The organism is Pseudomonas sp. B8(2017) (assembly GCF_002113575.1).
GTDB classification, from domain to species: Bacteria; Pseudomonadota; Gammaproteobacteria; order Pseudomonadales; family Pseudomonadaceae; genus Aquipseudomonas; species Aquipseudomonas putida_Z.
The window spans coordinates 56,268-160,952 of sequence record NZ_NEIO01000013.1; the positions used below are offsets into that span (position 1 = coordinate 56,268).

The window sequence follows — 104,685 nt, forward strand, 5'->3', positions numbered from 1 at the left end:
TCGCTGTCCGCGCTACCCGCCGGCAGCATCGAGCCGGTCAGCAGCACCGGCACCGGCAGGCCCAGCAGCAGGAACGACAATGCCGCAGCGCTGTAGGCCAGGCTGTCGGTGCCATGCAGCACCAACACGCCATCATGGCCAGCCAGCTCTACCGCTGCGACGATGGCATCGCGCATCGCCAGCCAGTTGTGCTGTTGCATGTTGGCGCTGTCGAGCAGCGGGTTCAGTTCCTGCAGGGTCCAATGCACCTGGGGCGCATCGGCCAACTGGGCGAAGTGTTCACGCATCCGCGCTTCGAAACCACCGGCCGGCGCCAGGCCTTCCGGTGTTTCGAGCATGCCGATGGTGCCACCGGTATAGAGAACGAGAAGATTCTTTACTGCACGCATGGAAATCATCCGTAGCGATGAGCGGAGAAAGAAAAGCCGCCCGCGGACGGGGCGGCTGGGCAGGAGAGGATATCAGCGCTGCGTCTGAGCTTGGCCGACTGCTTTGTCAGTGGCTGTTTCCGCCTGCGGATTGGCAGGCCAGGCATTGCGGTCCAGGTCCAGGTCGGTGAACTTGGCCGAGTCGAACACTGGCTGGTTGACGCCCGCCTTGCGCTGGTCGTCATAGTCGCGCATCACCCGCAGGCCGACCTTGAACAGCAGGGCCAGGGCCACCAGGTTGACGAAGGCCAGGCAGGTCATGGTGATGTCGGCGAAGGCGAACACGGTCGACAGGTCCTGCATCGAACCCCATACCACCAGCGCCAGCACCAGACCACGGAACACCATCAGTACCACGCGGTTGCGGCTGAGGAACTGCAGGCTGTTTTCGCCCAGGTAGTAGTTGTAGAGGATGCAGGTGAAGACGAACAGCGACAGCGCCACGCTGACGAACACGCGGCCCCAGTCACCGACCACGGCGGCCAGCGAGTTCTGGGTCAGGACGATGCCGTCACCTTCGAAGCCCGGGGTGTAGAAGCCCGACAACAGGATCAGCAACGCGGTGCAGGTGCAGATCACGAAGGTGTCGAGGAACACGCTGAATGCCTGGACAACGCCCTGCGCACCCGGGTGTTTCACGGCGGCCACGGCGGCGACGTTCGGCGCACTGCCCAGGCCCGCTTCGTTGGCGAACACACCACGCTTCACGCCCATGACGATGGCGCTGCCGAGCAGGCCGCCGAATGCCGGGTCGAGGCCGAAGGCGCTCTTGAAGATGGTTTCCAGCATGGCTGGCACGTGCTCGATCTGGGTACCGATCACGTACAGGGTCACGCCGATGTAGGCCAGGGTCTTGACCGGTACCAGCAGGTCGGACACCGCAGCGATGCGCTTGATGCCGCCAATGAAGGTGATGGCCAGCAGCACGGCGAGGACGATGCCGGTGTGCTTGGGGTCGAAGGCAAAGGCGTTCTGCAGCGAGTGGGTCACGGTGTACGACTGCAGGCCGATGAAGGCGAAGCCGTAGGTGACCAGCAGCAGGATCGAGAACACGATGGCCATGCTTTTCAGCTTGAGACCGTGCTGGATGTAGTAGGCCGGGCCACCACGGTACAGGCCGTCGCCATCGGCGCGCTTGTAGACCTGGGCCAGGGTGCATTCGAAGAAGCTGCTGGACATGCCCACCAGTGCGGTGACCCACATCCAGAACACCGCGCCTGGGCCGCCCAGGGTCACGGCGATACCGACACCGGCGATGTTACCGGCGCCCACGCGGCCGGCCAGGCTCAGCATCAGGGCCTGGAACGAGCTCAGCTGGCCTGCCTGGCCACGCAGCGATTCTTTGAACACACCGAACATGTGGCCAAAATGGCGGAACTGGACGAACCGGGAACGGATGGTGAAGTAGCTACCCAGCCCTACGATCAGCACAATGAGAAGTTTCCCCGAGAGGAAATCGTTGAGTACTTCGAGCATTGGAAAATGACCTCGATTCTTATTGTTCGTGTGGAAAGATCAGCGGACGGCAGGCGCACCGCTTCGTGGGGCGCATGGTTGGCTATGACAAGAGCGGTTACAATTTCGCGGGTTGCTCTGATTTGGTGCAACTTGATGCTACAATTGCGCCATTCGCGTCACCTGAGTCCCGAGTCATGAGCGATCATTTCGCTACCAACCTCAAACTGGCCTGCAGCCACTACCGCTCTATCTCCGAAGTTTGCCGCCAGCTGTCGATCAACCGCGCGCAGTTCAACAAGTACCTGAGCGGGCAGAGCCGCCCGACGGCCTACAACCTCAAGCGCATCGGCGATTTCTTCGGAGTCGAAGATTACGAATTGCATTTGCCACCCGAGCAGTTCAGCCGCCTGATCGGTGCTCGCGTGTCGACCCCGGCCGAGCAGCCTGGCGACCCGATCAGTGATCTGTTCCGTCCGTTGCACGCCCATGCGGGGAACCTGTCGCGCTATTGCGGTTATTACCTGGAATATTCCAACTGCATGTCGGTTCCGGGCACGGTCCTGGTGTCATTGGTTCACCTGTGGGAGGAGCGCGGGCAGTTCCTTTTCGAACGCCAGGAACGCCAGGAGCGTTCCAGCGCCACCAACCCCCATGCCGAGGTGCGTTGTCGCTATCTGGGAGCGGCGTTCCAGTTGCAGGACCGGATGTTCCTGGTCGATTACGAGTCGCTGACGTTCAACGAGATGAGCCAGACTATCCTCATCCCCAGTTTCAAAAGCCGCATTACCCGCCTCAACGGCCTGAAGGCCGGCGTATCCAGCGGAGACCGGCGCAACCCGGCCTGCACTCGGGTTGTGTGGGACTACCTGGGAGAGGAGATCAATCGCATCAATGTCTATCGGCAGGTAAAACTGTACCAGCCGGATGATCCCCGCATAGATGACGATGTGCGTGAGCGCCTCAGCGTGGGGCCGCTGCGTAACAGTCTGTTCGAAATCGAGTGATGCTTTTTTCAGAGAACAAGTTGATGTAACCACTCGCCAACAGGGTTGCCTGGGTCGAGCAGCAACTTGATTGCCATGATGCAGCAAACACAGACCAGCAATGGCTTGATCAGCCGTGGGCCAAAGTGCACTGCGCAGCGTGCGCCCAATTGAGCCCCCACAAAAGCCGCGAACGCCATTGCCAGCGCCAGTGGCCAGATGATCGCCCCGCTGAGTGAAAAGACTGACAATGCGCCCAGGTTACAGGCTGCGTTCAAAAGCTTGCTGGTGCACACGGCTTGTATCAAGTGCTGGCCCAGGAGGATCACGCAGGCCAGCATGAAAAACGAGCCGACACCAGGGCCGAAGATACCGTCATAAAAGCCAATGATCGGTGCAACCGTCAGGCAGAACAGGCTGGTCGATACCTTTGCCTTGCGCGCTTGTTCATTCGGCTTTGGGCTGAAGGCAAAGTAAGCGGCTATCAGAATCAGCAGTGGTGGGACGCACGCCTGCAGAACGCTTTTGGGCACGTAAGTTATCGACAAGGCACCCAACGCCCCTCCTATAAAAGACATGACAGCCATTGGACTGCCTCGTCTCCAGTCGATCATGCCTTTGCGGGCGAAGGCGCATGTAGCCGAAACCGTAGCCGAAGCCGCCTGGAACTTGTTGGTGGCAATTGCCGCCAAGGGTTCGATACCGGCAATGAACAACACCGGGAGCGTGATCAGGCCGCCACCACCGGCGATGGCATCGAAAAAGCCGGCCATCAGTGCCACCAGTGCGAGTGTCAGAACAAGCGTTACGTCGAATTCGATCATGGGGTGTTTTCCTGTGATCAGCCACGCACGAGCAGTGGGTCTTCAGCGAGCACCAACGGTACTGCGAAGGGGGAGTATCCGAATTGACGGATGAGCAGCCGCCGGTTGTCCTGGACCATGTCGCGGCCGTGCAAGGCTCGGCTGTTGTTGATCAACAGTGCGCTGTCAGGCTGCAGGACAAACGCCAGTGGTCGTGCGTTATCCAGTGCTTTCTGAAAGGCGTCGAAAGCGCGCGCCGCTGCGCTGCAGGCGCGTTCATTCAGGCTGAAGCGATAGCTGTTGTAACGAACAGAGAAACCACCATTGGGCTCGAATTGCAGCATTGAAACTGCTTTGCCTGCATTGCCTTGTCCGTGAGCGAAGCAGTCACTGCGGGTGAAGTCGAAGGACGTTGAAGTCAGCGCAAGTGTGTCCAGGCTACCCAGGCGTTCGATGATTTCCCGGAGCGGGAAGACATTCGTAGGTTCATTGGCGGGGTTCCAGCGCGCAGTCAGAATCAGTGCAGAGGGGGCAGGGGAGTTGGCATTGGTGGAAATTGTCGAGCAGTTGTAGGGCGCTTCAGTGTGCGGCCCCAAGCGCAAGCCCGCATGGGAGCTGGTTTCAACTTCCAGGCAGGGATTTTCGTCGAGCCGCGGGATGCGGCCACCGCCCTTGAAGTTGCCGACCAGGCGAACCTGTTTACCATCGTTGTCTATATCGAAGGCGAAACTGCGGTAGCGCACGAGCTCCAGCAGCAGTTGATTGCGGGAGGCAAGGTATTGGCAGCGAGGGTTTTGCGCCAGGGCGGAAATGTCGGGCAGGTACTCTGGTATTGGCTCGTTGGCACAAGGCATCTGCCTGTACATCAAGGCAGATAGCTGGCCTTCACTGAAGCGTTGTAACAGTGCACGCTGTTCCTCACTCAAGGCTTGCTCGAGTTGACCGGCGAATATACGAGCCTGAAGTGCTACTCCTTTGGTCTCCGGGCCACCCAAGTCAGCAATGGTCTGGCTTGCAAAGGTTATGGCCTTGCTTTGCTCCGGGCTGAAATCCAGGTATGCAACTTCCGAACGAGGCATTGAACGTTCCCTGTACTTGTTTTTGTGAAGCTCCCCGGTTGGCAAGTGGGGGAGTCAACTATTCAATGCGGTTGTGCTGCGGCATGGAAGTCAGCTCGTTCCTGGTATGTCGTAGGAGAATTCTGCCTATGGTGGTATTGAACTGTGGAACTTTGGAATCAATACCGCCTGTGGCATCGAACGGGTCCGGTGTTGGACTTCCCGGGCAGGAAACCGCAAAATGACCCCTTTCCTTCAATCAACCTCTCCGGATCTGCTGACTCTATGCGTATGCGCCTAATGCTGTTGGGTGGTGGCAATGCCCTCGGGCAAGCGCTGATTCGTCTTGGGGCCGAGGAGGACATCGCATTCCTGGCGCCGCGCCCGCCCGAGAACGGCTGGACGCCGGCCAGCCTCACCCAGCTGCTCGACGATCATCGTCCCGATGCCCTGGTCAACCTGGCCTATTACTTCGACTGGTTCCAGGCCGAGTCGGTCAGTGAACAGCGCCTGGCCCAGCAGGAGCGAGCTGTGGAGCGGTTGGCGGAACTGTGCCAGCACCACCAGATCACCCTGGTGCAGCCTTCCAGCTACCGCGTGTTCGATGGTTCGCGGGCCACGGCCTATAGCGAAAAGGACGAGCCGGTACCGCTGGGCCTGCGTGGTCAGGCCCTGTGGCGCATCGAGCAGAGCGTGCGCGCGGCTTGCCCGCAGCACGTGCTGTTGCGCTTTGGTTGGCTGCTCGACGAAAGCATCGACGGGGCGCTGGGCCGTTTCCTGACCCGCGCCGAGCAACCACAGGAACTGCTGCTGGCCGATGACCGGCGTGGCAACCCGACGCCGGTCGACGACGCCGCCCGGGTGATCCTGTCGGTGCTCAAGCAACTCGATTGCAGTGCGCCGCTGTGGGGCACCTACCATTACGCCGGCAACGAGGCGACCACGCCGCTGGCGCTTGGCCAGGCGATCCTTACCGAAGCAGGCCAGTACCGCCAGCTGGCCGTGCAGGCGCCGACGCCGCAGGCCCATGCCGCACGGCCGGATGCCAGCGAAGAGCCGCAGCACGCGGTACTGGCCTGCAAGAAAATCCTTCATACCTTCGGCATCAAGCCGCGCGCCTGGCGCGCCGGCCTGCCGCCTCTACTGGACCGGTTCTACCGCCATGGCTGACGCCCCCATCCTGATCACCGGCGGTGCCGGCTTCATTGGCTCCCACCTGTGCGATGCGTTGTTGGACAAAGGCTACGCCGTACGCATTCTCGACGACTTTTCCACAGGCCAGCGGGGCAACCTGCAGGTCGGCCACCCACGGCTGGAACTGATTGAAGGCGATGTCGCCGATGCCGGGCTGGTCACGCAGGTTGCGGCTGGCTGCAGTGCCGTGGTGCACCTGGCAGCGGTGGCCTCGGTGCAGGCCTCGGTCGAGGACCCGGTGCGGACCCACCAGAGCAATTTCATCGGCACCCTCAACGTGTGCGAAGCCATGCGCGTGCATGGGCTGCGCCGGGTGCTGTTCGCCTCCAGTGCGGCGGTGTATGGCAACAATGGTGAAGGTGAGTCGATTGCCGAAGACACCCCCAAGGCGCCGCTGACCCCGTATGCCGTGGACAAGCTGGCCAGTGAGCAGTACCTGGACTTCTACCGTCGCCAGCATGGCCTGGAGCCAGTGGTGTTCCGCTTCTTCAATATCTTCGGGCCGCGCCAGGACCCGTCCTCGCCGTATTCCGGGGTGATCAGCATCTTCTCCGAGCGCGCTGTGAAGGGTTTGCCGATTACGGTGTTCGGTGATGGCGAGCAGACCCGGGACTTTCTCTACGTGGGCGACCTGGTGCAGGTGATGGTGCAGGCGCTGGAGCAGCCGCAGGTCGAGGAGGGGGCGGTGAATATCGGCCTCAACCAGGCCACATCGCTCAACCAGTTGCTGGCAGCGCTTGAGAAGGTGGTGGGTAGCTTGCCGGCGGTCAGCTATGTGGCGGCACGTTCGGGTGACATTCGCCATTCGCGGGCGGATAACCAGCGCTTGTTGGCGCGGTTCGAGTTTCCGCAGGCGACGCCGATGGTCGAGGGCTTGTCGCGGCTTCTGGGCAAGGGCTGAAATTCTTGGGGGCGCTTTGCGCCCCTATCGCGACACAAGGCCGCTCCTACAGCGATCGCGCCAGGCCGAGGTTGCGCGGTCGCTGTAGGAGCGGCCTTGTGTCGCGATGGGCTGCGCAGCAGCCCCAGAATCACTCATGCCGCACCACTTTTCGCAGGCAATCCCCTGCCGCCAGCACCCGCCCGTCCCGGGCCCGCACCTGCAGCGTTTCCAGCGCCTGCCCCGTATCACCATCCACCAACTCCGAACGCACCTCGCCCGCCTCGAACAGAAACCGCTCCCCCCACTGCCTCAAGCCAACCACCACCGGGAACACCGATCGCCCTTTCTCGGTCAGCACATACTCCTTGTAGGCACTGCCATCCGACGCCGGCTGCAGCGTCAGCAGCCCGCTCTCCACCAGCCACTTCAGCCGTGAGGCGAGGATGTTCTTCGCCAGCCCCAGGTTCTTCTGGAATTCACTGAAGCGCCGCAGGCCATCGAAGGCGTCGCGCAGGATCATCAGCGCCCAACGGTCTCCCAGCACCTCCAGGGCCCGGGCGACGGGGCATTGCGCATTGTTTTCATCGAGCATGGACAGGGCCTTTCGTGATCATCTGGTTGCAGATTAAAACCACATTTGCTAAATAGCCAGCATGTGGTTTCAATTCGAAACCAGATTGACGAGGCCAGCCCGATGAACCCTGCACTGACACGCTGGATAACCCTGCTGCTGGCCATCACCAGCGCCATGGCCGTGGCGACTGTGTATTTCGCCCAGCCTCTGCTCGAGTCGATGGCCGCTGACCTGGGCGTGGCGCAGCAGCAGATCGGTTGGGTAGTAGGCGCGACCCAGGCGGGCTATGCCCTGGGGTTGTTGCTGATCGTGCCGCTGGGTGACCTGATCGACCGCAAGCGCCTGTTGCTCGGGCAGTTGCTGTTCTCGGCCCTGGCGCTGGTTGGGGTAGGCATGGCGCCCAACTGGGCGCTATTGCTTCTGGCCCTGGCCATCACCGGGCTGATGGCGGTCATGGTGCAGGTGATGGTGGCGCATGCAGCGAGCCTTGCCGCCCCCGGCCAGCAAGGGCAGGCCGTGGGCACCGTCACCAGCGGCATAGTGCTGGGCATTCTGCTGGCGCGGCTGGTCTCGGGCGGGCTTGCCGACCTGGCTGGCTGGCGCAGCGTGTACCTGATTGCCGCAGGGCTGTTGATGCTGCTGGCCCTGGTGCTGTGGCGCAGACTGCCCGCGGGGCAACCGGTGTCGCTGCGGTCTGGCTACCGGGCGCTGATCGTTGCCCAGTTCAGGCTGTACCGGCACGACCGGCTGCTGCGTCAGCGCGGGCTGTTCGGCGTGTTGATCTTCGCTGCGTTCAGCGTGCTCTGGAGTGCCATGGTCATGCCCCTGAGTGCCGAGCCACTGGCGCTGAGCCATACCGCGATCGGTCTGTTCGGCCTGGCGGGTGTTGCCGGCACATTGGCGGCAGCGCGCGCCGGTCGCCTGGCCGACCAGGGGCTGGGGGAGCGCACCACCGGAGTAGCGCTGGTTTTGCTGGTGCTGTCATGGCTGCCCACGGCCTTCGTCGGGCATTCACTGATGGCCTTCGGGTTGGGTGTGCTGATGCTGGACTTTGCCGTGCAGGCGGTGCATGTCACCAACCAGAGCCTGCTGCTGGCCGGGCGTGGCGCAATGGCCAGCCGGTTGATCGGCGCCTACATGTGCTGCTATTCGCTTGGCAGTGGAGTGGGGGCAGTGCTGGCGAGCTGGGTGTATGCCCATTGGGGTTGGGCAGCGGTGTGTGGGCTTGGGATGGGCATCAGCGCGGTGGCGCTGGGGTACTGGCTATGGCTGCAACGCGCGAGGGCGGCCGAAGCCGCCCTGCAGTGTTCAGGTCAGAACTTGTAGCCAAGGCCGACCATGTACACCCACGGGTCGACATCGACGTCGACCTTGGTCTTGCTGTAGCCCAGTGCGCTCGGGCCGTTGACGCTGGCCTTGGTGTCGATGTCGACGTACCAGACCGATGCGTTGACCAGCAAGTTGTCGGTGATCATGTAGTCCATGCCCAGCTGGCCGGCGATGCCGACCGAGTCTTGCAGCTTCAGGTTGCTGAAGCCCTGCTGCTTGCGTGCGCTACTGAGGTCTTCGTCGAAGAACAGGGTGTAGTTGATGCCGACGCCGGCATACGGCTGGAACTTGGAAGTCGGTTCCATCGGGTAGTACTGCAGCGACAGGGTCGGTGGCAGCTGCTTGATGTCGGCGAGCTTGCCGTCCAGGCCGCCGCCCAGGCCTTTGACGCCGACGGTGTGCTTGAACGGGGTGGCAGCCAGCAGCTCGAGGCCGATATGGTCGGTGAGCATATAGGCGAAGGTCAGGCCCAGTTGGGTGTCGCTGTCCAGAGTCGCCTTGGTGCCCGAGACTTTGTTGCCGTCGAATTTCAGGTCGCCGCTGCTCTCGTTGGGAGCTGTGGTGATGGCACCTGCGCGGACGATGATATCGCCTGCCTGGTGGGCGTGGGCGACAGGGGCAGCGAGCGCCAGGGCCGCGAGGGCGGCGCTGAGCAAGGACTTGTTCATGGAAGCTCCCAGAGGACGTGAGTAATCGAGTAGTCCAATGGTACGGATGCCGTTAAACAGAAAGTTTGACCCAGCTCAAAGAAGCGTCGTCACGAATTCGAAACAGTTCTCATCTCAGCTCATAAGCGTATATTTTCTCGGCTTCCATCTGGTAGCCGGCATCGGCCAGTTCGCTGCTGGAGGCTCTAACCTGCAGCTTTCCCTCGATCCAGTAGGGCTGGTAGAGGTCTTCTACGCGCACGCCCATTTCGCTGAAGATGTGCACGATCTGGTTCGAGGGTGGTGGTGGCACGTGAATGCACGCGCCGTAGTAGGGGACCAGCAGGAATTCGGTGGTGCGGCCTTCTTCGCTCACCTCCAGCGGCACGATGTAGCCGGGCAGTTTGATCTGCTGGCCGTCGAGGTTTTTTACCACCGGGGCGTCGGGTGCCTGCTGGCGCGCCGGTGGGGCGGACTCGGCGGACAGGGCGTTGCTGAGCTGCGACATGTCGTGCAGCGGCGCGAGTTGGGGCGGGATGACCGGGGCGCCTTCGGGGATGAGGGCGGGCCAGTCAAGTTCGCGGGGTTCCGAGGCCCACAGAGGCATCGCTACTGTCAGCAGCAGGATCAGCAGCGTATGCAGTGCTGGCCTCTTCGCGGGCATGCCCGCTCCCACAGGGTTCACCACAGGCTTCGAACCTTGTGAAAGCCCTGTGGGAGCGGGCGCGCCCGCGAAGAAGGCAGTGAGGTATTGGATCATTGCACGCCCTCAGAGGTGAATGGACAAGCCATCGGCCAACGACTGCCGATAGGCCCGCCACGCCGGCACGCTGCCCATCAACAGTGCAGCTCCCAGGATGATAGCCAGCAACGTCCATTCATGAGCGCTCGGCATGGCCAGCGGCAAATACAAACCATAGTTGGCTTGCACATACCCCTGCGCCAGGGCGATTCCCGCATACAGGAAGCCAAGCCCGGCAGCGATCCCGACCGCCGCCAGCGACAGTGCCTCCAGCACCAGAAGCCCTGCGATATGCCACGGCCTGGCGCCAACCGAGCGCAATATCGCCATCTCCCTGCGGCGTTCATTGAGGCTGGTGAGAATCGCCGTAAGCATGCCGATCAGGCCAGTCAGCACCACGAACAGCGACACCACGAACAACGCCTGCTCCGCGGTGCCCATCAGGCTCCACAGCTCCTGCAGGGCTACCCCGGGCAGGATCGCCAGCAACGGCTCGCTGCGGTATTCATTGATCTCCCGCTGCAGGCTGAATGTCGCGATCTTGCTGTTCAGGCCGAGCATGAACGCAGTGATGGCGGCAGGCTGCAGGTCCATGGTCCGTGCCTGCTCGGCGCTGATACGCCCGGCGCCACGGGCCGGTACACCGTTGTGCCAGTCGATGTGGATGGCTTCCATGCCGCCCAGGCTGATATGCAGCGTGCGGTCGACCGGCGTACCGGTGCGCTTGAGCACACCGACCACGGTGAATGGCTTGTCGTCGTGCTTGACCAGGCTGATCGCGGCCACGCCGTGGGCAAGCACCAGCTTGTCGCCCAGTTTGTAGTGCAATGCCTCGGCCACTTCGGCACCCAGCACCACCTCGAACGGATCATCGGCTAACGCGCGGCCCTGGCTCAATTCCAGGTGCTGGCGGCGGCCGTACTGGTAATGGCTGAAGTAGTCGCCGGTAGTGCCCATCACTCGATAACCACGGTGCGAGTCGCCCAGCGAGATGGGGATGACCCATTTCACCCGCGGGTCCTTGGCGTAGTGCTCATAGCTGTCCCAACGGATGTTGTTGGTGGCGTTGCCGATGCGGAACACCGAGTACAGCAGCAGGTTCACCGAGCCGGAGCGGGCGCCGACGATCAGGTCGGTACCGCTGATGGTGCTGGCGAAACTGGCCCGGGCTTCGGTACGGACCCGTTCAACGGCCAGCAGCAGGCACACCGACAGGGCGATGGCGAAGGCGGTGAGGAATGCGGTGAAGCGGCGGTTGGCCAGGCTGGCCAGGGCAAGGCGGAGCAGGTACATCAGGCCTCCCGGGGCTTGGCGGCACGGTTGAGTTCGGCCAGCGACAGGTGGCGGTCGAACAGCGGCGCCAGGCTCTGGTCGTGGCTGACGAACAGCAGGCTGGCACCGGCGGCGCGGCATTCATCGAACAGCAGGCGGATGAACGCTTCACGGGTGTCGGCATCCAGCGCCGAGGTCGGTTCGTCGGCGATCACCAGTTCGGGTTGGCCGATCAGTGCGCGGGCGGCAGCGACCCGTTGCTGCTGGCCGATCGACAGGCTGTCGGCGCGGCGGGCGAGCAGGGCGGGGTCGTCCAGGCCCAGGTGGGCCAGCAGCGTGCTGGCTGCCTGGTCGACACTGCCATGGCGTTGCTCGGCGCGGGCCTTGCGGTTGCGCGAGAAGCGGCAGGGCAGCTCGACGTTTTCGCGTACCGAGAGGAACGGCAGCAGGTTGAACTGCTGGAAGATATAACCGGTGTGGTCGACCCGGAAGCGGTCACGGGCGCCTTGGCCCAGGCGGCCGAGGTCCTGGCCGAGCAACTGGATGCGGCCCTGGCCCGGTACGTTCACCCCGCCCAGCAGGCCCAGCAATGTGGTCTTGCCACTGCCGCTGGGGCCCTTGAGAAACAGGGCTTCGCCAGCCTCCAGGCGGAATGCCGGAATATCCAGCAGCGCTGGCTGGCCGGGCCAGGCGAACACCAAGTCATGCAGTTCGATCAACGGCTGGCGCATTCAGAACGCGACCGCGGCCTTGGCCGGTGTGGTTTCCACGCCTTTCTGGCCATTGGGGCCGATCAGTTGAACGTTGATCTTCTGGGTGGCCGGGAAGGCCTTGAACAGCGGAGCGAGGTCCACCTGCATCAGTTTGTCGGGGTTGGCGCAGGTCAGTTGGTAATGGGCGCCGATGTCGCTGTGCTGGTGGTCGTGCTCGTCCCCATCGTCGTCTGCTTTCGGGGCATCACCGAACAGCGGGCTTTCGAGTTCCTGCTGGTCTTCCTTGCAGCCTGCGGCAGCGGGCAGGCCGAACAGCTTCAGTGGCTGCTCCAGCTGCTGGCGCACCGCCGCGACCTTGGCCTTGTCGGCGTCGCTGTTGGCGGCGTGTTCGAAGCCGACCAGGTTCATTGCCGGGCTGTCCAGCTCCAGCTCCAGGGTGTTGCCATCGAGCACGGCGTTGAGCTTGGCCACGCCATGCTCGTGGGCGCCGAGGGTGCCGTGGGCGTGGTCGTGATCATGGTCATCATCGTGGGCATGGGCCACGGCCAGGGGCAGCAGGGCGAAGGGCAGGGCGAGCAACAGGCGACGCATGGACGACTCCGGAGCGGGCGGGAAGATTGGGTTATGTTATAACAACTTTTCGGCGTGCTGCCAGCCTGCGTGGCGCAGGTTTCATGTTGGGGTAGGATGGTGGCATTGACTTGGGTTCAGGGAATGCAGCATGAGAATTCGTGGACAGATTGGTGACTGGCCTGTGGATCTGACCATCGAGCTGGCGCCTGAAGAGTGGGCGCAACTGGGGCGGCAGATCGAATTGCCCGCGGTGGCACAGACCGCAACAACGGAAACCGTGGCGACAACTCGTCAGGACGACGGGCAATGGACTGCGGCACGTGAGGTGTTGCGCTTGGCGGGGCAGATGAGCGGGCCGGAATTGCTGGATCGGCTGGAAGGGCTGGCCGGGAGTACGGCGGCGGGTAAACGGCTGCTGGTGCGCTTGCGGCATAGCAGTGAAGTCAAGGTGGAAAGTGGCGTGGACGCGCCGGTGTATCACTGGGTGGGATAAATCTGTATTGCCTGTGCTGGCCTCGTTCGCGGGCTTGCCCGCTCCCACAGGTATACCACCAGTATTGAGTTCAGTGCGTACCCTGTGGGAGCGGGCGTGCCCGCGAACGAGGGCAAAGCCCTCGCAATAGGCCTCAGGTCAGAACATCGCCGCCGACAACTTGCGACGATACACGCCGACCAGCGGGTGATCACCGCCCAGCAGCTCGAACACCTGCAGCAACGCTTTCTGCGGCAGCCCGTTCTCATAACCACGGTTACGCTGGAACAGCTTCAGCAACCCTTCCAGCGCCGCTTCATACTGCTGGCGCGCCAGCTGCTGGATGCTCAGCTGATAGGCCGCCTCGTCATCCTGAGGGTTCTGTGCCAGGCGGCTTTTCAGGTCGGCCACTTCCGGCAGGCTGGCAGCCTGGCGCAGGAAGGTCAGCTGGGCCTTGGCGCCGGCCAGCGCGGCCTTGTGCTCGTCGGTCTTGACCGCATCCAGCACCACCTGGGCTTCACCCAGCTCCCCGCGCTCGGCCAGGCAACGGGCATACAGGATCAGCGCCTCGGCATTGCTGTTGTCCTCACCTAGCAGTGCTTGCAACAGTGCTTCGGCCTCGGCAAAACGGCTTTCGGCAAACAGCCCCTTGGCCTGCTCCAGCGGCGAGGCGGTAGGCGCGGCAGGCAGTTGCACGTGCGGCTCAAGCATGGCGCGGATCGCCGATTCTGGCTGCGCACCGGCGAAGCCGTCCACCGGCTGGCCGTCCTTGAACAGCACCACGGTCGGCAGGCTGCGGATGCCGAACTGGGCAACCACCTGTTGCTCCACGTCACAGTTGATCTTGGCCAGCAGCAGCTCGCCCTGGTAACCCTCGGCGATCTTCGCCAGCAGTGGCATCAGTGCCTTGCACGGCGCGCACCACTCGGCCCAGAAGTCCACCAGCACCGGTTTGTGGAAGGAGTTCTCGATAACCAGTTGCTGGAAGGTGGCATCGGTAGCGTCGAAAATGTAAGGCGTGTCTTGGGTCATCGCGACTCTCGCAAACTCGTGGATAACACCACTATAAGGTGTCGCGGCTGGCGTGGTACAGGCTGACCCGGCGGAATTCGTGCGGCTCGGCCAGGTCCGGCAGGGTCAGCGCTTCCAGCACGCCCAGCTGCTGGTACAGCGGGTGGCTGAAGTCGCGTACCCGCGAGTCGGCCACCAGCGCCTGGCGCCCGCAGCCGAGGAAGGCATCCAGCAGCGGCAGGTTGGCGCGGTCGTACAGCACATCGGCAACCAGGATCAGATCGAAGCGGTCGTCTTCGGCGAAGAAATCGCTGCTGTAACCCAGTTCCACCCCGTTCAGCGCGGCATTCGCGCGGCAGGCATCGAGTGCCAGCGGGTCGAGGTCGCAGGCCACCACTTCCAGCGCACCGGCGCGGGCGGCGGCAATACCGGCGATACCGGAGCCGGCGCCAAAGTCCAGCACGCGCTTGCCGGCTACCCATTCCGGGTGCTCGGCCAGGTAACGGGCCATGGCCAGGCCGCTGGCCCAGCAGAAGCTCCAGTAGGGCGGTTCTTCAAGAATGCGCCGGGTCTCTTCGCTGCTGAAGGCGCGGTCCATGTTCTGGTCGTCGATCAGCCACAGCTTGAGGTCGCAGCCGGGCAGCGCGCTGACCACAAGACGCGCTTCGCCGATCAGGCCGCTGAGGGCCTGTTGCAGGGGCTGTTGTAGGGAGACTGGCGCCACTTACGGCGCCTTCTCGAAACGCAGCGGGCCGATGGCCTGGGTCTGGGCCTGGGTAATGCGCACCGGCGGCAGGTGCATGATCAGCTGGCCAGAGCTGCTGGCGCGGCCGCGCAGCTCGACCCGGGCACCGGCGGGGAAGGCCTCGGGGTTGAAGCGCAGCTGGTAAGGCAGGGCCTGGCCGGTGCCGGTCAGGTTGCTGCTGGCCAGCAGGCGTTGTGGGCGGTCACGTTCGTCGATGACCAGCAAGGCCAGCTCCACGTCGGCACCGGCCGGGATTGCCAGCAAGGTGCCGCTCAGCTCGCGCTGGTAGGCCGGCAGCGGGCCCAGCACTGCGGCCGGCCTGGCCGTGCGGGCTGGCGTGGGTGCCGGAGGGGTGTCGGGCTTCGGCCTGTCGCTGCCGCAGGCGGCGAGCAGGGCGGCGCAGCACAGCACGACGAGCGCTCGGTAGTGCATGGGGTAGTCCTTCACGGGCAGATTTCCCATGGATGTTAACCCCTTTGGCTTGTCTTGCCAGTGGGATGCGCTACCATGGCCCTCCCTTTTTTTGTTGCCTGCCACCATGCACTGTCCCTTTTGCGGTGCCAACGACACCAAGGTCATCGACTCTCGCCTCGTCGCCGAGGGCGAGCAGGTGCGCCGCCGCCGCGAATGCGTCGCCTGCGGCGAGCGCTTCACCACCTTCGAAACCGCCGAGCTGGTGCTGCCCCGGCTGATCAAGCAGGACGGCACGCGCCAACCCTTCGACGAAGAAAAACTGCGCGCCGGCATGCAGCGGGCACTGGAAAAACGCCCGGTCAGCGTCGAGCGCCTTGAAGCTGCGCTGGCGCATATCAAGAGCCGCCTGCGTGCCACCGGCGAGCGTGAAGTCAAATCGCTGGTGGTGGGTGAGATGGTCATGGCCGAGCTGCGCAAACTCGACGAAGTGGCCTATATCCGTTTTGCCTCGGTTTACCGCCGCTTCCAGGACCTCGACGAGTTCCGCGAAGAAATCGACCGCCTGGCTCGCGAGCCGGCTAAAGAGTGACCATGCCCAGCCAAGCTGCCATCCTCGACGCCCACTACATGGCCCGCGCGCTGGAGCTGGCGCGCAAGGGCCTGTACACCACTCACCCGAACCCGCGCGTGGGCTGCGTGATCGTGCGCGATGGCGAGGTGGTAGGCGAAGGCTGGCATGTGCGCGCCGGCGAGCCGCATGCCGAAGTGCATGCCCTGCGACAGGCTGGTGAGCGTGCCCGTGGTGCCTGTGCCTATGTCACCCTCGAGCCGTGCAGCCACCATGGCCGCACGCCGCCGTGCGCCGAAGCGCTGGTCAAGGCCGGGGTAGCGCGGGTGGTAGCCGCCATGCAGGACCCCAACCCGCAAGTGGCGGGGCAGGGCCTGCGGCGCCTGGCCGAGGCCGGTATCGAAGTGGCCAGCGGCGTGCTCGAGGCCGAGGCCCGCGCACTCAACCCCGGTTTCCTCAAACGCATGGAGCACGGCCTGCCGTTCGTTCGCGCCAAACTGGCCATGAGCCTGGATGGCCGCACCGCCATGGCCAGTGGCGAAAGCCAGTGGATCACCGGCCCGGCCGCCCGCTCGGCGGTGCAGCGCCTGCGCGCCCGCTCCAGCGTGGTACTGACCAGCGCCGCCAGCGTGTTGGCCGATAACGCGCGGATGACCGTGCGCGGCACCGAGCTGGGCCTGGATGCCGAAACCACCGCCCTGGCACTCAGCCGCACACCGCTGCGCGTGCTGGTCGATGGCCGCCTGCGCCTGCCGCTGGATGCACCGTTCTACCAGGCTGGCCCGGCGTTGGTGGTGACCGCTGTCGCAGATGACCCGCGCTATGCCGCTGCCGGCCACGAACTGCTCAGCCTGCCGGGTGACAATGGCCAGGTAGACCTGCCGGCGCTGCTGCAGGCCCTGGCAACCCGTGGCGTCAACGAAATCCTGCTGGAAGCCGGTGCCGGCCTGGTCGGCGCCTTCGCCCGGCAAGGCCTGATCGACGAGTACCAGTTGTTCGTCGCTGGCACTTTCCTCGGTTCCCAGGCCCGCCCGCTGCTGGACTGGCCACTGGACAAGATGAGCGAAGCGCCGCGGCTGAAAATTACCGAAATGCGCGCAGTGGGCGATGACTGGCGGGTCACGGCCATCCCCCTGCCGGCGCCCGGCGTATAATGCCAGGCTTGCCCCGCGCAAACCGTTTTTGAGGAAGACCCCATGTTCACCGGCATCATCGAATCCATCGGCACCATCCGCAGCCTGACCCCCAAGGGTGGCGACGTGCGCGTCTACGTCGAAACCGGCAAGCTCGACCTGGGTGACGTCAAGCTCGGCGACAGCATCGCCGTCAACGGCGTGTGCCTGACCGCCGTCGAACTGCCGGGTGACGGCTTCTGGGCCGACGTCAGCGTCGAAACCCTCAAGCGTACCGCCTTCATCGACCTCAAGAGCGGCAGCAAGGTCAACCTGGAAAAAGCCCTGACCCCCACCACCCGGCTGGGCGGGCACCTGGTCAGCGGCCACGTCGACGGGGTCGGCGAAATCATCTCGCGCAGCGATAACGCCCGCGCCATCCAGTTCCGCATGCGTGCACCGAAGGAACTGGCCAAGTACATCGCCCACAAGGGTTCGATCACCGTCGACGGCACCAGCCTGACGGTCAACGAGGTCAATGGCGCCGAGTTCGAGCTGACCATTGTCCCGCACACCCTGTCCGAAACCATCATGGCCGACTACCGTGCAGGGCGTCGGGTAAACCTTGAGGTCGACCTGCTGGCCCGCTACCTGGAGCGTCTGCTGCTGGGTGACAAGGCTGCCGAACCGAGCAAGGGCAGTGGCATTACCGAAAGCTTCCTGGCCGCCAACGGCTTCTTGAAATCCTGATTGAGAAGGGGGTGCCGCGTGGCGCTCAACAGCATCGAAGAACTGGTCGAAGACATCCGCCAGGGCAAAATGGTCATCCTCATGGATGACGAAGACCGCGAAAACGAGGGCGACATCATCATGGCAGCCGAGTGCTGCCTGCCCGAGCACATCAACTTCATGGCCAAGCACGCCCGTGGCCTGATCTGCATGCCGATGACCCGCGAGCGTTGCGAAACGCTGAAGCTGCCGCTGATGGCACCGCGCAACGGCTCGGGCTTCGGCACCAAGTTCACCGTGTCGATCGAAGCCGCCGAAGGTGTCACCACCGGCATCTCCGCCGCTGACCGCGCACGCACCGTGCAGGCAGCCGCTGCCAAGGACGCCAAGGCCGAAGACATCGTCAGCCCAGGCCACATCTTCCCGCTGATGGCCCAGCCTGGCGGTACCCTGGCCCGTGCCGGCCACACCGAGGCCGCGTGCGACCTGGCGCGCATGGCCGGTTTCGAGCCGAGCGGCGTGATCTGCGAAGTGATGAACGACGACGGCACCATGTCGCGCCGCGCCGAGCTGGAAGTGTTCGCCGCCGAGCACGGCCTGAAGATCGGCACCATCGCCGACCTGATCCACTACCGCATGATCCACGAGCGCACCGTGCAGCGCGTCTCCGAGCAACCGGTGGAGAGCGAGCTGGGCGAGTTCAACCTGGTCACCTACCGCGACGCGGTGGAAGGCGACGTGCACATGGCCCTTACCTTGGGCAAGATCTGCGCCGAAGAGCCGACCCTGGTGCGCGTGCACAACATGGACCCGCTGCGCGACCTGCTGCTGGTCAAGCAACCGGGCCGCTGGAGCCTGCGCGCCGCCATGGCCGCCGTGGCCGAGGCCGGCAGCGGCGTGGTATTGCTGCTGGGCCACCCGCTGGACGGCGACGTGCTGCTGGCGCACATCCGCGAAAGCGCGGGCGATGCACCCGCCAAGGCACCGACCACCTACAGCACCGTGGGTGCCGGTTCGCAGATCCTGCGTGACCTTGGTGTGCGCAAGATGCGCCTGATGAGTTCGCCGATGAAGTTCAACGCGATATCCGGATTCGATCTGGAAGTTGTAGAATACGTGCCCTCCGAGTGACTTGAGGCGGCAGTGACGCCCTCCAGCTCGAGTCCATACCCCTGTCGAGGCCGCCAGCATGCGGCCTCGCTCTTGAAGATGAGAATATCGGAATGACCCTGAAGACCATCGAAGGTACCTTCATCGCCCCCAAAGGTCGCTATGCTTTGGTGGTTGGCCGCTTCAACAGCTTCGTCGTCGAAAGCCTGGTAAGCGGTGCCGTTGACGCCCTGGTACGCCACGGTGTCAGCGAAAGCGACATCACCATCATCCGTGCCCCGGGTGCATTCGAAATCCCGCTGGTGGCACAGAAGGTCGCCCAGCAAGGCGCCTACGACGCGATCATCGCCCTGGGCGCCGTGATCCGTGGTGGTACCCCGCACTTCGAATACGTGGCGGGCGAATGCACCAAGGGCCTGGCCCAGGTGTCCATGGAGTTCGGTGTTCCGGTGGCCTTCGGCGTACTGACCGTCGACTCCATCGAACAGGCCATCGAGCGTTCCGGCACCAAGGCCGGCAACAAAGGTGCTGAAGCTGCCCTGTCCGCTCTGGAAATGGTCAGCCTGCTGGCGCAGTTGGAGGCCAAGTGATTAGCGACGAAAGCGATCGTTTCAACCCGCGCGATCCAAAACCTGCGGATGCCGGCAAGCCATCGAAGAGCGCCAAGCGCCGCGAAGCCCGCAAGCTCGCGACCCAGGCACTGTACCAGTGGCACATGGCGCAGCATTCGCTGAACGAGATCGAAGCGCAGTTCCGGGTCGATAACGATTTCACCGATGTCGACGGTGCCTATTTCCGCGAGATCCTGCATGGGGTCCCGGCAATCAAGGGCGAAATCGACAAAGCGTTGGTGCCGTGCATGACCATCGCACTGGAAGAGCTCGACCCGGTCGAGCTGGCCGTGCTGCGCCTGTCCACCTGGGAACTGATCAAGCGCGTTGACGTGCCGTACCGCGTAGTGATCAACGAAGGCGTGGAACTGGCCAAGGTCTTCGGCGCCACCGACGGCCACAAGTTCGTCAACGGCGTGCTGGACAAGCTCGCCCCGGCCCTGCGCGAAGCAGAAGTCAAGGCGAACAAGCGCTGATCCTGGCGCTTGCGGACCATGGGTGAGTTCGAGCTGATCAGCCATTACTTCGCCGCCGCGCCCTGTGCGCAAGGCGGTGAAGGCGTGGCCCTGGGCATCGGTGACGACTGCGCCCTGCTGAGCCTTCCCGCCGGCGAGCAACTGGCGGTGTCCACCGACACCCTGGTTGCCGGGGTGCATTTTCCGGCTGTGTGCGACCCCTGGTTGCTCGGCCAGCGCTCGCTGGCCGTGGCGGCCAGCGACCTGGCTGCCATGGGCGCCACCCCCATCGGTTTCACCCTTGCCCTGACCTTGCCCGAGGTCAGCACCGACTGGCTGCAAGCCTATGCCAGCGGCCTCAACCGCATGGCCGGCCACTGCCAGCTGAGCCTGATCGGTGGCGATACCACCCGTGGCCCCCTGAGTATCACCATGACCGTGTTCGGCCGGGTTCCGTCGGGGCAGGCGTTGCGCCGTGGCGGGGCTCGCCCGGGCGACTTGCTGTGCGTGGGCGGTGAGCTGGGCAATGCGGCGGGTGCCTTGCCGCTGGTGCTGGGCCAGCGCCAGGCCGATGCCGCGCTGGCGCAGCCGTTGCTCGACCATTACTGGTCGCCATCGCCACAGTTCGCCCTGGGCCAACTGCTGCGCGGGCGTGCCACCTCGGCGCTGGATATTTCCGACGGCTTGCTGGCCGACTGCGGGCATATCGCCAAGGCCTCCCGTGTGGCGCTCGAGGTGAACCTGGAGCAGGTACCGGTGTCAGCCGCTCTGCAGGGGTTCCTCGGCGCCGAGGCGGCCGTGCAGGCGGCGCTGGCCGGTGGCGACGACTATGTGCTGGCGTTCACCTTGCCGCCAGCCGAGCTTTCATCCCTGCAGGCACAAGGCCTGGCTGCGTTCCATGTCATCGGGCGGGTGCTCGAAGGGCAGGGTGTCAGCCTGCGCGACCAGCAGGGCCAGGACATCACCCCGCGGCAACGCGGCTATCAACATTTTAGGGAGACACCGTGACCGATCACCCCAACCAGGTGCCTGCGGAGTTCGTTCCGCCTTCGGTCTGGCGCAACCCGTGGCACTTCATCGCCTTCGGTTTCGGTTCCGGCACCTTGCCCAAGGCGCCGGGCACCTGGGGCTCGCTGGTGGCCATACCGTTCATCCCGCTGTGGCAGATGCTGCCCGACTGGGGCTATTGGCTGTTGCTGGGCGTGAGCATGCTGTTCGGCTTCTGGCTCTGCGGCAAGGTCGCCAATGACTTGCGCGTGCACGACCATGAAGGCATTGTCTGGGACGAGATCGTCGGCATGTGGATAACCCTCTGGCTGGTGCCGGAAGGCTGGCAGTGGCTGCTGGCGGGGTTCCTGATGTTCCGCTTCTTCGACATCCTCAAGCCGTGGCCGATCCGCTGGGTCGACCGTCATGTACATGGGGGTGTCGGGATCATGCTCGACGATATCCTGGCCGGCGTGTTTGCCTGGCTGGGGATGCAGGTTCTGGTGTGGGCGGTTGCCTGATACAGGGAGCGTGTGAATGGCCATGAGGACGGTGCTGCTGGCAATGCTGCTGAGCCTTGCCCCGTGGGCGGCGGCTGCCGAAGGTATGCCGAAGCAGATCCACCTGGTCAGCGAAGAGTGGCTCGACTACACCAACGCCGACGGCACCGGGGTGGCCTGGGACGTGCTGCGCAAGGTGTTCGAGCCGGCCGGGGTCAAGGTGGTGACCCAGAGTGCGCCTTACAGCCGTGCGATCGGGCTGGTCAAGCGTGGCGAGGCTGACGCCTGGGTAGGCTCGTACAAGGACGAGAACGACGACAACCTGTACCCGCGCTGGCACTTCGACATGGACCACATCTACGCCCTGGGGCTGGTCAGCAAGCCTGTGCCTACCCAGCAGACCATAGGCCATTACCGCCTGGCCTGGGTGCGAGGCTACGACTTCGGCAGCTACCTGCCCAATGTGCATGACTTTCGCGAAGTCCAGCGCCGCGAAGGCATTTTGCCGATGCTCGAGCATGACCGCGTGGACTACTACATCGATGCGCTGACCGAGATCGACTACGTGCTCGGCCAGACCTCCTACCCCGAGCGCTTCCGCCGCACCCATGTGGCCGAGCTGCCGCTGTACCTGGCCTTTGCCCGCAACGACCAGGCCAAGGCCCTGCGCGACCTGTTCGACAAGCGCATGGCCGAGCTGGTGCGCAGTGGCGAGCTGAAGCCGATCTTCGAGCACTGGCAACAGCCGTATCCGTTCAGCCCGAATAGCAAACCGCATTGAGGCGCAGAGCACCAAGGCCTGTGCGGTCCCTGTGGGAGCGGGTTTACCCGCGAACACCGGCGAAGCCGGTGCCAGGCGCCGCGTTACCTTCTTCGCGGGTAAACCCGCTCCCACAGAAGCCCGCGTAGGGGGCAGGGTTGATCGATGGCCTAATAAGCATCGAACTTTTCGATCTTAAGCCACGGTATTCAGCCAGCCCACATCCCCCAACCTGCTGATACAATCGGCCCACGAGAAATTTTCAACTTATTCCAGGAGCACAACGTGCCCGTCGTCTTTGTTGCCGCCTCTAAACTCCCGACTCCCTTCGCGACCTTCACCATGCATGGCTTCCTCGACGAAGCCACTGGCCGTGAGCACGTGGTGCTCAGCCTGGGTGACATCGCGGACGGCCAGCCGGTGCTGGGGCGCCTGCACTCCGAGTGCCTGACCGGCGATGCCCTGTTCAGCCAGCGCTGCGACTGCGGCTCGCAGCTGGAAGCCGCGCTGCAGGCCATCGCCCGTGAAGGCCGTGGCGTGCTGCTGTACCTGCGTCAGGAAGGCCGTGGCATCGGCCTGCTGAACAAGATTCGAGCCTACGAGCTGCAGGATGGTGGCGCCGATACCGTCGAGGCCAACGAGCGCCTGGGCTTTGCCGCCGACCAGCGCGACTACGCCATGTGCCTGCCGATGCTGGAGCACCTGGGCGTGAAGTCGCTGCGCCTGATGACCAACAACCCGCGCAAGGTCAAAGCCCTGACCGACATGAACATCGTCGTCGCCGAGCGCGTACCGCTGCACACCGGGCACAATCCGCACAACCGCTACTACCTGGCAACCAAGGCCGGCAAGCTGGGCCACATGCTGGGTAACGAGCACCAGGGCGAGGTGCCTCAGGCGTGACCCGCGCCGAGGTCAAGCGGCGCCTGGCGCTGGCCTGGTGGCAGTACCTGGCGGTGGGCCTGGTGCCGCTGCCAGTGATGGCCTGGGCCTTCGGTGGTGGTGATGCGCTGGCCTCGGTGCTGGCCATGCCACTGTTCATTGCCGGCGCGGCGACCATGTTCCTCAGCCTGCCGCGCTTCGGTGCCTACAAGCGCGCCCTCATCGCCACGTCCAAGGTGCTCGGCACTGGCGAAGAGCCTGCCGCTTGGATCGAGCTGGCGCGGGTGCGGCGCCTGGCCATGCTGTATGCCTGCTTCCCGGCCTGGGTCGCCGCCTTGTCGGTGCTGGTCGGCCTCGAGGCGGTGCCGCAGATCCTGCTGGCGTTGTCCACCGCAGTGGTGCTGTACCTCTATCGCATTCCACGCCAGCTCGGCTGATGCGCCTGCTGCCCGGCCTGCTGGCGCTGTTCGTCTGTTCCGCACTGGCCGCCGAACCCCTGCGGGTGGTCAGCCTGGCCCCGTCGATGAGCGAGATCATGCTCGAACTGCAGGCCGATGACCTGCTGGTAGGTGTGCTCGACGGTGGCGAACGGCCGGCGGCGCTGCGCGCGCTGCCCTCGGTGGGGCGCCAGGGGCAGCTGGACCTCGAACGCTTGCTCAGCCTTCGCCCCGACCTGTTGCTGCTGTGGCCGGGCAGCGTGTCGCCGGCCCAACGTGGCCAGCTCAAGCGCCTGGGCATCGCAACGTACAGCGCAGAACCCCATGACATCGACCAGCTGATCGAGCAGATCGAAGCCATCGCCGAACGTATCGGCCGTGCCGAACAGGGCCATCGGTATGCCCAGGCCCTGCGTGACCGGCTGCGGCAGCTGCGCCAGCAGTATCGACGGGACGAGCCCCTGCAGGTGTTCTACCAGGTCTGGGACCGACCGCTGTATACGCTCGGTGGCCGGCAGGTGGTCAGCGATGCCCTGGCCGTTTGCGGCGCGCGTAATGTCTTCGCCGATCTCACCCAGCCGGCGCCGCAGGTAAATGTGGAGTCTGTGCTGCTGCGCAACCCGCAGGTCATTCTGGCGGGTGATGAGGCGCAGCTGGAGAGTTGGAAGGCCTGGCCGCAACTGCGTGCGGTTGCCGATGATCGTTTACTGGTGGTGCCAGACAAAGGCCTGGAGCGGCCTAGTGGGCAGATGATCGAAGCTACGGCGCGCTTGTGTGCGCTGCTCGAGGCTAACGCGCCAACGCCCAAGTGAGCTTTTGCGAGGGCTGCGCCCTCGATCGCGACGCAAGGCCGCTCCTACAAAGAACTGCGCGGTCCGTGTAGGAGCGGCCTTGTGTCGCGATGGGCCGCAAAGCGGCCCCAAAAAATCAAAGCCCGAGCCTGGCCATGCGGGCCTTCACCGAAGCCCCGATCCCGGCCGCATCAAGCCCACACTCAGCCAGCATCTGCGCAGGCTTGGCATGCTCGACATAGATGTCCGGCAACCCCAGGTGCAGCAGCGGTTTCACGATCGCCTGGCTGGCCAGGAACTCACCCACAGCCGCACCGGCACCGCCCATGATGGCGTTTTCTTCGATGGTCACCAGCAGTTCATGGTTTTCGGCCAGTTCCAGCACCAGTGCCTCGTCCAGCGGTTTGACGAAGCGCATGTCGACCACGGTAGCGTTGATCTGCTCAGCCACTTGCATGGCCTCGGCCAGTTGCACGCCGAACACCAGCAAGGCGACTTTTTCGCCCTGGCGACGGACCACGCCCTTGCCGATTTCCAGCGGTTCCAGGTCACCACTGATCGGCGCGTTCGGGCCGGTGCCACGCGGGTAGCGCACAGCCGCCGGGCCGTTGTACAGGTGGCCGGTGCTGAGCATCTTGCGCAGCTCGTTCTCGTCGCTTGGGGTCATCACCAGCATGCCCGGGATGCAGCGCAGGTACGACAGATCGTAGCTGCCCGCATGGGTCGGGCCGTCTTCGCCGACCAGGCCGGCGCGGTCGATGGCGAACAGCACGTCGAGGTTCTGTACCGCCACGTCGTGGATCAGCTGGTCGTAGGCGCGCTGCAGGAAGGTAGAGTAGATCGCCACCACCGGCTTGCTGCCCTCGCAAGCCATGCCGGCCGCCAGGGTCACGGCATGCTGCTCGGCGATCGCCACGTCGAAGTAACGCTCCGGGTAGCGCTCGCTGAACTCGACCAGGTCGGAGCCTTCCTTCATCGCCGGGGTAATGCCCACCAGGCGGTTGTCGGCGGCAGCCATGTCGCACAGCCACTGGCCGAACACCGCGGAATATTTCGGGCCGCTGGCTTTCTTCGGTGCGGCGGGTTTGTCGGCCGGCTCCAGCTTGGTGATGGCGTGGTAGCCGATCGGGTCGATCTCGGCCGGGGCGAAGCCCTTGCCCTTCTTGGTCACCACGTGCAGGAACTGCGGGCCCTTGAGGTCACGCATGTTGCGCAGGGTGGCGATCATGGTCGGCAGGTCGTGCCCGTCGATCGGGCCGATGTAGTTCCAGCCCAGTTCTTCGAACAGCGTGCCCGGCACCAGCATGCCTTTGGCGTACTCCTCGGTGCGGCGGGCGATTTCCCAGGCGCCCGGCAGGCGCGACAGCACTTTCTTGCTGCCTTCGCGCATGCTCGCGTAGGTGCGGCTGGAGAGGATCTTGGCCAGGTAGTTGGACAGGCCGCCGACATTGCGCGAAATCGACATGTCGTTGTCGTTGAGGATCACCAGCATGTCGGCGTTGACTTCCTGGGCGTGGTTCAACGCCTCGAAGGCCATGCCGGCGGTCAGCGCGCCGTCGCCGATCACCGCGATCGACTTGCGGTTGCTGTTCTGCAGGCGGGCGGCAATGGCCATGCCCAGTGCGGCGCTGATCGAGGTGCTGGAGTGGCCGACGCCGAAGGTGTCGTACTCGCTCTCGCTGCGGCGCGGGAAGGCGGCGATGCCGTCCTTCTGGCGCAGGCTGAGCATGCGGTTACGGCGCCCGGTGAGGATCTTGTGCGGGTAGGCCTGGTGGCCCACGTCCCACACCAGCCGGTCGTCGGGGGTGTCGAAGACGTAGTGCAGGGCGATGGTCAGCTCGATGACACCCAGGCCGGCACCAAAATGCCCACCGGTCTGACCCACGGTGTAGAGCAGTTCCTGGCGCAGTTCGTCGGCCAGGGTCTCCAGGTCGGCTTCGGCCAGCCGGCGCAGGCCGGCAGGCGTGTCAGCGCGGTCGAGCAACGGCGTGACCGGGCGTTCGCGGGGGATCTCTTGAAACGTCGTGGGCATCAGGCGAGTCGTTATAGGTGTGTGAAGACGCGGCAGTTTACCCCATTGTAGGAAATACTGCCCATTCAGACGGGTGTAGCATCGGGGCTGCTTTGCAGCCTATCGCCGGCAAGCCAGCTCCCACAGGTTGTTCACAATGCTCAAGGCCTGTGGGGGCTCTGTGGGAGCTGGCTTGCCGGCGATGGGCCGCACAGCGGCCCCAATCAAATCAGTTGCGACGTTCGACGATGTAGCGTGCCAGCGCTCGCAGCGGCTCGGCCTTGTCGTCGAACCCACTCAGTGCGACCAGCGCCTGGTCGCGCAGTTCGATCGCATAGGCCTTGGCCGCTTCCAGGCCCAGCAGTGCCGGGTAGGTCGGTTTGTCACGGGCGATATCGGCCCCCTGGCGTTTGCCCAGGGTGGCGGTGTCGCTTTCCACGTCGAGGATGTCGTCCTGCACCTGGAACGCCAGGCCGATGGCCTGTGCATAGGTCTGCAGGGCATCCAGTTGCGCCTGTTCGGCGCGGGCGCTGGCCAGGGCGCCGAGGCGCACGCTGGCTTCGATCAGCGCACCGGTCTTGTGCCGGTGCATGAACTCCAGGGCCTGCTGGTCCAGCTTCAGGCCAACCGCGCCCAGGTCGATGGCCTGGCCACCGACCATGCCTGCCGGGCCGGCAGCCTTGGCCAGGGCCTGGACCATGGCCAGGCGAATGCTGTCGGCCTGCGGGCTCAGGCGCGGGTCGAGCAGGGCGCTGAAGGCCAGGCTCTGCAAACCGTCGCCGGCGAGGATCGCGCAGGCTTCATCGAAGGCTTTGTGGGTGGTCGGCTGGCCGCGGCGCAGGTCGTCGTCATCCATGGCCGGCAGGTCGTCATGCACCAGCGAGTACGCGTGGATCAGTTCCACCGCACAGGCTGCGCCGTTGGCCTGTTCGGCCGGGGCGCCCAAGGCTTCGCAGGCCGCGTAGGCCAGCAGCGGACGAACGCGTTTGCCGCCGTTCATCACGCTGTAGCGCATGGCGGCGTAAAGGCGTTCGAGTTCCTTGGTCGGGGCGACGAACAACGGTTCGAGGGCGGCGTCGACCCGCGCCTGGCAGCTGGCCTGGTAGGTGCCGATCATGCTTCCGGCTCCGCGTCGAAGGGCTGTGCTGCCAGTTCGCCATCGCGTTCCAGCAGGATCTGCACCTTCTGTTCGGCCTGGGCCAGGGCGCCCTGGCAATCGCGGGTCAGGGCGATGCCTTGCTCGAAGGCGGCCAGCGACTCTTCCAGCGACAACTCGCCGTTCTCCAGGCGCTCGACCAGTGCTTGCAGGTCTGCGAGGGATTGCTCGAAATCGAGGGAGGCTTTTTTGCGGGCCATGGCGACTGTCTCGGTGGCATTCAGAACGGCGCGACACTAGCAGAGCGGGGCGGGGGGAGCAAACTTCAGGGGCAACGCTGTTGGTTTCAAGGGCCCTTTCGCGGGCTTGCCCGCTCCCACAGGTGCACCACAGGTCTTGAAGACTGTGATGTACCTGTGGGAGCGGGCAAGCCCGCGAATGGCCCCAAGGTGGCCTGTCAGGCTGGCTCTGCTTCCAGCTCCAGCATGGCCTCACGGTACCGCGCCAGTTCCTCGATGGTCAGCACCGGCAGATTGTATTGCCGCGCATACACCGCCACCTGTTCGCCACGGGCCATCGTGCCATCGGGGTTCATCAGTTCGCACAGTACTGCCGCCGGTCGCAATCCGGCCAGGCGTGCCAGGTCTACGGAGCCTTCGGTGTGGCCACGGCGGGTCAGCACCCCGCCATTGCGGGCGCGCAGCGGGAACACATGCCCCGGGCTGACGATATGGCGCTGGTCCGCAGTGGAGCGCAGTGCCGCGCCAATGGTGGTGATGCGGTCCTGGGCGGACACCCCGGTGGTAATGCCTTCCGCCGCCTCGATGGTGACGGTGAAGCCGGTGCCATGGCGGGCCTGGTTGTTCTGCACCATCGGTGCCAGTTGCAGTTCGTCGACGGTGGCCTCGTCCAGGCACAGGCAGACGATGCCGCTGCAATCGCGAATCATCATGGCCATGGTCTGCAGCGAGATGTTCTCGGCGGCGGCGATGATGTCCGCTTCGTCCTCGCGGTCGTCGTCGTCGAGCAGCAGCACAGGGCGCCCGGCCTGGAAGGCGGCGATGGCGGCGCTGACATTGGGGAATTGCGGGTGGTGCCTGGTGGACATGAAACGCTCCTCGTGAATGATCGATGAACGTCTCGGGGCGAACAAAATGCGCGCGCAGGGGCGCCCGGATGGCCCCTGCCTGACGCCTTCTTTCATCCGGACTATGACCGTCGGCTCTGGAGTCTCACCAGATCTGCTGACCCCCGGCATGGCCGGGGCGCTCGCGGGCTCATCTTTCGATTTACCGCCGGTGGGGACTTTCACCCCGCCCTGAAGACCCGCCAAGCATACAGCACATTGCCACCCCGCTGGCAACCCACGGCTCTACGACCTTTGGCGGTATCATTCGGCTATGCATTCGAGGAACAGCCCCATGGACATTCTCCAGGTCGCCGGCGGCAAGCCGGTCAAGTTGTGGACCGACGGCGTACCGGTGGAAGACGACGCCCGCAAGCAACTGCTCAACACGGCCAGGATGCCGTTCATCTTCAAGCACCTGGCAGTGATGCCGGACGTGCACCTGGGCAAGGGCTCGACCATCGGCAGCGTCATTCCCACGGTTGGCGCGATCATCCCCGCCGCGGTGGGGGTGGATATCGGCTGCGGCATGATCGCCGCGCGCACGTCGCTGCACGCCCGCGACCTGCCGGACAACCTGCATGGCCTGCGCAATGCCATCGAGCACGCCGTGCCGCATGGCAAGACCTTCGGCAAGCATGACCAGGGCGCCTGGGCCGATGTGCCAGCCAAGGCGGACAAGGCCTGGGGGCAGTTGGCCGGGCGCTTCAAGGCCATCACCGACAAGTACCCGCGCTTGGAGAAGACCAATAACCGCCATCACCTGGGGACGCTGGGCGGCGGCAACCACTTCATCGAGGTGTGCCTGGACGAGGCCGACCGCGTCTGGTTCATGCTGCACAGCGGCTCCCGGGGCGTGGGCAATGCCATCGGCAACCTGTTCATCGAACTGGCCCAGGCCGACATGCGCCAGCACCTGGCCAACCTGCCGGACAAGGACCTGGCGTATTTCGAGGAAGGCAGCCGCCATTTCGCCGACTACGTCGAAGCGGTGGAGTGGGCGCAGGATTACGCCAGGCAGAACCGCGAACTGATGATGCTGGCGGTGGTCGGTGCGGCTCGCAAGGCGCTGGGCAAACCGTTCGAGGCCAGCCTGGAAGCGGTGAACTGCCACCATAACTATGTGCAGCGCGAGCAGCATTTTGGCCGAGAGGTGCTGGTGACGCGCAAGGGGGCGGTGTCGGCGCAGAAAGGGCAGTTGGGCATCATTCCCGGCTCGATGGGGGCCAAGAGCTTCATCGTGCGAGGGCTGGGCAACGAGGAATCTTTCTGTTCCTGCAGCCATGGTGCCGGCCGGGTGATGAGCCGGACCAAGGCCAAGAGCCGTTTTACCGTGGAAGACCAGCGGCGGGCCACGGCGCATGTGGAATGCCGCAAGGACAAGGAGGTGATCGACGAGATCCCCATGGCCTACAAGGACATCGATGCGGTGATGCGCGCGCAGCAGGAATTGGTGGAGGTGGTGCACACCTTGCGGCAGGTGGTGTGTGTGAAGGGCTGACGGGGTGCTGCCTGTGCCGGCCTCTTCGCGGGTAAACCCGCTCCCACAGGGATCGAGTGAACCTATGGGGCACAGGTTGCCATGAAAAGATGAAGCCTGTGATGGCGCAGGTTGCAACTGAAGGTGAAGCCTGTGGGGGCTCTGTGGGAGCGGGTTTACCCGCGAAGAGGCCAGTGCAGGTTATCGGGACATCCCTTCAATTACCCGCTTCAGCGAAGCCGGTAACATCGGCCCATGCCCCAGCCCGTCAATCCGCTCGAACCGTGCCTGCAACCCCGGCACCTTGGCCAGGTCTACCACCAGCTCCCGCGCCGCCCGTTCTCCATCCCCTTGCACCGGCATGCGCGGGTTAGCCGGCTCCTCACTCCCGCGCATCAGCAACAATCGAGGCCGGCTGCTACCCAAGCGCTGGTCAAGCCCCTGCGCCTCACGCACGATCGCACCGTCATGCCACCACAGCGAAGGGCTGGCTGCCACATAGTCACTGAAAGCCCCAGGCCGGGTGAACAGCGCATGCAGCACGGCCAACCCACCGTAGGAATGCCCCCACAACGTCTGCCGCTGCAGGTCGATCGGTGCCACACCCGCTACCAGCGGCCGCATGCGCTCGCTCAGCAGATCGAGGAACTCGTCCACGCCACCGCTCGGTTGCCCGGTCAACGGGTCCAGTTGCTCAGCCGGCCCAGGCAACGCCGGGGTGTAATCATAGGTACGCCCGACCCGCTCGATCCGCTGATCGGTCTGGTACCCCACGGCCACCAGCAATGGCGCCTGGCCGGCGGCAAGCTTGCCCAGCAGCAGGCTGTCCAGCGCCCCCAGCGCGGCGTTGCCATCGAGCATCCACAGCACCGGGTAACCCGCCGCTGGCGCCGGGCGGTCTGGTTTGCCTACCCACAAGCGGTAATGACGCTGGCCATCGGCCGAGTCCAGGTCGAGTTGGCTGAAGCGGTAGGCCAGGTCCTGGCGCTGCAGCAGCGAGGTATCCATCCTCTGTTGATGCTCGGGCTGCGCCAGGGCAGCAGGGGCCGCAAGGGCCAGTGCCAAAGCCAGCGTCAGGGTCATCTTGCTCATCAGGTGTCTCATCAGGGCTTTGCAAGGAGCGCAAGGCAGAAACGCCAAGATGATAATCAGTCCTGATTGAGCGTAAAGCGCATTAACTTTCTAAACAGTCCCGGGCCATCGGCAAAGTCATGTGCAGGCACAGGCCTGGGTGACCGTTGCTGGCCCACAAGCGACCGCCTTGCAGTTCGATGGCGCGGCGGGCGATGGCCAGGCCCAGGCCGAAGCCCGCGCCGCTGTCGGCCAGCCGCTGGTAGGGCTTGAAGATGCGTTCGAGCTCGGCGTGCGGCACCCCGGGCCCCTGGTCACTCAGGCGCAGGTGCCAGCAGTCGCCCTCCAACCAGCCATCCAGGCTGACCCGGCCCTCGGCCGGCGAGTGGCGGATGGCATTGCGCATCAGGTTTTCCAGGGCTTGGGCCAGGCTGTCCAGGTGGGCTTGCACCACGCAGTCGGGGCCGAGCGAGCAGGGCAGGCGGGCGCGGTTCCAGCCGCTTTCGAAGCAGATGTCCTGGCACAAGGCTTCCCACACTGAAACCATCAATACCGGTTCGGTCGGCAAGCTGGGCTGTTCGGTGTCCATCCAGGCGAGGTCCAGCGTGTCCTCCAGAAGCTTCTGCATGTCGGCGACCTCGCGGTCCAGGCGCTCGCGCAACTGGGCCGGCGGCAAGCCGCTGTCATGGGCGATGCGCAGCCGCGCCAGCGGCGTGCGCAGTTCGTGAGACAGCGTGCGCAGCAACAGGCGCTGCTGCTCCAGGCTCTGGCGCAGGCGCCCGGCCATGTGCTCGAAGGCCTGCGCCAGTTCGCCAAGCTCATCGCGCCGCTCCTGCAGGGGCAGGGCCGGGCTGTCGAGGTCGTCGGCACGCAGGGCGTCGGCGCGGTCGCGCAGGCGGTTCAGTGGCACCACAAGGTGGCGGTACAGCGCCAGAACCAGCAGCAGGGCGAGTAGCGTGGGGGCAACGCCATGGGTGATTACATGGGTCCATGGGGTCAGGCCGGTAGGCAACAGGTGTTCGGGCAGTTGCATTACCAGGCGACCGTGCTCGGGGTGTTGCGGGAACTCGATGCTGACGTAGGGCAGTTCATCCTGCAGGCGCCGGCTCATCGGCCAGTCGAGCTTGCGCATGAAGGTCAGGTGGCTAGCTTCCTCAGCGCTGAGTGGGGTGCTGCCAAGGCTCTGCAGGTGCGGCCCGACCAGCGCCACCCAAGTGCCCTCGGCCTGTTCCAGTTGCCTGCGCCAGGCCTCGGCACCCTCTGCGCCGCCTTGCTCCCATGCCTGTTCGGCTTGCTGTGCAAAGCGCGCCAGGTAGTCCTGGTCGGCTTGGGACAGGAAGTAGGTACTGCGCTCCACCGACAGGCCCCAGGTCCAGATCAGCCAGGTCAGCAACAGGCAGAAGCCAACCTGCAGTACGGCCAGTTTCCATAGCAGGGGATGACGGCGCATCAGGCTTTTTCCGTGTCGACCAGGATGTACCCCTGGCCGCGTACGGCCTGGATCTGCAGGTGCTGGGCATCGATGTCGGCCAGCTTGCGGCGCAGGTTGCACACATGCACATCCAGGCCGCGATCCAGGCGGGTGTAGGCCCGGTGCAGCACGGTCTGGTAGAGAAATGGTTTGCTCAAGGCTTCGGAAGGGTGGGCCCGCAGGGTGGCCAGCAAGCGGAATTCGGACGCGGTGAGGCCGGCAGCCTTGCCGTTGTGGATAACGTCCTGGCGGTCCTGGTCGAGCATCACCTCGCCGACGTCGGCACGCAGCGCCGTACCACGATCGAACGCCACACGCCGCAGCAATGCATCGACCCGGGCGTCCAGCTCGGCCAGGCTGAAGGGCTTGGGCAGGTAATCGTCCGCGCCCCGGGTAAAGCCACTGATGCGATCCTGCTCGGCCCCCAGCGCCGACATCAGCATGACCGGCACCGCCTGCTGCTGGCGCAACTCGTCGAGCAGGCTGAGGCCGTCGATGCCTGGCAGCATGATATCCAGCAGCACCAGCTCGAACTGTGATTGCTGTATGGCATTCAGGGCCTGGACGCCGGTGGCGCATGCGTGCACTCGGAAACCCCGGTTGAGGAAATGGCGTTCCAGGTCCTGACGCAGGCTTGCGTCGTCTTCGGCTAGGAGGAGTGAGGTGGGCACGGCGAGCCTTGAATGAGAATTCGTATCAGTTACGAATCATCCCATTGCCGGCAGGGCGAGGGCAACGCCTGGATGTGTTAAGAAGGTTAATCCTGCTGCACCCCCGATTTCCCTTCGGTATCGTTCGCAAAAAGCAACTTGTTTCGTTTGCGAATTACTACCATTTGGGGAAAGGGTGTGTCATGAGCAGTTTCAAAAGTTTGGGGGACTCGCGACGGGGTCGGGGCTGGCTGGTGCTGGGGCTGTTGGCGCCGTTCTCGTTGTCGGCACTGGCCGAGACGGTAGCGACTCAGGCGTCTGCCGAGGACAGCGCGCTTGACCTGCCGGCATTGACCATCGAAGGCAACCGCCTGTATGACATGCTGCCGTCGGAAGAAACTGGCGGCTACAGCGTGGATGCCGCCACCGTGGGCACCAAGACCCCCGCAGCGCTCAAGGACATCCCGCAATCGATCACCGTCTACACCCAGGACTACGTCAAGGACCGCCAGTTCGTGCACCTCGATGACCTGGCCAAGTACACCGCCGGCCTGCGAACCCTGACCAACGACAGTGGCCGTTCGTCGATCTACGCCCGTGGCTACGAGTACAGCGAGTTCAATATCGACGGCCTGCCGGCGCCCATGGCCAGCATCTTCGGTACAGTACCGTCACTGGCGGCATTCGACCGTGTCGAGATCATGCGTGGCCCGGCCGGGCTGTTCAGCAGCACCAGCGAACTGGGCGGCATCGTCAACATGGTGCGCAAGCGCCCGACCGCCGAGTTCCAGGGGCACGTCGAAGGCAGCTATGGCACCTGGGACACCAACCACGAAGAAATCGACCTGAGCGGGCCGCTGGATGATGCCGGCCGCGTGCGCGGGCGCTTCATCGCCTCGCGTGACGACACCAATGGCGAGGTCGACTACAACGCCAACACCAGCAACAGCTACTACGGTGCGCTGGACGTCGACCTGGACGACGCCACCACCCTGTCGTTCGGCCTGATTCATGAAGTGAAGAACATCACCCCGCACAATGGCTATCCGGCAACGCTGTCCGGCGAAGTGCCCGACTTCAGCCATTCGAAGTTCCTGGGGGCCGACTGGAATTACTTCGACGGCAAGACCACCGACCTGGTCGCCGAGCTGACCCACCGCTTCGACAACGGCGGCTATGGCCGTGTCGCAGCCCGTGGCTCGCATCGCGACACCAATTACCTGTACGCCTTCACCGCGACCAACGCCACCACTGGCGCGAACTCCGAGCGCGCCAGCGCCCGCGATTTCACCCAGGACACCTACTCGCTGGACGCCAGCTACAGCCAGCCGTTCGAAACCTTCGGCCAGGTCAGCGAATTCGTGGTCGGCAGCGACTACAAGAACTACGACACCGAGTACCTCAACGGCACAACCAACCTGGGCGCCATCAACGTCAATACATACTCGCCCAAGCAGTTCGCCAAGCCATCGCCCAACTACAGCACCGAGACCGGTATGCAGGAAGAGGAATACGGCCTGTACTCCAAGGTCACCTTCCGCCCGGTCGAGCGTCTGGCGCTGATCGCCGGGGGCCGCTTCAGCTGGTATCGCGGTGATTTCTACACCACTACCCTCAGCAGCGGCGCCACCACCAACGACAGCAAGCGCGTGGATGGCCACTTCACCCCGTATGGCGGCCTGGTCTACGACCTGACCGAGAACCATGCGCTGTACGCCAGCTATTCGCAGGTTTTCAAGCCCCAGTCCGACACTGACAGCAATGGCCGGGTGCTCAAGCCGCGTGAGGGCGAGCAGTACGAGTTCGGTCTCAAGAGCAGCTACTTCGGCGGCGACCTGAATACTCGCTTCTCGGTGTTCCGCCTGACGGACAAGAACCGCGCGACCACCGTGCATGACGCCGACGGTGTCGCTACCACTGACTCTGTTGCATCCGGCAAGACCCGTGTGAAAGGCGCCGAAGTGGAAGTGAGCGGCAAGCTGACGCCGAACTGGGAAGTGCTGGCCGGCTACACCTGGATGGAAACCGAAACCCTCAAGGGCGATGCCGAAACCACCTTCTTCATCATGCCGCGCAACCAGGCATCGCTGTGGAGCAAGTACACCATCAGCCAAGGGCCGCTGAACGGCCTGGCCATTGGTGGCGGTATTTCGGCGATGAGCAACTTCTATTCCGAGAACGGCGGTGTGCGCATCGACGCGCCAGGCTATGCGACGGTGGATGCAATGCTGTCTTATCCGGTTACCTCGAAGCTGACGGCCACCTTCAACATCAACAACCTGTTCGACCGGGACTACCTGTCGCGGGTGGGGTCGACCTCGACGTTCAACTTCTACGGGCCGTCGCGGAGCATGATGGTTGGGGCGCGGTATGACTTCTGATAATCAGATTTTTCCCGTTGCGCGTAGGCCATTTCTGAAATAGCTTCCTAGCGCCCTTGAGCCATTGCGGTGGTGTTCCTGGCGGACTAGTGTGGCCCAGTCGTTGCCAAATCAGCGACCGGGCCTGCAAGCCCGCTCAGAGAACGATTACCGATCACCAATAGCCAATGGCATGCTATTGCGCGCGCTTGATGGTGGCTGCGTACGGGAGGTTTTCGAACCTGCCGGTTTCGTTCTCTGCCGGTCTTGCAGACCTGTACGTGGCCGCCCCCCATCACACTGCAAGTAATGAGTGGCGGTTCTAGCCAATCAATTGAGAACCTCACCATGCTTAAGATTGTCCCCGATCCACCCCACGATATTCATTCCCTTGAAGACACCCTGATCCAGGCCACGGACTATGCGCTCTGCGCTGCGACCGTTGTGCATCAGGCCATGCTGCTGCAGCCCAAGTTGCCGGCGTCGGTTTTGATGATGACGTCGATGCATGAACTGGAGACGCTGCGGGCTTTGCTGGAGTCGGCATTGATTCAGGTGCAGATGCCCACTGGGCCCAGAACTTTGCACTGAGGCTTGAGTGATGTGTTGTCTGGGCGGGCCCTTTCGCGGGTAAACCCGCTCCCACAGGATCACCACAGTCTTCAAGACTTGCACAGTACCTGTGGGAGCGGGTTCACCCGCGAAAGGGCCCGTCCAGGCAGTCGAGAACTTTCAGGGGATTCAAAAATGACCACAGAAGACACCCAATTCACTGTCGGCAAGACCACGTTCTACCAAGGCGAACATGGCACCCACCCACTGTTCCGCATCGAGCCCGGCATCCCCTGCCGCGATGCCCGCGAGCAGTCCTCAGAGTTGATGGGCTATGTCCGCGAACTGACCATCACCGGCCTGATGGATGAGAAGCCGATGATGATCTGGGCTGCGCACTACCTGAGTGCGATGGCCAAGGCGCTGATGGATGATGCCGAGCTGGGCATGGGGCATTGAGGCGACCCCGCACAGTCACTTGATCACGATCGGATTCACCGGTGCACCGCTGCCGCCGACGATCTTCAACGGCGCTGCGGTGTACAGGAATTGCCACTGCCCATCTTCCGCGCAATCCCTGGCCAACTCATCAAGAATCACCACTTCGGTAAAGGCCACGCCGAGGTTGCGCATCAGGGCGTTGTGCAGCGGGATCAACACCCCGGACTGCGGGTCCACGGCGACCTCGTTGGCCATGGTGTCGGTGATCAGGTTGGGGATTTCCATCTCGTGGAACCATTCCACCAGCGCCCGGCTGAAGGTCAGGCCCGGCTCGGCGAAGTCCTGGTAGAACTCCTCCGGCTCGCGCTCGTAGAACGAGCCGATCCAGCCGGTACGGATGATCAGGATGTCGCGCTTTTCAATTGCAACACCCTGGGCCTCGGCAGCTGCCATCAAGTCAGATGGTTGAAGGTCTCGCCCTTGTCCAGCACGCTTTTGCCACGGTGGCGGGCCATGTCGATCAGTACCGCGCGCCCGACTACGCCACGCTCGGCGATCGGCAGGATACTGGCCTTGTCCATGCCGCCGATGGTGCTCATGGCGTCATAGCCGTTCCACAGTTTGTCGTCGTGCCATACATGGCCGAGGGCGTCGTACTGGGTAGAACCCTGCAGGTGCATGAAGATCACATCGTCGGCGTACTCCACATGGCCGTCGAAGTGTGCTTTCCCAGCCAGGAAGTGGCCCTTGTCCAGCACGTTGGCCCTCACCGACGGGCGCCGACCGGGCCACAGGGGTTCGCCCTTGGGGTGGCCGATCTGCACTTGCAGGGTGAAGGTCTTGCCTTGGCGCACGCTGGCGATGCCGCGCAGGATCTGCGCGCTTTGCAGGTAGTTGAGGGCGCCGACTTCATCGTCCGGCCCCCATTTGCCCCAATTGCTGGGTAGGCCTTCGAGCAGGGCTTTGACGTTGGGTGCGTGATTGTTGTTGAACTTGTGATCGCACATGGGCTGTCCTTGGTTTGAGTGCAGACCAAGCCACAGTAATCAGGCGGTGCGGTGCGTCGATAATGAAAAGAGCTGATCCGGGGATGACTATTCGTTATCGGGGAGCCGCGGCGAAACCCGCTGTCTGGAGGCTGGTGAGAGATAACGTGGGGTGATCTCCCGATCAGAACCCTTCATTATTCACTGGCCAAGTGCTTGATTAGAGTGGCGCCTGGGGTGATACAGGCCAGTCAAGCCTTTCGACAAGCGAGGTACAGGTGAGCGTTGATATCGAGTGTGTGGTGGTCGGGGCCGGTGTGGTCGGCCTGGCGGTGGCGCGTGCCTTGGCCCAGGCTGGCCATGAAGTGCTGGTGGTGGAGGCGGGCGAGGGCATTGGCGTCGGGGTCAGCTCGCGCAACTCCGAGGTGATCCACGCCGGCCTGTATTACCCCGATGGCAGCCTCAAGGCGCAGCTGTGTGTCGAGGGCAAGCAACGCCTGTATGCCTATTGCGACAGTCGGGGCGTTGAATGCCAACGCCTCGGCAAACTGATCGTCGCCACCGATGCGGCCCAGGTCGAAGGCTTGCAGCGCCTGCTGGAGCAGGGCCGGCGCAATGGTGTCGATGACCTGCAATGGCTCGACGCCGACCAGGCGCGTGAGTTGGAGCCGGCGCTGTCATGTGTCGCCGCGCTGTGGTCGCCGTCCACCGGCATCATCGACTCCCACGGTTTGATGCTCGCCCTGCTGGGTGACGCCGAGGCTGCGGGCGCCACCTTGGTACTGCATACCCCGCTGCTTGCCGCGCGGGTGATCGAGGCCGGTTTCAGCCTGGACATGGGCGGTGCCGAGCCGATGAGCCTGACCTGCCAGCGGCTGGTCAACTGCGCTGGGTTATCGGCAGTTGAAGTCGCTGGGCACATCACCGGCCTCGACCCGGCCCATGTGCCCAAAGCCTATCTATGCAAAGGCAGCTATTTCAGCCTGAGCGGTCGTGCGCCATTTCGGCACCTGGTGTACCCCGCACCGGAACACGCCGGCCTGGGCGTGCACATGACCCTCGACCTGGGCGGCCAGGCGCGCTTCGGCCCGGATGTGGAGTGGGTGGAACATATCGACTACCCGGTAGACCCCCGGCGCGGCGACAGCTTCTATGCCGCCGTACGGCGCTATTGGCCCGACCTGCCCGACGCCAGCCTGCAACCGGCCTACAGCGGTATCCGCCCGAAAATCAGCGGCCCGCAGGACCCGGCGGCGGACTTTGTCATCAGTACGCCCGCCGAGCATGGTGTGCCGGGGCTGGTGAACCTGTTTGGCATCGAGTCACCGGGGTTGACCAGTTGCCTGGCATTGGCGGATCGCGTGCTGCATGCCCTGCGTGACAACTGAAGGCAGTGCGAAGCTGCCTTCAGTCTTTATGCATGTGCTGCTTGCCATCGCGATGAGTATGGGCCTTTGAATGCCCCTCATCATGCTGGCCTGCGCCCGAGGCCTGCTCACCGTGGTGGCCAGGCACGTTGCCGCGGTGCTGGCCTTCATGATTGTGCATTTCACTTTCGCCACCACCATGCTGGTGGCCGCCACTGGCCGCGACCATCGTTTTGTATTGTTCGGCGTTCAACTGGGGTAACTGGTCCAGGAAGGCGACGATGCCCCAGATGTATTCATCGCCCATGCTCTTGCCCCAGGCCGGCATGCCGGAGGCCTTGATGCCGTGCTTGATGATCCAGAACGCCGCAGCGGGGTCGCCACCAATCCCGCTTTTGGCCAGGTTGGGGGGCGATGGATACAGAGCCTGGCTGAGCTCGGTCTTCTCGACGCCAGGTGCAAGGTGACAACCGATGCACATGGCGTTGTAATTACCGGCGCCGGTACCAATCAGCGTTTCATCTTTCAGGTCCGGCACCTCGATGTCCCTGGCCCGTACGGCGATCGATCGGTCCCGTGCCATGGCCAGAAAGGCATGCACGGCGGGGAAATGGGGATCATCGGCCCCGACGTTGACCAGGCCGGAGTACGCAGCACCCAGTACGGCCACGCTGGCCACCGCGCCTGCTGCAACAAGCGTTGTTATTGTTCTTTTCATGTCTGGTTCTCAAAACCACATGCGGATACCGGCCACGAAACGCGCTTCATCCACATCACCACCCTCGTCGCGGATGAAATCGGCGGTCTTGCCGTAGGAGCGGTTCCAGGTGATGCCGATGTAAGGGGCGAACTGGCGGACTATTTCATAGCGCAGGCGCAGCCCGACTTCAGTATTTGCCAGGCCGGAACCGACGCCGCGCACAGGGTCGTTCTTGCCATAGAAATTGGCTTCAGCGGTCGGCTGCAGGATCAGGCGGTTGGTCAGCAGAATGTCATAGTCGCCTTCCAGGCGCGCGGCAGTCTGGCCGTTCTCGCCAATGAACGCGGTGGCTTCGGCTTCGAAGTCGTAAAGCGCCATGCCCTGGATACCGAACGCCGCCCAGGTCTGGGGGGATTCAGGCTTGAAGTCCTGGCGCACCCCGGCAACCACATCCCACCATGGGCTGATCGAGCGGCCGTACAGCAGCTGCAATTCGGCATCCTCGGTGACACCGTTGGTACGTTCACCTTCGGAGCGGATCCACAGCCGGTTGATATCGCCGCCTACCCAGCCGGAAGCATCCCAGGCCAGCGTGCTGCCTTCATCGGCATCCTGGTACTCGAGCTGGTCCAGCAGGAAGAAACTGTTGATAGCACTGTCGTGCATCTGATGCCCGCCCAATGGGGGGAAGGCTGCCTGGCGGTCGGCATCGGTCAGCACCGGGATCGGGGTACGGCTGGTCGTCGGCGTATCCGTCGAGCCGTGGTTCATTTTCGAATGGTCCATCGCTTCATGGTTCATGGCTCCATGATCCATGGCGCCGTGGTCCATGCCCGGCATGCTGCCATGATCCATCTTGCCGTGGTCCATCATCGAATGGTCCATTTCTTCAGCGGCGAAGCTGGGCGCAGCGCCCAGCACGCCGAGCGAAACGGTCAATGCCAGCAGCGATGGTCGTGCCAGGCTATTGAGCATCTTTCCCTGCCTTGGCTTTGTCGCTGCCATGGGATTCCATCATCTTGCCGTGGTCCATGCCTTGCATCGAGCCATGGTCCATACCCTTCATCGAACCGTGGTCCATGCCCTTCATGGCGCCATGATCCATGCCCTTCATCGAACCATGGTCCATGCCTTGGGCGCCCTTGGCTTTTGCGGCATCGGCAGGCTGCTGATTGTTGCCGCCGGACCACGACGACGGGGCATAAACGGCAAACAGGCCGGCCATTGCAGCAGAGAGGAAAAACGCGCTTCGTTTCATTGGTTTGCTCATCTCGGATCTCCAGTTCATTCGTCCACACGGACTTCGCGGAACATGCCCATTTCCATGTGGAACAGCAGGTGACAGTGATAGGCCCAACGCCCCAGGGCATCTGCCGTGACGCGATAGCTTCGTTTTGAGCCAGGCGGCATGTCGATCGTGTGTTTGCGCACCATGAAGTTGCCGTTCTCATCCTCCAGGTCGCTCCACATGCCATGCAGGTGGATGGGGTGGGTCATCATGGTGTCGTTGACCAGGGTGATGCGCAGGCGCTCGCCATACTTGAGGCGCAGTGGCTCGGCATCGGAAAACTTGATGCCGTCGAAGGACCAGGCGAACTTTTCCATATGGCCGGTGAGGTGCAGCTCGATTGTGCGACCAGGCGCGCGGCCGTCCGGGTCCGGGAAGGTACTGCGCAGGTCCGCATAGGTCAGCACACGGCGGCCGTTGTCACGCAGGCCGATGCCCGGATCGCCCAGTTTTGGTGTCGGGGTCATGGTCTGCATGTCGACCAGCGGGTTGTTGCTCTCGGAGTCTGGGTGGCTCTGCATGGGCGCGCTGGTACCAGCCATGTCGCCATGGTCCATGCCAGCCATGCTGCCGTGATCCATGCCTGCCATGTCGCCGTGATCCATACCGGCCATGCTGTCGTGGTTCATGCCGCCATGGTCCATGCCCATATCGCTCATGGAAATGATCGGCCGTGGATCGACAGCTGGAACAGGGGCTTGCAAGCCTTCGCGAACAGCCAGGGTGCCCCTGGCATACCCGGTACGGTCCATGGATTGAGCGAAGAGGGTGTAAGCCTGCTCGCTTTCGGGCTCGACGATGACGTCGTAGGTTTCGGCAACGGCGATGCGGAACTCGTCGACCGCAACGGGTTTGACATGCTGCCCATCCGCCGCGACAACCGTCATCTTCAGGCCGGGAATTCGCACATCGAAATACGTCATGGCCGAGCCGTTGATGAAGCGCAGGCGGATTTTCTCGCCCGGCTTGAACACGCCCGTCCAGTTACCGTCCGGGGCCTGGCCGTTCATCAGGTAGGTGTAGGTGTAGCCGCTCACATCAGCGAGATCGGTGGGGCTCATTTTCATCTCGGCCCACATCTTGCGGTCGGCTACTGCCGCGGACCATCCCATTTCGCTCACATCGTTGACGAAATCGCCCACCGTGCGCTTGTGGTAGTTGTAGTAGTCAGACTGCTTCTTGAGCTTGGACAGCACCTGTGCAGGGTCTTCATCCGTCCAGTCGCTGAGCATGACCACATAGTCCCGGTCATAGGTGAACGGCTCAGGCTCTTTCGCGTCGATGACCAGGGCACCATACACCCCGACCTGCTCCTGGAAACCGGAGTGGCTGTGGTACCAGTAGGTGCCGTTCTGCTGGACCTTGAACTTGTACTCATACATGCCGTCTGGGGCGATGCCATGGAAGCTCAGGCCCGGCACGCCGTCCATGTTCGCCGGCAGGATGATGCCGTGCCAGTGGATGGAGGTGTCCTGCTGCAAGCGGTTGCGCACACGCAGCGTGACGGTATCGCCTTCGCGCCAGCGCAGGATGGGCCCGGGAATGGAGCCGTTGATTGCCATCGCTGTACGTGCAGTGCCGGTAATGTTGACCGGCAGCTCACCGATGTAGAGGTCGAAGTCGGTGCCGCTCAGCACATTCGGTTGGCCGGGGCTGGTCACGGCCCAGACCGGCGCGCGCCACATGCCCAGCCCGCCAAGCAGTCCGGTAGCGGCCAGGCCTTTGACGAAGGAGCGTCTGGTGGTTTTGCTTTGCATGCCGTTGCGTCCAGTCAGTCGAAAAGTTGCTGGTATTCAGGCGGTTGAACGCCCCAGCCCGTGGGGCGAGAAGCCCCACAATCTTCCTTAACGCTAGCGGACCTGCGCTGTCAGCTGGCTGAGCTTCAGATTACTTTTCTGTCAGCTTGTGGTGGGTATGACTGATGAAGCGCATGGCAGGCAGAATCTGGGGCCGCCTTGCGGCCCTTCGCGGGCACGCCCGCTCCCACAGGGATGGCGCTGTAGCCAGGACATGCGCGGGACCTGTGGGAGCGGGCGTGCCCGCGAAGGGCTGCAAAGCAGCCCCATCAAGCGGCTCTTTGGCCTGGCCGCTACTCGATGCGCAGCGCCGCCACCGGATGCAAGCGGGCCGCCCGCACGGCCGGAGCCAGGCCGGCGAGAATGCCGAGCATCGCCGCCAGCAGCAGCGCCAGCAGCAGAAACAGCGGTTGCAGCGCCAAGGGCAGGCTCGGCATGGCCAGGTGCAGTAGCCCCAGCAGCAGGCCCATCAACAGCAGGCCAAGCAGGCCACCGGCCAGGGACAGCAGCGTCGCTTCAGCGAGAAACAGCCCAAGTACCTGCCGCGGACTGGCGCCTATCGCCCGCAACAGGCCGATTTCTGCCGTGCGCTCGCCCACAGTGGTCGTCATGATGGTGAGAATGCCGACGGCGCCGACCAGCAGCGAAATGCCCCCCAAGGCACCAATGGCCAGGCTCAGGGTGCCGAGAACGCGGTTGAAGCTGCGCAGCATGTCGTCCTGGGTGGTCAGGCTGAAATCCTCCGCACCGTGTCGTTCGCCGAGCACCTCGCGAATCTGCCGGCTCAATGCTCGTGAAGTGGTACCTGCGCCGAACACCACATGGGCTTTGACCACCCCGGTGCGGTTGAACAGGCTTTCCGCCCAGTCCACCGGGATGTAGGCGATATCGTCGAGGTTGAAACCGAGCAACTGGCCTTTCTCCGCCATCACGCCGATCACCCGGAAACGCACGCCGCCGACGCGGATCAGCTCACCCAGCGGGTTGCGCGCCCCGAACAGCTCGGTACGCAGCTGATGGCCGAGCACCACATAGGGCGGCGAACGGCCGTCACGGGCCGGGGGCAGGAACTCGCCCAGGCTCAGCTGCATGCGCCAGGCCTGCGCCATCTGATGGCCGCCACCGAGAATGTCGCTGCGCCGGCTCAGTTGACCGAACTGGATATTCCCGCTGCCCTGAATGATCGGCACCGCCGCCTCGACATGCGGCAAGCGCCGCAGGGCGTCGGTGTCACTGATGGTCAGTGGCCGCACGCTGCCAAGCAGGCCGCCGAGGCCGCTGGTCTGGGTCTTGCCCGGGCGCACGGTGATGATCCGCGTACCAAACTGCGAGAAGTTCTCCAGCACATAGCCGCGCACGCCTTCGCCTATGGCCGTGAGCAGCGCCACGGCGGCTATGCCGATCGCTACCCCGAGCAGGGTCAGCAGGCTGCGCAGCGGGCGGCAGGTCAGCGCCGAGCTGGTCAGCCGGAAACCATCTTGCCAGCGCATCAGTGCGCCCCCGGCGGGCGTAGCGCCGCCACCGGCTCCAGCGCCGAGGCCCGAGCGGCCGGCAGCCAGGCGAACAGCAGCGCCGTGCCGAGTGCCAGCAGCACGGCGCCAGCCCGCGCCCACCAGGGGGCATAGAGCGGCAGATGGAACGCCAGGCGCCCCAGCCAGAGCAAGGTTTCGGCCAGCAGCAGCCCTGCCAGTGCCCCTGTCAGGGCCAACAGCGCCGCCTCGCCGAGGAACAGCAGGCGCAGCTGCGCCGCCGTAACGCCTATGGCTTTGAGCAGGCCGATCTCGGCGCTGCGCTGGCTCACTGCAATCCAGGTCACGTTCATGATCAGGATGCCTGCCACCAGCAGGCTGATCGCGGCAATGCCAGCCACCGCCAGGGTCAGCACCGCGAGTATCTGGTCGAAGGCGCTGAGCAGGCTGTCCTGGCTGACCAGGGTGACGTCCTCCTCACCCTCGTGGCGCTCCTTGAGCGCGGCGAGTATCAGCTGCTTGCTACGGTCGAGAAAGCTCGGACCATGCACCTCGACAAACACCCGCGACAACCCCTCGCTATTGAACAAGGCCTGGGCGCTGGCCACCGGGATGATCAACATCTCGGCGAAATCCATCCCCAGCGATTCGCCCCGCTCACCGAGAATGCCGACCACCCGGAAGCGCCGGTCGCCAGCGCGCAACCATTCACCCAGGGCCGGGCGAGCTCCGAACAGCTCGCGCCGGAGTTTGCCGCCGATCACGCAGACGGCTTCGGCCTGCTCAGGGTCCAGCGTCGGCAGCGGCTGGCCTTGTACGACCGCCAGTTGGCGAATGGCGAAGAAGTCCCGGGTGGTGCCCAGCGTCAGCACTTCACGATTGCGGTTGCCGACTATCACCTCCATCTGCCCGGCCTGCTGCGGCGCGACCCGGCGGATGCCCGGCAACCGGGTGATGGCCTGGACATCCTGCAAGGTCAACTCGTGTGGCGTCAGGCCGGTGAGCGGCGGCATTCGCCCGGTGGTTTCCTTGCGCCCCGGGAAAACGATGAGGATGTCGCGCCCGAGCAGCGAGAATTCGTTCAGGACGAAAGCCCGCGCCCCCGCGCCAAGACCGGTGAGCAGATTGACCGCGACCACCCCGATAGCGATGGCCAGCAGCAGCATCAGGCTGCGTGAGCGATGCCCACGCAAGGCACCTAGCCAGAAGCCCAGGGCATCGGCAGCGCGCATCAGGCCAGCGCCCACTGCGGCGCAATACTGTGGATCCGCCCGTCACGCATGTGTAGCTGGCGCTGTGCGCGGGCGCCCAGGTTGGCATCGTGGGTCACCACTATCAGGGTCAGCCCCTCGCCGTTGAGCTCTTCCAGCAGGCTGAAGACCTCTGCGCCGGCCTGGCTATCGAGATTGCCGGTGGGTTCGTCGGCCAACAGCAGCGCCGGTTGCATGACCATCGCCCGGGCGATCGCGACGCGCTGGCGCTGGCCACCGGAAAGCTCGGCCGGGCGGTGGGCAATGCGCTCGCCCAGCCCCAGCCGTGCCACCAATTGGCTGCTGCGCTTGCGCCGTTGTGCCGCACCAATGCCGGCAAGGACCATCGGCAGCTCGATATTCTCCAGCACCGTCAGCCGTGCGATCAGGTGGTAGGACTGGAACACGAAACCTATCAGTCGGCTGCGCAACTGGGCGCGGCGCGCCTCGCTCAGGGCCGCCGTGGCCTCGCCCTGCAGCCAGTATTCGCCGGCGCTCGGCGCATCGAGCAGGCCGAGGATGTTCAGCAAGGTCGACTTGCCCGAGCCTGACGGGCCCATCACCGCCATGTAGTCACCGGCGGCGATGTCCAGGTCCAGGCCATCCAGCCCCATCACCTGCTGCTCGCCCAACTGGAAGCTGCGGCTGCCGCCGCGCAGGCGGATCATTTCTCGGTCTCCGCGGCATCCACCGGGATTACCGCCACCGTATCCTTGAGCCCTTCCTGCTCGTGGCTGGCGACTATGCGTGCGTCCTCGTCCAGCCCTGCAAGCACCTCGGTCCAGCGCCAGTTGCTCAGCCCGGTTTGCACCTGCACCTCGCGCAACACCCGGGCGCTCGGGTCATATCGCAGCACACGCTGCCCCTCCAGCAGGGTCTCGGTGGGGATGCGCAAGGCACCCGCGTGCTGCTCCAGGAGGATCTCGACATCGGCGCTATAGCCGGTGAGCAGGGCCAGGTCTGCCGGCGGCTGGTCGAAGCGCACCTCGACATCGACGGTGCGCGCCTGCTTCTCCAGTTCGCGCACATAGGGCGCGATGCGGCTGACGAGGCCGGTGAAATGCTGACCACGGAAGGCATCCAGGCTGATCCGTACGGCGGTTCCCGGGTGAACCCGGGCAGCGTCCACCTCATCGATCGGTGCTTCTACATACAGGCAGCTGTCGTCGATCAGGTCGACTGCCGGCGGCGTGGGAATACCTGGCGGCGAAGGGGTGACGAACTCGCCGAGTTCGCCGTTGATTTCTGCGACGATGCCGGCGAATGGTGCACGCAGGGTTGTCTGTTCCAGCAGTGAACGCTGCAGCTGCAGGCTGGCGTCGGCCTCGCGGATCAGCACGGCACTGGCACTGCACATCAGCTTCGCCAGGTTGGCCTTGGTCGCCGCCTGATCGAGGCGATCGGCGGCAATCAACTTGCGGTCGGCCAACTGGCCCAGGCGATCAAGGTCGCGTCGGTCCAGCAGAGCTTGCTGGCAGCGCTGTTCGCGGGTGTTGCGCTGGGCCTCCAGCCGCGCCTCGGCTTCCTGCAGCCTGGCCTGTTGCTCGTCCTGCCGCAGGCGCATGAGCACCTGACCCGGCTGGACCCGTTGGCCTTCGCTGACCAGCAACTCGGCAACCTGGCCGCCGACATTGAAGGACAGGTGCGAGCGTCGACAGGACTTCAGCGTACCCGCGCGCGTGTTGGCCACCACCGTCTCCACCGGCCCCCGCTCAACTTCCAGCAGCCTGACCGGCACCGGCTGCGGTCGACTCAACCAGCCGCCCAACACCACGAGACAAGCCAGGATCGACGAGCCAATCAATAATTTGCGCATGGACTACACCTCCTCCCATATGGCTTGAGCCTAGATCAGGAGGGTGAAAGCTCCACACGAAACGTCATTTATCCGACGATATTCGGATGAGCGTTAGTATAGTGTCAGATAAATGGCGAATGAGATTTTTTTCGCTCATGAAGCGGCGATTCCCCGGCCATGGGAAGGCTGCAGAAAGTTTCAGAGGATGAGAATGGCGGGCATTAAAAAGCCGGCTTGTGGCCGGCTTCTCGGGGACGCTTCCGACTAATTTATGGTAAGCCGCAATCGCCTTAACTGTGTGGCCATCAAGGGCCTGAAAGAGATGGCAGATGCCCGTGTGGGATATCGCCGAGCCCTCTGGACCGCGGCTCGCGCCGGTCGGGGGCTGAATGTGCGGCGTAGCATACAAGGGCGCGCGCAGGATGCCCAGCAAAAAATGGCACAGGTTGTTTCAGTCGGGCCGTTGCTGGCGGAAATGCGACCAGTGGAACACCCAGCCCAGAATCTCCAGCCCTTGTGTCTGGCGCTGGGCGGTGGTGTAGCGTTCGACCGCATAGTTGCGCCGATCATGGCTGTGCAGGTACAGCGTGCCGTGCTGGCCGAGGCTGAGGTTGTTCACCCTGAGCACGCCGTTGTGCAGCAGGGCATAGGTTTCGCCCTCGAACACCTGAGTCATGCCCAGGTCGATGGCCAGGGTGGCCTGCAGCGGAATCAGCGGGGTCATGTTGCTGGCGGGCATCGCCAGGCAGATGGCGTTGTCGGCATGCACTCCCAACCCTTTCAGGGCTTTTGCGGGCAGGCACATGTGCTTGCCCGCCACGGGCGACAGCAGGCCGTTGTGCAGTTCGTAAAAGGGCACCTTCAGTGCCCGGCCGCCTTGCGCCGACAGCGGCGTGCGCGGGTTGGCGGGCGCCGGCCCTGGCGGGCAGCTGCGCAGGATCGGGTTGTGGTGTTTGGGGCCTTCGCCCGTGCGCAACCAGCGACGATGCACGCAGAAAAGGTCGGCCATTTCGTCCAGCCGGGCCAAAGGCACGCCGCGCTTGAGCCAGTTGTTGACGTGCTGGGGGGTGACGCTGCGCTGGGCGGCGAAATCGGAAGAGGTCAGGCCACATTCGTGGAGGAGGGCTTTGAGTCGGTCGCCGGATGTGTTCATGGCGGCGAGTGTAGCGGCGGGGTGCCCGCAAGGATATGAACCGGATGTTGATGGGGGTTGTGTGAAAAGCGCCTGTTTGTAGGGCGTTGGAGTAGGACTGCGTAGGATTTTTTACTCTCCCAAGCAAGTGCACGGTTCCTGTGGGAGCGGGCGTGCCCGCGAAGAGGCCAACGCGGTGGCTGGCACCGGCTGCGCCGGTGTTCGCGGGCACGCCCGCTCCCACAGGGATCGCGCCAGCAATTAGAATTTGAGCAAGGCAGTTGCTTCTGCGCAGGCAGGTCAATTAGTTCCAGGGCGACCAGCCATCCATCAGGCATAAAAAAACCCCGCCTGGGCGGGGTTCTTCATGCAACCGGCATCAGCCCTTGTAGGCAGCAACCGATTTGGTGATCGCGGCGCGGGCGGCGTCAGCGCCTTCCCAGCCTTCGATCTTGACCCACTTGCCCTTCTCGAGATCTTTGTAGTTGGCAAAGAAGTGCTCGATCTGCTGGATCAGCAGGGCTGGCAGGTCGGTGTATTCCTTCACATCGACGTACAGCTGCGACAGCTTGTCGTGAGGAACAGCGATGACCTTGGCGTCGCCGCCGCCGTCGTCGGTCATGTTCAGCACGCCGACCGGACGGGCGCGGATAACCGAACCTGGGGCTACCGGGTAAGGGGTAACGACCAGCACGTCCAGCGGATCACCGTCATCGGCCAGGGTGTTCGGGATGAAGCCGTAGTTGGCTGGGTAGAACATCGGGGTAGCCATGAAACGGTCGACGAACAGGGTATCGCTGTCCTTGTCGATCTCGTATTTGATCGGCGCGTGGTTGGCCGGGATCTCGATGGCGACGTAGATGTCGTTCGGCAGGTCTTTGCCCGCCGGAATCTTGCTGTAGCTCATTGGGCAGTGCCCCCGTGTTTGACCAAAAAAGTGGCGGCGATTATAGGCACATTCTGCATGGGCATGCCACGCCTGGCCTGATGTGCGGCCCCGTCAGGCGTGGCTTTCGCGGTATTCCGGGTGTTCGGCCTGCAGCCGGCACAGGCGCGCCAGCGGGTCCTGGCGGTAGAACAGCGACAACTGGCGGTAGACCTGTGGATAAGCCTGTTGCAGCAGGTCGGGGGCACTAAAGAAGTACTCGCTGGTGACGGCAAAGAACTCCGCGGGGTTCTCCGCGGCATACGGGTCGATGGCGGTTTCGGCGTCGGGGTTGGCGTCCAGCTGGCGGTTGAGGTCGTCATAGGCCTGTTGCATGGCGGTTGCCCATTCATCCACGGGCATGCCGCTGTGCAGCGGCGGCAGGCCGTTGGCATCGCCATTGAGCATGTCGAGCTTGTGCGCCAGTTCATGGATGACCAGGTTGTAGGCCTCCCAGCCACCGCTTGCCAGCACGCCGTTCCAGGCGAGGATGATCGGGCCCTGCTGCCAGGCCTCGCCGCTGTGCTCGCCGTCCCATACGTGCTCCACGCCACTGGCATCGCGGTGGCGCTGGGGGCTCTTGAAGTCGTCGGGGTAGAGGATGATTTCGTGGAAACCCTGGTACCAGTTCAGCTCGCCCAGGTGCAGCAGCGGCAACTGCGCCTGGGCCGCCAGCAACAGGCGCTGCTCGTCATCCGGCTCGACGCCGGGCAGGCAGGTGAGGTGCTTGTCGAGCAGGAACAGGATGCAGGCTTCACGCAGCCAGCGATCTTCTTCGTCCGTGATGCCGTCCAGCATCGGCAGGCGCTCGCGCACGGCCTGCCATTGCTGGGAGGTGATGGGGTAGCGCGCCAGGGTGCGCTTGCGCCGCCAGGCGCTGAACGACCACATCTGCAGGTTTCAGTGGGCCTTGGCCGTGCGGCCCAGGCGGCCACGCAGCAGGCCGAGGATCATCGGCACCAGCGACAGGATGATGATACCCACCACCATCAGCGACAGGTGCTGCTTGATGAATGGCACGTTGCCGAAGAAGTAGCCCAGGGTCACCAGGCCGCCGACCCACAGCAGCGAACCGGCGACGCTGAAACCGAGGAAGCGCGGGTAGTGCATGTGGGCGATGCCGGCGACGAACGGTGCAAAGGTGCGCAGGATGGGCAGGAAGCGCGCCATGGTCACGGTCTTGCCGCCGTGGCGTTCATAGAAGTCGTGGGTACGCTGCAGGTAGTCGCGCCGGAAGATCTTCGAGTTGGGGTTGTTGAACAACCGCTCGCCGGCCGTGCGGCCGATCACGTAGTTGGTGCTGTCGCCGAGGATTGCGGCGGCCATCAGCAGGCCGGCCAGCAGCAACGGGTCCATGCCGCCACCGGCGGCTACGGCGCCGGCAATGAACAGCAGCGAATCACCGGGCAGGAAGGGCATGACCACCAGCCCGGTTTCACAGAAGATCACGGTGAAGAGGATGGCGTAGATCCAGGGACCGTAGTTGGTGACCAGCAGATCGAGGTAGGCATCGAGATGCAGGATAAGGTCCAGCGGGTTGAAATCCATGTACAGCACCTGTGTTCTTGGGCGTAGGCTCGGTTACCTGGGGATGGGTAAATTTTCACACATGACAGGTGGGCCATTATACGGCTAAGTCAGGAACATGCCCGGGGAGTTTGTAGCGGGGGGTTACGGCAGGGGGGTATTCCTGTACCGGCCTCTTCGCGGGCTCGCCCGCTCCCACAGGTACAGCACCGACTTCAGATGCGCCGCTATGCCTGTGGGAGCGGGCGAGCCCGCGAAGAGGCCGGTGCAGGTCAATCTTGGCTGATCGGCAGGATATAACTCTTGAACTCGTTATCCTCACGAAACCCGATGGATTCGTAAGTCTTGTGCGCTACCTCATTGTCCGCACTGGTCGACACCCGCATGCGCACGGCGTTGGTTTCCTTGGCCATTTTCTTCGCCTCGCGCATCAGGTGGTCGGCCACCAGCATGCGCCGCGAGTCCTCGGCCACGTAGATATCGTTGAGAATCCATACCCGCTTCAACGACAGCGATGAGTAGCTTGGGTACAGCTGGCAGAATCCCAGCAGTTTGCCGTCGTCATCATCGGGTAGCGCCAGGTAGATCACCGACTCATCCCGCTTCAGGCGCTTCTCAAGGAAACTGCGGGAGCTGTCAGGGTAGGGTAGCTGCCCATAGAACTCACGGTATTTGACGAACATCGGCGTGAGCAGATCGAGGTGTTCCAGGGTTGCCTTGATGATGCGCATGTGCGGCCCTCAGAGTCCATTAGGGGAAACAGCGGATTGCCATCAGCCTTCAAGGGCATGCTGCCCAATGCGCGGTGCAAGTGCAATCCGCCTTCCGTGACATGTTTTTTACCCTTTGCCGAGCAGGAAGTTACCTTTCTGGCCGGTGCTGTGTTCACTCTCCAGGCTATGGACCTCGGCTTCGTCCTTCAGATTCACCCCGGAAAGCTGGCGTCGGCAGGCTTCGCGCATCAAGTACAGCAAGCGGTGCGCCGCCATGCCATAACTCAGGCCCTCCAGGCGGATGTTGGAAATGCAGTTGCGGTAGGCATCGGTCAGGCCGACCTTCGGTGCATAGGTGAAGTACAGGCCAAGGCTGTCGGGCGAGCTGAGCCCGGGGCGTTCGCCGATCAGCATCACCGTCATCCGGGCGCCCAGCAGCTCACCAACCTCGTCGGCCACTGCCACGCGGCCCTGCTGCACCAGCACCACCGGGGCGCTGGTCCAGCCATCGGCGGCGGCCTGTTCCTCGAAACGCGCCAGGAATGGCAGGGTGTGGCGGTGCACGGCCAGTGCCGACAGGCCGTCAGCGACGACGATGGCCAGGTCGACCCCGCCGGGGTTGGCCTGGGCGTGCTGGCGCAGCGCGGCAACCGAATCTTCGTTCAGCCGTCGTCCCAGGTCCGGGCGTTGCAGGTACTGGTTGCGGTCGCTGGCGGCGCTGTGCAGCACCAGGCTTTCGCGCCCGCGGTCACTCAGCTGGGTAGCCAGGCCGGCATGGTCGAAGGCCAGGTGCACGGCGTCGCGGGCCTGGGCGTGGGCAAACTGGAAGTCCAGCTGCGCACCGGTCGGCAGGCTGGTGCCGGTGCGGCCCAGGGCTATGCGCGCCGGGGTCAGGTTGCGCAGGGCCAGCCAAGGGTTGTCGGGGGTAGGCGTGCGGTGGTCCATGGTCATCCCTATGCAAGCTGTGCCAAGGCCTGGCGGAAGGCCGGCGGCAGGTTGTCACCAAAGCGCACCCGGCCATCGGCCTGGGTGAAGATGCCGGTGCGGGCCAGCCATGCCTCGAATTCCGGCCCGGGCTTCAGGCCCAGGGTCTGGCGCGCGTACAGCGCGTCGTGGAACGAGGTGGTCTGGTAGTTGAGCATGATGTCGTCGGAGCCGGGGATGCCCATGATGAAGTTGATCCCGGCCACGCCCAGCAGGGTCAGCAGGGTGTCCATGTCGTCCTGGTCAGCTTCGGCGTGGTTGGTGTAGCAGATGTCGCAACCCATTGGCACTCCCAGCAGCTTGCCGCAGAAGTGGTCTTCGAGGCCGGCGCGGATGATCTGCTTGCCGTTGTACAGGTACTCCGGGCCGATGAAACCGACCACGGTATTGACCAGGAACGGCTTGAAGTGGCGGGCCACGGCATAGGCGCGGGTTTCACAGGTCTGCTGGTCGACGCCGTGGTGGGCGTTGGCCGACAGCGCGCTGCCCTGGCCGGTTTCGAAGTACATCAGGTTCTGCCCGAGGGTGCCGCGTTTCAGCGAAAGGCCCGCTTCGTAGCCTTCCTGCAGCACGTTCAGGTTGATGCCGAACCCGGCGTTGGCCGCCTCGGTGCCGGCGATGGACTGGAACACCAGGTCCAGTGGCACGCCACGGTTGATCGCCTCGATCGAGGTGGTGACGTGGGTCAGCACGCAGGCCTGGGTGGGGATGTCGTAGCGCTGGATGATGGCGTCGAGCATTTCCAGCAGGGCGCAGATCGAGGCGATGCTGTCGGTGGCCGGGTTGATGCCGATCATGGCGTCGCCGTTGCCGTAAAGCAGGCCGTCGAGAATGCTGGCGGCGATGCCGGCCGGCTCGTCGGTCGGGTGGTTGGGCTGCAGCCGGGTCGACAGGCGACCGCGCAGGCCCATGGTGCCACGGAACCGGGTGACCACGCGGATCTTCTGTGCCACCAGCACCAGGTCCTGCACGCGCATGATCTTCGACACCGCGGCGGCCATTTCCGGCGTCAGCCCGGGTGCCAGGTTGCGCAGGCTGTCCTCGTTGGCTTCTTCGCTCAGCAGCCAGTCGCGCAGGCCACCCACGGTCAGGTGGCTGACCGGGGCGAAGGCCTGGGCATCGTGGGTGTCGATGATCAGGCGCGTGACTTCATCATCTTCGTAAGGGATCAGCGCTTCGTTGAGGAAATGCGTCAGCGGGATATTGGCCAGGGCCATCTGCGCGGCGACCCGTTCGCCGTCGTTGCTGGCCGCGACGCCCGCCAGGTAGTCCCCCGAGCGGGCGGGGCTGGCCTTGGCCATCACTTCCTTGAGGCTGTCGAAGCGGTAGACCAGATGGCCGACCGTGTGTACGAAACTTGCCATACAGACTCTCCAGAGCCGCGGGTTGCCCCGCGGCGGGTGGCGGCGATCAGTGCAAGGCCTCTTCGGCCTTCTGGATCGCGGCGAATTCCTCTTCCGGTGTACCCGCGACCAGGTGGTGGCGGCTGTAGAAAGCAAAGTAGGCAATTAATACCGCATAGATCACTGCGGCGCCAATCACCACCCGTGGGTCGACCAGGAAACCGGCGACCACGGCGATGCAGGCCAGTACCAGTGCCAGGCCCGAGGTGAAGATGCCACCGGGGGTGCGGTATGGGCGCTCCATCTTCGGCCGGCGGATGCGCAGGGTGATGTGCGCGGCCATCATCAGCACGTACGACAGGGTAGCGCCGAACACCGCCACCAGGATCAGCAGGTCACCCTGGCCGGTCAGCGACAGGGCAAAGCCGATGATCCCGGGGATGATCAAGGCCAGTACCGGGGCCTTGCTCTTGTTGGTTTCCGACAGCTTGCGCGGCAGGTAGCCGGCGCGGGACAGGGCGAAGATCTGCCGGGAGTAGGCGTAGATGATCGAGAAGAAACTGGCGATCAGCCCGGCCAGGCCGACCAGGTTGACGAAGCCGCCCATCCAGGTGCTACCGCCGTAGGCTTTGGACAAGGCTTCTACCAGCGGGTTGCCGGACGCTTTCAGTGCTTCGGAGCCTGCGCCGCCGGGGCCGACCACCAGGATCAGCAGGGCGAAGGCCAGCAGCACCAGCATGGCGCCGATCAGGCCGCGTGGCAGGTCACGCTTGGGGTTCTTGGTTTCTTCGGCAGCCAGCGGCACGCCCTCTACGGCGAGGAAGAACCAGATGGCATAGGGGATGGCCGCCCACACGCCGACATAGCCGAACGGCAGGAAACTGCTGGCGCCCACGGCGTCCGTTTTGGCGATGTCGAACAGGTTGGCTGCATCAAAATGGGGCACCATGCTCACCAGGAACACGGCCAGGGCGATGGCGGCGATGGCGGTGATGATGAACATCAGCTTCAACGCCTCACCCACGCCAAAGATGTGGATGCCGATGAACACGATGTAGAACGCCAGGTAGATCATCCAGCCGCCGATGCCGAACAGTGACTGGCAGTAGGCGCCGATGAACACCGCGATGGCGGCGGGGGCGATGGCGTACTCGATGAGGATCGCCGTCCCGGTGAGGAAGCCGCCCCAGGGGCCGAATGCGCTGCGGGCAAAGCCGTAGCCGCCGCCTGCGGTGGGGATCATCGACGACAGTTCGGCCAGCGAGAAGCACATGCACAGGTACATGGTGGCCATCAGCAGGGTGGCGAGGAACATGCCGCCCCAGCCGCCCTGGGCCAGGCCGAAGTTCCAGCCGGCATAGTCGCCGGAGATGACGTAGGCCACGCCCAGGCCGACCAGCAGGACCCAGCCGGCGGCGCCTTTTTTCAGTTCACGTTGCTGGAAGTAGTCCGAGCCGACTTTTTCGAAGTCGACGGAAGAGCCTGCCGGCGAGCCGGCGGAATGATCGCTTGGCATAGATTCACCTGTTGTTTTTCTTGGTGGCCGGACGGGTTCCGGGCCGATGGTGATGGGTACTGCAGGAAGCGAGCCAGAGCGGTTGGTGCTCTGGATATTGTGTTTGCAGGTCCGGCCTCATCGCCGGCAAGCCGGCTCCCACAGGTACTGCACAGGTCTGGAATCCCCTGCGATCCCTGTGGGAGCGGGCGAGCCCGCGAAGGCCGCGACGCGGTTTAGAAGAAGCCCAACGGATTGATGTCGTAGCTCACCAGCAGGTTCTTGGTCTGCTGATAGTGGTCGAGCATCATCTTGTGGGTCTCACGCCCGACCCCCGACTTCTTGTAGCCACCGAACGCGGCATGCGCCGGGTACAGGTGGTAGCAGTTGGTCCACACGCGGCCAGCCTTGATCCCACGGCCCATGCGGTAGGCACGGTTGATGTCGCGGGTCCACACGCCGGCACCCAGGCCGAACTCGGTGTCGTTGGCGATCGCCAGGGCTTCGGCTTCGTCCTTGAAGGTGGTGACGCTGACCACCGGGCCGAAGATTTCTTCCTGGAACACGCGCATCTTGTTGTTGCCCTTGAGCAGGGTCGGCTGGATGTAGTAGCCGGTGGCCAGCGAACCTTCCAGTTTTTCCACCTTGCCGCCAGTCAGCAACTCGGCGCCTTCCTTCTGGGCGATGTCGAGGTACGACAGGATCTTCTCGAACTGCTGTTGCGAGGCCTGGGCGCCGACCATGGTGTCGGTGTCCAGCGGGTCGCCGCGCTTGATCTGCAGCACCTTCTTCATCACCACTTCCATGAACTGCGGGTAGATCGACTCCTGTACCAGTGCCCGTGACGGGCAGGTGCATACCTCACCCTGGTTGAAGAACGCCAGCACCATGCCTTCGGCCGCCTTCTCGATGAAGCTTGGCTCGGCTTGCATGATGTCTTCGAAATACACGTTCGGCGACTTGCCGCCCAGTTCGACGGTGGACGGGATGATGTTCTCGGCGGCGCATTTCATGATGTGCGAGCCGACCGGGGTCGAGCCGGTGAAGGCGATCTTGGCGATGCGCTTGCTGGTGGCCAGTGCTTCACCGGCTTCGCGGCCAAAGCCTTGCACCACGTTGAGCACGCCTTTTGGCAGCAGGTCACCGATCACTTCCAGCAGCACGGTGATGCCCAGCGGGGTCTGTTCGGCCGGCTTGAGCACCACGCAGTTACCGGCGGCCAGTGCCGGGGCAAGCTTCCAGGCGGCCATCAGGATCGGGAAGTTCCACGGGATGATCTGCCCGACCACGCCCAGTGGCTCATGGATGTGGTAGGCCACGGTGCCTTCGTTGATTTCCGCGGCGCCGCCTTCCTGGGCGCGGATGCAGCCAGCGAAGTAGCGGAAGTGGTCGACCGCCAGCGGAATGTCGGCATTGAGGGTTTCGCGGATCGGCTTGCCGTTGTCCCAGGTTTCGGTAATGGCCAGCAGTTCGAGGTTCTGCTCGATACGGTCGGCGATCTTCAGCAGAACGTTGGAGCGGTCCTGCACTGAAGTACGGCCCCAGGCGTCGGCCGCAGCGTGGGCGGCATCCAGGGCTTTATCGATGTCTTCGGCAGTGGAGCGGGGGAATTCAGCGATCAGCTTGCCATTCACCGGGGAGGTATTTTCGAAGTACTGCCCCTTTACCGGAGGAACGAACTCACCACCGATGTAGTTGCCGTAGCGGCTCTTGAAGGAAACCTTCGCGCCTTCGGTACCGGGATGTGCGTAACGCATGGTGTGTCTCCTGGCTATTGTGTTTGTTAGGGAGTTGGAAAGCGTAGAGCAAAGGTTGGGCCAGCGTTTCGAGCACCAGGCAAATCAATGACTTGGCTCGGTTATCGGTACCTGGCCCACGGTCGCTGTGCCAGCGCCGGTACGCGCGGGGGTGACACTTTGTGCCATTTGCGACACGTAACCGGAGGGTGCATTGCAAAGCCTTCCCGGGTGGAGGATGCTGGCGGGACTCTCTATCTGCGGAGAACTACAACAATGCAGAGCAATCATTTCAGTCGCCATGCCCAGCAAGTCCATACCGTCGCCCATGGTGGGGCCGGGGAGGGCGGCAGTGACCCGTCCATCGCCCGCTCCTGGCTGCGCTGCCTGGAGGACTACCACCTCGACCCGTCGGTGATCGAGGCCCCGGTGGTGCTCGAGCATGGGCGCCTGCTGGAAAGCCGCGAGCGCCTGCGCCAGGTGCTGCAGATTGCCGACCATGAAATGAACAGCCTGCACCAGCAGCTTTCCGGGGCCGGCCATGCAGTGCTGCTGACCGATGCCCGTGGGGTGATCCTCAATTGCGTCAGCGCGCCGACCGAGCGGCGCAGCTTCGAGCGCGCCGGGCTGTGGTTGGGCGCTGACTGGAGCGAGGCGCGCGAGGGCACCAACGGCATCGGCACCTGCCTGGTCGAGCGCCAGGCACTGACCATCCACCAGAACGAGCACTTCCGTGGCCGCCACACCGGCCTGACCTGCTCGGCCAGCCCGGTGTTCGACCCGCATGGCGAGTTGCTGGCAGTGCTGGATGTGTCTTCGGCGCGGCCCGACGTTTCCCGCCAGAGCCAGTTCCACACCATGGCCCTGGTCAACCTGTCGGCGAAGATGATCGAAAGCTGCTACTTCCTGCGCCATTTCGAACAGCAATGGCTGCTGCGTTTTCACCTGCAGGCCGAGTCGGTCGGCCTGTTCAGCGAAGGCCTGCTGGCGTTCGACGGTGACGGGCGCATCTGCGCCGCCAACCAGAGCGCGCTGAACCTGCTGGGCACGGTGCGTGGTGGCGTGCTGGGCAAACCGCTGGAACGCTTTTTCGCTTGCAGCCACGACGAACTGTTCAGCCGCGCTACGCCCGGTGGCAGCACGGCCTGGCCGCTGCATACCCTGGACGGGCGCCAGGTGTTCGCCAGCCTCCGTGGCCAGGCGCGCGCACCGGTGTGGTCGGTGCCGGCCGCCCAGCCGCGACCCGCACGGGAAGTGGAACCGCTAATCTGCCTGCTCGACCCGGCCTTGCAGAACGACTTCCGCCGCAGCGTGCGGGTGTTCGAGCGCGATGTGCCGCTGTTGCTGCGCGGCGAGACCGGCTGTGGCAAGGAGGCCTTTGCCCAGGCCGTGCACCAGGCCAGCGAGCGGCGCGGCAAGCCGTTCGTGGCCATCAACTGCGCCTCGATCCCGGAGAGCCTGATCGAGAGCGAACTGTTCGGCTACCGCGGCGGCAGCTTTACCGGTGCGCGCAAGGAAGGCATGCGCGGCAAGCTGCTGCAGGCCGATGGCGGCACCTTGCTGCTGGACGAGATTGGCGACATGCCACTGGCCCTGCAAACCCGCCTGCTGCGCGTGCTGGAGGAGCGCCAGGTGGTGCCGATCGGTGGCGAGCCGCAGGCGGTCGACGTGCGCATTGTCAGCGCTACCCACCGAGACCTGCTGGAACGGGTGGAGCAGGGCAGTTTCCGCGAGGACCTGTATTACCGGCTTAATGGCCTGGAAGTGGCATTGCCTGCGGTGCGCGAGCGCAGTGACAAGGCGCAGTTGCTGGACTTTCTGCTGCGTCAGGAGGCGCAGGGAGAACCGATCGATATCGAGCCCAGGGCACGGCAGGCACTGCTCGACTTCGCCTGGCCGGGCAACGTGCGGCAGATGCGCAACGTGCTGCGTACCCTGGTGGCACTTTGCGAAGACTCCCGCATCGTGTTCCCTGATCTCCCCGCCATTGTTCGCGAGGGCTTCGCCCTCGATCGCCGGCAAGCCAGCTCCCACCTCGATCGCAGTGGCTTCAGGCCATGTGCAATCCCTGTGGGAGCCGGCTTGCCGGCGATAGGGCCAGAGCAGGTAGCACAAGACAGTTGCTCCCTCAGGGTGAATGGGGCTTTCGAAGCTGGCGCTGTACCTGTGGGAGCTGGCTTGCCGGCGATAGGGCCTGCCGCGTTGGAGGATGCCGAGCGTCATGCGCTGCTGGCCACCCTGGAGGCAAAACACTGGCACCTCACCCGTGTCGCCGAGCACTTGGGCATCAGCCGCAATACCTTGTATCGAAAACTGCGCAAACACGGCATCACCAGGGCCGACTGAGCGAAACATCTGGTGCGATTTGTCGCGCCCTGGGCTACCCTGCCTCGATGTTTTGCGAGGTCGACCATGCATATTCACATTCTCGGTATTTGCGGCACTTTCATGGGCTCGCTGGCGGTGCTGGCCAAGGAACTTGGCCACCGCGTCACCGGCTCGGACGCCAACGTCTATCCCCCGATGAGCACCCAGCTCGAAGCCCAGGGCATCGAGCTGACCCAAGGCTATGACCCGGCCCAGCTGGACCCGGCGCCAGACCTGGTGGTCATCGGCAACGCCATGTCGCGTGGCAACCCGGCGGTGGAATACGTGCTGAACAAGGGCCTGCCCTATGTTTCCGGCCCGCAGTGGCTGGCCGACCACGTGTTGCAGGGCCGCTGGGTGCTGGCCGTTGCCGGTACCCACGGCAAGACCACGACCAGCAGCATGCTGGCCTGGGTGCTGGAACATGCCGGCATGAGCCCGGGCTTCCTGATTGGCGGTGTGCCGCAGAACTTCTCGGTGTCGGCGCGCCTGGGCGATACGCCGTTCTTCGTGGTCGAAGCCGACGAATACGACAGCGCCTTCTTCGACAAGCGCTCGAAGTTCGTCCACTACCACCCGCGCACGGCGATCCTCAACAACCTTGAGTTCGACCATGCGGACATCTTCCCCGACCTGGCCTCGATCGAGCGGCAGTTCCACCACCTGGTGCGCACTATCCCTAGCGAAGGCCTGGTCATCCACCCCACCACCGAGCTGGCGCTGGAGCGGGTGATCGGCATGGGTTGCTGGACCCCGGTGCAGACCACCGGCGAAGGTGGCCAGTGGCAAGCCCGTCTGCTCCGCCCCGACGGCTCGCGCTTCGAAGTGCTGTTCGACGGCGAAGCGCAGGGCGTGGTGGACTGGGCGCTGACTGGCCAGCACAACGTCGCCAACGCCCTGGCCACCCTGGCAGCGGCGCGCCATGTAGGCGTGGTGCCAGCCATGGGCATCGAAGGCCTGAGCGCCTTCAAGAGCGTCAAGCGGCGCATGGAGAAGGTTGCCGAAGTGCAGGGCGTGACCATCTACGATGACTTCGCCCACCACCCGACCGCCATCGCCACCACCCTCGACGGCCTGCGCAAGCGCGTCGGCGAGGCCCCGGTGATCGCCGTGATCGAGCCGCGCTCCAACTCGATGAAGCTCGGTGCCCACCGTGACGGCCTGCCGGAAAGCGTCAACGACGCCGACCAGGTGATCTGGTACGCCCCGGCCAACCTTGGCTGGGACCTGGCTGCCACCGCCGCGCAATGCAAAGTGCCCAGCGTGGTGGCCGACAGCCTCGAAGCGATCATCGAGCGGGTCAAGGGCCAGGCTCGCCCAGGCACCCATGTGGTGATCATGAGCAACGGTGGCTTCGGCGGCCTGCACGGCAAGCTGGCCGAGGCACTCAAGTGAGCGGGCCGGAACGCATCACCCTGGCCATGACGGGCGCCTCTGGCGCCCAGTATGGCCTGCGCCTGCTCGACTGCTTGGTGCGTGAGGACCGCGAGGTGCACTTCCTGATCTCCAAGGCCGCACAACTGGTGATGGCTACCGAGACGGACGTGGTGCTGCCGGCCAAGCCACAGGCGATGCAGGCCTTCCTCACCGAATATACCGGCGCTGCCGACGGGCAGATCCGCGTGTATGGCAAGGAAGACTGGATGTCGCCGGTGGCCTCGGGCTCCGGCGCCCCGGCGGCAATGGTTGTGGTGCCCTGTTCCACCGGCACCTTGTCGGCGATTGCCACCGGTGCCTGCAACAACCTGATCGAACGTGCTGCCGACGTTACCCTCAAGGAGCGTCGCCAGCTGATCCTGGTGCCGCGCGAGGCGCCGTTCTCCACCATCCACCTGGAGAACATGCTCAAGCTGTCGCAGATGGGCGCGGTGATCCTGCCGGCGGCGCCAGGCTTTTATCACCAGCCGCAGACCATCGACGACCTGGTCGACTTCGTGGTGGCGCGCATTCTCAACCTGCTGAACATTCCCCAGGACATGTTGCCGCGCTGGGGTGAGCACCACTTCGGGGTGGATGATTGAAGCGAGCGCTGGCGGGTTTGCTGGCGCTGGTGCTGCTTGGTGGCTGCGCCACGGTGCGCACGCTGGATGCCAACAAGCCCGGGGCACCGGTGGTGTATGCCGGTACCCGGTTGGACTTGTATGTGATCAATGGCGGGTGCTGCCCGCTGGATCGTTACGGGGCTGATGCGCCGGCATATCCGGGGCTGGACCTGCCGGGGAGCATGTTGCTCGATACCTTGTTGCTGCCGTTGTCGCTGCTGACAGCGGCCGGTGTAGGCTTCCAGGCCACCGGTGGCCTCTGAACAGATCGCGAACCTTTGTAGGAGCGGCCTTGTGTCGCGAAAGGGCCGCGAAGCGGCCCCAGCAATTGTTGCGCTAACACTAAAATCCGGGGGCCGCTGTGCGGCCCTTTCGCGACACAAGGCCGCTCCTACAAGTAGTACTGCGCAGGTCCAGGTCGATTATTTCTTGCCCAACCTGCGCAACTCATCCGACTCCACAATCCGCACCCCGTCCTCTTCCTCCAGCGCCAGCCGCCACAGCGCCCGGGCCAAGGTACAAGCCTCGATCCCCCGATACTTCCCGGGTATCAGCTTGGCAAACGGCGAAGCCAACTGTTCGCTGAGCCGCGGCTCGACCCGTTCGCCCAGCAGCAACGATGGCCGCACGATGGTCAGCTGCGGCCAATCCTGGGCCTTGAGCGCCTCTTCCATCTCGCCCTTGACCCGGTTGTAGAAAACCGACGATTTCGGGTCGGCGCCCAAGGCACTGACCACCAGCAGATGCCGTGCGCCCAACTCCCGGGCGCGCTTGCTGAACGCCACCACCATGTCCAGATCCACCGCGCGGAAGGCCGATTCGGAACCGGCCTGCTTCAGCGTGGTGCCCAGGCAGCAGTAGGCGATATCGACCCGCCCGGCCAGCTGTGGAAGGAACACCGCCGGGTCGCCTACCGGGTTTTCCAGGTGCGGGTGCTCGGCCAGTGGCCGGCGGGTTGGCGCCAGTACGCGGGTGATGGTGGGCTCGTTGAGCAGGCGGTCGAGCAGGTGTTCACCTGTCAAACCCGTGGCACCGGCAAGCAGGACATGCTGAGGCGTCAAATACATGATGTCTCTCCCTTGTTACACACAAGCTTAGTGGTTGCCGGGCGTTTGCGCCTGTTCCCCCACGTTGGCCTGTGCGGCGTTACGCAATGCTTCTTCGGCCTGTTGCCGGCGCAGGTGCTGCCAGTGCTCGAGCACATTCGGCGGCGCCCACAGCTGCGGTTCGGAGGCCTCGAAACCTTCCCTTTGTTCTCTTTCGGCAACGCTGGCGCGCGCCAGTTCAAACGCCTGTTTCAGGTCGTCGGTCTGGTTCAGCGCTTCGGCGAACAGGGCATCGCCGAAGTAGGTGAAATCGGCTTCTTCCGAGCAACCGAAGGACACGCGGTCGGCCCGGGCGGCGGTCATGATCAGCGTGCGCTCATCCTTGAGCGGGGCGATATAGCCCCCTGAATAGCACGCGGATATGACAATGACCTTGTCGCGGTCCTTCAGCGGTGCCAGGGCGCTGGCGAGTTCGTCGGCGGACAGGTCGGCCAGCTGCAGGCGCGGTTGGTCGAACACCAGCTGGTGGTCGTGGCTGCCATGGCTGGTGAGGTAGATGAACACCAGGTCTTCGGGGCCGCTGCGCTCGGCCAGGGTGCGGGCGGCGCGGGTAAGGTTTTCACGCGTGGCCATGGGGCGGGTGGTCATGTGATCGCGGTGGTTGACCAAGGTCACCTGGCCACGGGCGCCAAAGCGCACCTTGAGCATGTTGCTGACGTAGTCGGCTTCGCGCATGAACACGCTCTGCTGGCCATCGCCGCCTACCACCAGGCTGTACAGCTGGACTGCTGGTGCCGAGCGCGGTACCCGGGCCAGCGCTTCGTCCAGCAAACGGCCCTGGTTGAGCAGCGCCAGGTCCAGCGGGTCGGGCAACAGTTTGCCGTTCTGGTCCCGTACGCGCACGCCGTTGCTCCAGGTGCCGCTTTCGACCTTGCCGTTGGTCATGATCAGCCGGCCCTGGCCGTGGTAGGCATCGTTGAGGAAGCCACCGATGTACTTGCTGCCGTCGGCCAGTTGCAGGCTGCCCTGGCCCGACAGGCGCCAGTCGGCGAAGGTGCCCTTGTAGTGGCTGCCATCGCTGCCCAGCAGTTCGCCTTCGCCGACCAGCGAGCCGTCCTTGAATTCGCCGATCCACACATCACCGTCGGCATTTTCGTAGCGGCCACGGCCTTCCAGGCGGTTGTCCTTGAACTCACCGATGTACTGCTCGCCGTCGACGCTGTCGTAGGTGCCGCTGCCTTCCAGCTGGCCGTTGATGAAGTGGCCGCTGAACTGGTTGCCGCTGGCATCGCTGCGCACCCCCGCACCGTTGGGCTTGCCCTTGGCGAACAGGCCCTGGTAGCGGCTGCCGTCGGCCAGTTCCAGCTCGCCGGCGCCTTCGTACAGGTCGTCCTTGAACTGGCCGCGGTAGGTCTGGTCGGCTTGCTTGAGGGTGCCTTCGCCGTCGCGGCGGCCGTGGCTGAAGGTGCCGGCATAGTGGCTGCCCGGGGTGTTCAGCTCACCCAGCCCCTGGAACAGCCCTGCGGCGAACTGGCCGCGGTACACCTCGCCGTTGCGGCCGTGCCATTCGCCCTGGCCGTGCCATTGGCCGTCCTTGAAGGTACCGGCGTACCAGCTGCCGTTGGGATAGTCGATCCGTCCCTCGCCTTGCAGCAGGCCATCGACCACCTGCCCCCGGTACCGCCCACCGTCAGGCAGGCGCGCATCCGGCGGGAGCAGCGATTCGCCATCGCCGCAGGCGGCGAGCAGCAGGACCAGGGTGACGGGGAGCAGTGAACGCATGGCGAGAACCGGGCAATAGGTCTGCCGAGTATGACGCAGAATGGGATCCTGAAACAGCGAAGGCATGTGCTGGCGCAGCTCTCGAGCCTGCACTGCATCCAAAAGCTAGCACGGAACCTGTGGGAGCGGCTTTAGCCGCGACCACCGGCGAAGCCGGTGCCAGGCACCGGGTTGCCTGCTTCGCGGCTGAACCTGCTCCCACAGGTTCCGTTTTGCCTTTGAGGTGCAATCAGCGCACTCCCGGCGAAACGATGATCTTCACGTTCTCCTCCTTGTTGTTGACCAACTCCTCGAAGCCCAGCTCGACAATCTGCTCCAGCCCGATCCGCCCGGTCACCAGCGGGCGAATGTCCAGCCTGCCGTCAGCGATGAAGGCAATCACATCGGCAAACTCGCCGTTGTACGCCAACGCTCCCAGCACCTGCTTTTCGGTGGACACCAGTTCGAAGAAGTTGAATTCGCTAGGCTCCTCGAATATCCCCACCAACACGCACTTGCCCGCCTTGCGGATGGTGTCGATGGCCAGCTTGGCCGTGTGCTTGTTGCCGATGCATTCAAAACTCACATCCGCCCCCAGCCCGGCAGTCAGCTTGCGGATTTCCGCCAAGGCGTCGCACTGGCTGGGGTCCAGCACCACGCTGGCGCCAACCTCTTTGGCCTTGGCCTTGCGTGCCGAGGACATTTCCAGGGCGATCACCTGCGCCGCGCCTGCCGCCTTGGCACACATGATGGTGCACAAACCGATAGTGCCGGCTCCAACTACCACCACCGTCTGGCCAAGCAGGCTGCCGGCCTTCTTTACCGCATGCATGCCCACCGCCAGCGGTTCGATCAGCGCCCCGGCCTCTGCCGGGAAACCCTGCGGCAGCCGGTACAGCAGGTTGGCGGGCACGTTGACCAGTTCGGCAAAGGCGCCGTTGTTCATCAGGCCGGTGAAGGCCAGGCGCTCGCAGATGTTGTACAGGCCGTGGGTGCAGTAGTAGCAGGTGCCGCAATGCTGGCAGGCGTCCGCAGCCACCGGGTCACCGACGGCAAAACCTTCCACGCCTTCACCCAGCTTGGCGATCTGGCCGCAGAACTCGTGGCCGAGGATGCACTGGCCCTGGATGCCGGTCAGCGGGTGCGGTGCCTCCACCGGGATGAATACCGGGCCGGCGACGTATTCGTGCAGGTCGGAGCCGCAGATGCCGCACCAGTCCACCTTGATCTGCACCCAGCCGGGCGCAGGGTCGGCCGGCAGGGGCACCTGTTCGACGCGAATATCATTGCGGCCATGCCAGACGGCGGCACGCATGTGGGTGTGGCTCAGGTCATTCATTGTTGTTCTCCAGGCTCACGGAAAGGGCTCAGTGCTTGCGCAGGAACGCGAGCAGTTGCTGGTTGACCTGTTCGGCCGCCTCCATCTGCACCATGTGCCCAGCCTCGGGCAGCACCAGCACTTCAGCCTCCAGCCCTTCGGCATGGCTGGCCGGGATGATCGCGTCCTTGCCGCCCCACACCACCTGTGCCGGGTGCTGCCCCAGCACCCCGCGCAGGTCGTGGCGCTGCCGGTCGCCGTCGGCGATGGCCGATGCCAACAGGCGCAACGCGTCGTCCACCCCTTCCAGGCGCTTGAACTTGAGCATGTCCTCCAGCATCTGCCGGGTGACCAGTGCCGGGTCGGCAAACAGCTGCACCATCTGCGGCTTGAGGGCATTGCGGTTGGCGGCAGCGACGAAGCCTTGCAGGTACCGCCCGTTTATCGCCTCGCCCAGCCCGGCACTGGCCACCAGGCTCAGGCTGGCCACCCGCTGCGGCGCCAGGCGCGCCACGTTCAGGCTGACCGCGCCGCCCATGGAGTGGCCGGCCAGGTGGGCCTTGGCGATGTCCAGGTGGTCGAGCAGGGCCAGCACGGTTTCGCTCAACTCATCCAGGTCGCCCCGTTGCAGGGCCTTGGCCGACTCGCCATGGCCCGGCAGGTCGAGGGCGATCACCCGTCGCTCGGCAGCCAGCGCCGGGTGGTTGAACAGCCAGTTGTTGAGGTCGCCGCCAAAACCGTGCACCAACACCAGTGGCGTGCCGCCTTCGCCCAGCTCGAACCAGCGCAGCAGGCGGCCCCCCACTTGCGCCTTCTGCGGGGCCGGCCCCTGGGCCTGGTCGGCGCCACCCTCGGCGACGAATTCGGCCTGGAAGCGCTGCACCACGGCATCGATTTCAGCCTCTTCGGCTTCGCCTTCCACCACCACCGCCAGCAGGGCACCGACCGGCAGGGTTTCATCCGGTTTGGCCACCTGGCGGCGCAACACTCCGCTGAACGGGGCTTCGACGCTGCTGCTGATCTTGTCGGTCTCGACGTCCAGCACCTCGTCGCCCTTGTTGATTTCGTCACCTTCCTGTTTCAGCCAGGTATCCACCCGGCCCTCGGTCATCGACAGGCCCCACTTGGGCATGGTCAGGGTATGGATCTGGCTCATGCGGCACTCCTTGCGGCTTCGATCACTTTGCGTACCGCAGCCTCGATCTTCGCCGCGTCAGGGATGTACAGGTCTTCCAGTGCATCGGAGAACGGCACGGGAGTATGCGGGGCGGTGACCATTTCGATCGGGCCCTTGAGCGCGCCGAAGGCCTTCTGTGCCACCAGCGCGCTGATGTCGGTGGCCATGGAGCAACGCGGGTTGGCTTCGTCGATCACCACCAGGCGGCCGGTCTTTTCCACGCTTTCCAGGATGCTGTCCTCGTCCAGCGGGCTTGTGGTGCGCAGGTCCAGCACCTCGCAGTCGATACCCTGGCGGGCCAGGTTGTTGGCTGCTTCCAGCGCCACATGCACCATGCGGCCATAGGTGACCAGGGTCACGTCGTCACCATCGCGCAGGAAGTTGGCTTCGCCAAACGGCACGGTGTAGACCTCTTCCGGCACCTCGCCTTGCATGCTGTAGAGCAGCTTGTGCTCGCAGAAGATCACCGGGTCGTTGTCGCGGATCGCCTGTATCAACAGGCCCTTGGCATCGTACGGCGAGGACGGGCAGACCACCTTCAGGCCGGGAATGTGCGTCCACAGCGAGGTGAGCATCTGCGAGTGCTGGGCCGCCGCACGCAGGCCGGCGCCGTACATGGTGCGCATCACCAGCGGGGTGACCGCCTTGCCACCGAACATGTAGCGGAACTTGGCGGCCTGGTTGAGGATCTGGTCCAGGCAGCAGCCGGCGAAGTCGACGAACATCAGCTCGCACACCGGGCGCAGGCCCTGGGTGGCAGCACCGACGGCGGCGCCGACGTAGCCGATTTCCGACAGCGGCGCGTCGAGCACGCGCCCCGGGAACTGGTGGTAAAGGCCCTTGGTCACGCCCAGCACGCCACCCCAGGCATCATCTTCGCCGGGGGCACCGGCGCCGCCGGCAACGTCTTCGCCAATGATGAACACCGTGTTGTCGCGGCGCATTTCCTGGGCCAGGGCTTCGTTGATGGCCTGCTGGTAGCTGATCTTTCTTGCCATGGTGATTCTCCTGTTGTTCTTGTAATCCGCGGCTCAGGGGTAGGCGACGTAGACGTCGGTGAGCAGGTCGGCGGGCTGTGGCTTGGGATCGGACTTGGCGCGGCGCACGGCGTCTTCGATCAGGTCCTCGACGCGGGCGTCGATGGCGTCCAGTTGCGCAGCCGTGAGCAGGCCGGCGCGGGTAGTCTTGTTGCGGAACTGCATGAGGCAGTCGCGGGATTCGCGCAGGTTCTTCACTTCGTCCGGGGCGCGGTAGGTTTGTGCATCGCCTTCGAAATGGCCGTAGTAGCGGCTGAGCTTGACCTCGATCAGCGATGGGCCTTGCCCGGAGCGTGCACGTTCGATGGCAGCACCGGCGGCCTCGTACACGGCAAAGAAATCGAAACCGTCGATGGTGACACCGGGCATGCCGAACCCGGCCGCGCGATCGGCGATATGGTCGCAGGCAACCGACCAGGTCGAGGCGGTGGCCTCGGCGTAGCCGTTGTTCTCGGCCACGAAGATGCACGGCAGGTTCATGATCGAGGCCATGTTCATGGCTTCGAACACGGCGCCTTCGTTGGAAGCGCCATCACCGAAGAAGGCCACCGACACATCGTCGCTGCCCTTGATCTTGGCAGCCAGCCCGGCCCCGGCTACCAGCGGTGCACCGGCACCGACGATGCCGTTGGCGCCGAGCATGCCTTTTTCCAGGTCGGCGATATGCATCGAACCGCCCTTGCCACCGCACACGCCGGTCTTCTTGCCGTAGATTTCGGCCATCATGCCGTACACATCCACGCCCTTGGCGATGCAGTGGCCATGGCCACGGTGGGTCGAGGCGATGCAGTCGCTGTCGCGCAGGTGGGCCATGACCCCGGCCGCGGAAGCCTCTTCGCCGGCATACAGGTGGACGAAGCCGGGGATCTCGCCGGTGGCGAACTCCACGTGCAGGCGTTCTTCGAAGGCGCGGATGGTGCGCATCACTTCATAGGCATGCAGCAATTGTTCGGTACTGAGTTGATTGGACATCTTGTTGTTCTCCAGGGTTGTCTCAACACGGGTTTGCAGGGTGCAACCGGTGGCCGCGCGGTACGGCCAGCAGGTGATGGCGGGCGGCATGCGCCAGCACGGCCTCGACATCCACGCTCAACGGGCCTTGGTGATCGAGGGTGATGGTTGGGGTGTCGTGCTCGGCGAATTCGATTTCGCGCTCGCCGTCCAATGCCAGGGTGCCGCTGGCCAGGCTCAGGCGATGGGCTACGCCGGGCGTCAGCGGGCCGCTGGCGGTGATGCCGCAGCCTTGCAGCAGGCCGGGTGCCAGCGGCGCGAGCAGCGCCTGCTCGGCGCCGGGGTTCAGGCGTACCCAGGCGCCGTGCGGGTCCTGGCGCGAGACCGGGCACCACAGGCCGCACAGCGCCGAGAGGCCGATGGCATGGGGTTCGGCGAAACAGGCGAAGACTTCGCAAAGGTCCTCGCTGCGGCTCAGTGCCCGAGCGCCGATGAAGCGCTGGGGCGACACCGCCACCTCCACCAGGGCCCATTCGGCAAGCTGTTGTTCGGGCACCTTCACCAGCAGGCGCTTGTTGCGGCGCAGGCCGATGCTGGCCGGTACCCGGCCGCTGGCAAGCAGGCCGCCGGCCAGACCGGCGCTGGTGGCCTCGCGCAGTTCGGGGAAGGCATTGTTGGTGCCGGTGGACAAGGTCAGCAGCGGTACGTCACCGGCCTCGGCAGCAACTGCCTTGTGGGTGCCGTCGCCGCCGAGCACGGCGATCATCGCCACACCGCGCTCGACCATGCGGCGGGTGGCCAGGCGGGTATCGGCAACGGTCTGGGTCAGCGGCAGGTCGAGTATCTCGATGGCAGGCCAGTGCTGGTCACGGGCGACCGGGCCCTGGCTGGCCTTGAGCACGGCGGCGGCAATGCCGGTCATGTCACTGGGCAGCAGCACCTGACAGATGCCGGTGGCACCGAAGGCGGCCAGCAGGCGCTGGATCGCCGAAGCCTTGTCGGTGCTCGAATAGAGCCCGGCGTTGGCGGTCAGGCGGCGCAGGTCGCGGCCAGAGGCAGGGTTGGCAATGATCCCGATGGTCGGGGCGGGTAGCGGCATGGCGCACCTCGTATTTTTTGTTTGCCAGGGCAGGAGCAAGCGCGGTGCCAGCTTCCTTTAGATTGGCTGAAGTAGCTGCAATAGAGCGGTTTGCTTGCGCTTCGGCAGGGGCTGATGGTTCTGCTGGCGAGACGCCCGGTACCAGCGCGGGGCCGACGTTGCCGAGACGCTGAGACGCTGCGTCTCAAGCCGGCCGGTAATCACGCAGTGCTTGTCGGGGCATGCCCGGAAGCGCTTAATGGCCGGACAACGATAAAAACAGCAACGAGAACCGGAGGGCCTGAATGCTTGCCGCGAACTCCCGAGCCCATGTCGACTGCGTCAGCAGGGTGCTGAAGAATGCCGACCGCCTGCCGCAGGCGCCGGTGCCACCGCTGATTCTCGATTCATGGCGCCGTTCCATGGAGCTGTACCGCCTCGACCCCGGGTCCCAGCAGGGGCCGCGCATCTTGTCCCAAAGCCTGCTCAACGAGTGCCGTGAGCGCGCCGAACTGTTCCTGCGTATCGCCAGCGATGCCGTGGCCCGCCTGCATGAACGGGTGCGCGGTGCCGACTACTGCGTGCTGCTCACCGATGCCTTGGGGCGCACCATCGATTACCGGGTCGAGTCGGCCATCCGCAACGACTGCCGCAAGGCCGGGCTGTACCTGGGCACCTGCTGGTCGGAGGGCGAGGAGGGCACCTGCGGCGTGGCGGCGGTGTTGACCAGCAAGGCGCCGGTCACGGTGCACAAGCGCGACCACTTCCGCGCTGCGTTCATTGGCCTGACCTGTACGGCGGCACCGGTGTTCGACCCGCTGGGCGAGTTGCTGGGCGTGGTGGATGTCTCGGCCTTGCAGTCGCCGGACGACCGCCGCAGCCAGCACCTGATCCGCCAACTGGTCGAGCAGACTGCCCGCGAGATCGAAAATGCCTTTTTCATGCACAGTGCCCAGGGCCATTGGGTGATGCGTGCCCATGGCACGCCGGGCTATGTGGAAAGCCAGCCCGACTACCTGCTGGCCTGGGATGGCGATGGCCGCCTGCAGGCGATCAACAGCCTGGCGCGCCAGCGGCTGGTGGAGCAATTGGGGCGTTTGCCCGAGCACATTGGCGAGCTGTTCGACATGGACCAGCTGCGCCGCGTGAACGCATCGTCCGCTCAACGCCTGCCGGGCCTGGGTGGGCTGTACGGCCGGGTCAGCGCACCCCGCCAGCGCCAGCGTGCGCAGCCGTTGCGCCAGGCCCAGGACGCCCGCATCGAGCAGCATCTGCGCTTGGCCACGCGGGTCAAGGACTGCAACCTGGCGGTGCTTGTGCAAGGCGAGACGGGGGCCGGCAAAGAGGTATTCGCCCGCCAGCTGCATCAGCAAAGCCTGCGTCGCGATGGCCCGTTCGTCACCCTGAACTGCGCGGCCATTCCGGAAAGCCTGATCGAGAGCGAGCTGTTCGGCTATGTGGCCGGGGCCTTCACCGGGGCTTCCAGCAAAGGCATGCAGGGGCTGTTGCAGCAGGCCGATGGCGGCACGCTGTTCCTCGACGAAATCGGCGACATGCCGCTGAACCTGCAAACCCGGTTGCTGCGCGTGCTGGCCGAGGGTGAAGTGGCGCCGCTGGGCGCGGCGCGGCGGGAGCGGGTGGATATCCAGGTGATTTGCGCGACCCACCGCGATTTGGCGGCGATGGTGGAGGATGGGCGTTTTCGTGAGGACCTGTACTTCCGCCTGGCCAATGCCCGCTTCGAGTTGCCGCCGCTGCGCGAGCGTGAGGACCGCTTGGGGTTGATTCACCAGTTGTTGGCCGAGGAGGCCGAGGCCTGCGGGGTCGAGGTGGTGTTGGCGGATGATGCGCTGCAGGCGCTGCTGGTTTACCGCTGGCCGGGGAATTTGCGCCAGCTGCGGCAGGTGTTGCGCTATGCCTGTGCGGTGAGCGAGGGCGGGCGGGTACAGATGCAGGACCTGCCGCAGGAAGTACGCGGCGAGGTGGTCGCTTCGGCAGAAAGCAGCATGTCTTGTCCGGCCCGGCAGTTGCTGCTGGATGCGCTGATCCGCCATCGCTGGAAGCCGGCCGATGCGGCGCGGGCTTTGGGGATATCGCGGGCGACCTTGTACCGGCGGGTGCATGAGCACCACATCGAGATGCCGCGGATGAAGGGGTAGGGCCCGGGGGCTGCTTTGCAGCCCAATCGCCGGCAAGCCAGCTCCCACCTCGACCGCATAGACCTCAAGCCGTGTGCAATCCCTGTGGGAGCTGGCTTGCCGGCGATGAGGCCCTGACAGGCAATAAAAAACCCCGGCACAAGTCCGGGGTTTCGGTACATCACACTACGCGATCACTCCTGGCTAGCCAGTTTGTGCTCGAGGTAGTGAATGTTGACGCCGCCTTTGCAGAAACCTTCATCACGCACCAGGTCGCGGTGCAGCGGGATGTTGGTCTTGATGCCGTCGACGACGATCTCGTCCAGGGCATTGCGCATGCGCGCCATGGCTTCGTCGCGGTCCTTGCCGTAGGTGATCAGCTTGCCGATCAGCGAGTCGTAGTTCGGCGGAACCGAGTAACCGCTGTACAGGTGCGAATCCACACGCACGCCGTTGCCGCCCGGGGCGTGGAAGTGCTTCACCTTGCCTGGGCTCGGGATGAACTTCTTCGGGTCTTCGGCGTTGATACGGCATTCCAGCGCATGGCCACGGATGACCACGTCTTCCTGGCGGAACGACAGCTTGTTGCCAGCGGCGATGCTCAGCATCTCCTTGACGATGTCGATACCGGTCACCATCTCCGACACCGGGTGCTCAACCTGCACGCGGGTGTTCATCTCGATGAAGTAGAAGCGGCCGTTCTCGTACAGGAACTCGAAAGTACCCGCACCACGGTAGCCGATCTCGATGCACGCATCGACGCAGCGCTTGAACACTTCCTGACGGGCTTTCTCGTCGATGCCTGGGGCTGGCGCTTCTTCCAGTACCTTCTGGTGACGGCGCTGCAGCGAGCAGTCACGGTCGCCCAGGTGGATGGCGTTGCCCTGGCCGTCGGACAGTACCTGTACTTCCACGTGACGTGGGTTGGTCAGGAACTTCTCCAGGTAGACCATCGGGTTGCCGAAGGCTGCACCGGCTTCGGTACGGGTGAGCTTGGCCGAGGAAATCAGGTCCTCTTCCTTGTGCACCACGCGCATGCCGCGACCACCACCGCCACCGGCGGCCTTGATGATCACCGGGTAGCCGACGTCACGGGCAATCGCCAGGGCGACTTCTTCATCTTCCGGCAGCGGGCCATCGGAGCCCGGCACGGTCGGTACGCCCGACTTGATCATCGCGTCCTTGGCCGAAACCTTGTCGCCCATCAGGCGAATGGTGTCGGCTTTCGGGCCGATGAAGGCGAAACCGGATTTTTCCACCTGCTCGGCGAAGTCGGCGTTTTCCGCCAGGAAGCCGTAGCCCGGGTGGATCGCGGTGGCGCCGGTCACTTCGGCGGCAGCGATGATCGCCGGGATATGCAGGTAGGAATCCTTGGACGATGCAGGGCCGATGCAGACCGACTCGTCTGCCAGGCCCAGGTGCATCAGTTCACGGTCGGCAGTGGAGTGCACGGCGACGGTCTTGATGCCCAGCTCTTTGCAGGCACGCAGGATCCGCAGGGCAATTTCCCCGCGGTTGGCGATCAGGACTTTTTCGAGCTTCCCAGACATCGTTGGCTCTCCGCGATTCAAACGACGGTGAACAGCGGCTGGTCGAACTCAACCGGCTGGCCGTCTTCTACCAGGATGGCGTCGATGACACCGCCAACATCGGCTTCGATGTGGTTCATCATCTTCATGGCTTCGACGATGCACAGGGTGTCGCCTTTCTTCACGCTCTGGCCAACTTCAGCGAAGTTCGGCGAGGTCGGCGAAGGCTTGCGGTAGAAGGTACCTACCATCGGCGAGCGGATCACGGTGCCTTTCAGGGCCGGGGCAGCGGCAGCGGCTTCAGCGGCCGGAGCGGCAGCGGCGACCGGGGCAGCAACAGGGGCAGCGGCTACCGGAGCCGGTGCGAAGTACTGCTGGGCAGCTGGGGTCTTGCTGTGACGGCTGATACGGACCGACTCTTCGCCTTCCTTGATCTCCAGTTCGTCGATGCCAGACTCTTCCAGCAGCTCGATCAGTTTCTTGACTTTACGGATATCCATTAATCATCAACTCCCAAAGGTTCGGTCAGGGGGCGAAATACAAAAAAACGTATCTGAAACGTTTCTCTCGAACCCTGGCCCACTGAGGCCAGGGTTTTCATCATTTGGGCTGTGCGTTGGCAGCCAGTTGTTCCAGCGCGGACTCCAGGGCCAGGCGATAACCGCTGGCGCCCAGGCCGCAAATCACCCCTACGGCAACATCGGAAAAGTAGGAGTGGTGGCGGAACGGTTCGCGTTTGTGCACGTTGGACAAGTGCACTTCGATGAATGGGATGCTCACCGCAAGCAATGCGTCACGTAATGCGACGCTTGTGTGGGTGAAAGCAGCCGGATTGATCAGGATGAAGTCCACACCCTCGTTGCGTGCGGCGTGAATGCGGTCGATCAGTTCGTATTCGGCGTTGCTCTGCAGGTACTGCAGATGGTGGCCTGCGGCGCGGGCACGTTGCTCCAGGTCCTGGTTGATCTGGGCCAGGGTCACGGCGCCGTAGTGGCCAGGCTCGCGGGTACCGAGCAGGTTGAGGTTGGGGCCGTGGAGCACCAGTAGCGTTGCCATCTGCGGATTCCTTGGATTTGTAGGGCAATTCGACACAGCGCGGCGAGTGTGCCGTAAAGCGACGGCAAGTGTCCAGTTCCCGGCAATAGCCAGCACGATGTCCGAGGTTCGCGCGAAGTATGTGACCAAATAATTAAATTCGGTCACTGATTTCAGGATTTTTCACAGCTCGCGGGAAGTTATAGACCGACTTTGCCGCGCACGCGTGTCAGAATTTGCGCGAATTCACCGGCATCTATCTCGCCAATGACCCGATCAGCGGTTATTTCGCTACCGTTCGCGGCAAAGAACAACAGGGCGGGAGGGCCGAACAGCTGGTAGCGGTCGAGCAGGCTGCGTTGTTCGGCATTGCTTTCGGTGATGTCGAAACGCAGCAGCTTGAAGCCAGCCAGTTGCGCTTGCACCTGCGGGGCGGTGAGCACCTCGCGCTCGATCACCTTGCAGCTGATGCACCAGTCGGCGTACCAGTCCAGCAGTACCGGCTGGCCGGCCGCCTTGGCCTGGGCCAGGGCTGCGTCCAGTGCGGCGGGGGTAGTGATGGTCTGCCAGCTATCCGCCTGCACCGCCGGCCCGTTGCCGGTGGCCACAAGGGTTGCCGGCGGCAGCGGGCGCAGTGGGTCGCCGTGGCCGCTGAGGGCGCCGTACCAGCAGGCCAGGGCGTACACCAGCAAGGCCAGGCCGAGCAGTTGGGCCAGGCGCTGGCGCGCGGTCTTGACGACAAATTCGAGGGCACCGAGGAACAGCGCCACGCCAGCGGCGAGGAAACCGACCAGCAGCAAGGTCAGCGGGCCTGGCAGCACACGGCTGAGCAAGCCGATGGCCAAGCCCAGCAGCAGGACGCCGATGGCGTTCTTCACCGTGTTCAGCCAAGGGCCGCTTTTCGGTAGCCACGCCGCGCCACCGGTAGCCACCAGTAGCAATGGTGCGCCCATGCCCAGGCCCAGGGCGAACAGCTTGAGTGCGCCGCCCAGGGCATCGCCGCTGGCGCTGATGTACAGCAACGCACCGGCCAGCGGCGCCGACACACAGGGCGAAACCAGCAGGCTGGAGAGTACGCCCAGTATTGCCGCGCCCAGCAGCGAGCCGCCCCGGGTGTGGCTGGCGACATTGTTCAGGCGGTTGCTCAGGGCTTGCGGCAGTTTCAGTTCGAACAGGCCGAACATGGCCAGGGCGAACACCACGAAGAACAGCGCGAAGGGCACCAGCACCCAGGCCGACTGCAGGCGCGCCTGCAGGTTCAGGCCGGCGCCGAACAACCCCATCAGGGCGCCGAGTACCGCGAAGCTGGCTGCCATCGGCAGCACGTAGGCCAGCGACAGCGCCAGCCCGCGCAGGCCGCCGGCCTGGCCACGCAGCACCACGCCGGAGAGGATCGGCAGCATCGGCAGCACGCAGGGGGTGAACGTCAGGCCCACCCCGGCGAGGAAGAACAGCAGCAGCGACTTCCAGGTCCAGGCGTGTTCAGCGCTGGCCGGGGTGCTTGCGCCGCCTTCGCCATCAATGCTCAGGCGTGCGGTTTCCGGGGGGTAGCACAGGCCTTTGTCGGCGCAGCCCTGGTAGCCCACCAGCAGGGTGAAGGCACGCGGGTCGTTGCGCGGCAGCTCGATATCCAGGACGCCGTGGTATACCTCGACATCGCCGAAGAACTCATCGTGCTTGGCCTCGCCCTTGGGGATGTTTGGTGTGCCCAGGGCAATGTCGGCCGGTTCGGTGCGGAACTGGAATCGGTGGCGATAGAGGTAGTAGCCGTCGGTAGCGACGAAGCGCAGTTTGATGGTTTGCGCATCGGCCTGGACCAGACTGAGCTTGAAGGCCTCGTGTACCGGCAGGAAGTCGGCGTTGTTGGCCAGCGAAGCTGCGCCGAGGGTGGCGCTGGGGCGGTTGTCGAGCAGGCCTGTGGCGAAGGCAGGGCTGGCCAGCAGCAGGAACAGCAGGAAAAACAGGCGGCGCATGGCGGACTCGCGAGGTGGAACGTGCTGGGCATGATAGCGGAGTTGGTGCAGGTTGGGGCCATGCTGGTGGCGGGGGCGACACATGGCCGCTGGCTCATGTGCTGCCTGTGCCGGCCTCTTCGCGGGTAAACCCGCTCCCACAGGGATAGCGGATGGCTTGAGGTTCATGCGGTCGAGGTGGGAGCGGGTTTACCCGCGAAGAGGCCAGCACAGGCCAGCTTAAACTCTGAAGGCCCGCACCGCCCGGTTCAGTTCACCACCCAGGCTCAGCAGCTGCTCGCCTTGCTCGCGCCCCTCGCCAATCCGCTGCAGGTTGTCCTCACCCAGCTCATGAATCCGCTCGCTGTGGTCGCGAATCTCGCTCACGGCACCACTCTGCTGCGCCGTGACATCGGCAATCCGCACCGCAGTGTCCGAAATGGTGCGAATGGCACAGACAATCTCGTCCAGCGCCCCATCCGCCGCCTGGGCCTGGTTGGCCGTGGCCTCGGCATGCTCAAGCTGCGCACGCATCCCGGCCACCGAACTTCTGGCTGCCTGCTGCAAGCGGTCGATCAGTGCCTGAATCTCGCCGGTCGCACCGGTGGTGCGCTGTGCCAGCGAACGCACCTCATCGGCTACCACGGCGAAACCACGGCCCATCTCACCGGCGCGGGCCGCTTCGATCGCGGCATTCAGCGCCAGCAGGTTGGTCTGCTCGGCAATCGAGCGGATTACCGTCAGCACGCCACCGATGGTGGCCGACTCCTCCGCCAGTTGCTCGATCATGCGGGCGTTGCCCTGCACCTCGTCGACCAACTCACGCAAGCCCGACAGGCTCTGGCCGATCACCGCCTGGCCCTGCTCAACTGCACGCCCGGCATCGCGGCTGGCGTCGGCTGCGGCACTGGCGTCGCCGGCCACTTGCTGGATGGTCGCTTCCAGCTCACCCAAGGCATCGCGGATCTGCCCGGTGTCGCCGGCCTGGCGTTCGGCGCCGTCATGCAGGGCGGCGCTCATGCCGGCCAGGGCGTGGCTGCTGCCAGCTACCTGCTCGGCGTTGTGGCGGATGGTGCCGACCAGTTCCACCAGGTACTGGCGCAGGCGGTTGAGCGATTCCTGGATGTCGCGCAGTTCGCGGTTGGTCCTGCCCAGGGCGATGGCCTCGGCGAAGTCACCCTCGGCCCAGCGCGACAGGGCCGGGGCCAGTCCGGTCAGGGTGCGCGCCAGGCGGCGTTGCAAGGTGTCGATCAGCAGGGCGATAAGCAGGATCAGGCCGATCATCAGGCCCTGGATGATGCGCACTTCGCCGGCAATTTTCCCATGCTGGGCGCGTACCTCGGGCTCCAGTGCTGCAATGGCCAGCTGCACGGCCTCCAGGCGTTGGCCGGTGCTGGCTGCCAGGGCGACACGGCGCTCGATCTGTTCTCGGGTGCGCTGCAGTTCGGCCGGGTAACGGCCGAGCAGGCTCTGCAGTTCGCGCTTGAGGCCGACGGCAATGTCTTCCTGCTGGGCGCTGGCCTGGGTTTCCAGGCCCATCATCGCGGCGAAGTCGTCGGCACCGGATTCGGCGCTACGGGTTACGCCCAGCAAGGGCAAGGCGTCAATCGCCTGGGCCTGGGCACGGATCAGTTGCAGCTCGCGCTCCACTTCGTCGGCCAGCTCCGGGCGGCCGCTGCTGACCAGCTTGTCCCGGGCCAGCGACAGGCGACCGAGGTGTACGGTGGCGTCGAGCAGTGGCACCAGGTAGCGGTTGGCGTCGGCGCTGCCGCTGTCGCGGGCGTAGCCGGCCAGTTGTTCGAAGTTGGCGCCCAGTTCCCGCTCGGCCTGCAGCAGCAGGGCTTGCGGGTCGCCGGCCAGCTTGCCGGCGGCCAGCAGCTCATCGGCGGTAAAGGCCTGCAGGCTGTCCAGGCTGGGGCGCAGTTTGTCGGCCAGTTCGCTGGGCCATTCGGCCAGCGCGGCCTGCAGTTGCTGGTTGGCCTCCATCGCCGCGGCGTGGCGCAGGGCATCGCCGCTGCCCAGGTACGCCTGGATGTTGCGGGCCGCCTGGTTCTGGAACTGCTGGGACAGGCCCAGGTAGCGCTCCATCAACTGGTAGGGGCGCTCAAGCGCCCGCTGCGACCACCAAAGGGTGGCGCCCAGGGCGATACACACGGTTACCAGCAACAGGGTGTTGAAATTGGTCAGCCACTTCAGGCGCATAGCCGCGAGCTTCCTGCGGGGAGGGGAGAGGTCGGTGGCTGAAGTTATTGCGATTTTGTGACGGGGTGATGACGACAGGGGGTTGGCGCCATAAAAAAAGTGGCACAGTGCCTGTATCTGTATTGCCTGTACTGGCCTCTTCGCGGGCTCGCCCGCTCCCACAGGATATCTACCAGACCTGAATGCAGCGTAATCCCTGTGGGAGCGGGCAAGCCCGCGAAGAGGCCGGAACAGGCGATGAAGAATTCAGGGCTCTACACGCACCACGCAATTACGCCCGGCATGCTTGGCCCGATACAGCGCCTCGTCCGCCGCACTGGCCATGGTCAGCGCATCCAACCCCTCATCCATTTGCACCACCCCGGCACTGAAGGTGCACTGCAAGTCCCGCGGCTGCGCCGGGTAGAGAATCTCGGCAAAGCGCCGGCGGATTTCGTCCAGCACCTTGTGCGCCGCGTCCAGCGCGGTATTGGGCATGACAATGGCGAACTCTTCACCACCGTAACGGCCAATGAAATCGGTCTTGCGCAAGCGCTGCTTGAGAAACAGCGCCAGGCTCTTGATCACTCGGTCGCCCATGGGGTGGCCGTGGCGGTCGTTGATCTTCTTGAAGTGGTCGATGTCGAGCATGGCAAAGCTCAACGGCTGCTGCTCGCGACGGGCGCGGAAGCTGCAGTCTTCCAGCAGTTGCAGGATGTGGGTGTGGTTGTACAACCCGGTCAGGCTGTCGCGCACCATGCGCGCCTTCAGGTGCCGGGCGCGGGCGGCGCGGTTGCGCACGGTGGTGATCAGGTGGCGTGAGCGAAACGGTTTGGTCAGGAAGTCATCACCGCCTTCGCTCATGGCATCCAGCTGCTTGTCCAGGTCGTCCTCGGCAGACAGGTAGATGATCGGCACGCTCACATAACGGTCGCTGTGGCGGATCACCTTGGCCAGCTCAGGGCCGGTGCAGGCCGGCATGTACAGGTCGAGGATGATCAGGTCGGGCTGGAAGTCGGCCAGCTCGGCCATGGTGCGGATCGGGTCGGTCAGGCTGCGGGTGATCATGCCGGCACTGGCCAGCACGCGCTCGGTGTACAGCGCCTGGGTGCGCGAGTCGTCGATGATCAGCACGCGCAATGGGTCATGCTGGGTGGCATTGGTCAGCAGTTCGACCTTTTCCAGCAGGCTGGAGGCTTCCAGGGTGCCGGTGAGGAAGTCCTGGCCACCGGCGCGCACGGCGGCCAGGCGGGTCGGGGTGTCGGTTTCGTGGTGGCTGAAGAACAGCAGCGGTATATGCCGGGCCAGCCCCTGCTGCACCTGGGCAGCCAGCAGCAGGCCTTGGCCAGCACCGTTGAAGTCGACATCCATGATGATGGCCGAAGGCGGGTATTCGCCGATCGAGGCCAGAAACGCCGCGGCACTGGCCAGCGCCTGCGCCACCAGGCCAAAGAATTCCAGTTGCTGGGCCAGGCGCTGGGCACGTTCGTGGTCCTGCAGCAGGATGTACACCGGCTTGCGCAGGGGCGGCAGCAGCACCTGGTCGAGCGGGTCGTCCTTGCGCAGGCCGCTACGCGTCAGCTGTTGGGCGGGGCACAGCGGGCTCGGCTCGGCTGCTTGGCTCATGTCCTGGCTACTTGTAGGTTGGGGTGTGCAGGGGCAATGATGGCTCTATGCTAGCAGTTCTTTTCAGGCGCGTGAGTGCGCTGCATCAACAAAGCGGCCAGAACGAATATTCAGTTGCTGACCGATTGGTCGCTTATGCGTAAGGCGGTGTCTGCTTTATAGTGCTGCCACGCGGGCTTGCCGTGGCACCCTGGCGCAGGCCTGTGGTCCAAGCCCCTGAACCGTCGTGACTGATTAAGGACAAAGCCATGCTGGACTGGAAAAACCGCGAGGCCAAAGCCGAGCCCCGCGAGCGTGTCGACGGCCGTGGCGCCGCCGCCCGTAGCTACCTTGGCGGCCTCTGGAGCCGTGCCCTGGGGACCCTGATCGGGTTGTACCTGCTGGTGTGTATCGGCCTGGGCTGGTACTGGAGCCAAGAGCCGGAGCTGTTCCCGGTGCAGCAGAACGCTCAGGCCGCAGCCGAGCGTACCGGCCAGCAGATGGTGGTGGGCTACACCACTATCGAAACCCTCAAGACCGTGGCCGGCACCTTGCTGAACAAGCCCGGTGGCTACATTTCCAACGACCGCTTCCCGCCAGGGCTGTGGATGGACAACATGCCGAGCTGGGAATATGGCGTGCTGGTCCAGGTGCGCGACCTGTCCCGTGCCCTGCGCAAGGACTTCGCCCGTTCGCAGTCGCAGTCGACCGAAGACGCCGACCTGGCCAAGGCCGAGCCGCGTTTCAACTTCGACAACAAGAGCTGGATCCTGCCATCGAGCGAGTCGGAGTTCGAAGAGGGCATCAAGTCGCTGACCCGCTACCAGACCCGTCTGGCTGCCGGCGACAAGGGCGCGATCTTCTACACCCGTGCCGACAACCTGAACAACTGGCTGGGTGATGTGGCCACCCGCCTGGGCTCGCTGTCGCAGCGCCTGTCGGCCAGCGTTGGCCGGGTCAAGCTCAATACCACGCTGAAGACCGAGTCGCTGGTCGCCGGCCAGGCGCCGCAGGTGGACGAGGAGCTGGTAGAAACCCCATGGCTGCAGATCGACAACGTGTTCTACGAAGCCCGTGGCCAGGCCTGGGCGCTGTCGCACCTGCTGCGCGCCATCGAGGTGGACTTTGCCGACGTGCTGGCGAAGAAGAACGCCACGGTCAGCGTGCGTCAGATCATCCGTGAGCTGGAAGCCTCGCAGGAAGCCCTGTGGAGCCCGATGGTGCTCAACGGCAGCGGCTTCGGCATGTGGGCCAACCACTCGCTGGTCATGGCCAACTACATTTCCCGGGCCAACGCGGCGGTCATCGACCTGCGTCAGCTGCTGTCGCAGGGTTGATGATGGCGATCAGCCCGAACGAGGCCGCCCACCGGGCGGCTTCCGACCGAGAACTGGTCACCTGGGTGGACGAAGCCGACCAGGTGCTGGGGGCCTTGCCCCGCGCCGAACTGCGCGAGCGCGGCCTGATCGGGCGTTGCACGTTCATTCTGCTGTTCAACAGTGCCGGTGAGCTGTGCGTGCACCGGCGCACCCTGAGCAAGGCGCTGTACCCGGGGTACTGGGATGTGGCGGCAGGCGGAATGGTGACGGCCGGGGAGGCGTATGCCGATTCGGCGGCGCGGGAGCTGGCCGAGGAGCTGGGGATCGACGGTGTGGAGCTGCGTTTTCATGAGCGGTTCTACTTTGACCAGCCGGATAACCACTTGTGGTGTGCGGTGTATTCGGCGGTGTCGGATGCGCCGTTGCGGTTACAGCCGGAAGAGGTGATCGAGGCGCGCTTCATTGGCCTGGAGCAGGCTGAGCAAGAAAGCCTGACCAAGCCGTATTGCCCGGACTCGTTGGCGGCGTTGCAGCGCTATAAAGCCAGCCTGGGATAGTTGTTTTGGCAGTGCCGGCCCTTTCGCGGGCACGCCCGCTCCCACAGGGACAGTGCAGTGTTCTAGAGCGGCGCCGTACCTGTGGGAGCGGGCGTGCCCGCGAATAGTCGCAAAACATTCGCAAAATGCCGCATTCCAGTACTTAGCAACAGCCGGATTTATCGTTACACTGCGCGCCCTTTTCGGGCTGCCGCAGGTCTTGCGGTGGTAGCGCCGCCCCTGCCAGAGTGGGGCTTCGCGGTCGGCTCCCGTCGACCAGTTTTTGTCCTCAGCACAGAGGAACAAAAGTGGCCAAGAAAGCTTCTTCCTTCGCCGCCCTTGGCGGTCTCGTTTACTCCACCGACACCGGTCGGCACTGCCCCGACTGTAGCCAGCCGGTGGATGCCTGCACCTGCAAGCAGCAGGTCATCCCCGAAGGCGATGGCATTGCCCGTGTGCGCCGCGAAAGCAAGGGCCGCGGCGGCAAGACCGTGACCACCGTCACCGGCGTGCCGCTGCCGCTCGATCAGCTCAAGGAGCTGGCCTCTACCCTCAAGCGCCGCTGCGGTACCGGTGGCGCTCTGAAGGATGGGGTCATCGAAATCCAGGGCGACCATGTCGAACTGCTGATCGGTGAGCTGACCAAGCAGGGCTTCAAGGCGAAAAAGTCCGGCGGCTGATGCGGCCACGCGATTTTTTGCCCAGTGCTTTCTAAACTCGTTGCCGTGACCAGGGTCTACCCCAGGGCACGGACGAATCGTCATTTTTGGCTTTTACACTGCGCCCGCCTCCTTGCGGGGCAGTGTCTTCGACTTATCTATAGGGGACTTGAATGTCCGTACGACGCACACGCAAAGACGATGGTAGCCAATGGACCGTGGCCGACAGCCGCAGTGTTTATGGTATCCGCCATTGGGGCGCTGGTTATTTCGCCATCAATGAGGCCGGGCGCGTCGAAGTACGCCCCAACGGCCCCAAAAGCGCACCGATCGACCTGTTCGAACAGGTCGACGAATTGCGCCAGAGCGGCCTGTCGCTGCCATTGCTGGTGCGCTTCCCCGACATTCTGCAGGACCGCGTACGCCAGCTGACCGGCGCCTTCGATGCCAACATCGCGCGCCTGGAATACCAGAGCAAGTACACCGCGCTGTACCCGATCAAGGTCAACCAGCAGGAAGCGGTGGTGGAAAACATCATCGCCACGCAGAACGTCTCCATTGGCCTGGAAGCCGGCTCCAAGCCCGAGCTGCTGGCAGTGCTGGCGTTGGCGCCGAAGGGCGGCACCATCGTCTGCAACGGCTACAAGGACCGCGAGTTCATCCGCCTGGCGCTGATGGGCCAGAAGCTCGGCCACAATGTGTTCATCGTCATCGAGAAAGAGTCGGAAGTGGCCCTGGTGATCGATGAGGCTGCCGAGCTCAAGGTCAAGCCGCAGGTCGGCCTGCGCGTGCGCCTGTCGTCGCTGGCCTCGAGCAAGTGGGCCGACACCGGTGGCGAGAAGTCCAAGTTCGGCTTGTCCGCCGCCCAGCTGATCTCGGTGGTACAGCGCTTCCGCGATGCCGGCCTGGACCAGGGTATCCGCCTGCTGCACTTCCACATGGGTTCGCAGATCGCCAACCTGGCCGACTACCAGCACGGCTTCAAGGAAGCCATCCGTTACTACGGTGAGCTGCGTGCGCTGGGCCTGCCAGTCGACCATATCGACGTTGGCGGTGGTTTGGGCGTGGACTACGACGGTACCCACTCGCGCAATGCCAGCTCGATCAACTACGACATGGACGACTATGCCGGCGTGGTGGTGGGCATGCTCAAGGAGTTCTGCGACGCGCAGGGCTTGCCGCACCCGCACATCTTCTCCGAGAGCGGCCGTTCGCTGACCGCGCACCACGCCATGCTGGTGATCCAGGTGACCGACGTCGAGAAGCACAACGACGACGTGCCGACCATCGAGAACAAGGAAGCCCTGCCCGAGACGGTGCAGTGGCTGGTCGACCTGCTCGGCCCGACCGACATCGAGATGGTGACCGAGACCTACTGGCGCGCCACCCACTACATGGGTGACGTGGCTGCGCAGTATGCCGATGGCAAGATCAGCCTGGCCGAGAAGGCCCTGGCCGAGCAGTGCTACTTTGCCGTGTGCCGCCGCCTGCACAACTCGCTGAAAGCCCGCCAGCGCTCGCACCGCCAGGTGCTGGACGAGCTGAACGACAAGCTGGCCGACAAGTACATCTGCAACTTCTCGGTGTTCCAGAGCCTGCCGGACACCTGGGCCATCGGCCAGGTACTGCCGATCATCCCGCTGCACCGCCTGGACGAAGAGCCGATGCGCCGTGCCGTGCTGCAGGACCTGACCTGCGACTCCGACGGCAAGATCAACCAGTACGTCGACGAGCAGAGTATCGAGACCAGCATGCCGGTGCATGCGGTGAAGGAGGGCGAGGACTACCTGCTGGGTGTGTTCCTGGTCGGTGCCTACCAGGAAATCCTCGGTGACATGCACAACCTGTTCGGTGACACCGACTCGGTGAACATCTACCAGAATGCTGACGGTAGCGTGTACCACGCCGGTATCGAGACCCACGACACCATCGAAGACATGCTGCGCTATGTGCACCTGTCGCCGGAGGAGTTGATGACGCACTACCGTGACAAGGTGGCCAGCGCCAAGATCACTGCGCGGGAGCGGACTCAGTACCTGGATGCGTTGCGCCTTGGGCTGACCCGGTCTTCGTACCTGTCGTCGTGATCCTCGGGGGCCGCTTTGCGGCCCATCGCGACACAAGGCCGCTCCTACAGGGGCCGCGCAACCACATGGCAGTGCAGCGCGAGCTGTTGTAGGAGCGGCCTTGTGTCGCGAACTGAGGGCGCAGCCCTCACCGCGTCATACTCGGTAATGATCCACCGGCGATGCCTTTGATCGCCACGCCTATCCTGTGAATGCAATGTTCAAAGGAAGTCGACATGGATCGTCACGGCAACCATCGCTTGCGCCAAGGGCGCTTTTCAGAGCCAGGCCGGCTCTACCTGCTAACCACCATCACACGCCATCGCCTCCCCTTATTCGAGAACCTCTGGTTTGCGCGTTCGGCCATTCAGCAATTGCGGCTGAGTGATCGAGAGGGGAGTTGCCGTTCGCTAGCCTGGGTCTTGATGCCGGACCATTTGCATTGGCTGATCGAGCTCGGCCCGACCAGCCTGGGTAAAGTCATGTGTGCCTTCAAGTCGAGAAGCAGTTGCGCGCTCTACCGTACAGGTGCCGAGCGACAGCACATCTGGCAACCCGGCTTTTACGACCGGGCGCTGCGCAAGGAGGAGGATGTAAAGGCCGCTGCCCGCTACATCATCGCCAATCCCATTCGGGCTGGCCTGGTGCGGCGGGCTGGTGATTATCCACATTGGGATTGTGTGTGGCTGTGAATCCGCAGGTGAGGGCTTCGCCCTCATTTCGCGACACAAGGCCGCTCCCACAAAGTCCTGCGTACGCCGATCAATGTGGGAGCGGCCCCGGCATTACTGAATCCACTCACCTTTTTCCTGCAACCGCCACCCCACCCACCCCAACGTCACCGCCCGCAACGCCATGAACCCGAGAAACGCCAGCCACAACCCATGGTTGCCAAACCCACCCATGAGCACTCCCAAGGGCAGCGCAATCACCACCGACACCAACATCGCATTACGCATCTCCCGCGCCCGTGTCGCGCCAATGAACAAGCCATCCAGCAAATAACTCCACACCGCAATCAACGGCAGCAATGCCAGGTACGGCAGGTACGGATAGGCCGCTGCCCGCACACTTTCGATGTCGGTCTGCAAATCGATGAACAGGTGCCCGCCCAGCAGGAACAACCCGGCAAACCCCAGGCTGGTGATCAGCGACCAGCCACAGGCCACCACCAGCGAGCGGCGCAATGTGTCGCGGTCGCGGGCGCCAATGGCATGGCCGCACAGGGCCTCCACCGCATGCGCCAACCCGTCGAGCGCATAGGCAGTCAGCAGCAGGCCGTTGAGCAGCAGGGCATTGGCCGCCACGGTGGCTTCGCCCAGGCGTGCGCCCTGCACGGTTATCAGCAGGAACACCAGTTGCAGCGCCAGGCTGCGCAGGAAGATGTCGCGGTTCACCGCCAGCAGCGGCCGCCAGGCCTGCCAGCGCTTGAGCGCCGCCCACACGATCTGCCCCGGGTAGGCGCGCAGGGCCGGGCGGGTCAGGGCCAGGCCGAGCAGGGCGGCGCTCCACTCGGCAATCACCGATGCCCGCGCCGAACCCAGCACGCCCCAGCCCAGGCCAAGCACGAACCACAGGTTCAAGGCGATGTTCAGCAGGTTGGTGGTCAGCAGGATGGCCAGCGGCGCCCGCGCGTTCTGGGTGCCGAGGAACCAGCCGACCAGGGCGTAGCTGGCCAGTGCCGCGGGCAGGCCGAGCAGGCGGGTATGGAAGAAGTCTTCGGTGGCTTGCTGCAGGGCCGCGCTGGGTTGCATCGCCTGCAGCGCCAGCTGGCTGAAGGGCAGGGCCAGCAGGCCGATCAGCAGGGCGAAGCCGACCGCCAGCAGCAGCCCTTGTACCAGTACCTGGCGCAACGCTGCACCGTCGCCACGGCCGGCGGCCTGGGCGGCGAAGCCGGTGGAGCCCATGCGCAGGAAGCCCATCAGGCCGACCATGAAGGTGAACAGCGTGGCGCCCACGGCTACGGCACCCAACTGGTGGGCGTGGGGGAGGTGGCCGATGACCGTGCTGTCGACCAGGGCTACCAGCGGCACGGAGATGTTGGACAGGATCATCGGCGCGGCCAGTGCCCAGACCTTGTGGTGGGTGGGGCGGTGCTGCCAGTCGGTTGAGAGTTGGGACATTTGCATTCCATGGGACCCTGGGGCCGCAGCGCGCCCCTTCGCGGGCACGCCCGCTCCCACAGGATAGTGTTGTTCTTGCGGCCGGCGCCGAACCTGTGGGAGCGGGCAAGCCCGCGAAGGGGCGCGAAGCGGCCCTCCTTTTAACGAATGGCACAGTGTAACGGCCTGGCAACCAATGCGCGCAACGCCAGGTACTGCACCCGCCATTGCGCTATAGTTGCTGCCCTCACGTACACGCTGCCAAAGAGTTCTACTCCATGTTCAACAAAGGATTGTTGCTGGCCTGCGCGCTGGCTTTGCTCAGTGCCTGTGACTCTTCGACGCCGGACAAGCCGGCGCCATCCGAAAAGCCGGCGGCCACAGCGCCCGCTGCCACCCCGGCACCCCAACGCGAAGACCCGGCCGTACTCGCCAAACGCTACGAGGGCCGCGAGCTGACGGTGCTGGATGTTTCCGAAGTGCAGCTCGATGGCGCCGCGACGCTGTCGATCAGTTTCTCCGCGCCGCTGGATGCCAAGCAGGACTTCGCCAGCAAAGTGCACCTGGTCGACACCGTCAAAGGCAAGCTGGACGGCGCCTGGGAGCTCTCCGACAACCAGATGGAACTGCGCCTGCGCCACCTGGAGCCGCAGCGCAAGCTGGTGCTGACCGTCGACAAGGGCCTGCTGGCGGTCAATGGCAAGCAACTGGACAGCGAGTCGATCAGCCGCCTGGAAACCCGCGACATGCAGCCGACCATCGGCTTCGCCAGCCGTGGTTCGCTGCTGCCCACGCGCCTGGCCGAGGGCCTGCCGGTGATCGCCCTCAACGTCGACAAGGTCGATGTCGAATTCTTCCGCGTGAAGCCGGACATGCTCTCGACCTTCCTGGTCAACTGGGGGCGCAACAGCAGCCTGTACTACTACCAGTCCAAGGAAACCCTGGATATGGCCGAGCTGGTCTACAGCGGCCGCTTCGACCTCAACCCCGCACGCAACACCCGCGAGACCGTGCTGCTGCCGATCGCCGGCATCAAGCCGCTGCAGGAGCCAGGCGTGTACCTGGCGGTGATGCGAGCCTCGGGCACCTACGACTACTCGCAACCAGCGACCCTGTTCACCCTCAGCGACATCGGTGTGTCCGCGCACCGTTACCGCGACCGCATCGATGTGTTCGCCCAGGCTCTGGAAGGCGGCAAGGCGATGAACGGCGTGAACATTGAAATCCATGACGACAAGGGCAAGCTGCTGGCCCAGGCCAGCACCGATGGCGATGGCCACGCCCAGCTGCCGATCACGCCCAAGGCCGACACCCTGATCGCCACCCAGGGTGTGCACACCACCCTGCTGCGCCTGAGCAGCGCGGCGCTGGACCTGGCCGAGTTCGACATCACCGGCCCGCAGGCCAACCCGCTGCAGTTCTTCATCTTTGGCCCGCGTGACCTGTATCGCCCCGGTGAAACGGTGTTGCTCAACGGCCTGCTGCGTGACCAGGACGGCAAGCCGGTCAAGGTGCAGCCAGTGAGCGTGGAAGTGCGTCGCCCGGATGAGCAGGTCAGCCGCAAGTTCGTCTGGGAAGCCGACGGCAATGGCCTGTACCAGTACCAGCTGCAGCTGGCCAGCGAGGCCCCGACCGGGCGCTGGCAACTGCTGCTCGACCTGGGCGGCGGGCGCAAGCAGGTGTACGAATTCCTCGTCGAAGATTTCCTGCCCGAGCGCCTGGCGCTGGAACTCAAGGGCAGCAGCAAACCGTTGTCTCCGGATCAGGATGCACGCATCCAGGTCAATGGCCGTTACCTCTACGGCGCCCCGGCTGCCGGCAACCGCCTGAGCGGCCAGGCCTATGTTCGCCCGCTGCGCGAGGCGGTACCGGCGCTGCCTGGCTACCAGTTCGGCTCGGTCACCGAAACCGAGCTGAACCAGGACCTGGAGCTGGACGAAGTCACCCTCGACCAGGCCGGCAAGGCCGTGGTCGACATCGAAAGCCGCTGGGCCGAAGCCCGCTCGCCGCTGCAACTGACCGTGCAGGCCAGCCTGCAGGAGTCCGGTGGCCGGCCGATTACCCGGCGCCTGGAACAACCCATCTGGCCGGCCGAGCGCCTGCCAGGCCTGCGTGGCCTGTTCGACGGCGAGGAAACCGACAGTGACGGGCCGGTGGAGTTCGAGTTCCTGGTGGCCGACCGCAACGGCAAGAAGCTGGCGGCCAACGACCTCAAGGTGCGGCTGGTACGCGAGCGCCGCGACTACTACTGGAACTACTCGCAGAGCGATGGCTGGAGCTACGCCTACAACGAGAAATTCCTCACCCAGAGCGAAGAGACCGTCAGCGTCAAGGCCGGCTCCACCGCCAAGCTGAGCTTCCAGGTGGAATGGGGCCCGTACCGTGTCGAGGTGGAGGATCCGGAGACGGGCCTGGTGTCCAGCGCGCGCTTCTGGGCTGGCTACCGCGCCCAGGACAACGCCGAAGGCGGCGCGGTGCGGCCGGACCAGGTCAAGCTGGCGCTGGACAAACCGGCCTACGCCGACGGCGCTACCGCCAAGGTCACCGTCACCCCGCCCGCAGCCGGCAGTGGCTACCTGATGATCGAGTCCAGCGACGGCCCGCTGTGGTGGCAGGAGATCGACGTGCCCGCCGAGGGCAAGACGTTCGATGTGCAACTGGACAAGCAGTGGGCACGCCATGACCTGTACATCAGCGCGCTGGTGATCCGCCCGGGTGAGCGCAAGGCCAACGCCACGCCGAAACGCGCGGTGGGCGTGCTGCACCTGCCGCTGAACCGCGCCGAGCGCAAGCTGGCGGTGAGCCTGCAGGCGCCGGAGAAAATGCGCCCGAAACAGCCGCTGACCGTGAAGGTCAAGGCTGCAAATGCCGATGGCAGCGTGCCTGAACAGGTGCATGTGCTGTTGTCGGCGGTGGACGTGGGCATCCTCAACATCACCGACTTCAAGACCCCTGACCCGTTCGCCAGCCTGTTCGGGCGCAAGGCTTACGGTGCTGACCAGCTGGATATCTACGGCCAGTTGATCGAAGCCGGCCAGGGCCGCCTGGCCAGCCTGGCATTTGGTGGTGACGCGGCGATGGCCAAGGGTGGCAAGCGCCCCAACACCACGGTGACCATCGTCGCCCAGCAGAGCCTGCCGGTGACCCTGGACGACAAGGGCGAGGGCCAGGCCACGGTCGATATCCCCGACTTCAATGGCGAACTGCGGCTGATGGCCCAGGCCTGGACCGAGGAACAGTTCGGCATGGCCGAAGGCAAGACCGTGGTCGCCGCGCCGCTGATCGCCGAGCTCTCGGCGCCGCGTTTCCTGGCCGGTGGCGACCGCACCAGCCTGGCGCTGGACCTGGCCAACCTGTCGGGCCGCGCCCAGCAGCTGAACGTTGAAATCAGCACTGAAGGGCAGCTGAGCCTGGCGGCCAACGCCGTGCAGAACGTTGCCCTGGCTGAAGGTCAGCGCTCGACGCTGATGATCCCGGTACAGGCCCAGGGAGGCCTGGGGCAGGGCAAGGTGCATGTGCGGGTCACTGGTCTGCAACTGCCGAACGAGCCGACCGGCGCGTTCGAGCGCGAGTGGACGCTGGGCGTGCGCCCGGCCTACCCGGCGATGCTCAAGCACTACCGCGTGGCCTTGAAGGACCAGCCATGGACCCTGCCTGAAGCAGACCTGGCCGCCTTCGAACCCGCCGGGCTTGAAGCCAGCCTGGCCTTGTCGAGCCGGCCACCGCTGAACCTGGCCGAGCAGATCCGTGCCCTTGAAGCCTACCCCTACGGTTGCCTGGAGCAGACCACCAGCGGCCTCTACCCGTCGCTGTATGCCGATGCCGACAGCCTCAAGCGCCTGGGCATCAAGGGTGAGCCAGCCGATGTGCGCAAGCGCAAGATCGAGATGGGTATCGAGCACCTGCTGGGCATGCAGCGCTACAACGGCAGCTTCGGCCTGTGGAACTCGGACAGCGAAGAAGAATACTGGCTGACCGCCTATGTCACCGACTTCCTGCTGCGCGCCCGTGACCAAGGCTATGGTGTGCCCGCCGAAGCGCTGAAGAAGGCCAGCGAGCGCCTGCTGCGCTACCTGCAGGAGCGCAACCTGATCGAAGTCGACTACAGCGAGAACGCCGAACACACCCGCTTCGCTGTGCAGGCCTATGCGGCATTGGTGCTGTCGCGCAGCCAGCAGGCGCCGCTGGGTGCCCTGCGTGGCCTGTTCGAACGCCGTGCCGACGCCCGCTCTGGCCTGCCGCTGGTGCAACTGGCGGTGGCGCTGGACAAGATGGGCGACAAGCCGCGTGCCGAGCAGGCCCTGCAGGCAGGCCTGGGCATCAGCCGCGGTAAAGGCTGGATGGCCGACTATGGTAGCGCCCTGCGCGATCAGGCACTGATCCTGGCGCTGCTGCAGGAAAGCAACCTGGCCAGCCGCCAGGTCGACCAGCGCCTGTTCGCCCTGTCGGATGAACTGGCGGCCAACCGCTGGCTGTCGACCCAGGAGCGCAATGCGCTGTTCCTGGCCGGCCGTGGCCTGCTGGGCAAACCGGAAGGCCAGTGGCAGGCGCGCCTGGACAGCGCGGGCGAAGTGCGCGAGTTCAACAATGCCGAGGCCGGCATGAAGCTCGAAGGCCCGTTGCTGGCTTCGCCATTGAGTGTGCAGAACCAAGGCAGCGAAACGCTGTACCAGCAACTGACCTTGTCGGGTTACCCACGCCAGGCGCCTGCGGCCGGTGGCAACGGCATGCAGATCCGCCGTGAGTACCTGGGCATGAATGGCCAGCCGTTGGACCTGCACAACCTGCGCAGCGGTGACCTGGTGCTGGTGCACCTGGCGCTCAAGGCCGAAGACCGGGTGCCGGATGCGCTGGTGGTGGACTTGCTACCGGCAGGCCTGGAGCTGGAGAACCAGAACCTGGCGCAGAGTGCCGCCAGCCTGGACAACGCCAGCAGTGCGGTGAAGGAATGGCGCGAGTCGATGCAGAACGCCAGCGTGGTGCACCAGGAGTATCGCGATGACCGTTACGTCGCTGCGCTCAAGCTGGACAGCTACGGCACCACCCACCTGCTGTACCTGGCTCGGGCAGTGACCCCGGGCACCTACCGCGTGCCGCCGCCGCAGGTCGAATCGATGTACCGGCCAAACCTGCAGGCCGTGGGGGATGGGCAAGGGGAGATGACCGTAAAAGCCCGCTAAGCACCTGCCTTGCGCGCACTATGTGGGAGCGGCCTTGTGTCGCGAAAGGGCCGCAAAGCGGCCCCGGCATTTCAAGCGGCGGAGCTGAGATCCTGGGGCTGCTGCGCAGCCCTTTCGCGACACAAGGCCGCTCCCACAGGTCCGCGCCGGGCAGTTCAATGTCAGTGAATCACCCAGCTCATCACCCACAACCCCAGCAGCAGCCAGATGATCCCGAGGATGATCGAGGCGCGCATGAACGCGCGGATTGCCGAGTACAGCAGCACCAGCCCGATGATCAGGGCGAGGATGCTGAGCAGCGAGGCCTCCATGCCCAAGGTGCGCGCCAGGCCATCGATGAAATTGCCTCCGGCACTGGCCAGCAGGTTGAACAGCCCGCTCAATGCGTCGACGATGAAGCGGATCAACGACCCCAGCGCCTGGCCCAGCCACTCGAAAAAACCTTCTACATGCATAGTTGCTTCCTGATGAACGAATCGGCGATGTTGCCGTTCCCAAGCCTTTGGCCATCACCTGGCCAGGTCGGTTCCCGATGCCAAGCTTAACGCGGCCGCGTACCCGTGCGGGCAGGCTGTTGCGCGCCACGGTGATCGGCATGCTGATGCTGTTCGGCCTGTTGTGGCTGGCCGACCGCCTCTGGCCGCTGCCCATGCCAGGCGACGACCTGGCCCGCGTGGTGCTGGCCGAGGACGGCACGCCGTTGTGGCGCTTTGCCGATGCCGATGGCGTTTGGCGCTACCCGGTCAGCCCCGACGAGGTTTCGCCGCTGTATCTGCAGGCGCTGCTGACCTACGAGGACCGCTGGTTCTACAGCCACCCCGGGGTCAACCCGTTGGCCCTGGCCCGCGCTGCCTGGCTGAACCTGCGTGGCGGGCGTGTGGTGTCGGGCGGTAGCACGCTGTCGATGCAGGTCGCGCGCCTGCTCGACCCGCATGAACGCACCCTGGCCGGCAAACTGCGCCAGCTGTGGCGCACGGCGCAGCTGGAATGGCATTTGTCCAAGCGCGAAATCCTGCAGATCTATCTGGACCGCGCGCCTTTCGGCGGCACCCTGCAGGGCGTGGCGGCCGCCAGCTGGGCATACCTGGGCAAGTCACCCATGCACCTGACCCCGGCCGAAGCGGCGCTGCTGGCCGTGCTGCCCCAGGCGCCCAGCCGCCTGCGCCCGGACCGCCACCCCGAACGTGCCCAGCGCGCCCGGGACAAGGTGCTGCAACGCCTGGCCGAATACCAGGTGTGGCCGGCCCAGCAAATCCGTGAGGCTGCCGAAGAACCGCTGGTGCTGGCGCCACGTCAGGAACCGGCCCTGGCGCCGCTGCTGGCCCGGCGCCTGAACAGCGCCGACAGCCCGCCGCTGATCCGCACCACGCTCGACGCCGCACTGCAGCGGCGCCTCGAAGACCTGCTGCTGGGCTGGCGCGCACGGCTTCCAGAGCGCACCTCCGCTGCCATCCTGGTGGTCGATGCGCAAACCATGGCGGTGCGTGCCTACCTGGGCTCGATCGACCTGGCCGACGAACGCCGCTTCGGGCATGTCGACATGGTGCGTTCGTTGCGCTCGCCGGGCTCCACCCTCAAGCCGTTCCTCTACGGCATGGCGCTGGATGACGGCCTGATCCATTCCGAGTCGTTGCTGCAGGATGTGCCGCGACGCTATGGCGACTATCGCCCCGGCAACTTCTCCATGGGTTTCAGCGGGCCGGTGTCGGCCAGTTCGGCGCTGGCGCTGTCGCTCAACCTGCCGGCGGTGCAACTGCTGGAGGCCTACGGCCCGAAACGCTTTGCCGCGCAACTGCGCATGGCGGGCATGCCGCTGATACTGCCGCCCCTGGCCGAGCCCAACCTGTCGTTGATCCTGGGTGGCGCAGGCAGCCGCCTGGAGGACCTGGTGGGTGGCTACGCTGCGCTGGCGCGGGGTGGCAACAGTGCGCGGGTACGCCTGCAACCGCAGGATCCGTTGCTGGAACGGCGCCTGCTGTCACCCGGGGCTGCTTGGATCATCCGACGTATCCTCAGCGGCCAGGCGCGCCCCGACCGCGACCCGCATGCCGAGCTGGTACAACGCCCGCAACTGGCCTGGAAAACCGGCACCAGCTACGGCTTTCGCGATGCCTGGTCGATCGGCGTGGGCCCGCGCTACCTGATCGGCGTATGGATCGGCCGCCCCGACGGCACACCGGTACCCGGCCAATTCGGGCTGGCTTCGGCGGCGCCGCTGATGCTGCAGGTGCACGATCTGCTGAGCAACCGTGACAGCCAGCGTGGCATCGGCGTGCCGGTGGAGCGGGTGCCGGCCAATGTCGGCGTGGCGGCGATCTGTTGGCCGCTGGGCCAGCCGATGAACAGACAGGACCGCAACTGCCGCCGTCAGCGTTTCGCCTGGACCCTGGACGGCACTACGCCGCCAACCCTGCAGGCCGCCGACCAGCCACTCGGCCTGGGCCTGCGCGAAAGCGTATGGGTCAACGACCAGGGGCTGCGCGTCGATGGCAGTTGCCCGGGCGCCAAGGCCCGCGACATCGCCCTATGGCCCGCCCCGCTGGAGCCTTGGCTGCCGCGCATGGAACGGCGTGCGGCGCGCCTGCCGGCCATCGATCCGGCCTGCCCGCCGCAGGTGCCGGCCAGCGCGCCACCGCTTTCGATCGTGGGCGTGCGCCCGGGCGACAACCTGCGCCGCCCGGCCACCAGCAGCGAACCGTTGCAACTGTATGTGTCGGCGCTGGGCGGCGGCGGGCGGCGCTGGTGGTTCCTCAACGGCCAGCCATTGGGCGAAACCCAGGGGCAGGACAGCCTGCTGGTGCGCTTCCAACAGGTAGGCCAGGCGGAAATCAGCGCGCTGGATGAAAGCGGCGAGACGGCGCGCGTGGCGTTCCAGGTCAGCGAGTAGCCGTTCGACGAGGGCCGAGGCAGCACCTACGCTTGCAGGTAACGGGTGTGACCGGCTGGCGCCCTTGATGCCTGTCAGTCAAGCAATTTGGGGCCGCTTTGCGGCCCTTCGCGGGCACGCCCGCTCCCACAGTTCAGGAAATGCGCGATCTCGGTGGGAGCGGGCGCGCCCGCGAAGGGCTGCAACGCAGCCCCAGGGAACATGGAGCGCCCTATGCGTCCTCTGGCCGTGCCCCTGTTGTTGCTGCCTTGGGCGCTTGCGGCCCATGCCGAACCTTTGCCGGGTTTTCTCGACAGCCATGAGTACGAACGTCGCCTGCCCGGCGCCAACCTGCCAATAGACGCCTACCGCCCGGTCAGCGCTCACCTGCAGCTGGCCGGGGTGGAGGGTGCCAGCCCCGCGTGGGCGCCTGCGAATACCCCGCTGGTGCTGCATAAAGTGCGCTTCGAAGGCGGCACGGTGTTCCCCTTGAGCGACCTGCGCGAACACTACCAACCGCTGATCGGGCGCCAGACCACGTTGGGCGAGCTGCAGCAGTACACCGCGCGCCTGACCCAGCGCTATCGGCAGGAAGGCTACCTGTTGTCGTACGCCTACCTGCCGCCGCAGGAGGTGGCCGATGGCAGGGTCAATGTGGTGCTGGTCGAAGGCTATATCCGTGATTACCGCGTGGACGGCGATATTGGCCCCGCCGGCGCCTATCTGCACCAACTGCTGGAGCGGCTTGCAACCGAGCGCCCGCTGACCCGGGAAACGCTGGAGCGCTACCTGGGCCTGGCCGAGCGCCTGCCGGGGGTGACGATAGAGCCGCAGCTGGCCGTGGCGCAAACCGCTGATGGTGCTGCGCGGTTGACCGTGCATGCGCAGCGCAAGCCGTTCAGCGCTGCGGTTACCGTTGCTGATGGCAACCGCGACGATGCACAGGCGCTGATGATGGCAACCAGCCACGCCCAGACTCGCTTTGCCGAACAGATCGAGGCCAGCCTGTTGCTGCCGCCGGGGGATGACCAGGTGCATTACCAGCGCCTGGCCTACAGCCAGTACCTGGACGCGGGCGGCAGCCAGCTGCTGCTGTCGGCTTCGCGCTATCGCAGCGAGCCCGGCACGCAGATTCGTCTGGACGATGGCCGTGATATCACCCGCAAGCGCGACAGCGATCGCTATGCGATCGGCCTGCGCCAGCCGGTGATCGTCAGGCCGGATGAATGGATGGTGGTGCAGGGGCAGGTGTATTCGGTCAGTGAGCACTTCGAGGACCGGGTGGATGGGTTGCCATCGGCACGGGACTACGACACCTACGTGCGTGCGCTGTCATTCGAGGGCGACTGGCGCAAGGTGGAAGAGGGCCGTTTGCGCATCGTCAGCGCCGGGGTCTATCAGGGCCTGGATTACCTGGGAGCGCGCAGCGATGCCGATTACGATCTGGATTTTCTGCGGTTGCGGCTTTCCGGTTTGCAGAGCGACAGGTTGCTCGGTAACTGGCAGGGGGTGGTGTCTGGTGCGCTGTACTGGAGTGATGACCGCTTGCCCGACAGCGAGCGTGCGGGGTTTGGCGGGCAGAGTTTCGGTCGTGGCTACCCGCGCGACCAGGCGGACGGGGACAAGGGCTGGGGTGTGGCTTACGAGGTGAACTACAGCATGCACGCCAACTGGCTGGCGTTGGTGCAGCCCTATGTGGTGGTTGATACGGCGCAGGCCTGGCATAGCCGGGGGCCTGTGGAGGATGCCCACCTGGCTTCGGCAGCGCTTGGTGTGCGGTTGGGCGATGGGCGCTTGTTCAATGTGGCGCTGGAGCTGGCCAAGCCTTTGGCGGATGTGGCATTGGACAGCCTGGACCGCGGGCCTCGGCTGACTTTGACGCTTGGCGTTCAAATGTAAGGGGGCGCTGTGGGAGCGGGCGCGCCCGCGAAGAATCCAACGCGGTGCATGGCACCGGCTGCGCCGGTGTTCGCGGGCGCGCCCGCTCCCACAGGTGTCGCGATGGGCTGCAACGCAGCCGCCACAATCTTGAAGCTACCTGTTTAGTGGGTAGTAAACCGCTGATGCACCGGCGACGAACTGGGTGTTAGTGCCAGGGCCAGCTGGGTGCGGTTGTGCATGTGGGTCAGGCGCAGCACCTGCGACACATACAGCTTCACGGTGTTCTCGGTAATGCCCAGCTCACAGGCGATCTGGTAGTTGGTCTTGCCCTTGCCCACCAGGCGGGCCACCTCCAGCTGGCGTGGCGACAGCTTCTCGAACGCCGCTGGCAGCTCGCTTTCGCTTTCTTCCACATCCGTGGCACGTCGATGAGTACCCTGGCCCCGGGCCTTTTCCAAATCCTGGTAGAGCTCGTCAATCGATTCGGCCAGATCCTGCAGGCGCTGATTCAATCCGCCGAGGTCGTGGAAGTTGCGCTGGCGTTCCAGCAATGCCTCTTCCTGCCGACGTACGCCTTCAAGCAGTTCATCGAGTTCCACCGGCTTCTGGTAGTAATCGGCAAAGCCTTCGCGCAGCGCGCGGATCACGTCCTGTTTCTCGGCACGCCCGGTCAACATGATGGCTTCGAACATGCGCTGGCTGCCGTCGACCTGCTTCAGGTTGCGCATCAGTTCAACGCCATCCCGTCCCGGCATGTGCAGGTCGCAGATAAGCAGACCGATGGCTGGGTCTGCCATATAGCGCACGATGGCTTCGTCAGCAGAATGGGCCGGTACGCAAACATAGCCCTTGGTTTCGAGGAATTCACAGAGTTGTTCGACAATGACCGGTTGGTCATCCACCACCAAAACCTTCAACTCACTCACTTGTCTGGACACGATCCACTCCCTGTTCGTATACGGCCCTGCTCCCGGGCCAGACGCTCTGGCAGTTTAAAAGTAGTCGCACCAAGCGAATATGTACAAGTTTTGTACAAGGTGTCGGACCACAGGCTGGCTCATTGGACCCATACCGCTGTCAACAGAAAACCGGCCAGCACATAGGGGACGAACGCCTGCTTGTCACCCATTTCTTCGGTCAGGGCCTGCAAACGCTTTTTCACCTTTGGGTTGAGCAAGGTCCATAGGCGCCGGCGGGTGAGCAGCCACAGCAGCACGCTGACACCGGCGCCGATGAAGGTGCCAAGCACGTATTGCGGGCTGGTGGCCAGGGCCAGTGCGCCCATCAGCTTGACGTCATCGGCGCCGAAACGGCCGAGCATGTAACCGGGCAGCGTCAGCAGCATGACGATGGCCAGCGCCCAGCCTGCATCGCTGGCATCGGCGCCGATCCAGCTATGACCGGTGGCGAACAGCCAGGCCAGGGCGCAGGTAGCCACGCCAAGGGTGAGCATGTTGGATATCTGGCGTTGACGCACATCCTGTTCGGAGCACAAGGCAAGCCACAGCAGGAGAACAATGCTTTGCATTGGCAGGTCGCCCTTCCCAAATGTTGAACACATCTACCCGGTCAGTCAGGTTTCCTTAAGTGAAGATAGACGGGAACCTGCGGACGAGTGGGGCGGGAAAGGCAAAAAGGCGTGGTCGGGATGGATTTTGTCGTAGCTGGCACAGGTACTTGCCGTTGAAAATCTTGCGCGACCCCTGTGGGAGCGGGCGAGCCCGCGAACACGGGCGAAGCCCGTGCCATCCACCGCGGTGCCTGCTTCGCGGGCATGCCCGCTCCCACAGGTCCGCGGCGCCCATGGAGTTTGTGTTTGAGCGTTACTTCTTGCTCCCCGGCGGGTAGTTGGCCAACACCTTGGTCACGGTGTTCTGGATCGCGCTGTTGCGTTCCTCGGGGCTTGGCGGGTAGTTGTTCATGATCTGCTCGGCACTGCCGCGCCACACCAGCTTGCTGTCACGCCCATCGAACAGGTCGATCTGGATGGTGGCGACCTTGTAGTCGACGCTGCGGGTTTCGTTGTACATCGGCCCACCCCAGTAGCCGCCCCAGTAGCCCCCCCAGCCACCGCCGTAGTTGGTGGTGATCTGTTGCTGGCGCTGCTCGACGATCAGGTACGCGCGCACTGTCAGGTCTGGCCGCGCGCCACTTTGCACCGGGCGCAGGCCGCGCTGGTCGAGTTGATTTGCGACTGCCTGGCGAATGCGCTGCTCGGTCAGGTCGCTTTTGATTCGTGGGTCGTCCGGGCGGTACTGCAGACCCGGTTCCTGCCATGCCCAGCTGCGGTAGGCGGCAAAGTCACGGCTGGCATCGAAATCCTGCTGGACGTTATTGCTGGAGCAGGCGGCGAGCAACAACGCGAATGACAGTAGAACGAGACGGCGCAACATGATGGTTCTCCGTTGGATATCAACTGGGAGGATAGCCGTTGAGCGCCTTGTGCACAGAATCGCGCAGGGCGCTTTCGCGTTCACGCGGCGAGTCCTTGTCGCTGCCGCTTTCGGCGCTGGCACTCCATACCGGCTGGCCGCTGCGGGCGTCGTACAGGTCGATACGCACCACCATCACTTGCACCTCATAGGTGCGCACGATGGGCACGCTGGCATAGCCACCATAGCCATGGCGGTAGCCGCCATAACCGACACCACCGTAGGGGTACGGGCCGTAGTAAGGGTCGTAGGCATCGTAGTCACGTACCTGGCGCAAGCGCTTTTCCAGGCGTATGTCGGCGCTGACCAGCAAGTCGCCGGGGCCGCCCCGGGCGGGACGCAGGCCATGCTGGTCCAGCGCGCCGCTGACGGCATCGGCCAGTTGCCCCGGGTCGGTATCGACCGAGCCACTGGGCAACTGGCCGTCGCGCCAACTCCAGCTACGGTAGTGCCCGTAATCACGGGCCGGTGTCGGGTAGGCACTGGCATCGAAGGTGCTGGCCGCCTGGGCAGGCGCCGGTGGTAACGGGCGGCTGCTGGCCACATAGGGGTTGCTGCCCTGGCAGCCAGCCAGGGCAAGCGGCAGCACGGCCAGGCACAACAGACGGTACGGCATGTATTCCTCCCGGCGGGCAGGTCAGCGGGGGCGGCAGACCCAGTGCAGGTAGCGGCCGAGCCCGGCGAAGCTGGGGTGTCGACGGTAGGCCAGTTCCATTTCCAGCAGGTCGAGCAGCTCGGCCTTGCCTTGGAATTCCTTGGGCATGTAGTCGTGGAACACCCGCACGCCACTTTCGCTTTCAACCTGCCACATAGGATCAAGTTGCGCCCTGAGTTCGCGTGGATCAAGCGGTTTTTGCGGGGTCAGGCTCTGCTTTTCACCTTCCAGCCGGTTGCTGCGCAACTTGCGGAAATGGCCCTTGAGCAGGTTGCGATAGACCAGGGCGTCGCGGTTGTAGAAGGCCAGTGACAGCCACCCGGAAGGGGCCGTGAGCTGGTGCAGCACCGGCAGGATGCTTTCGGGCTCGGCCAGCCATTCCAGTACGGCGTGGCATAGCACCAGGTCGTAGGGTTCGGTCAGCTGGCCGAGCAGGTCTTGCCAGGGGGCCTGGATGAAGGTGGCCGGTTGGCCGGCTTCGGCAAAGCGCGCCCGTGCGCCGTCGAGCATGGGCGCGGCGGGTTCGGCCAGGGTCAGCTGGTGGCCGCGCTGGGCCAGCCACAAGGCCATGTGACCCAACCCGGCACCAATGTCGAGAATGCGCAGCGGGCGGTCGGGCAGGGCTTCGGCCAGGTCGGCCTGCAGCACGGCCAGGCGGATCGCGCCCTTGGCGCCGCCGTAGATCTTCTCGGCAAAGCGGGTGGCCAGCTCATCGAAATGACGGTCGTTCATCGGGCGAAGCGCCTCTCGCTGTCGGCCAGCTTGGCTCGCACCACCTGGTCCATGTCCAGGCCCAGTTCGCTGCACAGCAGCAACAGGTACAGCACCACATCGCCGATTTCCTGGCCGGCATGGGCCAGCTTGTCGGCGGGCAGCTGGCGCGATTGGTCTTCGCTCAGCCACTGGAAGATTTCCACCAGCTCGGCCATTTCGACGCTGGCGGCCATGGCCAGGTTCTTCGGGCTGTGGAAGCCACGCCAGTCGTTGTTGTCGCGGATCTGGTGCAGGCGTTGGGTGAGTTCTTGCAGGTTCATCGGGGGTCTCCTAATGCTGCATAGCTTCTGCGCAGGCCCGATGCAAAGCAAGCGTATACCGCCAAGACAGGCATGGTCCCTGTAGGAGCGGCCTTGTGTCGCGATGGGGCGCGAAGCGGCCCCAAATTATCAGCTTCGCCGCTGGCATCGCCGGGGCCGCTTTGCGGCCCATCGCGACACAAGGCCGCTCCTACAGAGGTGCCCAGCGCCCGACCATATGCAGCACCCCTCCATGCCCATCCAGCCGCAGCTCTCCCGCAGCCCCCGCCTCACTGGCACCGAGCACCACCTCCGACGGCAACCGCACCGGTTTGCGGAAATCCACCTCGAAGGCATAGCCACTGTGCGGCAGGTGCCCGCGCAGTGCCGCCAGGGCCATGGCCTTGCTCCACATGCCATGGGCAATGGCCGTGGGGAAGCCGAACAGCCGCGCACTGGTTGCGCTGAGGTGGATCGGGTTGTAGTCCCCGCAGACCTTGGCATAACGCCGGCCGATATCGCTGTCGGCGTACCAGCGGGTCGCCTCTGGCAGCGCTTGCGGTTCGTCCTCGGCAGGCTCACCTGCCTCGCTTTCCAGCTTCAACCCGCGCACCAGCATGCGGCTGGTCTCGCGCCAGAGCAGGCCGATGCCGTCTTCGGCTTCGGTGACCAGGTCGAAGGTGCCGCCCTTGGCATGCGCTTGCAGATTGCCTGCATGCACCGCAAAGCGCAGCCCTTCGATACCGCCCAGTGGGCGCAGCACCTCGATGCGGTTGTGCAGGTGCACCAGGCCGAGCAGCGGGAAGGGGAAGTTTGGCGCGGTCATCAACTGCAACTGCAGCGTGAACGCCATGACATGTGGATAAGTACCCGGCAGGCGGCCATCGTCGGTGAAGTGGCACAACCGTCGATAGGCGGCCAGGTTGCCCGGCTGGATGCGGATGAAGCAGCGCAGGCCGTCGTCCGGCAGCTGGTCGCCGCTGATGGTGCGCTTGCTGGCCGCGCGCAGGTACAGGCTGGCGCGCGAAGCCGGGCTGTGCAGGTCGTGCCAGTGTCGGCTCATGTTCAGGCCCCCATCAAAGCCTGGCCGCATACCCGCAGCACCTGGCCGTTGACTGCACCGGAGCCCGGCTGGCTGAGCCAGGCGATGGCTTCGGCGACATCCTGCGGGCGGCCGCCCTGGCCAAGCGAACTCAAGCGTCGCCCGGCCTCGCGCAGGCCCATGGGCATGGCGGCGGTCATGTGGGTTTCGATGAAACCGGGTGCCACGGCATTGATGCTGCCGCCGCGCTCGGTGAGCCGGGGCGCCCACGCCTGGGCCAGGCCGATCAGCCCGGCCTTGCTCGCGGCATAGTTGGCCTGCCCGCGGTTGCCGGCAATGCCGCTGACCGAGGCCAGCAGGGTGATGCGCGCGTTTTCACCCAGGGCGCCGTTGTCGTACAGCGCCTGGGTCAGCACCTGCGGTGCCTTGAGGTTGACCGCCAGCACCGCGTCCCAGTATTCCGGGGTCATGTTGGCCAGGGTCTTGTCACGGGTGATACCGGCGTTGTGCACCACGATGTCGATGCCGTCGGGCAGGGCCGCAAGCAGTTGCGTTGCCGCGTCGCCGGCGCAGATGTCCAGGGGCAGCGCCTTGCCGCCCAGGCGCGCGGCCAGGGCGTCGAGGTCCTGGCTGGCTTGCGGCACATCCAGCAGCAGTACGTCGGCACCGTCCCGGGCCAAGGTTTCGGCAATGGCGGCACCGATGCCGCGCGCGGCACCGGTCACCAGGGCGCGGCGCCCAGCCAGCGGCCGGGTCCAGTCCTCGACCTGGCTTTCGCAGGCATGCAGGCGCAGCACCTGGCCGGAGATAAAGGCGCTTTTGGGCGAGAGGAAGAAGCGCAAGGCGCCTTCCAGCTGGTCTTCCGCGCCGGGCCCGACATACAGCAACTGCGCGGTTGCACCGTTGCGTAGTTCCTTGGCCAGCGAGCGGTTGAAGCCTTCCAGGGCCCGTTGGGCAATGCTGGCCAACGGGTCGTCGAGGCTTTCTGGTGCGCGGCCCAGCACCACCACATGGGCGCACGGCGCCAGGCTGCGCAGCAGTGGCTGGAAAAATTCGCGCAACTGCTTCAACGCGTCGCTGTCGGACAGGTGACTGGCATCGAATACCACGGCCTTGATCTTCGGCCCCAGGCCAGCCACCCACGCCTCGGCCTGGAGGTTGTCGGTATTGAAGCTGTAAAGCGTGTCGGTCAGGCGCGGGGCAATGGCTTCGACCTGGCTCGCCAGTGGCCCGCCACCCAGTACCAGGGCACCCTCGACCGGGCGCAGGCGGCCGGCCTGCCAGCGCTCCAGCGGCGCCGGGCGTGGCAGGCCAAGGGCATCCACAAGACGGCGGCCGAGGTTGGAGTTGGCAAAGCCGAGGTAGCGATCGCTCATGAGTGGGTCTCCCGGAAGGCAAGCTTGAAAGTGTGGACCAACTTTGTGGCAAGGTCGTTCGAATGCGGTAAAAACACCTAGGCTGTACGGATCAAATTGTTTCAGGAGGAACAAGCGCATGCGTTCACTTCGCCGGGTCGCGATCCTGGGCGGCAACCGAATTCCCTTCGCCCGCTCCAATGGCGCCTACGCCACGGCCAGCAACCAGGCGATGCTCACCGTCGCCCTCGAAGGGCTGATCGAACGCTACCGCTTGCATGGGTTGCGCATGGGGGAAGTGGTGGCCGGTGCGGTGCTCAAGCACTCGCGTGACATGAACCTGACCCGCGAGTGCGTGCTGGGCTCGCGGCTGTCGCCGCAGACGCCGGCCTACGACATCCAGCAAGCCTGCGGCACCGGGCTGGAGGCGGCGTTGCTGGTGGCCAACAAGATTGCCCTGGGGCAGATCGACTGCGGCATTGCCGGCGGCGTGGACACCACTTCCGATGCGCCGATTGCGGTAAACGAAGGCCTGCGCCACATCTTGCTGCAGGCCAACCGCGGCAAAAGCCTGGGCGAGCGGCTAAAGCCATTCCTCAAGCTGCGCCCTCACCACCTGAAACCCGAATTGCCGCGCAACGGCGAGCCGCGCACCGGGTTGTCGATGGGCGAGCATTGCGAACGCATGGCCCAGGCCTGGCACATTGGCCGTGCCGAACAGGACGAGCTGGCGCTGCTCAGCCACCAGGCGCTGGCTGCCGCGTACGCCGAAGGTTGGCAGGATGACCTGCTGACGCCGTTTCTGTCGTTGACCCGTGATAACAACCTGCGCCCCGACCTGACCCTGGAGCAACTGGCCAGGCTCAAGCCGGCCTTCGATCGCAGCGGGCAGGGCACGCTGACGGCGGGCAATTCCACACCGCTTACCGATGGTGCTTCGCTGGTGTTGCTGGGCAGCGAGGAATGGGCCGAGCAGCAGGGGCTGTCGGTGCTGGCCTATCTGGTCGATGGCGAAACTGCTGCGGTGGATTTCGTTACTGGTCGCGAAGGCTTGCTGATGGCGCCGGTGTATGCGGTGCCGCGGCTGCTGGCGCGCAATGGCCTGACGCTGCAGGACTTTGACTATTACGAGATTCACGAAGCCTTTGCTGCCCAGGTGCTGTGCACGCTCAAGGCCTGGGAAGATGCCGATTATTGCCGTGAGCGGTTGGGGCTGGATGCGCCGCTCGGGGCGATCGACCGCAGCAAGCTCAACGTCAAGGGCAGTTCGCTGGCGGCCGGGCACCCGTTTGCCGCGACCGGGGGGCGGATATTGGCCAACCTGGCCAAGTTGCTGGCGAGGGCGGGGAAGGGG

The 104,685-nt window shown here is 64.6% G+C and carries 96 protein-coding genes, 1 pseudogene and 1 riboswitch (1 of these 98 cut by a window edge); of the genes and pseudogenes, 36 read left to right on the forward strand and 61 right to left on the reverse strand.

What is annotated here, in order from left to right; all coding sequences use genetic code 11:
- Positions 1 to 389, reverse strand: partial view of an asparaginase gene (locus CAG22_RS18365; protein WP_085705895.1) — the 5' portion only. 601 nt of this gene lie to the left of the window's left edge; only the first 389 of its 990 coding nucleotides appear in the window; it begins with the start codon at positions 387 to 389; its stop codon lies beyond the left edge, outside the window.
- A 72-nt stretch (positions 390 to 461) separates the two neighbouring features.
- The gene (locus tag CAG22_RS18370) at positions 462 to 1,904 is read right to left on the reverse strand and encodes a sodium:alanine symporter family protein (RefSeq protein WP_085705896.1); all 1,443 of its coding nucleotides are present in this window, start codon (positions 1,902 to 1,904) and stop codon (positions 462 to 464) included.
- Positions 1,905 to 2,080: 176 nt separating this feature from the next.
- Here CAG22_RS18370 and CAG22_RS18375 point away from each other — a divergent pair, with 176 nt between their 5' ends.
- Positions 2,081 to 2,890, forward strand: a complete 810-nt coding sequence (locus CAG22_RS18375; RefSeq protein ID WP_025337507.1) for a helix-turn-helix transcriptional regulator — start codon at positions 2,081 to 2,083, stop codon at positions 2,888 to 2,890.
- Positions 2,891 to 2,898: 8 nt separating this feature from the next.
- Here CAG22_RS18375 and CAG22_RS18380 read toward each other — a convergent pair whose 3' ends face one another.
- Both CAG22_RS18380 and CAG22_RS18385 read right to left on the reverse strand, forming a co-directional pair.
- Positions 2,899 to 3,693, reverse strand: a complete 795-nt coding sequence (locus tag CAG22_RS18380; protein ID WP_085592024.1) for a TSUP family transporter — start codon at positions 3,691 to 3,693, stop codon at positions 2,899 to 2,901.
- A 17-nt stretch (positions 3,694 to 3,710) separates the two neighbouring features.
- Entirely contained in the window at positions 3,711 to 4,751 is a 1,041-nt protein-coding gene (locus CAG22_RS18385) for a TauD/TfdA family dioxygenase (RefSeq protein ID WP_085705897.1), read from the reverse strand.
- Positions 4,752 to 5,015: 264 nt separating this feature from the next.
- Between CAG22_RS18385 and CAG22_RS18390 the strand changes: the two genes are divergently transcribed.
- The gene (locus CAG22_RS18390) at positions 5,016 to 5,900 is read left to right on the forward strand and encodes a sugar nucleotide-binding protein (RefSeq protein WP_038407862.1); all 885 of its coding nucleotides are present in this window, start codon (positions 5,016 to 5,018) and stop codon (positions 5,898 to 5,900) included.
- On the forward strand, positions 5,893 to 6,825 hold the full coding sequence (locus CAG22_RS18395) for an NAD-dependent epimerase/dehydratase family protein (protein WP_085693144.1): 933 nt from the start codon (positions 5,893 to 5,895) through the stop codon (positions 6,823 to 6,825). Before CAG22_RS18390 ends, CAG22_RS18395 begins: the two co-directional genes overlap by 8 nt.
- A gap of 130 nt (positions 6,826 to 6,955) precedes the next feature.
- Here CAG22_RS18395 and CAG22_RS18400 read toward each other — a convergent pair whose 3' ends face one another.
- The gene (locus CAG22_RS18400) at positions 6,956 to 7,399 is read right to left on the reverse strand and encodes a helix-turn-helix domain-containing protein (RefSeq protein WP_085592015.1); all 444 of its coding nucleotides are present in this window, start codon (positions 7,397 to 7,399) and stop codon (positions 6,956 to 6,958) included.
- A 102-nt stretch (positions 7,400 to 7,501) separates the two neighbouring features.
- Here CAG22_RS18400 and CAG22_RS18405 point away from each other — a divergent pair, with 102 nt between their 5' ends.
- Positions 7,502 to 8,707, forward strand: a complete 1,206-nt coding sequence (locus CAG22_RS18405; RefSeq protein WP_085705898.1) for an MFS transporter — start codon at positions 7,502 to 7,504, stop codon at positions 8,705 to 8,707.
- Here CAG22_RS18405 and CAG22_RS18410 read toward each other — a convergent pair.
- The 5 genes from CAG22_RS18410 to CAG22_RS18430 all read right to left on the reverse strand — a co-directional run bounded on the left by CAG22_RS18410 (position 8,695) and on the right by CAG22_RS18430 (position 12,675).
- Positions 8,695 to 9,378, reverse strand: a complete 684-nt coding sequence (locus CAG22_RS18410) for an OmpW family protein (protein ID WP_046615944.1) — start codon at positions 9,376 to 9,378, stop codon at positions 8,695 to 8,697. The two genes, CAG22_RS18405 and CAG22_RS18410, sit on opposite strands and share 13 nt — an antisense overlap.
- A 109-nt stretch (positions 9,379 to 9,487) precedes the next feature.
- Entirely contained in the window at positions 9,488 to 10,000 is a 513-nt protein-coding gene (locus tag CAG22_RS18415) for a DUF3299 domain-containing protein (RefSeq protein ID WP_085705939.1), read from the reverse strand.
- 126 nt (positions 10,001 to 10,126) lie between these two features.
- Positions 10,127 to 11,392, reverse strand: coding sequence for an ABC transporter permease (locus tag CAG22_RS18420; protein WP_085705899.1), 1,266 nt, complete (start codon positions 11,390 to 11,392; stop codon positions 10,127 to 10,129).
- Complete coding sequence (locus CAG22_RS18425; RefSeq protein WP_085693148.1) at positions 11,392 to 12,102, reverse strand: ABC transporter ATP-binding protein; 711 nt, start codon at positions 12,100 to 12,102, stop codon at positions 11,392 to 11,394. The genes CAG22_RS18420 and CAG22_RS18425 overlap by 1 nt, the downstream gene beginning before the upstream one ends.
- The gene (locus CAG22_RS18430) at positions 12,103 to 12,675 is read right to left on the reverse strand and encodes a DUF2796 domain-containing protein (RefSeq protein ID WP_085693149.1); all 573 of its coding nucleotides are present in this window, start codon (positions 12,673 to 12,675) and stop codon (positions 12,103 to 12,105) included.
- A gap of 130 nt (positions 12,676 to 12,805) precedes the next feature.
- Between CAG22_RS18430 and CAG22_RS18435 the strand changes: the two genes are divergently transcribed.
- Complete coding sequence (locus CAG22_RS18435; protein ID WP_075044453.1) at positions 12,806 to 13,150, forward strand: hypothetical protein; 345 nt, start codon at positions 12,806 to 12,808, stop codon at positions 13,148 to 13,150.
- Positions 13,151 to 13,288: 138 nt separating this feature from the next.
- On the opposite strand, the gene trxA is transcribed toward CAG22_RS18435, so the two are convergent.
- From trxA to CAG22_RS18450, 3 genes are read right to left on the reverse strand one after another with little or no spacing between them, the layout of a single operon-like run.
- Complete coding sequence (gene trxA / locus CAG22_RS18440; protein ID WP_085705900.1) at positions 13,289 to 14,161, reverse strand: thioredoxin; 873 nt, start codon at positions 14,159 to 14,161, stop codon at positions 13,289 to 13,291.
- Positions 14,162 to 14,192: 31 nt separating this feature from the next.
- Positions 14,193 to 14,864: a methyltransferase gene (locus tag CAG22_RS18445; RefSeq protein WP_085705901.1), complete on the reverse strand. Its 672-nt coding sequence runs from the start codon at positions 14,862 to 14,864 to the stop codon at positions 14,193 to 14,195.
- Positions 14,865 to 15,317 carry a YbaY family lipoprotein gene (locus CAG22_RS18450; RefSeq protein ID WP_085705902.1) on the reverse strand — a complete coding sequence of 151 codons (453 nt, stop codon included), beginning with the start codon at positions 15,315 to 15,317 and terminating at the stop codon, positions 14,865 to 14,867.
- Positions 15,318 to 15,423: 106 nt separating this feature from the next.
- On the opposite strand from CAG22_RS18450, the gene nrdR reads away from it, so the two are divergent.
- The 12 genes from nrdR to CAG22_RS18510 all read left to right on the forward strand — a co-directional run bounded on the left by nrdR (position 15,424) and on the right by CAG22_RS18510 (position 24,262).
- Complete coding sequence (gene nrdR, locus CAG22_RS18455; RefSeq protein ID WP_003255402.1) at positions 15,424 to 15,888, forward strand: transcriptional regulator NrdR; 465 nt, start codon at positions 15,424 to 15,426, stop codon at positions 15,886 to 15,888.
- Between the two features lie 2 nt (positions 15,889 to 15,890).
- The gene (gene ribD, locus CAG22_RS18460; RefSeq protein WP_085705903.1) at positions 15,891 to 17,021 is read left to right on the forward strand and encodes a bifunctional diaminohydroxyphosphoribosylaminopyrimidine deaminase/5-amino-6-(5-phosphoribosylamino)uracil reductase RibD; all 1,131 of its coding nucleotides are present in this window, start codon (positions 15,891 to 15,893) and stop codon (positions 17,019 to 17,021) included.
- Positions 17,022 to 17,063: 42 nt separating this feature from the next.
- Positions 17,064 to 17,729 (forward strand): riboflavin synthase, encoded by a 666-nt coding sequence (locus CAG22_RS18465; RefSeq protein ID WP_085705904.1) that lies wholly within the window; start codon positions 17,064 to 17,066, stop codon positions 17,727 to 17,729.
- Between the two features lie 18 nt (positions 17,730 to 17,747).
- Entirely contained in the window at positions 17,748 to 18,839 is a 1,092-nt protein-coding gene (gene ribBA / locus CAG22_RS18470) for a bifunctional 3,4-dihydroxy-2-butanone-4-phosphate synthase/GTP cyclohydrolase II (protein ID WP_016484697.1), read from the forward strand.
- A 92-nt stretch (positions 18,840 to 18,931) separates the two neighbouring features.
- Positions 18,932 to 19,408, forward strand: a complete 477-nt coding sequence (gene ribE / locus CAG22_RS18475; RefSeq protein WP_003255395.1) for a 6,7-dimethyl-8-ribityllumazine synthase — start codon at positions 18,932 to 18,934, stop codon at positions 19,406 to 19,408.
- Positions 19,405 to 19,905, forward strand: a complete 501-nt coding sequence (nusB, locus tag CAG22_RS18480) for a transcription antitermination factor NusB (RefSeq protein WP_003255393.1) — start codon at positions 19,405 to 19,407, stop codon at positions 19,903 to 19,905. Before ribE ends, nusB begins: the two co-directional genes overlap by 4 nt.
- A gap of 18 nt (positions 19,906 to 19,923) precedes the next feature.
- Positions 19,924 to 20,892: a thiamine-phosphate kinase gene (gene thiL / locus CAG22_RS18485; RefSeq protein WP_085705905.1), complete on the forward strand. Its 969-nt coding sequence runs from the start codon at positions 19,924 to 19,926 to the stop codon at positions 20,890 to 20,892.
- Positions 20,889 to 21,392, forward strand: coding sequence for a phosphatidylglycerophosphatase A (locus CAG22_RS18490; protein ID WP_004376077.1), 504 nt, complete (start codon positions 20,889 to 20,891; stop codon positions 21,390 to 21,392). The genes thiL and CAG22_RS18490 overlap by 4 nt, the downstream gene beginning before the upstream one ends.
- 16 nt (positions 21,393 to 21,408) lie before the next feature.
- Positions 21,409 to 22,152: an ABC transporter substrate-binding protein gene (locus CAG22_RS18495; protein ID WP_085705906.1), complete on the forward strand. Its 744-nt coding sequence runs from the start codon at positions 21,409 to 21,411 to the stop codon at positions 22,150 to 22,152.
- 264 nt (positions 22,153 to 22,416) lie between these two features.
- Positions 22,417 to 23,034 carry a GTP cyclohydrolase II gene (ribA, locus tag CAG22_RS18500; protein WP_003260612.1) on the forward strand — a complete coding sequence of 206 codons (618 nt, stop codon included), beginning with the start codon at positions 22,417 to 22,419 and terminating at the stop codon, positions 23,032 to 23,034.
- The gene (locus CAG22_RS18505; RefSeq protein ID WP_075044459.1) at positions 23,031 to 23,450 is read left to right on the forward strand and encodes an MFS transporter; all 420 of its coding nucleotides are present in this window, start codon (positions 23,031 to 23,033) and stop codon (positions 23,448 to 23,450) included. Before ribA ends, CAG22_RS18505 begins: the two co-directional genes overlap by 4 nt.
- Positions 23,450 to 24,262, forward strand: a complete 813-nt coding sequence (locus CAG22_RS18510; RefSeq protein WP_085705907.1) for a cobalamin-binding protein — start codon at positions 23,450 to 23,452, stop codon at positions 24,260 to 24,262. Before CAG22_RS18505 ends, CAG22_RS18510 begins: the two co-directional genes overlap by 1 nt.
- A 115-nt stretch (positions 24,263 to 24,377) precedes the next feature.
- On the opposite strand, the gene dxs is transcribed toward CAG22_RS18510, so the two are convergent.
- From dxs to ribB, 4 genes are all read right to left on the reverse strand, one after another.
- Positions 24,378 to 26,273 carry a 1-deoxy-D-xylulose-5-phosphate synthase gene (gene dxs, locus CAG22_RS18515; RefSeq protein WP_085705908.1) on the reverse strand — a complete coding sequence of 632 codons (1,896 nt, stop codon included), beginning with the start codon at positions 26,271 to 26,273 and terminating at the stop codon, positions 24,378 to 24,380.
- 208 nt (positions 26,274 to 26,481) lie between these two features.
- On the reverse strand, positions 26,482 to 27,369 hold the full coding sequence (gene ispA, locus CAG22_RS18520; RefSeq protein ID WP_085705909.1) for a (2E,6E)-farnesyl diphosphate synthase: 888 nt from the start codon (positions 27,367 to 27,369) through the stop codon (positions 26,482 to 26,484).
- Positions 27,366 to 27,608 (reverse strand): exodeoxyribonuclease VII small subunit, encoded by a 243-nt coding sequence (locus CAG22_RS18525; RefSeq protein ID WP_003255380.1) that lies wholly within the window; start codon positions 27,606 to 27,608, stop codon positions 27,366 to 27,368. Before CAG22_RS18525 ends, ispA begins: the two co-directional genes overlap by 4 nt.
- A 197-nt stretch (positions 27,609 to 27,805) precedes the next feature.
- On the reverse strand, positions 27,806 to 28,456 hold the full coding sequence (ribB, locus tag CAG22_RS18530) for a 3,4-dihydroxy-2-butanone-4-phosphate synthase (protein WP_025337529.1): 651 nt from the start codon (positions 28,454 to 28,456) through the stop codon (positions 27,806 to 27,808).
- Between the two features lie 80 nt (positions 28,457 to 28,536).
- A riboswitch (FMN riboswitch) is annotated at positions 28,537 to 28,678 on the reverse strand.
- 91 nt (positions 28,679 to 28,769) lie between these two features.
- Between ribB and CAG22_RS18535 the strand changes: the two genes are divergently transcribed.
- The gene (locus CAG22_RS18535) at positions 28,770 to 29,975 is read left to right on the forward strand and encodes an RtcB family protein (RefSeq protein WP_085705910.1); all 1,206 of its coding nucleotides are present in this window, start codon (positions 28,770 to 28,772) and stop codon (positions 29,973 to 29,975) included.
- Positions 29,976 to 30,155: 180 nt separating this feature from the next.
- Here CAG22_RS18535 and CAG22_RS18540 read toward each other — a convergent pair whose 3' ends face one another.
- The 3 genes from CAG22_RS18540 to CAG22_RS18550 form a co-directional block, all read right to left on the reverse strand.
- Positions 30,156 to 31,046, reverse strand: a complete 891-nt coding sequence (locus tag CAG22_RS18540) for an alpha/beta hydrolase (protein ID WP_085705911.1) — start codon at positions 31,044 to 31,046, stop codon at positions 30,156 to 30,158.
- 82 nt (positions 31,047 to 31,128) lie between these two features.
- Positions 31,129 to 32,475 (reverse strand): sensor histidine kinase, encoded by a 1,347-nt coding sequence (locus CAG22_RS18545; RefSeq protein ID WP_085705912.1) that lies wholly within the window; start codon positions 32,473 to 32,475, stop codon positions 31,129 to 31,131.
- Positions 32,475 to 33,167, reverse strand: coding sequence for a response regulator transcription factor (locus CAG22_RS18550; RefSeq protein ID WP_025337533.1), 693 nt, complete (start codon positions 33,165 to 33,167; stop codon positions 32,475 to 32,477). The genes CAG22_RS18545 and CAG22_RS18550 overlap by 1 nt, the downstream gene beginning before the upstream one ends.
- 182 nt (positions 33,168 to 33,349) lie before the next feature.
- Between CAG22_RS18550 and CAG22_RS18555 the strand changes: the two genes are divergently transcribed.
- The 3 genes from CAG22_RS18555 (at position 33,350) to CAG22_RS18565 (ending at position 36,517) form a co-directional block, all read left to right on the forward strand.
- Positions 33,350 to 35,527, forward strand: a complete 2,178-nt coding sequence (locus tag CAG22_RS18555; RefSeq protein ID WP_085705913.1) for a TonB-dependent siderophore receptor — start codon at positions 33,350 to 33,352, stop codon at positions 35,525 to 35,527.
- Positions 35,528 to 35,854: 327 nt separating this feature from the next.
- Positions 35,855 to 36,097, forward strand: a complete 243-nt coding sequence (locus CAG22_RS18560) for a hypothetical protein (RefSeq protein WP_085705914.1) — start codon at positions 35,855 to 35,857, stop codon at positions 36,095 to 36,097.
- A 156-nt stretch (positions 36,098 to 36,253) separates the two neighbouring features.
- Entirely contained in the window at positions 36,254 to 36,517 is a 264-nt protein-coding gene (locus tag CAG22_RS18565) for a DUF3077 domain-containing protein (RefSeq protein ID WP_085705915.1), read from the forward strand.
- 15 nt (positions 36,518 to 36,532) lie between these two features.
- Here the strand turns inward: CAG22_RS18565 and CAG22_RS18570 are convergent.
- Positions 36,533 to 37,506, reverse strand: a pseudogene (locus CAG22_RS18570) (cyclase family protein).
- A 257-nt stretch (positions 37,507 to 37,763) separates the two neighbouring features.
- On the opposite strand from CAG22_RS18570, the gene CAG22_RS18575 reads away from it, so the two are divergent.
- On the forward strand, positions 37,764 to 38,873 hold the full coding sequence (locus CAG22_RS18575) for an NAD(P)/FAD-dependent oxidoreductase (protein ID WP_085705916.1): 1,110 nt from the start codon (positions 37,764 to 37,766) through the stop codon (positions 38,871 to 38,873).
- Positions 38,874 to 38,892: 19 nt separating this feature from the next.
- Here the strand turns inward: CAG22_RS18575 and CAG22_RS18580 are convergent, their stop codons facing one another.
- From CAG22_RS18580 to CAG22_RS18660, 17 genes are all read right to left on the reverse strand, one after another.
- Positions 38,893 to 39,570 (reverse strand): c-type cytochrome, encoded by a 678-nt coding sequence (locus tag CAG22_RS18580; protein WP_085705917.1) that lies wholly within the window; start codon positions 39,568 to 39,570, stop codon positions 38,893 to 38,895.
- 9 nt (positions 39,571 to 39,579) lie between these two features.
- Positions 39,580 to 40,527, reverse strand: a complete 948-nt coding sequence (locus CAG22_RS18585; RefSeq protein WP_025337538.1) for a copper resistance protein B — start codon at positions 40,525 to 40,527, stop codon at positions 39,580 to 39,582.
- Entirely contained in the window at positions 40,517 to 40,840 is a 324-nt protein-coding gene (locus tag CAG22_RS18590) for a hypothetical protein (protein ID WP_085693269.1), read from the reverse strand. The genes CAG22_RS18585 and CAG22_RS18590 overlap by 11 nt, the downstream gene beginning before the upstream one ends.
- Complete coding sequence (locus tag CAG22_RS18595) at positions 40,837 to 42,597, reverse strand: copper resistance system multicopper oxidase (protein ID WP_085705918.1); 1,761 nt, start codon at positions 42,595 to 42,597, stop codon at positions 40,837 to 40,839. The genes CAG22_RS18590 and CAG22_RS18595 overlap by 4 nt, the downstream gene beginning before the upstream one ends.
- A 332-nt stretch (positions 42,598 to 42,929) precedes the next feature.
- A complete protein-coding gene (locus CAG22_RS18600; RefSeq protein WP_085705919.1) occupies positions 42,930 to 44,126 on the reverse strand; it encodes an ABC transporter permease in 1,197 nt (398 codons plus the stop codon).
- A complete protein-coding gene (locus tag CAG22_RS18605) occupies positions 44,126 to 45,337 on the reverse strand; it encodes an ABC transporter permease (protein WP_085617883.1) in 1,212 nt (403 codons plus the stop codon). Before CAG22_RS18605 ends, CAG22_RS18600 begins: the two co-directional genes overlap by 1 nt.
- The gene (locus CAG22_RS18610; RefSeq protein WP_039614639.1) at positions 45,337 to 46,023 is read right to left on the reverse strand and encodes an ABC transporter ATP-binding protein; all 687 of its coding nucleotides are present in this window, start codon (positions 46,021 to 46,023) and stop codon (positions 45,337 to 45,339) included. The genes CAG22_RS18605 and CAG22_RS18610 overlap by 1 nt, the downstream gene beginning before the upstream one ends.
- The gene (locus CAG22_RS18615; RefSeq protein ID WP_085705920.1) at positions 46,020 to 47,171 is read right to left on the reverse strand and encodes an efflux RND transporter periplasmic adaptor subunit; all 1,152 of its coding nucleotides are present in this window, start codon (positions 47,169 to 47,171) and stop codon (positions 46,020 to 46,022) included. The genes CAG22_RS18610 and CAG22_RS18615 overlap by 4 nt, the downstream gene beginning before the upstream one ends.
- 433 nt (positions 47,172 to 47,604) lie before the next feature.
- On the reverse strand, positions 47,605 to 48,306 hold the full coding sequence (locus tag CAG22_RS18620; protein WP_085705921.1) for an XRE family transcriptional regulator: 702 nt from the start codon (positions 48,304 to 48,306) through the stop codon (positions 47,605 to 47,607).
- 358 nt (positions 48,307 to 48,664) lie between these two features.
- Positions 48,665 to 49,192 (reverse strand): inorganic diphosphatase, encoded by a 528-nt coding sequence (gene ppa / locus CAG22_RS18625; RefSeq protein WP_003255365.1) that lies wholly within the window; start codon positions 49,190 to 49,192, stop codon positions 48,665 to 48,667.
- 93 nt (positions 49,193 to 49,285) lie between these two features.
- Positions 49,286 to 50,101, reverse strand: coding sequence for a zinc-dependent peptidase (locus CAG22_RS18630; RefSeq protein ID WP_085591958.1), 816 nt, complete (start codon positions 50,099 to 50,101; stop codon positions 49,286 to 49,288).
- A gap of 9 nt (positions 50,102 to 50,110) precedes the next feature.
- Complete coding sequence (locus CAG22_RS18635) at positions 50,111 to 50,758, reverse strand: DedA family protein (RefSeq protein WP_025337547.1); 648 nt, start codon at positions 50,756 to 50,758, stop codon at positions 50,111 to 50,113.
- Between the two features lie 251 nt (positions 50,759 to 51,009).
- A complete protein-coding gene (locus tag CAG22_RS18640; protein ID WP_003257044.1) occupies positions 51,010 to 51,468 on the reverse strand; it encodes a GNAT family N-acetyltransferase in 459 nt (152 codons plus the stop codon).
- A 108-nt stretch (positions 51,469 to 51,576) separates the two neighbouring features.
- Positions 51,577 to 52,395, reverse strand: coding sequence for an ethanolamine ammonia-lyase subunit EutC (gene eutC / locus CAG22_RS18645; RefSeq protein WP_025337548.1), 819 nt, complete (start codon positions 52,393 to 52,395; stop codon positions 51,577 to 51,579).
- Positions 52,396 to 52,403: 8 nt separating this feature from the next.
- Complete coding sequence (locus tag CAG22_RS18650; RefSeq protein ID WP_025337549.1) at positions 52,404 to 53,798, reverse strand: ethanolamine ammonia-lyase subunit EutB; 1,395 nt, start codon at positions 53,796 to 53,798, stop codon at positions 52,404 to 52,406.
- A gap of 46 nt (positions 53,799 to 53,844) precedes the next feature.
- Positions 53,845 to 55,293, reverse strand: coding sequence for an ethanolamine permease (gene eat / locus CAG22_RS18655; RefSeq protein ID WP_013970695.1), 1,449 nt, complete (start codon positions 55,291 to 55,293; stop codon positions 53,845 to 53,847).
- 215 nt (positions 55,294 to 55,508) lie between these two features.
- Positions 55,509 to 57,029 carry an aldehyde dehydrogenase family protein gene (locus CAG22_RS18660; RefSeq protein WP_025337551.1) on the reverse strand — a complete coding sequence of 507 codons (1,521 nt, stop codon included), beginning with the start codon at positions 57,027 to 57,029 and terminating at the stop codon, positions 55,509 to 55,511.
- Between the two features lie 255 nt (positions 57,030 to 57,284).
- Between CAG22_RS18660 and CAG22_RS18665 the strand changes: the two genes are divergently transcribed.
- The 4 genes from CAG22_RS18665 (at position 57,285) to CAG22_RS18680 (ending at position 61,680) form a co-directional block, all read left to right on the forward strand.
- On the forward strand, positions 57,285 to 59,354 hold the full coding sequence (locus tag CAG22_RS18665; protein ID WP_085705922.1) for a sigma-54-dependent Fis family transcriptional regulator: 2,070 nt from the start codon (positions 57,285 to 57,287) through the stop codon (positions 59,352 to 59,354).
- A gap of 66 nt (positions 59,355 to 59,420) precedes the next feature.
- Positions 59,421 to 60,770 carry a UDP-N-acetylmuramate:L-alanyl-gamma-D-glutamyl-meso-diaminopimelate ligase gene (gene mpl, locus CAG22_RS18670; protein ID WP_085705923.1) on the forward strand — a complete coding sequence of 450 codons (1,350 nt, stop codon included), beginning with the start codon at positions 59,421 to 59,423 and terminating at the stop codon, positions 60,768 to 60,770.
- Complete coding sequence (gene ubiX, locus CAG22_RS18675) at positions 60,767 to 61,396, forward strand: flavin prenyltransferase UbiX (RefSeq protein WP_013970698.1); 630 nt, start codon at positions 60,767 to 60,769, stop codon at positions 61,394 to 61,396. Before mpl ends, ubiX begins: the two co-directional genes overlap by 4 nt.
- Complete coding sequence (locus CAG22_RS18680) at positions 61,393 to 61,680, forward strand: YceK/YidQ family lipoprotein (RefSeq protein ID WP_046615986.1); 288 nt, start codon at positions 61,393 to 61,395, stop codon at positions 61,678 to 61,680. The genes ubiX and CAG22_RS18680 overlap by 4 nt, the downstream gene beginning before the upstream one ends.
- 159 nt (positions 61,681 to 61,839) lie before the next feature.
- On the opposite strand, the gene CAG22_RS18685 is transcribed toward CAG22_RS18680, so the two are convergent.
- The 7 genes from CAG22_RS18685 to CAG22_RS18715 form a co-directional block, all read right to left on the reverse strand.
- Positions 61,840 to 62,484, reverse strand: coding sequence for an oxidoreductase (locus tag CAG22_RS18685; protein ID WP_025337555.1), 645 nt, complete (start codon positions 62,482 to 62,484; stop codon positions 61,840 to 61,842).
- A gap of 27 nt (positions 62,485 to 62,511) precedes the next feature.
- Positions 62,512 to 64,245: a C13 family peptidase gene (locus CAG22_RS18690; protein ID WP_025337556.1), complete on the reverse strand. Its 1,734-nt coding sequence runs from the start codon at positions 64,243 to 64,245 to the stop codon at positions 62,512 to 62,514.
- A gap of 229 nt (positions 64,246 to 64,474) precedes the next feature.
- A complete protein-coding gene (locus tag CAG22_RS18695) occupies positions 64,475 to 65,539 on the reverse strand; it encodes a 2,3-butanediol dehydrogenase (RefSeq protein ID WP_230386520.1) in 1,065 nt (354 codons plus the stop codon).
- A gap of 52 nt (positions 65,540 to 65,591) precedes the next feature.
- The gene (locus CAG22_RS18700) at positions 65,592 to 66,698 is read right to left on the reverse strand and encodes an acetoin dehydrogenase dihydrolipoyllysine-residue acetyltransferase subunit (protein WP_085705924.1); all 1,107 of its coding nucleotides are present in this window, start codon (positions 66,696 to 66,698) and stop codon (positions 65,592 to 65,594) included.
- Positions 66,695 to 67,717 (reverse strand): alpha-ketoacid dehydrogenase subunit beta, encoded by a 1,023-nt coding sequence (locus tag CAG22_RS18705; RefSeq protein ID WP_013970705.1) that lies wholly within the window; start codon positions 67,715 to 67,717, stop codon positions 66,695 to 66,697. The genes CAG22_RS18700 and CAG22_RS18705 overlap by 4 nt, the downstream gene beginning before the upstream one ends.
- Before the next feature lie 33 nt (positions 67,718 to 67,750).
- A complete protein-coding gene (locus CAG22_RS18710) occupies positions 67,751 to 68,728 on the reverse strand; it encodes a thiamine pyrophosphate-dependent dehydrogenase E1 component subunit alpha (protein ID WP_085592049.1) in 978 nt (325 codons plus the stop codon).
- Between the two features lie 22 nt (positions 68,729 to 68,750).
- Entirely contained in the window at positions 68,751 to 69,806 is a 1,056-nt protein-coding gene (locus CAG22_RS18715) for an ATP-NAD kinase family protein (RefSeq protein ID WP_085705925.1), read from the reverse strand.
- Positions 69,807 to 70,090: 284 nt separating this feature from the next.
- Here CAG22_RS18715 and CAG22_RS18720 point away from each other — a divergent pair, with 284 nt between their 5' ends.
- The gene (locus CAG22_RS18720; RefSeq protein ID WP_085705926.1) at positions 70,091 to 71,944 is read left to right on the forward strand and encodes a sigma-54-dependent Fis family transcriptional regulator; all 1,854 of its coding nucleotides are present in this window, start codon (positions 70,091 to 70,093) and stop codon (positions 71,942 to 71,944) included.
- Between the two features lie 173 nt (positions 71,945 to 72,117).
- Here CAG22_RS18720 and accC read toward each other — a convergent pair whose 3' ends face one another.
- From accC to CAG22_RS18750, 6 genes are all read right to left on the reverse strand, one after another.
- Positions 72,118 to 73,473: an acetyl-CoA carboxylase biotin carboxylase subunit gene (gene accC / locus CAG22_RS18725; RefSeq protein WP_003257054.1), complete on the reverse strand. Its 1,356-nt coding sequence runs from the start codon at positions 73,471 to 73,473 to the stop codon at positions 72,118 to 72,120.
- A gap of 17 nt (positions 73,474 to 73,490) precedes the next feature.
- Complete coding sequence (gene accB, locus CAG22_RS18730) at positions 73,491 to 73,952, reverse strand: acetyl-CoA carboxylase biotin carboxyl carrier protein (RefSeq protein ID WP_075044486.1); 462 nt, start codon at positions 73,950 to 73,952, stop codon at positions 73,491 to 73,493.
- Positions 73,953 to 74,052: 100 nt separating this feature from the next.
- Positions 74,053 to 74,508 (reverse strand): type II 3-dehydroquinate dehydratase, encoded by a 456-nt coding sequence (gene aroQ, locus CAG22_RS18735; RefSeq protein WP_003255330.1) that lies wholly within the window; start codon positions 74,506 to 74,508, stop codon positions 74,053 to 74,055.
- A 179-nt stretch (positions 74,509 to 74,687) separates the two neighbouring features.
- Positions 74,688 to 76,460 carry a protein-disulfide reductase DsbD gene (locus tag CAG22_RS18740; protein WP_085705940.1) on the reverse strand — a complete coding sequence of 591 codons (1,773 nt, stop codon included), beginning with the start codon at positions 76,458 to 76,460 and terminating at the stop codon, positions 74,688 to 74,690.
- A 219-nt stretch (positions 76,461 to 76,679) separates the two neighbouring features.
- Positions 76,680 to 78,641, reverse strand: a complete 1,962-nt coding sequence (locus CAG22_RS18745; protein ID WP_085705927.1) for a methyl-accepting chemotaxis protein — start codon at positions 78,639 to 78,641, stop codon at positions 76,680 to 76,682.
- Positions 78,642 to 78,887: 246 nt separating this feature from the next.
- Positions 78,888 to 80,246 carry a diguanylate cyclase gene (locus CAG22_RS18750; protein WP_085705928.1) on the reverse strand — a complete coding sequence of 453 codons (1,359 nt, stop codon included), beginning with the start codon at positions 80,244 to 80,246 and terminating at the stop codon, positions 78,888 to 78,890.
- Between the two features lie 248 nt (positions 80,247 to 80,494).
- Between CAG22_RS18750 and CAG22_RS18755 the strand changes: the two genes are divergently transcribed.
- The 5 genes from CAG22_RS18755 to CAG22_RS18775 all read left to right on the forward strand — a co-directional run bounded on the left by CAG22_RS18755 (position 80,495) and on the right by CAG22_RS18775 (position 85,497).
- Entirely contained in the window at positions 80,495 to 81,562 is a 1,068-nt protein-coding gene (locus tag CAG22_RS18755; protein WP_013970713.1) for a DUF2333 family protein, read from the forward strand.
- Between the two features lie 2 nt (positions 81,563 to 81,564).
- Positions 81,565 to 82,101: an NUDIX hydrolase gene (locus CAG22_RS18760; protein ID WP_025337566.1), complete on the forward strand. Its 537-nt coding sequence runs from the start codon at positions 81,565 to 81,567 to the stop codon at positions 82,099 to 82,101.
- A gap of 287 nt (positions 82,102 to 82,388) precedes the next feature.
- A complete protein-coding gene (locus CAG22_RS18765) occupies positions 82,389 to 82,760 on the forward strand; it encodes a translation initiation factor Sui1 (RefSeq protein ID WP_003257057.1) in 372 nt (123 codons plus the stop codon).
- A gap of 152 nt (positions 82,761 to 82,912) precedes the next feature.
- On the forward strand, positions 82,913 to 84,826 hold the full coding sequence (speA, locus tag CAG22_RS18770) for an arginine decarboxylase (protein WP_013970716.1): 1,914 nt from the start codon (positions 82,913 to 82,915) through the stop codon (positions 84,824 to 84,826).
- Between the two features lie 215 nt (positions 84,827 to 85,041).
- Positions 85,042 to 85,497 (forward strand): transposase, encoded by a 456-nt coding sequence (locus CAG22_RS18775; RefSeq protein ID WP_085705929.1) that lies wholly within the window; start codon positions 85,042 to 85,044, stop codon positions 85,495 to 85,497.
- A gap of 93 nt (positions 85,498 to 85,590) precedes the next feature.
- Here the strand turns inward: CAG22_RS18775 and CAG22_RS18780 are convergent, their stop codons facing one another.
- Positions 85,591 to 86,928, reverse strand: coding sequence for an MATE family efflux transporter (locus tag CAG22_RS18780; RefSeq protein WP_085705930.1), 1,338 nt, complete (start codon positions 86,926 to 86,928; stop codon positions 85,591 to 85,593).
- 257 nt (positions 86,929 to 87,185) lie between these two features.
- Here CAG22_RS18780 and CAG22_RS18785 point away from each other — a divergent pair, with 257 nt between their 5' ends.
- Positions 87,186 to 92,087, forward strand: a complete 4,902-nt coding sequence (locus CAG22_RS18785) for an alpha-2-macroglobulin (protein WP_085705931.1) — start codon at positions 87,186 to 87,188, stop codon at positions 92,085 to 92,087.
- A gap of 161 nt (positions 92,088 to 92,248) precedes the next feature.
- On the opposite strand, the gene CAG22_RS18790 is transcribed toward CAG22_RS18785, so the two are convergent.
- Positions 92,249 to 92,542: a hypothetical protein gene (locus CAG22_RS18790; protein ID WP_085601445.1), complete on the reverse strand. Its 294-nt coding sequence runs from the start codon at positions 92,540 to 92,542 to the stop codon at positions 92,249 to 92,251.
- A gap of 77 nt (positions 92,543 to 92,619) precedes the next feature.
- Here CAG22_RS18790 and pbpC point away from each other — a divergent pair, with 77 nt between their 5' ends.
- Both pbpC and CAG22_RS18800 read left to right on the forward strand, forming a co-directional pair.
- Complete coding sequence (gene pbpC / locus CAG22_RS18795; RefSeq protein WP_085705932.1) at positions 92,620 to 94,974, forward strand: peptidoglycan glycosyltransferase PbpC; 2,355 nt, start codon at positions 92,620 to 92,622, stop codon at positions 94,972 to 94,974.
- Positions 94,975 to 95,187: 213 nt separating this feature from the next.
- Positions 95,188 to 96,852, forward strand: a complete 1,665-nt coding sequence (locus CAG22_RS18800) for a ShlB/FhaC/HecB family hemolysin secretion/activation protein (RefSeq protein ID WP_085705933.1) — start codon at positions 95,188 to 95,190, stop codon at positions 96,850 to 96,852.
- A gap of 143 nt (positions 96,853 to 96,995) precedes the next feature.
- Here CAG22_RS18800 and CAG22_RS18810 read toward each other — a convergent pair whose 3' ends face one another.
- From CAG22_RS18810 to CAG22_RS18850, 8 genes are all read right to left on the reverse strand, one after another.
- On the reverse strand, positions 96,996 to 97,772 hold the full coding sequence (locus CAG22_RS18810) for a response regulator transcription factor (RefSeq protein ID WP_085705935.1): 777 nt from the start codon (positions 97,770 to 97,772) through the stop codon (positions 96,996 to 96,998).
- A gap of 119 nt (positions 97,773 to 97,891) precedes the next feature.
- The gene (locus tag CAG22_RS18815; protein ID WP_075044498.1) at positions 97,892 to 98,362 is read right to left on the reverse strand and encodes a prepilin peptidase; all 471 of its coding nucleotides are present in this window, start codon (positions 98,360 to 98,362) and stop codon (positions 97,892 to 97,894) included.
- A 295-nt stretch (positions 98,363 to 98,657) separates the two neighbouring features.
- Complete coding sequence (locus CAG22_RS18825; protein WP_075044499.1) at positions 98,658 to 99,227, reverse strand: DUF4136 domain-containing protein; 570 nt, start codon at positions 99,225 to 99,227, stop codon at positions 98,658 to 98,660.
- Between the two features lie 19 nt (positions 99,228 to 99,246).
- Complete coding sequence (locus tag CAG22_RS18830; RefSeq protein ID WP_025337577.1) at positions 99,247 to 99,882, reverse strand: DUF4136 domain-containing protein; 636 nt, start codon at positions 99,880 to 99,882, stop codon at positions 99,247 to 99,249.
- Between the two features lie 21 nt (positions 99,883 to 99,903).
- Positions 99,904 to 100,653 carry a methyltransferase domain-containing protein gene (locus CAG22_RS18835; RefSeq protein WP_015268825.1) on the reverse strand — a complete coding sequence of 250 codons (750 nt, stop codon included), beginning with the start codon at positions 100,651 to 100,653 and terminating at the stop codon, positions 99,904 to 99,906.
- Complete coding sequence (locus CAG22_RS18840; RefSeq protein WP_013970728.1) at positions 100,650 to 100,955, reverse strand: MazG-like family protein; 306 nt, start codon at positions 100,953 to 100,955, stop codon at positions 100,650 to 100,652. Before CAG22_RS18840 ends, CAG22_RS18835 begins: the two co-directional genes overlap by 4 nt.
- Before the next feature lie 190 nt (positions 100,956 to 101,145).
- Complete coding sequence (locus tag CAG22_RS18845; protein WP_085705941.1) at positions 101,146 to 101,997, reverse strand: MaoC/PaaZ C-terminal domain-containing protein; 852 nt, start codon at positions 101,995 to 101,997, stop codon at positions 101,146 to 101,148.
- A 2-nt stretch (positions 101,998 to 101,999) separates the two neighbouring features.
- Positions 102,000 to 103,352 carry a 3-oxoacyl-ACP reductase gene (locus tag CAG22_RS18850; RefSeq protein WP_085705937.1) on the reverse strand — a complete coding sequence of 451 codons (1,353 nt, stop codon included), beginning with the start codon at positions 103,350 to 103,352 and terminating at the stop codon, positions 102,000 to 102,002.
- Between the two features lie 118 nt (positions 103,353 to 103,470).
- Between CAG22_RS18850 and CAG22_RS18855 the strand changes: the two genes are divergently transcribed.
- The coding region (locus tag CAG22_RS18855; protein WP_085705938.1) for an acetyl-CoA C-acetyltransferase at positions 103,471 to 104,685 on the forward strand (1,215 nt) is incomplete at its 3' end.

Bases quoted from the DNA above. Each gene is read 5' to 3' on its own strand.
- CAG22_RS18370 (WP_085705896.1), bottom strand. From the start codon at position 1,904: ATGCTCGAAGTACTCAACGATTTCCTCTCGGGGAAACTTCTCATTGTG.
- CAG22_RS18375 (WP_025337507.1), top strand. From the start codon at position 2,081: ATGAGCGATCATTTCGCTACCAACCTCAAACTGGCCTGCAGCCACTAC.
- CAG22_RS18380 (WP_085592024.1), bottom strand. From the start codon at position 3,693: ATGATCGAATTCGACGTAACGCTTGTTCTGACACTCGCACTGGTGGCA.
- CAG22_RS18385 (WP_085705897.1), bottom strand. From the start codon at position 4,751: ATGCCTCGTTCGGAAGTTGCATACCTGGATTTCAGCCCGGAGCAAAGC.
- CAG22_RS18390 (WP_038407862.1), top strand. From the start codon at position 5,016: ATGCGTATGCGCCTAATGCTGTTGGGTGGTGGCAATGCCCTCGGGCAA.
- CAG22_RS18395 (WP_085693144.1), top strand. From the start codon at position 5,893: ATGGCTGACGCCCCCATCCTGATCACCGGCGGTGCCGGCTTCATTGGC.
- CAG22_RS18400 (WP_085592015.1), bottom strand. From the start codon at position 7,399: ATGCTCGATGAAAACAATGCGCAATGCCCCGTCGCCCGGGCCCTGGAG.
- CAG22_RS18405 (WP_085705898.1), top strand. From the start codon at position 7,502: ATGAACCCTGCACTGACACGCTGGATAACCCTGCTGCTGGCCATCACC.
- CAG22_RS18410 (WP_046615944.1), bottom strand. From the start codon at position 9,378: ATGAACAAGTCCTTGCTCAGCGCCGCCCTCGCGGCCCTGGCGCTCGCT.
- CAG22_RS18420 (WP_085705899.1), bottom strand. From the start codon at position 11,392: ATGTACCTGCTCCGCCTTGCCCTGGCCAGCCTGGCCAACCGCCGCTTC.
- CAG22_RS18425 (WP_085693148.1), bottom strand. From the start codon at position 12,102: ATGCGCCAGCCGTTGATCGAACTGCATGACTTGGTGTTCGCCTGGCCC.
- CAG22_RS18430 (WP_085693149.1), bottom strand. From the start codon at position 12,675: ATGCGTCGCCTGTTGCTCGCCCTGCCCTTCGCCCTGCTGCCCCTGGCC.
- CAG22_RS18435 (WP_075044453.1), top strand. From the start codon at position 12,806: ATGAGAATTCGTGGACAGATTGGTGACTGGCCTGTGGATCTGACCATC.
- trxA (WP_085705900.1), bottom strand. From the start codon at position 14,161: ATGACCCAAGACACGCCTTACATTTTCGACGCTACCGATGCCACCTTC.
- CAG22_RS18450 (WP_085705902.1), bottom strand. From the start codon at position 15,317: ATGCACTACCGAGCGCTCGTCGTGCTGTGCTGCGCCGCCCTGCTCGCC.
- nrdR (WP_003255402.1), top strand. From the start codon at position 15,424: ATGCACTGTCCCTTTTGCGGTGCCAACGACACCAAGGTCATCGACTCT.
- ribD (WP_085705903.1), top strand. From the start codon at position 15,891: ATGCCCAGCCAAGCTGCCATCCTCGACGCCCACTACATGGCCCGCGCG.
- CAG22_RS18465 (WP_085705904.1), top strand. From the start codon at position 17,064: ATGTTCACCGGCATCATCGAATCCATCGGCACCATCCGCAGCCTGACC.
- ribE (WP_003255395.1), top strand. From the start codon at position 18,932: ATGACCCTGAAGACCATCGAAGGTACCTTCATCGCCCCCAAAGGTCGC.
- thiL (WP_085705905.1), top strand. From the start codon at position 19,924: ATGGGTGAGTTCGAGCTGATCAGCCATTACTTCGCCGCCGCGCCCTGT.
- CAG22_RS18495 (WP_085705906.1), top strand. From the start codon at position 21,409: ATGGCCATGAGGACGGTGCTGCTGGCAATGCTGCTGAGCCTTGCCCCG.
- CAG22_RS18510 (WP_085705907.1), top strand. From the start codon at position 23,450: ATGCGCCTGCTGCCCGGCCTGCTGGCGCTGTTCGTCTGTTCCGCACTG.
- dxs (WP_085705908.1), bottom strand. From the start codon at position 26,273: ATGCCCACGACGTTTCAAGAGATCCCCCGCGAACGCCCGGTCACGCCG.
- ispA (WP_085705909.1), bottom strand. From the start codon at position 27,369: ATGATCGGCACCTACCAGGCCAGCTGCCAGGCGCGGGTCGACGCCGCC.
- CAG22_RS18525 (WP_003255380.1), bottom strand. From the start codon at position 27,608: ATGGCCCGCAAAAAAGCCTCCCTCGATTTCGAGCAATCCCTCGCAGAC.
- ribB (WP_025337529.1), bottom strand. From the start codon at position 28,456: ATGTCCACCAGGCACCACCCGCAATTCCCCAATGTCAGCGCCGCCATC.
- CAG22_RS18535 (WP_085705910.1), top strand. From the start codon at position 28,770: ATGGACATTCTCCAGGTCGCCGGCGGCAAGCCGGTCAAGTTGTGGACC.
- CAG22_RS18540 (WP_085705911.1), bottom strand. From the start codon at position 31,046: ATGAGCAAGATGACCCTGACGCTGGCTTTGGCACTGGCCCTTGCGGCC.
- CAG22_RS18545 (WP_085705912.1), bottom strand. From the start codon at position 32,475: ATGCGCCGTCATCCCCTGCTATGGAAACTGGCCGTACTGCAGGTTGGC.
- CAG22_RS18555 (WP_085705913.1), top strand. From the start codon at position 33,350: ATGAGCAGTTTCAAAAGTTTGGGGGACTCGCGACGGGGTCGGGGCTGG.
- CAG22_RS18560 (WP_085705914.1), top strand. From the start codon at position 35,855: ATGCTTAAGATTGTCCCCGATCCACCCCACGATATTCATTCCCTTGAA.
- CAG22_RS18565 (WP_085705915.1), top strand. From the start codon at position 36,254: ATGACCACAGAAGACACCCAATTCACTGTCGGCAAGACCACGTTCTAC.
- CAG22_RS18580 (WP_085705917.1), bottom strand. From the start codon at position 39,570: ATGAAAAGAACAATAACAACGCTTGTTGCAGCAGGCGCGGTGGCCAGC.
- CAG22_RS18585 (WP_025337538.1), bottom strand. From the start codon at position 40,527: ATGCTCAATAGCCTGGCACGACCATCGCTGCTGGCATTGACCGTTTCG.
- CAG22_RS18590 (WP_085693269.1), bottom strand. From the start codon at position 40,840: ATGAACTGGAGATCCGAGATGAGCAAACCAATGAAACGAAGCGCGTTT.
- CAG22_RS18595 (WP_085705918.1), bottom strand. From the start codon at position 42,597: ATGCAAAGCAAAACCACCAGACGCTCCTTCGTCAAAGGCCTGGCCGCT.
- CAG22_RS18600 (WP_085705919.1), bottom strand. From the start codon at position 44,126: ATGCGCTGGCAAGATGGTTTCCGGCTGACCAGCTCGGCGCTGACCTGC.
- CAG22_RS18605 (WP_085617883.1), bottom strand. From the start codon at position 45,337: ATGCGCGCTGCCGATGCCCTGGGCTTCTGGCTAGGTGCCTTGCGTGGG.
- CAG22_RS18610 (WP_039614639.1), bottom strand. From the start codon at position 46,023: ATGATCCGCCTGCGCGGCGGCAGCCGCAGCTTCCAGTTGGGCGAGCAG.
- CAG22_RS18615 (WP_085705920.1), bottom strand. From the start codon at position 47,171: ATGCGCAAATTATTGATTGGCTCGTCGATCCTGGCTTGTCTCGTGGTG.
- CAG22_RS18620 (WP_085705921.1), bottom strand. From the start codon at position 48,306: ATGAACACATCCGGCGACCGACTCAAAGCCCTCCTCCACGAATGTGGC.
- ppa (WP_003255365.1), bottom strand. From the start codon at position 49,192: ATGAGCTACAGCAAGATTCCGGCGGGCAAAGACCTGCCGAACGACATC.
- CAG22_RS18630 (WP_085591958.1), bottom strand. From the start codon at position 50,101: ATGTGGTCGTTCAGCGCCTGGCGGCGCAAGCGCACCCTGGCGCGCTAC.
- CAG22_RS18635 (WP_025337547.1), bottom strand. From the start codon at position 50,758: ATGGATTTCAACCCGCTGGACCTTATCCTGCATCTCGATGCCTACCTC.
- CAG22_RS18640 (WP_003257044.1), bottom strand. From the start codon at position 51,468: ATGCGCATCATCAAGGCAACCCTGGAACACCTCGATCTGCTCACGCCG.
- eutC (WP_025337548.1), bottom strand. From the start codon at position 52,395: ATGGACCACCGCACGCCTACCCCCGACAACCCTTGGCTGGCCCTGCGC.
- CAG22_RS18650 (WP_025337549.1), bottom strand. From the start codon at position 53,798: ATGGCAAGTTTCGTACACACGGTCGGCCATCTGGTCTACCGCTTCGAC.
- eat (WP_013970695.1), bottom strand. From the start codon at position 55,293: ATGCCAAGCGATCATTCCGCCGGCTCGCCGGCAGGCTCTTCCGTCGAC.
- CAG22_RS18660 (WP_025337551.1), bottom strand. From the start codon at position 57,029: ATGCGTTACGCACATCCCGGTACCGAAGGCGCGAAGGTTTCCTTCAAG.
- CAG22_RS18665 (WP_085705922.1), top strand. From the start codon at position 57,285: ATGCAGAGCAATCATTTCAGTCGCCATGCCCAGCAAGTCCATACCGTC.
- mpl (WP_085705923.1), top strand. From the start codon at position 59,421: ATGCATATTCACATTCTCGGTATTTGCGGCACTTTCATGGGCTCGCTG.
- CAG22_RS18685 (WP_025337555.1), bottom strand. From the start codon at position 62,484: ATGTATTTGACGCCTCAGCATGTCCTGCTTGCCGGTGCCACGGGTTTG.
- CAG22_RS18690 (WP_025337556.1), bottom strand. From the start codon at position 64,245: ATGCGTTCACTGCTCCCCGTCACCCTGGTCCTGCTGCTCGCCGCCTGC.
- CAG22_RS18695 (WP_230386520.1), bottom strand. From the start codon at position 65,539: ATGCGTGCCGCCGTCTGGCATGGCCGCAATGATATTCGCGTCGAACAG.
- CAG22_RS18700 (WP_085705924.1), bottom strand. From the start codon at position 66,698: ATGAGCCAGATCCATACCCTGACCATGCCCAAGTGGGGCCTGTCGATG.
- CAG22_RS18705 (WP_013970705.1), bottom strand. From the start codon at position 67,717: ATGGCAAGAAAGATCAGCTACCAGCAGGCCATCAACGAAGCCCTGGCC.
- CAG22_RS18710 (WP_085592049.1), bottom strand. From the start codon at position 68,728: ATGTCCAATCAACTCAGTACCGAACAATTGCTGCATGCCTATGAAGTG.
- CAG22_RS18715 (WP_085705925.1), bottom strand. From the start codon at position 69,806: ATGCCGCTACCCGCCCCGACCATCGGGATCATTGCCAACCCTGCCTCT.
- CAG22_RS18720 (WP_085705926.1), top strand. From the start codon at position 70,091: ATGCTTGCCGCGAACTCCCGAGCCCATGTCGACTGCGTCAGCAGGGTG.
- accC (WP_003257054.1), bottom strand. From the start codon at position 73,473: ATGTCTGGGAAGCTCGAAAAAGTCCTGATCGCCAACCGCGGGGAAATT.
- accB (WP_075044486.1), bottom strand. From the start codon at position 73,952: ATGGATATCCGTAAAGTCAAGAAACTGATCGAGCTGCTGGAAGAGTCT.
- aroQ (WP_003255330.1), bottom strand. From the start codon at position 74,508: ATGGCAACGCTACTGGTGCTCCACGGCCCCAACCTCAACCTGCTCGGT.
- CAG22_RS18740 (WP_085705940.1), bottom strand. From the start codon at position 76,460: ATGCGCCGCCTGTTTTTCCTGCTGTTCCTGCTGCTGGCCAGCCCTGCC.
- CAG22_RS18745 (WP_085705927.1), bottom strand. From the start codon at position 78,641: ATGCGCCTGAAGTGGCTGACCAATTTCAACACCCTGTTGCTGGTAACC.
- CAG22_RS18750 (WP_085705928.1), bottom strand. From the start codon at position 80,246: ATGAGCCAAGCAGCCGAGCCGAGCCCGCTGTGCCCCGCCCAACAGCTG.
- CAG22_RS18755 (WP_013970713.1), top strand. From the start codon at position 80,495: ATGCTGGACTGGAAAAACCGCGAGGCCAAAGCCGAGCCCCGCGAGCGT.
- CAG22_RS18760 (WP_025337566.1), top strand. From the start codon at position 81,565: ATGGCGATCAGCCCGAACGAGGCCGCCCACCGGGCGGCTTCCGACCGA.
- speA (WP_013970716.1), top strand. From the start codon at position 82,913: ATGTCCGTACGACGCACACGCAAAGACGATGGTAGCCAATGGACCGTG.
- CAG22_RS18775 (WP_085705929.1), top strand. From the start codon at position 85,042: ATGGATCGTCACGGCAACCATCGCTTGCGCCAAGGGCGCTTTTCAGAG.
- CAG22_RS18780 (WP_085705930.1), bottom strand. From the start codon at position 86,928: ATGTCCCAACTCTCAACCGACTGGCAGCACCGCCCCACCCACCACAAG.
- CAG22_RS18785 (WP_085705931.1), top strand. From the start codon at position 87,186: ATGTTCAACAAAGGATTGTTGCTGGCCTGCGCGCTGGCTTTGCTCAGT.
- CAG22_RS18790 (WP_085601445.1), bottom strand. From the start codon at position 92,542: ATGCATGTAGAAGGTTTTTTCGAGTGGCTGGGCCAGGCGCTGGGGTCG.
- pbpC (WP_085705932.1), top strand. From the start codon at position 92,620: ATGCCAAGCTTAACGCGGCCGCGTACCCGTGCGGGCAGGCTGTTGCGC.
- CAG22_RS18800 (WP_085705933.1), top strand. From the start codon at position 95,188: ATGCGTCCTCTGGCCGTGCCCCTGTTGTTGCTGCCTTGGGCGCTTGCG.
- CAG22_RS18815 (WP_075044498.1), bottom strand. From the start codon at position 98,362: ATGCAAAGCATTGTTCTCCTGCTGTGGCTTGCCTTGTGCTCCGAACAG.
- CAG22_RS18825 (WP_075044499.1), bottom strand. From the start codon at position 99,227: ATGTTGCGCCGTCTCGTTCTACTGTCATTCGCGTTGTTGCTCGCCGCC.
- CAG22_RS18830 (WP_025337577.1), bottom strand. From the start codon at position 99,882: ATGCCGTACCGTCTGTTGTGCCTGGCCGTGCTGCCGCTTGCCCTGGCT.
- CAG22_RS18835 (WP_015268825.1), bottom strand. From the start codon at position 100,653: ATGAACGACCGTCATTTCGATGAGCTGGCCACCCGCTTTGCCGAGAAG.
- CAG22_RS18840 (WP_013970728.1), bottom strand. From the start codon at position 100,955: ATGAACCTGCAAGAACTCACCCAACGCCTGCACCAGATCCGCGACAAC.
- CAG22_RS18845 (WP_085705941.1), bottom strand. From the start codon at position 101,997: ATGAGCCGACACTGGCACGACCTGCACAGCCCGGCTTCGCGCGCCAGC.
- CAG22_RS18850 (WP_085705937.1), bottom strand. From the start codon at position 103,352: ATGAGCGATCGCTACCTCGGCTTTGCCAACTCCAACCTCGGCCGCCGT.